The sequence below is a fragment of the Bacillota bacterium genome (assembly GCA_030019365.1).
Taxonomy (GTDB): Bacteria; Bacillota; Sulfobacillia; order JACIYH01; family JACIYH01; genus JACIYH01.
On record JASEFA010000001.1, the window covers coordinates 1 to 115343 of the forward strand.

109 protein-coding genes and 1 riboswitch (1 of these 110 running past the window's edge) are annotated in these 115343 nt (G+C 68.2%); of the genes, 85 read left to right on the top strand and 24 right to left on the bottom strand.

The window, feature by feature from the left end; translation table 11 throughout:
• Window positions 1-106: 106 nt before the first annotated feature.
• Window positions 107-1303, bottom strand: coding sequence for a saccharopine dehydrogenase NADP-binding domain-containing protein (locus QME70_00005; protein MDI6892986.1), 1197 nt, complete (start codon window positions 1301-1303; stop codon window positions 107-109).
• Between the two features lie 329 nt (window positions 1304-1632).
• On the opposite strand from QME70_00005, the gene QME70_00010 reads away from it, so the two are divergent.
• Together QME70_00010 and QME70_00015 are read left to right on the top strand one after the other, a co-directional pair.
• On the top strand, window positions 1633-3471 hold the full coding sequence (locus tag QME70_00010) for a sigma 54-interacting transcriptional regulator (protein ID MDI6892987.1): 1839 nt from the start codon (window positions 1633-1635) through the stop codon (window positions 3469-3471).
• Between the two features lie 3 nt (window positions 3472-3474).
• Window positions 3475-4629 (top strand): saccharopine dehydrogenase C-terminal domain-containing protein, encoded by a 1155-nt coding sequence (locus QME70_00015; protein ID MDI6892988.1) that lies wholly within the window; start codon window positions 3475-3477, stop codon window positions 4627-4629.
• Window positions 4630-4732: 103 nt separating this feature from the next.
• Here QME70_00015 and QME70_00020 read toward each other — a convergent pair whose 3' ends face one another.
• On the bottom strand, window positions 4733-6043 hold the full coding sequence (locus QME70_00020; GenBank protein MDI6892989.1) for a PucR family transcriptional regulator ligand-binding domain-containing protein: 1311 nt from the start codon (window positions 6041-6043) through the stop codon (window positions 4733-4735).
• Window positions 6044-6397: 354 nt separating this feature from the next.
• Between QME70_00020 and QME70_00025 the strand changes: the two genes are divergently transcribed.
• The 17 genes from QME70_00025 to QME70_00105 all read left to right on the top strand — a co-directional run bounded on the left by QME70_00025 (window position 6398) and on the right by QME70_00105 (window position 25065).
• Window positions 6398-7990, top strand: a complete 1593-nt coding sequence (locus QME70_00025) for an ABC transporter substrate-binding protein (protein MDI6892990.1) — start codon at window positions 6398-6400, stop codon at window positions 7988-7990.
• 98 nt (window positions 7991-8088) lie between these two features.
• Entirely contained in the window at window positions 8089-9273 is a 1185-nt protein-coding gene (locus tag QME70_00030; protein ID MDI6892991.1) for a DUF917 domain-containing protein, read from the top strand.
• A 105-nt stretch (window positions 9274-9378) separates the two neighbouring features.
• On the top strand, window positions 9379-10506 hold the full coding sequence (locus QME70_00035) for a DUF917 domain-containing protein (protein ID MDI6892992.1): 1128 nt from the start codon (window positions 9379-9381) through the stop codon (window positions 10504-10506).
• Between the two features lie 122 nt (window positions 10507-10628).
• On the top strand, window positions 10629-11024 hold the full coding sequence (locus QME70_00040; GenBank protein ID MDI6892993.1) for an ABC transporter ATP-binding protein: 396 nt from the start codon (window positions 10629-10631) through the stop codon (window positions 11022-11024).
• 99 nt (window positions 11025-11123) lie between these two features.
• Window positions 11124-12332, top strand: coding sequence for an N-acetylmuramoyl-L-alanine amidase (locus QME70_00045; protein MDI6892994.1), 1209 nt, complete (start codon window positions 11124-11126; stop codon window positions 12330-12332).
• A gap of 141 nt (window positions 12333-12473) precedes the next feature.
• Window positions 12474-13061, top strand: coding sequence for a folate family ECF transporter S component (locus QME70_00050; protein MDI6892995.1), 588 nt, complete (start codon window positions 12474-12476; stop codon window positions 13059-13061).
• A gap of 3 nt (window positions 13062-13064) precedes the next feature.
• Window positions 13065-13871, top strand: coding sequence for a methyltransferase domain-containing protein (locus QME70_00055; protein ID MDI6892996.1), 807 nt, complete (start codon window positions 13065-13067; stop codon window positions 13869-13871).
• 97 nt (window positions 13872-13968) lie between these two features.
• A complete protein-coding gene (locus QME70_00060) occupies window positions 13969-15234 on the top strand; it encodes a pitrilysin family protein (GenBank protein MDI6892997.1) in 1266 nt (421 codons plus the stop codon).
• The gene (locus QME70_00065) at window positions 15231-16520 is read left to right on the top strand and encodes a pitrilysin family protein (protein MDI6892998.1); all 1290 of its coding nucleotides are present in this window, start codon (window positions 15231-15233) and stop codon (window positions 16518-16520) included. Before QME70_00060 ends, QME70_00065 begins: the two co-directional genes overlap by 4 nt.
• 56 nt (window positions 16521-16576) lie before the next feature.
• On the top strand, window positions 16577-18103 hold the full coding sequence (gene hutH / locus QME70_00070; protein ID MDI6892999.1) for a histidine ammonia-lyase: 1527 nt from the start codon (window positions 16577-16579) through the stop codon (window positions 18101-18103).
• Window positions 18104-18246: 143 nt separating this feature from the next.
• Complete coding sequence (locus QME70_00075; protein ID MDI6893000.1) at window positions 18247-19290, top strand: hypothetical protein; 1044 nt, start codon at window positions 18247-18249, stop codon at window positions 19288-19290.
• Window positions 19291-19479: 189 nt separating this feature from the next.
• Entirely contained in the window at window positions 19480-20385 is a 906-nt protein-coding gene (ftcD, locus tag QME70_00080) for a glutamate formimidoyltransferase (protein MDI6893001.1), read from the top strand.
• Window positions 20366-21670: an imidazolonepropionase gene (gene hutI, locus QME70_00085; protein MDI6893002.1), complete on the top strand. Its 1305-nt coding sequence runs from the start codon at window positions 20366-20368 to the stop codon at window positions 21668-21670. Before ftcD ends, hutI begins: the two co-directional genes overlap by 20 nt.
• Before the next feature lie 4 nt (window positions 21671-21674).
• On the top strand, window positions 21675-21881 hold the full coding sequence (locus QME70_00090; GenBank protein ID MDI6893003.1) for a hypothetical protein: 207 nt from the start codon (window positions 21675-21677) through the stop codon (window positions 21879-21881).
• Between the two features lie 109 nt (window positions 21882-21990).
• Window positions 21991-22620 carry a cyclodeaminase/cyclohydrolase family protein gene (locus tag QME70_00095; GenBank protein ID MDI6893004.1) on the top strand — a complete coding sequence of 210 codons (630 nt, stop codon included), beginning with the start codon at window positions 21991-21993 and terminating at the stop codon, window positions 22618-22620.
• Between the two features lie 12 nt (window positions 22621-22632).
• Window positions 22633-24330, top strand: coding sequence for a formate--tetrahydrofolate ligase (locus QME70_00100; protein ID MDI6893005.1), 1698 nt, complete (start codon window positions 22633-22635; stop codon window positions 24328-24330).
• A gap of 78 nt (window positions 24331-24408) precedes the next feature.
• On the top strand, window positions 24409-25065 hold the full coding sequence (locus QME70_00105; GenBank protein MDI6893006.1) for a hypothetical protein: 657 nt from the start codon (window positions 24409-24411) through the stop codon (window positions 25063-25065).
• Window positions 25066-25079: 14 nt separating this feature from the next.
• On the opposite strand, the gene QME70_00110 is transcribed toward QME70_00105, so the two are convergent.
• The gene (locus QME70_00110) at window positions 25080-26468 is read right to left on the bottom strand and encodes a DNA methyltransferase (GenBank protein MDI6893007.1); all 1389 of its coding nucleotides are present in this window, start codon (window positions 26466-26468) and stop codon (window positions 25080-25082) included.
• 377 nt (window positions 26469-26845) lie between these two features.
• On the opposite strand from QME70_00110, the gene QME70_00115 reads away from it, so the two are divergent.
• From QME70_00115 to QME70_00195, 17 genes are all read left to right on the top strand, one after another.
• Entirely contained in the window at window positions 26846-28546 is a 1701-nt protein-coding gene (locus tag QME70_00115) for a D-aminoacylase (GenBank protein MDI6893008.1), read from the top strand.
• Between the two features lie 44 nt (window positions 28547-28590).
• A complete protein-coding gene (locus QME70_00120; protein ID MDI6893009.1) occupies window positions 28591-29685 on the top strand; it encodes an NAD/NADP octopine/nopaline dehydrogenase family protein in 1095 nt (364 codons plus the stop codon).
• A gap of 331 nt (window positions 29686-30016) precedes the next feature.
• A complete protein-coding gene (locus QME70_00125; GenBank protein MDI6893010.1) occupies window positions 30017-30760 on the top strand; it encodes an SIMPL domain-containing protein in 744 nt (247 codons plus the stop codon).
• Between the two features lie 110 nt (window positions 30761-30870).
• Window positions 30871-31635 carry an MBL fold metallo-hydrolase gene (locus tag QME70_00130; protein ID MDI6893011.1) on the top strand — a complete coding sequence of 255 codons (765 nt, stop codon included), beginning with the start codon at window positions 30871-30873 and terminating at the stop codon, window positions 31633-31635.
• Window positions 31636-31676: 41 nt separating this feature from the next.
• Window positions 31677-32861 carry an MFS transporter gene (locus QME70_00135; GenBank protein MDI6893012.1) on the top strand — a complete coding sequence of 395 codons (1185 nt, stop codon included), beginning with the start codon at window positions 31677-31679 and terminating at the stop codon, window positions 32859-32861.
• A 4-nt stretch (window positions 32862-32865) separates the two neighbouring features.
• Entirely contained in the window at window positions 32866-34125 is a 1260-nt protein-coding gene (locus QME70_00140; protein ID MDI6893013.1) for a biotin--[acetyl-CoA-carboxylase] ligase, read from the top strand.
• Window positions 34126-34143: 18 nt separating this feature from the next.
• The gene (locus QME70_00145) at window positions 34144-34971 is read left to right on the top strand and encodes a type III pantothenate kinase (GenBank protein MDI6893014.1); all 828 of its coding nucleotides are present in this window, start codon (window positions 34144-34146) and stop codon (window positions 34969-34971) included.
• Between the two features lie 32 nt (window positions 34972-35003).
• Window positions 35004-35732 (top strand): HAD-IA family hydrolase, encoded by a 729-nt coding sequence (locus QME70_00150; GenBank protein ID MDI6893015.1) that lies wholly within the window; start codon window positions 35004-35006, stop codon window positions 35730-35732.
• Between the two features lie 151 nt (window positions 35733-35883).
• A riboswitch (cyclic di-GMP riboswitch) is annotated at window positions 35884-35968 on the top strand.
• Between the two features lie 155 nt (window positions 35969-36123).
• Entirely contained in the window at window positions 36124-37248 is a 1125-nt protein-coding gene (locus QME70_00155; GenBank protein MDI6893016.1) for a stalk domain-containing protein, read from the top strand.
• Window positions 37249-37365: 117 nt separating this feature from the next.
• Complete coding sequence (gene sigI / locus QME70_00160; protein ID MDI6893017.1) at window positions 37366-38109, top strand: RNA polymerase sigma-I factor; 744 nt, start codon at window positions 37366-37368, stop codon at window positions 38107-38109.
• Window positions 38106-39311 (top strand): anti-sigma factor domain-containing protein, encoded by a 1206-nt coding sequence (locus QME70_00165; GenBank protein MDI6893018.1) that lies wholly within the window; start codon window positions 38106-38108, stop codon window positions 39309-39311. The genes sigI and QME70_00165 overlap by 4 nt, the downstream gene beginning before the upstream one ends.
• 163 nt (window positions 39312-39474) lie before the next feature.
• Entirely contained in the window at window positions 39475-40032 is a 558-nt protein-coding gene (gene folE / locus QME70_00170; GenBank protein ID MDI6893019.1) for a GTP cyclohydrolase I FolE, read from the top strand.
• The gene (gene folP / locus QME70_00175; protein ID MDI6893020.1) at window positions 40029-41264 is read left to right on the top strand and encodes a dihydropteroate synthase; all 1236 of its coding nucleotides are present in this window, start codon (window positions 40029-40031) and stop codon (window positions 41262-41264) included. The genes folE and folP overlap by 4 nt, the downstream gene beginning before the upstream one ends.
• Before the next feature lie 58 nt (window positions 41265-41322).
• Entirely contained in the window at window positions 41323-41706 is a 384-nt protein-coding gene (folB, locus tag QME70_00180) for a dihydroneopterin aldolase (GenBank protein MDI6893021.1), read from the top strand.
• A 2-nt stretch (window positions 41707-41708) separates the two neighbouring features.
• Window positions 41709-42251 carry a 2-amino-4-hydroxy-6-hydroxymethyldihydropteridine diphosphokinase gene (folK, locus tag QME70_00185; protein MDI6893022.1) on the top strand — a complete coding sequence of 181 codons (543 nt, stop codon included), beginning with the start codon at window positions 41709-41711 and terminating at the stop codon, window positions 42249-42251.
• A complete protein-coding gene (locus tag QME70_00190; protein MDI6893023.1) occupies window positions 42248-43348 on the top strand; it encodes a sodium ion-translocating decarboxylase subunit beta in 1101 nt (366 codons plus the stop codon). The genes folK and QME70_00190 overlap by 4 nt, the downstream gene beginning before the upstream one ends.
• A gap of 5 nt (window positions 43349-43353) precedes the next feature.
• Window positions 43354-43557: a hypothetical protein gene (locus QME70_00195; protein ID MDI6893024.1), complete on the top strand. Its 204-nt coding sequence runs from the start codon at window positions 43354-43356 to the stop codon at window positions 43555-43557.
• Here QME70_00195 and QME70_00200 read toward each other — a convergent pair.
• Together QME70_00200 and QME70_00205 are read right to left on the bottom strand one after the other, a co-directional pair.
• A complete protein-coding gene (locus QME70_00200) occupies window positions 43498-44412 on the bottom strand; it encodes a diacylglycerol kinase family lipid kinase (GenBank protein MDI6893025.1) in 915 nt (304 codons plus the stop codon). The two genes, QME70_00195 and QME70_00200, sit on opposite strands and share 60 nt — an antisense overlap.
• A gap of 78 nt (window positions 44413-44490) precedes the next feature.
• Window positions 44491-45060 carry an XRE family transcriptional regulator gene (locus QME70_00205; protein MDI6893026.1) on the bottom strand — a complete coding sequence of 190 codons (570 nt, stop codon included), beginning with the start codon at window positions 45058-45060 and terminating at the stop codon, window positions 44491-44493.
• A gap of 173 nt (window positions 45061-45233) precedes the next feature.
• On the opposite strand from QME70_00205, the gene QME70_00210 reads away from it, so the two are divergent.
• Together QME70_00210 and menC are read left to right on the top strand one after the other, a co-directional pair.
• Window positions 45234-45995: a GNAT family N-acetyltransferase gene (locus QME70_00210; GenBank protein MDI6893027.1), complete on the top strand. Its 762-nt coding sequence runs from the start codon at window positions 45234-45236 to the stop codon at window positions 45993-45995.
• Window positions 45996-46026: 31 nt separating this feature from the next.
• Window positions 46027-47139, top strand: coding sequence for an o-succinylbenzoate synthase (gene menC, locus QME70_00215; protein ID MDI6893028.1), 1113 nt, complete (start codon window positions 46027-46029; stop codon window positions 47137-47139).
• Here menC and QME70_00220 read toward each other — a convergent pair.
• Window positions 47105-48094 (bottom strand): alpha/beta fold hydrolase, encoded by a 990-nt coding sequence (locus tag QME70_00220; GenBank protein MDI6893029.1) that lies wholly within the window; start codon window positions 48092-48094, stop codon window positions 47105-47107. The two genes, menC and QME70_00220, sit on opposite strands and share 35 nt — an antisense overlap.
• 155 nt (window positions 48095-48249) lie before the next feature.
• Between QME70_00220 and QME70_00225 the strand changes: the two genes are divergently transcribed.
• From QME70_00225 to QME70_00235, 3 genes are all read left to right on the top strand, one after another.
• Window positions 48250-48477 carry a DUF2892 domain-containing protein gene (locus tag QME70_00225; GenBank protein MDI6893030.1) on the top strand — a complete coding sequence of 76 codons (228 nt, stop codon included), beginning with the start codon at window positions 48250-48252 and terminating at the stop codon, window positions 48475-48477.
• A 151-nt stretch (window positions 48478-48628) separates the two neighbouring features.
• Entirely contained in the window at window positions 48629-49159 is a 531-nt protein-coding gene (locus tag QME70_00230; protein MDI6893031.1) for a transcription repressor NadR, read from the top strand.
• A 77-nt stretch (window positions 49160-49236) separates the two neighbouring features.
• Window positions 49237-49752: an ECF transporter S component gene (locus QME70_00235; protein ID MDI6893032.1), complete on the top strand. Its 516-nt coding sequence runs from the start codon at window positions 49237-49239 to the stop codon at window positions 49750-49752.
• Between the two features lie 117 nt (window positions 49753-49869).
• Here the strand turns inward: QME70_00235 and QME70_00240 are convergent, their stop codons facing one another.
• Window positions 49870-50331, bottom strand: a complete 462-nt coding sequence (locus QME70_00240; GenBank protein ID MDI6893033.1) for an Hsp20/alpha crystallin family protein — start codon at window positions 50329-50331, stop codon at window positions 49870-49872.
• 230 nt (window positions 50332-50561) lie between these two features.
• Between QME70_00240 and QME70_00245 the strand changes: the two genes are divergently transcribed.
• The 5 genes from QME70_00245 (at window position 50562) to QME70_00265 (ending at window position 54487) form a co-directional block, all read left to right on the top strand.
• A complete protein-coding gene (locus QME70_00245) occupies window positions 50562-51704 on the top strand; it encodes an acetyl-CoA acetyltransferase (GenBank protein ID MDI6893034.1) in 1143 nt (380 codons plus the stop codon).
• 16 nt (window positions 51705-51720) lie between these two features.
• Window positions 51721-52893, top strand: a complete 1173-nt coding sequence (locus QME70_00250) for a thiolase domain-containing protein (protein ID MDI6893035.1) — start codon at window positions 51721-51723, stop codon at window positions 52891-52893.
• 2 nt (window positions 52894-52895) lie between these two features.
• Window positions 52896-53435 (top strand): Zn-ribbon domain-containing OB-fold protein, encoded by a 540-nt coding sequence (locus QME70_00255; protein MDI6893036.1) that lies wholly within the window; start codon window positions 52896-52898, stop codon window positions 53433-53435.
• Window positions 53435-53911: a Zn-ribbon domain-containing OB-fold protein gene (locus QME70_00260; GenBank protein ID MDI6893037.1), complete on the top strand. Its 477-nt coding sequence runs from the start codon at window positions 53435-53437 to the stop codon at window positions 53909-53911. Before QME70_00255 ends, QME70_00260 begins: the two co-directional genes overlap by 1 nt.
• A gap of 132 nt (window positions 53912-54043) precedes the next feature.
• Window positions 54044-54487, top strand: coding sequence for a hypothetical protein (locus QME70_00265; protein ID MDI6893038.1), 444 nt, complete (start codon window positions 54044-54046; stop codon window positions 54485-54487).
• Between the two features lie 86 nt (window positions 54488-54573).
• Here the strand turns inward: QME70_00265 and QME70_00270 are convergent, their stop codons facing one another.
• The gene (locus tag QME70_00270) at window positions 54574-55080 is read right to left on the bottom strand and encodes a phosphatidylglycerophosphatase A (protein MDI6893039.1); all 507 of its coding nucleotides are present in this window, start codon (window positions 55078-55080) and stop codon (window positions 54574-54576) included.
• A 317-nt stretch (window positions 55081-55397) separates the two neighbouring features.
• Here QME70_00270 and QME70_00275 point away from each other — a divergent pair, with 317 nt between their 5' ends.
• Window positions 55398-56123 carry a PIG-L deacetylase family protein gene (locus QME70_00275; GenBank protein ID MDI6893040.1) on the top strand — a complete coding sequence of 242 codons (726 nt, stop codon included), beginning with the start codon at window positions 55398-55400 and terminating at the stop codon, window positions 56121-56123.
• A gap of 77 nt (window positions 56124-56200) precedes the next feature.
• Here QME70_00275 and csaB read toward each other — a convergent pair whose 3' ends face one another.
• The 5 genes from csaB to QME70_00300 form a co-directional block, all read right to left on the bottom strand.
• A complete protein-coding gene (gene csaB / locus QME70_00280) occupies window positions 56201-57292 on the bottom strand; it encodes a polysaccharide pyruvyl transferase CsaB (GenBank protein MDI6893041.1) in 1092 nt (363 codons plus the stop codon).
• A gap of 76 nt (window positions 57293-57368) precedes the next feature.
• On the bottom strand, window positions 57369-58511 hold the full coding sequence (locus tag QME70_00285; protein ID MDI6893042.1) for a glycosyltransferase: 1143 nt from the start codon (window positions 58509-58511) through the stop codon (window positions 57369-57371).
• Window positions 58512-58639: 128 nt separating this feature from the next.
• Window positions 58640-59167 carry a DoxX family membrane protein gene (locus QME70_00290; GenBank protein ID MDI6893043.1) on the bottom strand — a complete coding sequence of 176 codons (528 nt, stop codon included), beginning with the start codon at window positions 59165-59167 and terminating at the stop codon, window positions 58640-58642.
• 13 nt (window positions 59168-59180) lie between these two features.
• Window positions 59181-59810, bottom strand: a complete 630-nt coding sequence (locus QME70_00295; protein MDI6893044.1) for a transcriptional regulator — start codon at window positions 59808-59810, stop codon at window positions 59181-59183.
• Between the two features lie 33 nt (window positions 59811-59843).
• On the bottom strand, window positions 59844-60305 hold the full coding sequence (locus tag QME70_00300; protein ID MDI6893045.1) for a M67 family metallopeptidase: 462 nt from the start codon (window positions 60303-60305) through the stop codon (window positions 59844-59846).
• Between the two features lie 139 nt (window positions 60306-60444).
• Between QME70_00300 and QME70_00305 the strand changes: the two genes are divergently transcribed.
• The 5 genes from QME70_00305 (at window position 60445) to QME70_00325 (ending at window position 65684) form a co-directional block, all read left to right on the top strand.
• A complete protein-coding gene (locus QME70_00305) occupies window positions 60445-61452 on the top strand; it encodes a threonine/serine dehydratase (GenBank protein MDI6893046.1) in 1008 nt (335 codons plus the stop codon).
• Window positions 61453-61454: 2 nt separating this feature from the next.
• On the top strand, window positions 61455-61748 hold the full coding sequence (locus QME70_00310; GenBank protein ID MDI6893047.1) for a hypothetical protein: 294 nt from the start codon (window positions 61455-61457) through the stop codon (window positions 61746-61748).
• Window positions 61749-61886: 138 nt separating this feature from the next.
• Window positions 61887-62675, top strand: coding sequence for an electron transfer flavoprotein subunit beta/FixA family protein (locus QME70_00315; protein MDI6893048.1), 789 nt, complete (start codon window positions 61887-61889; stop codon window positions 62673-62675).
• Window positions 62676-62687: 12 nt separating this feature from the next.
• Window positions 62688-63674 carry an electron transfer flavoprotein subunit alpha/FixB family protein gene (locus tag QME70_00320; protein ID MDI6893049.1) on the top strand — a complete coding sequence of 329 codons (987 nt, stop codon included), beginning with the start codon at window positions 62688-62690 and terminating at the stop codon, window positions 63672-63674.
• A 12-nt stretch (window positions 63675-63686) separates the two neighbouring features.
• Window positions 63687-65684 carry a heterodisulfide reductase-related iron-sulfur binding cluster gene (locus QME70_00325; GenBank protein ID MDI6893050.1) on the top strand — a complete coding sequence of 666 codons (1998 nt, stop codon included), beginning with the start codon at window positions 63687-63689 and terminating at the stop codon, window positions 65682-65684.
• On the opposite strand, the gene QME70_00330 is transcribed toward QME70_00325, so the two are convergent.
• Complete coding sequence (locus QME70_00330) at window positions 65641-66417, bottom strand: hypothetical protein (protein MDI6893051.1); 777 nt, start codon at window positions 66415-66417, stop codon at window positions 65641-65643. The genes QME70_00325 and QME70_00330 overlap by 44 nt on opposite strands.
• Window positions 66418-66542: 125 nt before the next feature.
• Between QME70_00330 and QME70_00335 the strand changes: the two genes are divergently transcribed.
• The 10 genes from QME70_00335 to lysS all read left to right on the top strand — a co-directional run bounded on the left by QME70_00335 (window position 66543) and on the right by lysS (window position 77032).
• Entirely contained in the window at window positions 66543-67541 is a 999-nt protein-coding gene (locus tag QME70_00335) for an ABC transporter ATP-binding protein (GenBank protein ID MDI6893052.1), read from the top strand.
• Window positions 67542-68555: a dipeptide ABC transporter ATP-binding protein gene (locus tag QME70_00340; GenBank protein ID MDI6893053.1), complete on the top strand. Its 1014-nt coding sequence runs from the start codon at window positions 67542-67544 to the stop codon at window positions 68553-68555. It begins immediately after the preceding gene.
• A 74-nt stretch (window positions 68556-68629) separates the two neighbouring features.
• Entirely contained in the window at window positions 68630-69967 is a 1338-nt protein-coding gene (locus tag QME70_00345; GenBank protein MDI6893054.1) for an MFS transporter, read from the top strand.
• A complete protein-coding gene (locus QME70_00350) occupies window positions 69964-71688 on the top strand; it encodes a PEP/pyruvate-binding domain-containing protein (GenBank protein ID MDI6893055.1) in 1725 nt (574 codons plus the stop codon). The genes QME70_00345 and QME70_00350 overlap by 4 nt, the downstream gene beginning before the upstream one ends.
• A 136-nt stretch (window positions 71689-71824) precedes the next feature.
• The gene (locus QME70_00355; GenBank protein ID MDI6893056.1) at window positions 71825-72244 is read left to right on the top strand and encodes a bifunctional nuclease family protein; all 420 of its coding nucleotides are present in this window, start codon (window positions 71825-71827) and stop codon (window positions 72242-72244) included.
• Window positions 72237-73214, top strand: a complete 978-nt coding sequence (locus tag QME70_00360) for a hypothetical protein (GenBank protein MDI6893057.1) — start codon at window positions 72237-72239, stop codon at window positions 73212-73214. Before QME70_00355 ends, QME70_00360 begins: the two co-directional genes overlap by 8 nt.
• Before the next feature lie 90 nt (window positions 73215-73304).
• Window positions 73305-73832 carry a helix-turn-helix transcriptional regulator gene (locus QME70_00365; protein MDI6893058.1) on the top strand — a complete coding sequence of 176 codons (528 nt, stop codon included), beginning with the start codon at window positions 73305-73307 and terminating at the stop codon, window positions 73830-73832.
• A 160-nt stretch (window positions 73833-73992) separates the two neighbouring features.
• Window positions 73993-74934, top strand: coding sequence for a hypothetical protein (locus QME70_00370; GenBank protein ID MDI6893059.1), 942 nt, complete (start codon window positions 73993-73995; stop codon window positions 74932-74934).
• Between the two features lie 88 nt (window positions 74935-75022).
• Window positions 75023-75499 (top strand): transcription elongation factor GreA, encoded by a 477-nt coding sequence (gene greA / locus QME70_00375; GenBank protein MDI6893060.1) that lies wholly within the window; start codon window positions 75023-75025, stop codon window positions 75497-75499.
• Between the two features lie 27 nt (window positions 75500-75526).
• The gene (gene lysS / locus QME70_00380) at window positions 75527-77032 is read left to right on the top strand and encodes a lysine--tRNA ligase (protein ID MDI6893061.1); all 1506 of its coding nucleotides are present in this window, start codon (window positions 75527-75529) and stop codon (window positions 77030-77032) included.
• An 82-nt stretch (window positions 77033-77114) separates the two neighbouring features.
• Here the strand turns inward: lysS and QME70_00385 are convergent, their stop codons facing one another.
• The 7 genes from QME70_00385 to nadE all read right to left on the bottom strand — a co-directional run bounded on the left by QME70_00385 (window position 77115) and on the right by nadE (window position 83365).
• Window positions 77115-78497, bottom strand: a complete 1383-nt coding sequence (locus QME70_00385; GenBank protein ID MDI6893062.1) for an MATE family efflux transporter — start codon at window positions 78495-78497, stop codon at window positions 77115-77117.
• Between the two features lie 124 nt (window positions 78498-78621).
• Window positions 78622-79740: a saccharopine dehydrogenase NADP-binding domain-containing protein gene (locus QME70_00390; GenBank protein ID MDI6893063.1), complete on the bottom strand. Its 1119-nt coding sequence runs from the start codon at window positions 79738-79740 to the stop codon at window positions 78622-78624.
• 86 nt (window positions 79741-79826) lie between these two features.
• Window positions 79827-80549 (bottom strand): amino acid ABC transporter ATP-binding protein, encoded by a 723-nt coding sequence (locus QME70_00395; protein ID MDI6893064.1) that lies wholly within the window; start codon window positions 80547-80549, stop codon window positions 79827-79829.
• A gap of 18 nt (window positions 80550-80567) precedes the next feature.
• Window positions 80568-81242, bottom strand: a complete 675-nt coding sequence (locus QME70_00400) for an amino acid ABC transporter permease (protein ID MDI6893065.1) — start codon at window positions 81240-81242, stop codon at window positions 80568-80570.
• Window positions 81243-81318: 76 nt separating this feature from the next.
• Complete coding sequence (locus QME70_00405; protein MDI6893066.1) at window positions 81319-82134, bottom strand: basic amino acid ABC transporter substrate-binding protein; 816 nt, start codon at window positions 82132-82134, stop codon at window positions 81319-81321.
• 65 nt (window positions 82135-82199) lie between these two features.
• Window positions 82200-82580, bottom strand: coding sequence for a protease complex subunit PrcB family protein (locus QME70_00410; GenBank protein MDI6893067.1), 381 nt, complete (start codon window positions 82578-82580; stop codon window positions 82200-82202).
• A 38-nt stretch (window positions 82581-82618) separates the two neighbouring features.
• The gene (gene nadE, locus QME70_00415; protein ID MDI6893068.1) at window positions 82619-83365 is read right to left on the bottom strand and encodes an NAD(+) synthase; all 747 of its coding nucleotides are present in this window, start codon (window positions 83363-83365) and stop codon (window positions 82619-82621) included.
• A 187-nt stretch (window positions 83366-83552) separates the two neighbouring features.
• On the opposite strand from nadE, the gene QME70_00420 reads away from it, so the two are divergent.
• A complete protein-coding gene (locus QME70_00420) occupies window positions 83553-84257 on the top strand; it encodes a hypothetical protein (protein MDI6893069.1) in 705 nt (234 codons plus the stop codon).
• A 136-nt stretch (window positions 84258-84393) separates the two neighbouring features.
• Window positions 84394-85206 (top strand): HAD family hydrolase, encoded by an 813-nt coding sequence (locus QME70_00425; protein ID MDI6893070.1) that lies wholly within the window; start codon window positions 84394-84396, stop codon window positions 85204-85206.
• Here the strand turns inward: QME70_00425 and QME70_00430 are convergent.
• Entirely contained in the window at window positions 85172-87214 is a 2043-nt protein-coding gene (locus QME70_00430) for a helicase C-terminal domain-containing protein (protein MDI6893071.1), read from the bottom strand. The genes QME70_00425 and QME70_00430 overlap by 35 nt on opposite strands.
• Before the next feature lie 188 nt (window positions 87215-87402).
• On the opposite strand from QME70_00430, the gene QME70_00435 reads away from it, so the two are divergent.
• Complete coding sequence (locus QME70_00435) at window positions 87403-88791, top strand: hypothetical protein (GenBank protein ID MDI6893072.1); 1389 nt, start codon at window positions 87403-87405, stop codon at window positions 88789-88791.
• A 303-nt stretch (window positions 88792-89094) separates the two neighbouring features.
• Here QME70_00435 and QME70_00440 read toward each other — a convergent pair whose 3' ends face one another.
• On the bottom strand, window positions 89095-90336 hold the full coding sequence (locus QME70_00440; GenBank protein MDI6893073.1) for an MFS transporter: 1242 nt from the start codon (window positions 90334-90336) through the stop codon (window positions 89095-89097).
• Window positions 90337-90453: 117 nt separating this feature from the next.
• On the opposite strand from QME70_00440, the gene QME70_00445 reads away from it, so the two are divergent.
• Window positions 90454-91827, top strand: coding sequence for a TldD/PmbA family protein (locus tag QME70_00445; protein MDI6893074.1), 1374 nt, complete (start codon window positions 90454-90456; stop codon window positions 91825-91827).
• Window positions 91828-91831: 4 nt separating this feature from the next.
• The gene (locus tag QME70_00450) at window positions 91832-93187 is read left to right on the top strand and encodes a TldD/PmbA family protein (protein MDI6893075.1); all 1356 of its coding nucleotides are present in this window, start codon (window positions 91832-91834) and stop codon (window positions 93185-93187) included.
• Between the two features lie 11 nt (window positions 93188-93198).
• Here QME70_00450 and QME70_00455 read toward each other — a convergent pair whose 3' ends face one another.
• Window positions 93199-93963, bottom strand: coding sequence for a radical SAM protein (locus QME70_00455; protein MDI6893076.1), 765 nt, complete (start codon window positions 93961-93963; stop codon window positions 93199-93201).
• A 203-nt stretch (window positions 93964-94166) separates the two neighbouring features.
• Here QME70_00455 and QME70_00460 point away from each other — a divergent pair, with 203 nt between their 5' ends.
• The 18 genes from QME70_00460 to QME70_00545 form a co-directional block, all read left to right on the top strand.
• Entirely contained in the window at window positions 94167-95000 is an 834-nt protein-coding gene (locus QME70_00460) for an alpha/beta hydrolase (GenBank protein MDI6893077.1), read from the top strand.
• A gap of 36 nt (window positions 95001-95036) precedes the next feature.
• Window positions 95037-96149, top strand: a complete 1113-nt coding sequence (locus QME70_00465) for an HD-GYP domain-containing protein (protein MDI6893078.1) — start codon at window positions 95037-95039, stop codon at window positions 96147-96149.
• Window positions 96150-96178: 29 nt separating this feature from the next.
• Complete coding sequence (locus QME70_00470; protein MDI6893079.1) at window positions 96179-96442, top strand: CopG family transcriptional regulator; 264 nt, start codon at window positions 96179-96181, stop codon at window positions 96440-96442.
• Complete coding sequence (locus QME70_00475) at window positions 96423-96884, top strand: PIN domain-containing protein (protein MDI6893080.1); 462 nt, start codon at window positions 96423-96425, stop codon at window positions 96882-96884. The genes QME70_00470 and QME70_00475 overlap by 20 nt, the downstream gene beginning before the upstream one ends.
• A gap of 452 nt (window positions 96885-97336) precedes the next feature.
• Entirely contained in the window at window positions 97337-97564 is a 228-nt protein-coding gene (locus QME70_00480) for a hypothetical protein (protein ID MDI6893081.1), read from the top strand.
• 67 nt (window positions 97565-97631) lie between these two features.
• Complete coding sequence (locus QME70_00485) at window positions 97632-98576, top strand: acetyl-CoA decarbonylase/synthase complex subunit delta (protein ID MDI6893082.1); 945 nt, start codon at window positions 97632-97634, stop codon at window positions 98574-98576.
• A 72-nt stretch (window positions 98577-98648) separates the two neighbouring features.
• Complete coding sequence (gene cooS, locus QME70_00490) at window positions 98649-100607, top strand: anaerobic carbon-monoxide dehydrogenase catalytic subunit (GenBank protein MDI6893083.1); 1959 nt, start codon at window positions 98649-98651, stop codon at window positions 100605-100607.
• A gap of 16 nt (window positions 100608-100623) precedes the next feature.
• The gene (acsB, locus tag QME70_00495; protein ID MDI6893084.1) at window positions 100624-102828 is read left to right on the top strand and encodes an acetyl-CoA decarbonylase/synthase complex subunit alpha/beta; all 2205 of its coding nucleotides are present in this window, start codon (window positions 100624-100626) and stop codon (window positions 102826-102828) included.
• Window positions 102829-102885: 57 nt separating this feature from the next.
• Window positions 102886-104238 (top strand): acetyl-CoA decarbonylase/synthase complex subunit gamma, encoded by a 1353-nt coding sequence (gene acsC, locus QME70_00500; GenBank protein MDI6893085.1) that lies wholly within the window; start codon window positions 102886-102888, stop codon window positions 104236-104238.
• Between the two features lie 18 nt (window positions 104239-104256).
• Complete coding sequence (locus QME70_00505; protein MDI6893086.1) at window positions 104257-105135, top strand: dihydropteroate synthase; 879 nt, start codon at window positions 104257-104259, stop codon at window positions 105133-105135.
• A gap of 10 nt (window positions 105136-105145) precedes the next feature.
• A complete protein-coding gene (locus tag QME70_00510) occupies window positions 105146-105907 on the top strand; it encodes a DUF3786 domain-containing protein (protein MDI6893087.1) in 762 nt (253 codons plus the stop codon).
• 1 nt (window position 105908) lies between these two features.
• Entirely contained in the window at window positions 105909-106661 is a 753-nt protein-coding gene (locus QME70_00515) for an AAA family ATPase (protein ID MDI6893088.1), read from the top strand.
• Window positions 106662-106673: 12 nt separating this feature from the next.
• On the top strand, window positions 106674-108590 hold the full coding sequence (locus tag QME70_00520; protein ID MDI6893089.1) for an ASKHA domain-containing protein: 1917 nt from the start codon (window positions 106674-106676) through the stop codon (window positions 108588-108590).
• Window positions 108587-109135: a 4Fe-4S dicluster domain-containing protein gene (locus QME70_00525; protein MDI6893090.1), complete on the top strand. Its 549-nt coding sequence runs from the start codon at window positions 108587-108589 to the stop codon at window positions 109133-109135. Before QME70_00520 ends, QME70_00525 begins: the two co-directional genes overlap by 4 nt.
• Window positions 109132-110082, top strand: a complete 951-nt coding sequence (locus QME70_00530) for a CoB--CoM heterodisulfide reductase iron-sulfur subunit B family protein (protein ID MDI6893091.1) — start codon at window positions 109132-109134, stop codon at window positions 110080-110082. Before QME70_00525 ends, QME70_00530 begins: the two co-directional genes overlap by 4 nt.
• Complete coding sequence (locus QME70_00535) at window positions 110079-114533, top strand: FAD-dependent oxidoreductase (GenBank protein MDI6893092.1); 4455 nt, start codon at window positions 110079-110081, stop codon at window positions 114531-114533. Before QME70_00530 ends, QME70_00535 begins: the two co-directional genes overlap by 4 nt.
• Before the next feature lie 87 nt (window positions 114534-114620).
• The gene (locus QME70_00540; protein ID MDI6893093.1) at window positions 114621-115085 is read left to right on the top strand and encodes a hydrogenase iron-sulfur subunit; all 465 of its coding nucleotides are present in this window, start codon (window positions 114621-114623) and stop codon (window positions 115083-115085) included.
• Window positions 115082-115343: the 5' portion of a methylenetetrahydrofolate reductase C-terminal domain-containing protein gene (locus QME70_00545; protein MDI6893094.1), read on the top strand. Its footprint extends 407 nt past the window's final position; only the first 262 of its 669 coding nucleotides appear in the window; its start codon is at window positions 115082-115084; the stop codon falls past the right edge of the window. The genes QME70_00540 and QME70_00545 overlap by 4 nt, the downstream gene beginning before the upstream one ends.

A 115343-nucleotide genomic window follows, 5' to 3' on the forward strand; every position in this document is an offset into this window, starting at 1 on the left:
TTCTGGTGATGTTCACCTCGGGCGTTCTCGGAGGTGGGCGCTATTTGACGCTTACGGGTTGTCGCCCGGGTGGCCGCCGCGCAGGGTGCTGCTGGGGGGAGGTTTGTTACATCTGGCTGACCACTTTCTTTTGCACCCAGACGTACCAGCCCCGCGCCTTGAGGCGGGGGAAGAAGGGCTCCGGGTCGAGCTGCTCGGGCACCAGCACCCCCCGCCGGGTGATGTGGCCCTCGGCCATGAGCTCCACACCCACCACCGCGGGGATGGCCGTTTGCCACACGGTGGCGTTCACCCCATGCTGACGGAAGACTTCCTCGTGGTCCAGCAGGTTGTACAGGAAGTACTCCGCCGGCAGCCCGTTCTCGGTGCCGCGCACCAGGGTGCCCACGCACATGTGACCCTTGATGCGGCCCCCCAGTTCCGCCGGTTTGGGAAGGAGGGCGGTCACCACATCGCGGGGTGCCACCAGGGCATCGCCCACCCGGATGGGATCCTTGCTGTGCAGGCCCAGCATGCGCAGCACCTTGAGCACTTCCACGTAGCCGGGGTCGAGGGCGTACTTGAAGTCCACGTACCGCAGCCCCTTTCCGATGTGCAGGGGGAGGGTGCCCACGTCCTCGTGGGGCACGGACCGCACCACCAGGGGACCCACGGGCGGAGGGAAGTCGAATGTCTCCACTCCTGTCTCCAGGGGTTCTCCCAGCACGTACTCGCCGTCCCGGTAGATGTACGAGGGCTGCAGGCATTCCTCGATGGAGGTGTCGGGCGAGAAGTAGATGGCCAGCCGGTACCCTTCCGCCACGGAGCGGTCGCCGTCACGGATCATGATGGCCTCCACCGTGTCCATACGGTCGGCCGCCCAGCGGGCGAACAACCCGGTGGCGCCCGGGTCCACGCCCAGGCAGAGGATGGCTGTGAGGCCGGCTTCCCGGAAGCGCCCGTCGTACTCCAGCTGCTGCCAGATGGTCACCCGGCCGGGCAGGTTGACGGGACCGTCGGAGGCCATGTCCAGGTAGTGACATCCCGCCTCCAGGCACGCCTCCATCACCACCAGGTTGAAGCGGGGTATGGCGGCGTTGACCACCAGGTGGAGCCCGGACATGGCCTCCCGGACCTGCTGCCGGTCAGCGGCATTCACCCTTACGGCGGTGGCGCGGTCCCCCAGCCCGGCGGCCACCTGCCGTGCCCGGTCGTGGTCCACGTCGCCCACCGCCAGCCTGCCGACGGCGGGCGAGCGCGCCAGCTCGCGGGCGATCACCGTGCCCACCCCGCCCGCCCCCAGTATCAGGACGTCGAACCCCATGATGTTTCCTCCTCCGATAGTGAGATGTCTGCCCAGGGTGGTGCGCAAGGTCCGTGCCAGAGGAACTCCCGGGCGCCATACGGCCCGGGTGAGAGAGACCGTGTGCGAGATACGCCCTGGCACCAGAGGGATTACGGGGGGTTGGGCCGGGGGGGGGGGGGGCCAGCCCCCATGGCAGGCGAGTCTGTTCTCAGGTATGATAATCGCAGTCGTGCGATCGCGCTTGGCCGCGTAGTGATGAGAACGGCCGGGCCCACCGCAGGGCGGTGGCGAGTGGTCACGAGGACGGGCGAGGCGACCGCGGGGCGGGGCCGAGGGGGGTGAAGATGGTGTCCGAGCTGTGGTCGATAAGGGTGACGTGCCAGCAGCTGGCCGAGGTCATATCGGCCGCTTTCGGCGTGGAAGCGGAAATCGTGGACGACGAGCTACGCATAGTCGCCGGGGTGGGGAAGGACGTGGGGCGGGTGGGCCAGCACCGGGAGGGGGGTGATCCCGGCGCCGGGTACCTGTACGGGCGGGTGCTCCGGACCATGCGGCCGGAGATCGTGACGGACGCGTCCTCGGATCCCACCTACGACCCTTCGGTGTTGCGGGGCGAGACCGAGGAGCTGGCGGAAATATGCTGCCCCATCCTTCTGGACGGTCAGGCCCTGGGCGTGCTGGCCATGGCCGCCATGACCCCGGCGCAGAAAGCCATCCTGATGGAGAGACCGCAGCAGATGCTGGCCTTCCTGGGCAAGGTGGCGGACCTCTTGGCCAGCAAGGTCTCGGAGCTCAGGCACCACTCCCTGCTGCAACTCCAGACCCTGCGCCTGGAGGCCATGGTGGACACCCTGGTGGAGGGGGTGATAGCCGTCGACGACCGGGGCCGGGTTACCCACTGCAACCGGGCGGCCCGCCGCATCCTGCGCCTGGGGGACAGATCCCCCGTGGGCCTTCCTCTCGAGAGCGTCTGGCCGGGTGCTCCCCTGCTGAAGCTGCTGGAAGGACAGCCTGCCTACCTGGAAAGGGAAGAGGTATTTGCCGCGGGCAAGGGCGAGGTCCACCTGCTGGTGTCGGCGGTGCCCATCGCCGCAGGGGGCAGGACCATGGGCGTGGTGGCCTCCTTCCGGGACATGCGGGACGTCCACCGGCTGGTGTACAACATGTCCCAGCCCTTCCAGCCCTGTACCTTCGAGGACATCATAGGAGCCAGCGAAGCTCTGGCCCGGGTCAAGGAGCAGGCGCGACGGGCGGCGGTGGGAAACGCGCCGGTCCTCATCACGGGGGAGACGGGAACGGGGAAGGAGATGTTCGCCCGCGCCATCCACGGGGCCGGGGCCCGCTCCGCGCGGCCCTTCGTGAGCGTGAACTGCGGGGCCATTCCCGAACCCCTCCTGGAGAGCGAGCTCTTCGGCTACGAAGCCGGTGCCTTTACGGGCGCCCGCAAGGAGGGCAAGCCCGGGAAGTTCGAGCTGGCCCACCGCGGGACCATTTTCCTGGACGAGGTGGGCGATCTCCCCCTGCACATGCAGGTGAAGCTCCTCCACGCCCTGCAGAACCGCTGGATCGAGAGGGTGGGCGGGGTGAGGGCGGTGCCGGTGGACGTGCGGGTGATCGCCGCCACCAACCGGGACCTGGAGGCCATGTTGCGCCAGGGGGAGTTCCGTGAGGACCTCTACTTCCGGCTCAGCGTCATTCCCCTGCACATCCCGCCCCTGCGGGAGCGCCAGGGGGACATCCCGTTGCTGGTACACCACTTCGTGGCCAAGCACACGGCCAGGCTGGGCCGGCCGCCGCTGGAGGTGGGCCCCCAGGCTCTGGAGCTGCTGCGCAGTTACCCCTGGCCGGGAAACGTGCGGGAGCTGGAGAATGTGATCGAATACGCCGTCAACATGGAGGCGGGTCCGGCCATCACCGGCCAGAGCCTTCCCCTCCGGATAGGGGGGTCCGGGGGGAGCGGAGCGGCGGTGTCCGGCGGTCGCCTGCAGGAGGAGGTCGAGCGGCTGGAGCGCGATCTCATCGGGCAGGCCCTCCGCCTGTATCCAGAGCGCACGCAGGAGAGCAGGAAGAAGGCGGCCAGCCTGCTGGGCATCAGCCCGGCCACGCTGTACCGCAAGATGCAGAAGTACGACCTGGAGGGCGGCAGGCAGGCGCCCCCCGGTGAAGACCAGAGTGCGGAGGGATGAACGGTGAGGATTCTGGTGGTGGGCGGGGCGGGGGCCATGGCGAGGGTCACCATCCGGGACCTGCTGGCCGATGCTGAGGTGGAGGCGGTGATCGCGGCCGACCGGGACGGGCCTGCCCTGGCGCAACTCCGTTCCGTCGTGGACGATCACCGCCTCGTTGTGGAGCAGATCGACGTGAGAGACGAGGCGGGCCTGGTTGTGCTGATGAAGAGAGCGGACGTAACCGTCAACGCCACCTGGTATCGGTTCAACCTGGTGGTCATGGGGGCGGCCATCAAGGCGCGCGTGCCCCTCATCGACCTCGGGGGCCTCTACCACATGACGCGCAGGCAGCTGGCCATGGACCCGCAGGTCAGGGAGGCCGGCATCCTGGTGATCCCGGGGATGGGCTCGGATCCGGGCACCTCGAACGTGCTGTGCCGGTGGGCTGCCGGCAGGCTGGACCGGGTGCGCGAGATCCACATCCGGTACGGGTCGACCGCGGGCGGGCAGACCTTCGGCTTCGCGGCCAGCACCGTCCTGGATGAGGCCAGCCGGCCCGCCGTGGTGGTCAGGCACGGGCAGGTGGTGGAGGCACCGCCCCTCTCCGATCCCGAGGAGGTCCGGTTTGATCCCCGCCTGGGCCATCTCACCACCTATACCATCCTCCATTCCGAACTGGCCACCGTTCCCCGCAGCATTCCCGGCCTGCAGGAGATGACCTACAAGGACTCCTGGGATGCCGCCGCCATCGCCAGGGTGCGGGCCCTGGTGGAGCTGGGTCTGGCGTCCGAGGAGCCTGTCGCCACCCCCTGGGGCATGGTGGCCCCTAGGGACGTGCTCCTGGGCATGCTGCGCCACACCTTGCGGGAAGAGGAGCCTTCACCGGGGTGGGACGAGCTCCTGGTGAGAGCGGTGGGCACAAGGGACGGGGTCGAAACCGAGGTGAGGGTGGAGGTGGTCTCCGCCGGCGACCTGGAAGGGAACGTCACCGGGCTGGCTTACCTCACCGGGGTTCCCCCGGCCATCGTGGCCCGCATGGTGGCCAGGGGCGAGGTGAAGGGAGCGGGAGTGCTGCCCCCGGAAGTGTGCGTGCCTCCCGAACCCTACCTGCGGGAGCTGTCCCGGCGCCGGGTCGAGATATTCGAGACGGTACGGGCCCGGCGGCGGATTCCCTGAGACGGTCGCCCCAGTGGCGAGAGGGCGGACATGGTCGTCCTGTCGGACGACATCTACACCGTACCGCGCGACAAGATCAAGGACATCCGGGTGGTGGCCACCATCAGGGCAGGCCGGCCCGCGTGGGGCGATCTGCAGGCGGCACTGCCCTCGCCCCCGCCCGGTGTCTCTCTTCCAGGACGCGGTGGGCCTTGACGGCGAAGGCGAGAGAGACCAGGCGTTCTCCTTCGAAGGCGGGCAGCCGGACGATCTCCCTGATGCGCTTGAGGCGATACTTCAGGGAGTTCCGGTGTACGAAGAGCCGGGCCGCTGCCCTCTCCAGATGGCATCCGCTGTCGAGGTACACTTCCAGGGTATGCACCAGCTGGGAGCCTCGCCTGCGGTCGTATTCGATCAGGGGGCCGATCTCCTCTCTCACGAAGCGCTCCAGCTCGGCCTCCGGCCCGATCCGCGCCAGCAGCCGGTGCATGGCCAGATCCTGGTAGAAGACGGTGCGGTTGCCTCCCCCCAGGGTCCGCCCCACCGCCAGGGCATCCTGGGCCGCGGCGAAGCTCTCCGCGATCTGGGAGGGGCGGGTGCACAGGAGCCCTATGCCGAGCGAGACGGTGAGGCCGGGGAGAATGGGGCTGACGGCTTCCCGCACCCGGGCGGCGAGATTCGTCACCGTGGCCCGCACGTCCCCGGGCAGGGGGTGGGGGTACGACGGCTCGGCGACTGGGAGCCCGCCATCGGGCAGCCGGGCCACGATCACCACGCTGTCGCTGCGGGGAGCCACCAGGTGGTCACCAGGCAGCCTCCTGCGGACCGTCCCGGTCACCACCTCCAGGAAGCGGTTCTTCAACTCCTGGATGGCCTGCTCGGAAAGCCGCCCGGACAGGCAGTACGACTGAAAATCATCGATGTCGACGATGAGTACGGTGTGCTTTCCCTCCGGCCGCCAGCCCAGGTACCGGGCCCTCTGCCCGATCACCTCCTCGGTCAGGGCACCCTGCAGCAGGTCCTCCAGGAAGTCCTGGCGGCTGCGGCGGCGGGTGAACACGGCCTCCAGCACCGGGGTGATGATGTCGATGTAGCTGGCGCCCTCGGGGATCTCGATGATGGGGAAGTCGCAGGCCTCTGCCACCTGCAGCACTTCCGCAGGGGTACCTTTGAGGAAGCTCTGGGTGTCCAGCACCAGCCCCGCCGCTCCGTGCCCGGCCAGGTAGCGAATCAGGTCCTGCTGGGCCGGCGGGTTGTTCCTGATGGCGTAGAAGCTGGTCAGGTACAGGATGTTGGGTCGCACCCAGGGCCGGATGTCCGGCATCTCGATCACGTCCACGTGCTCGATGAGCCTCCCCAGCCCCCGGCGGCCGGCCAGCACTCGGGCCCGTCCCAGCTTGCCTATGTGCAGCGCTTCCATTACGGTGATGGACATGCATGTCCCCTCTGCCATGATTCGCACCCGTCTGCCTGCCTTCCTGTTCAATAGCGACAATCTTCCGGCCGCAACTTTGTCCCTAGGGGAGAAGAGGAGGGGAGGGAAGAGGGGCGGGTGCGCCGAATCCGTAACTCCCGAGCAGGTTACCCGCCGGGTCCCCCGCAGTCGGACCGGTTGTCGGCACAGGCTCCCCATATACACAGAGGGCCGGCCGCACCGGCGAGTGTCCGGCGCGGGGATAGAGCGGAGGTAGCCGGGCACCTATGAGGGGATCGGTGGGACCTCAGAGTGAGCCGGGCCGTAGGGAGGCCCGGCCACTCTCAAAGTGGGGATAGACACGACAAGGGGGGGATGACGGTGAAGACCTGGAGAAGATGGGTGAGCCTGGTGGCGGTCATGTTCCTGTCCCTTTCCCTGCTGGCCGCCTGCAGCAAGCCGGCCGCCAAGGAACCGGCGAAGCCGCAGGTGGCCGTGTATGCCAACTCCAGCGAGGTCATGGTGTTCTGGGATCCCAGCGACAGTTTCTCGAACGAAATCATCGCCATGAACACCATGTATGAGACCCTGCTCCGCTATGACCCCGTTGACGACAAGTTCCTTCCGGTGCTGGCCACCGACTACTCCAAGTCGACGGACGGGCTGGAGTGGACCTTCCACATCCGCAAGGGGGTGAAGTTCCACACCGGCAACCCCATGGATGCCGTGGCGGTGAAGTACTCCATCGAGCGCACCATCAAGCGGGGCAAGGGGGCGTCCTTCATATGGGATGCGGTGGATAAGATCGAGACGCCCGACCAGTATACGGTGGTGTTCAGGCTGAAATACCCCGCACCCATGGACATCGTGGTCTCCTCGGGCTATGGTGCCTTCGTCTTCGACCCCCAGGCCGTGCAGCAGCACGGGGAGGACTGGTTCGCGGCCGGGCACGAGGCGGGCACCGGGCCCTACATGCTGGAGAGCTACGACAAGGCCGCCGACCTGGTGCTCACCAGGTTCCCGGACTACTGGCGCGGTTGGGAGGGGAAGCACTTCGACAAGGTGGTCTTCAAGCAGGTGACTGAGCCCACCACCCGGCGGCAGATGATCGAGGCCGGGCAGGCGGACTACGCCAACCAGCTGCCCCTGGATCAGATCGCCGACCTGAAGCAGAACCCCAGGGTGCGCATCGCGGTGACGCCCTCCTTCCAGAATCTCCTGGGGATGCTCAACACGGCCAAGAAGCCCCTGAGCAATCCGGACGTGCGGCGCGCCATTTCTTACGCGGTGCCGTACCAGGACATCATCTCTTCGGTCATGCTGGGGTATGCCTTCCAGGCGCGGGGTCCCGTGCCCAAGGGATTGTGGGGTCACTCCGACCAGGTTCCGCAGTACACCTATGACCCGGACAAGGCCAGGGCCCTGCTGGAGAAGGCCGGGTACGGCAAGGGCGGCTTCAAGCTGCTGCTCACCTACACCAGCGGTGACGAGCAGGAGCGCCGGGTGGCGGAACTGCTGAAGGCTTCACTGGTCAAGCTGGGCATCGACCTGGAGATCCGGGTGATGAACTGGGAGCAGCAGTGGGATCTGGCCAAGAACCCCGACCCGAACAAGCGCCAGGACATCCTGCTCTTTTACTGGTGGCCCGACTACGCCGACCCGTACAGCTTCCTGGTCAACCTGTTCCACTCGGAGCCGGAAGTGGTGTTCAACCTGAGTTACTACAAGAATCCCGACTATGACCGGCTCATCGAGGAAGGCCACCGGGTTTCCGGCATCGACCGGCAGCAGGCCATCGCCAAGTACGTGGAGGCGCAGAAGGCCCTGGTGGACGATGCCGGCGCCCTGTTCCTGTACGACCAGCAATACGTGCGGCCGCTGGCGGCGTCGCTGCAGGGCTTCGTCGACAACCCGGCTTACCCCCACGTGGTCTGGTGGTACGACTGCTACCGCGAGGAGGCCAAATAGGGCCGCTCGGGCTCTGATAGCAGAACGGGTGTAATGGCGGGGCGGGGTCGACCCCCGCTGCTGGCGGGGCTGGCGCCGCCCCTCTGGGGGGTGAGGTGTTGCGCAAACTCGAGATGAGCGAGGTCAGGGACATGCTGGAGGGCTGCGCCCTCCTCTCCACCGGCGGGGGAGGAGACCCGGCCCGGGGCTGGGAGATGATCAGGCGTGAGTATGAGGCCGGGCGCAGCTTCCTGCTGGCCTCGCTGGAAGAGTTACCCGATGATGGCACCACGTGCTCGGTGTATTACACGGGGTCGACCGCGCCGAAGAGTCCGGAGTTGGTGGTCCGGTTCGCCGGGCTGCCCCGGCCCGAGGACCCGCCCCCCTACCTGGCCCTGCGGGCCCTCGAGCGCCACCTGGGCCGCGCGTTCGCCGCCCTGGTGTCCATCGAGTACGGGGGCCTGAACACGGCGGTGGCCGTGGCCATGGCGGCGCGGGCGGGAATACCCCTCCTGGACGCCGACGGCGCCGGCCGGGCGGTACCGGACCTGCAGTTTTCCACTTACTACCTGAAGGGATTGCCCATCCACCCGCTGGCGGTGTGCACCAATTACGGGGAGACGGCCGTGCTGGAGGACGTGGTGGACGATTTCCGGGCCGAGGACCTGGTGCGCGCGCTGGCGGTGGCCAGCGGCGGACTGGTCGCCACCGCGGATCACCCCGCCCGGGTGGCCGACCTGCGCCAGGGCGGGGTGATCCCGGGGGCGCTCAGCCGGGCCATGGCGGTGGGCAGGGCGCGCCGGCAGGCGGGAGAAGCCGGCAGGGACCCCGTGGAGGCGGTGGCGGAGGCAGGCGGGGGCGAGGTGCTCTTCCGGGGGGTGGTGAGAGCGGATCCCCGGTGGGAAGACAGAGAGGGCTTCCTGTTCGGAGAAATGGAGATCGAGGGGACCGGTGCCTGGGCGGGCAGCTCTTACCGCATCTGGTTCAAGAACGAGAACGTGATCTCGTGGAGGGACGGCCGCGTGGATGTCACCGTGCCGGACCTGATTTGCGTGTCGCGCGGGGAAGACGGGGGACCCGTCCTCAATCCCCACGCGCCCCCAGGGACCGAGGTGGCGGTACTGGGCTTCCCGGCTCCCGAGGAATGGCTGAGCGAGCGGGGCCTGGCCATCCTGGTGCCGCGCTTCTTCGGCTTCGAGGTGGAGTGGGATGCCGGGCGTTTCCCCGGCCGGTGCCCGCCAGCGCAGGACCACCGCAGCGACGTGAGAGCGAGTGCTGCGGAGCAGGGGGCCGGCCCCGTGTAGCCCCGGCCCTTCGGCGGTGCCGGTCCGTGTGCGGCCGTGAGAAAGGCAACTGCCCGTCCGGCGGCGTGAGCCGCGCAGCCGGCGGGCGGGGGTGGGGGGAAAGCAGTGCAGAAGCTCGATTGGGAAGACATCCAGGACCTGCTGCTGGGCTGTGCGGCCCTGGCCACCGGGGGTGGGGGCCGGCTGGAGAGCGGGCTGTCCCTGGCTCGCGCCTGCTGGGAACGGTGGGGTCCGGTGACCATGGCCGATCTGGACGATCTCGGGGAAGACGACCTGGTGGTTTCACCCTACTTCGTGGGGGCGGTCTCGCCCGCCGCGGAAGAGGGCCGGGAGGATACCCGTCGGCTGGAGACATATGAGCCACTGCTGGCCAGCCAGGCCCTGGAGCGGTTCCTGGGCAGGCCCGTGGCGGCGGTGGTGGCCACCGAGCTGGGGGGCGGGAACACCGCCGCCGCCGTGGCCGTGGCCCTCATGATGGACCGTCCCCTGGTGGATGCCGACCCCGCCGGCCGGGCGGTGCCGGAGCTGTTCCACTCCACCTTCTACCTGGACGGGGTGCCCATCGCGCCCTTCGCCCTGGCCAGCTCGATGGGCGACCTGGCCATCGTGGAGAGGGTGGGGGACGATTTCCGGGCGGAGGCCGTCGCGCGGGCCTTCGCCGTGGCCAGCGGCGACCGGGCGGGCGTGGCCGACCACCCCGTGCCGGCGGGCGTGGCGCGACGCTCCCTCCTTCGGGGTACTCTGGGCAGAGCGCGGGAAGTGGGGGCCGCCTTGCGGGGCGCGCGGCGGAGCGGTGCCGACCCGGCGGCGGCAGCCGCGCGGGCCGGTGGGGGTAGGGTGATCTTCCGCGGTACGGTGGCGGAAGACAGCACGTTCCGTATCGCCGGCGGTCTTACCCAGGGCGAGGTGAGGGTGGCCGGGCGGGGTACCTACCGGGGGAGGACCATGGCGGTCCAGTTCCGGAACGAGCACATGGTGGCCAGGCTGGACGGAGCGGTGGTGGCCACCGTTCCCGACCTCATATCGTTGCTCGCCGAACACGGAGGGGCTCCGGTCCTGAACCCCGTCATCCCGGCCGGCCTGGAGGTGGCGGTGGTGGCGTTTCCGGCGCCGGACAGGTGGCGCACGAGCCGCGGCCTGGAAATATTCGGGCCCCGCTACCTGGGGTTGGACGAAGAGTACGTCCCCGTGGAGGAACGGTGCCGCCTGCACGGCCTGGGAGAAGCCGGTTGAGCGCTGCCAAAGGGCGGCACGGCCTGGAGGGGCTGGCTAAGCGCCCCCTACCAGTGGCTCCTCTACTCGGGGGTATACGAACAGGCCACGTCGGCCAACGAACGCCTGCGCTACCTGTGCCTGTGCGGCATGACCGCCGACCACTGGCCGACCTGCAGGCCAGGCTGGGGCTCTCCTACCTCCTGATCTCCCACGACATCGCCGTGGTGGAGCACATGTGCGACCGCGTCGGGGTGATGTACCTGGGGGTCCTGGTCGAGACCGGACCGGTCGAAAAGGTGCTGGGCCGGCCCCTGCACCCTTACACCCAGGCCCTCATTGGCGCGGTGCCCGTCCCCGACCCCCACAGGCGAACCATGGGGACTCCCCTCGAGGGTGACGTGCCCGACCCCTCCTCTCCGCCCCCTGGATGCCGCTTCTGGCCCCGCTGCCTGCGGGCTGAAGACGGGTGCCGTCGCGAAGTACCCGTCCTCCGTCTCTTTGAACCCGATCACGAGGTGGCCTGCCACCTGGCGTGACTGTCGGCTTTCCCCCGCGGCGGGTGGTGCGGAGTCGCCGGGCGCCCCTTCCTGCTTTGCTTCATAAGCTGGTGGGGAGAGGAGTATGGGGGGACGCGCATGAACGCCACCGTCGTGGTACGTAACAGGGCATCGATTCCGGTTCCTGCCGATTCAATTGCTGCCTGGCGGGCTGTCTGCCAGGCTCTTGGGCACCGGCTCTTATGGGACGAGGCCGGCGGGATCCTGCACGTCGATTCCCATCTGGACGGGTGGACGGTGGTCCTCGACCCCGCCCACGGGGGAGGTGACCGGGGCGGCCGCGGGCCCGCCGGTCACTGCGAGGCGGATTTCGTTCTCGACGTCGCCCTGCGCGCCGCACCCCATTTCTCCCGGTTGGGGGCGTATGTGGTGCTTACCAGGGACCGGGATCATGCCGTTTCCCTGGCGGACAGGGTGGCTGCCGCAAGGGGCGGGGCCCGGAGCCTGTTCATTTCCCTGCACACCAGCCCTTGCACCGGTGAACACCGGGTTGAGGTGGTGCATCATCTGGCCGGTTGGCCCCGGGCCGGGCAGATGGCCACCCATCTGGCCCGCTGGCTGAGCCGGCAAACCCAGGTGCCCGACCGCGTGCGGTGCTGCCTGCTGCCCGGGTCGGAAGAAGGGTACGGCGCTGTGCTCTGGCGGGCCGGGGCCCGGCCCGCGATGCCGTGGTGCCCGCCGGCGAGGCTGGCCGTGCTGGCGTACCTCGGTTGCCATGGTGACGTGCTGGGCGAAAGCAGGCTGGCCGACCCGGTATACCGGGAGGCATCCGCCCAGGGCCTGGTCCTTGGTGTCCTGGATTTCCTCATGGAATACCCGCTTGAGGAAAGAGGGGGAATGCGCTTGTTGGAACCCGCTGGTTCCTCACCTTTGTTCGCCGGTCTGACACCCGGCGCCCCCGCCCCGGCCGACTCCGCCCCAGCGCCTGCCGCCCCCGGCCTGCCGGCTCCCGCTCCCGCCGGAGCTGCCGCTCCCCCCGCCCATGCAGCGCTCCCCAGCCCCGTCGCTGCTCCCGTCGCGACTCCCGCGGCTGCGTCGCCCGCTACGGGTCCCCCGGCCCCGGCGCCTTCCGTGCCCCGCCCCGCGCCGCCACCGCAGGTCCCGCGCGTGGTGGGCGGCACCGTGCTGGTGCCGGGGACGCCGCCGGCTTATATCTTCGCCGCCCGAGTGACGGGCAGCGTGCAGGTTCCCGCCTTGTGGCCGCCTGCCCAGGCGGGCCGTCCTGGGGCGGGTGTCGTCCCCCAGCCGCCTTCAGGCCAGGTACCCGTGCGGCAGCCCTTCGGCTGACACCGGCGCGCCTACGGCCGTGAGCCGGAAGAGACCGCGTGATCCCGAGTACGCCTGGCCGACCGCGATCAGTGCCAGTTTCCTCGTGGCACGCGGTTGACACGGGGGTTGTCCTCAGCGAGTATATAGGGGATCGGTTTGGTGGAAAGGAGTTGCGCCATGCCTCATGCCACTGGTTCCCGTTCTCGCTCCGTCCTGCCCCTGCGCCTGGTGACCTGGGGGGCGATGCTCATCGCCCTGAGCGTGGTGCTCACCAGGGTGGCCAGCATTCGCATCCCCGTGGGGGGCGTGGAGGCCATCCGCATAGGTTTCGGAGCGCTCCCCATCCTGATGGCGGGGGTCTGGGGCGGTCCCGTTTTCGGATTCATCGTGGGTGCGGTTGCCGACCTGGTGGGTTACGGGATCAACCCCATGGGAGCGTATGCCCCTCTTATCACCCTGGGTTCGGGGATGCTGGGCCTGGTGCCCGGCCTGGTGCTTAAGCTGTGGCCGGGTAGGGAGCCCGGATTGGCGCGGATCGCGGCCGCCGTGGGGGTGGCCCAGGTGCTGGTGGGGATGGTGCTCACACCCTGGTTCCTGCACCTCAGTTTCATGATCCCATACGCCGTCCTGGTCCCTCCCCGCCTGGTGTCCAAACCCCTGGAAATAATCGTGTTCACTCTCATCATCCACCTGGTGTCGGTTCCCCTGGCTCGCCGGGGAACGCTGCCTGCGGTTGCGGGCAGGTGAGCTGTGGAGCATCCCCCGTACAGCCGCTTTGCCACCATCTACGATCAGGTGATGCAGGGTGTGGACTACGAGATGTGGGCCAGGTACGTGGAGGAGTTGCTCCGCGTCCACGACCTCCGCGCGGTCACCCTGGTCGATCTCTGCTGCGGTACGGGGAGCTCCACCATCCCTTTTGCCCGGCGGGGCTACCGGGTGGTGGGAGTCGATCGCTCCCGCCCCATGCTGGAAGTAGCCAGGAAGAAGGCGGCCGGCCTGGGGCTGGACATCCCTTTCGTGGAACAGGACGCCAGCTCCATGGACCTGGATGAGGTGGCGCGGGGCGGGGATCCCCCGCTCGCCCCCGGGGGGTTCGACCTGGTGGTCAGCCTTTTCGACAGCCTGAACTACGTTCCGTCCCTGGACGACCTGGAGGCAGTGTTCGGGCGGGTGGCGCGGGCGTTGCGTCCCGGAGGGGCGTTCATCTTCGACCTGAACAGCCCGGAGAAGCTGGCCACCATGGACAATTCGGTGAGCCTGCTCGAGGGCGACGGGTATGTCCTCTTCTGGCGCAACCGGTTCCTGCCCGCCGAGAGCGTGTGGCAGGTCACCCTGGACGGTTTCCTCCGCCAGGGAGGGGGGTGGGAGAGATTCCGCGAAGTGCACCGGGAGAAGGCGCACCCCCTGGCCGAGGTACGGGAACGCCTGCTGGCAGCCGGCCTGCAGGTATTGGGCCTGTATCACGCGTATACCCTATCACCGGCGCGCCCTGGCGCCGATCGGGTTTTCTTCCTGGCGCGCCGCCCGTCCCGGCGGGGTTCCCGGCGGCGCTGAGCGGTGCTCCGGGGGGCGTGGCGGTTCCGGGCGGGGCTGGGCGTTGCGACGGTGCGGGTGGCGGTCCGGATGGGGCGGGGGGACGGGAGTAGCAGGCATGGCGCGATTCGTCAGTGAGGAACTGGGGCCCGGTGTGCGCTGGCACCATTTCCCCACGGCCAAGTTCAAGGACCTGTCCCTGAGCGTGGCCTGGCGGGTGAACCTGAACCGGGATACGGTTACCAGGGTGGCCCTGGTGCCCTCCGTGCTGCGCCGGGGCACCAGGTCGTTCCCCACTGCCCGGGAACTGGCCCGGCGCTGCGAGGAGCTGTACGGTTGCAGGATCTCCTCCCGGGTATACCGGCTGGGCGAGCAGCAGGTGTGGTGGGTGGGCCTGGACTTCCCTCATCCCCGCTATGTGGGGGAACCGGGGTACCTGGACGGTGTGCTGGGCCTGCTGGCGGAGCTGGTGTGGGAGCCGGTGACGGAGGGAGAGGGATTCCGCCCTGATTACGTGGCGCAGGAACGGGAAGTGCTCCTGCGCGCTCAGCGTGCCCGCTTCAACAACAAGGCATCCTGGGCCAACCTGCGCTGTGTGGAGGAGATGTGCGCCGGGGAGAGGTACGCCCTGCACCCCCTGGGCCGGGAGGAAGACCTGGAGGGGATCGATCCCGGGAACCTGTACGCCACCTACCGCGAGGTGCTGGCAGGCGGGTGGCTGGACATGGTGGCGGTGGGCGACTGGGCATCTGTCCCGGATGGCCTCGCTCCCATGGCCGGGGAGCGGCGCCCCGGGGTACTGGCGCCGGTGGAGGTTAAGCCCGCCCGTCCCGCGGTGCGGGAGGTGGTGGAGCACCAGCCCGTGAGCCAGGCCCGGCTGGTACTGGGGCTGCGCACTACGGTAACCATGGCCGATGGCCTCTTCCCCGCCCTGCTCTTTCTGGACGGCCTGCTCGGCCGTTACGCCCATTCCCGGCTTTTCGTCAACGTCAGGGAGAAGGCTGGCCTGGCGTACTACGCCAGCACCATCCTCGACCCGGTGAAGGGCATCGTCCTCATGGTGGCAGGCATCGATGCCGCAGCCTTCCCCAAGGCACGGGACCTGTCGCTTGCACAGCTGCACGCGCTGCAGCGGGGTGAGATTTCCGATCAGGAGTGGGAGGCCACCTACCGTTCCCTGCGGGCGGAGGTGGCCACCCTGAGCGACGACCCGGGTGGACTGGCCTGGGGGATGATGGAGGGGCTGACGGTGGGGCGGGAGTTCAGCCCCGGCGATCTGGCAGCCGCCGTGGACCGGGTGACGCGGGAGCACGTGGTGGAAGCGGCCCGGCGGGTGCAACCCGATACCGTCTACTTCCTCACCAGCGAGGGGGCCGCATCGTGAACACGCTGGCCGACCTGGGGGAGAAGCTCATCCACCACCGGTGGGAAGACGATCTGGGCGTGTACATACTGCCCCGCCCCGGCTTCGTGCGCAGGTACGCCAGCCTCACCGCCGGATTCGGGTCGGTGGACCTCCACTTTGCTTCTCCCGACGGGCGCACCCGCACCGTCCCCGCAGGGGTGGCCCACTTCCTTGAGCACAAGATGTTCGAGGACCCCGACTCGCCGGTGCTGGACCGCTTCGCCCGCCTGGGTGCTTCCGCCAACGCCTACACGTCCTACGAGGTCACCAGCTACCTTTTCTCGTGTGCCGACTCGTTTTGGGAGGCGCTGGACCTCCTCCTGGGGTTCGTGCAGGAGGCCCGCTTCACTCCGGCCGGGGTGGAAAAGGAGAAGCCCATCATAGAGCAGGAGATCCGCATGGGCCTGGACAGCCCCCACCGCACCATCGTCCAGAACCTCAGGCAGCTTCTCTTCGGGCGGCATCCGGTGCGGGAGGATGTGGCCGGGTCTCTCGAGTCCCTGCGCCAGATCAGCTTCGACGACCTGGAGCTGTGCTACCGTGCCTTTTACCATCCTTCCAACCTGGTCCTCTACGTGGCCGGCGACCTGGAACCCGGGCAGGTCCTCGAACATGTGGATCGTCACATAGCGGGGCGACGACCCGGACCGGCCCCCGGGTACCGGCGCCTGGGGGTCACCGACGATCCCCGGGCCGGGAATGGGGATCAGCCGACAGGCGGGTTCGGTCACGTGGAGAAGCGCATGGCGGTGGCCGTTCCCCTGCTGGCGCTGGGTTTTCGCGATCCCGCCTTCCCCGGGGGAGGGGACATGCGGGGGCGCCTGGCGGGGGAGCTGGCGCTGGAAGTCATCTTCGGCCGGGGCTCCGAGCTCTTCCACCGGCTGTATCAGGAAGGTCTCATCGACGACTCCTTCGCCGCGAGCTACGCCTCCGGGCGCGACTGGGCATTCACCGTGTTCATGGGACGCACGCCCGACCCCGGGAGGCTAGCCGATCATCTCCGGGAGGGATTGGCGGCGGCCCGGCGGAACTGGAGGGAGGAAGACGTCCTGCGCTGCCGTCGGGCCGCCGTGGGGCAGTTCGTCTCCCTGTTCGATTCCCCGGAGGCCCCCGCCTATCTGCTACCTGAACTGCACTTCTACGGCCTGTCCCTGGATGACTACTACCGGACTTTGCAGGTGCTGGACGCCGGCGACGTCGCCACGTACCTGGACCGGGCCCTGGCACCCGAAATGGCCGGTACCTCGACCGTCCTGCCTATGTGACAGCGGGCCGCGTGTGTGGGACGACACCTATGGGCTGAGGGGGGCAGAGAAGCGGCATGGAGACGGTGGTGCTCACCGGGTCTACCCTTACGGCGCTGGAAGTCGAGGGGGTGGCCCGCCGGGGCTGGAAGGTCAAGGTGGGGGAAGAAGCAGCCCGGCGGGTGAAGGCGGCGCGGGACGAGGTGGAGCGCCTCGTCGCCGAGGGGCGCGTGGTATACGGGGTGACCACCGGGTTCGGGCGGCTGGCCGACGTGGCGGTTGCGCCCGACCAGGCAGCCGCCCTGCAGCGCAACCTCATCCGCAGCCATGCCGCCGGGGTGGGTGATCCCCTTCCCGAGGACGTGGTGCGGGCCGCCATGACCCTGCGGGTCAACGCCCTCCTCAAGGGTTACTCGGGCATCCGTCTCGAGGTGCTGGAGACCCTGGTCCAGATGATAAACCGGCGCGTGCACCCGGTGGTGCCGGAAAAGGGATCCGTGGGCGCCAGCGGCGACCTGGCTCCCCTGGCCCACGTGGCCCTGGTGCTGACGGGGGAAGGCGAGGCATTTTACCGGCGGGAGAGATTGCCCGGAGGAGAGGCTCTGCGCCGCGCGGGCATCGAGCCCGTGACACCGGAGGCCAAAGAGGGGCTCGCCCTCATCAACGGCACCCAGGTGATGAGCGCCCTGGGATGCCTGCTGGTGAGCGAAGCCCGCCGGCTGGCGGGCACGGCGGACGTGACCGCCGCGCTCACCCTGGAGGCACTGCGGGGGCAGATCACGGCCTTCCATCCCCTGGTACAGGTGGCGCGTCCCCACCCGGGTCAGGAGGAGGTGGCCCGCAACATCCGGCGCCTCACCGAGGGGAGCACGCTGCTCACCGGCCCGGGAGAGGCGCGCGTCCACGACGCGTACTCATTGCGCTGCATCCCCCAGGTCCACGGGGCCTGCCGCGACGCCCTGGCCCATCTGGCGGAGGTGCTCGAGCGGGAGATCAACTCGGCCACCGACAACCCGCTGGTGTTCCCCGACGAGCGCCTGGTCATCTCCGGCGGCAACTTCCACGGCCAGCCCGTGGCCATGGCCCTGGACTACGCCGGCATTGCCCTGGCCACTTTCGGCGCCATCTCGGAGCGACGGCTGGAGCGCCTGCTCAACCCGGGGCAGAGCGGGCTTCCCGCTTTCCTGACCAGGTCGGGGGGGCTGTGCTCCGGGTTGATGCTGGTCCAGTACACGGCTGCCGCCCTGGTCTCCGAAAACAAGACCCTGGCCCACCCGGCCAGCGTGGACTCCATCCCCACCTCTGCCGGCCAGGAGGACCACGTTTCCATGGGTCCCTGGGCGGCGCGCAAGGCCCGGCGGGTGCTGGGCAACGTGGAGTGGGTGCTGGCGGCCGAACTTCTGGCGGCCGCCCAGGCCGTCGAGTTCCTGGAACCCCGCGGGCTGGGCGCGGGTACCGCCCCCGTGTGGCAGCTCATCCGCCGCCACGTACCCCCCCTGGAGGAAGACCGCCCGCCCGCACCCGACCTGGCCCGGCTGAAGGACCTGGTTTCCGCAGGCGAGATCCTGCGTGCGGCCGAAGAAGCCGTCGGCCCCGTCGCCTGACCACCAGGCGGGCGAGCGCCAATGGCGGTGCGCCCTGTCGGTATTGATCTTGATGTGGTCTCAGGGTGATATTCTCGGGCTTCTCCTGGCCTGAAAATAATCCTCCGCCCGGCAGCATAGCTGTAGGGCGAGAGGTGACCGGGATGAGGGGGAGGAGGCGGAGACCGGGGTACACTGCAGCGCTCGTTCTGGTGGCTCTGGTGGCGGGGGTGTTGGTGGCGGGGGGTCCCGAGCGGTTCAGTCGCTACGAGCACCAGGTGGTCTGGCAGGCGCCCTGGGGGAAGGAAGAGGGCCAGGTAGCGTGGGCGGAGGGAAAGGACGGGCAGCGCTACGGGCCCCGTTCTTTTGCTCTTCACCCCGATGGGCGCATCCTGGTGCTCGACACCTTCAACCAGCGCATCCTGGTCCTGGACGAGCGGGGGCAGTTCAGCGGGACGGCGGGGCTGGACGGGATGGGGTACGACGATGTGGCGGTGTCCCCGGCGGGTACCGTGTGCCTGGCGGACAACGTCAAAGGGGAAGTGGTGTGGCTGGATAGCAGCGGGGCTGTGACCGGGCGGGAAGTCATGCGGCCGGAAGGAATGGACGTCTACCTGATCGAAGAACTGGCCGCCGGGCAGAGCTCGGTGTTCGTCCAGGAGGCCGGCTGGACTCCCTCCGGCTTCTTTCGCCGGGTAACCTTCCTGAAGGGGCGGGGCGAATCCAGGGGGACGCTGGCATCGGTGCTGGTGAACGTTTCGGGCGTGCGGGAAGGCGCGGAAGGGGTTATCTCCGAAGCGGTGCGGGGGACGGCGGTGGCGCCGGATGGGTGCCTTTACCTGGATCTCCTCTGCACGGACGGGTTCATGCGCCGGGTGCAGGTGCTGTCGCCGCGGCTGGAGCCCTTCGGAGCACTGGAGCTGCGCACCGGCACGTACATGGGGCAGGGTTCTCTGGTGGGGGTGGACGGGAAGGGCTACCTGTACTACCTGCTGCACACCGGCGAGCGGACGGGGCTGTATCGCTTCGACCGCAGGGGCCAGCTCACCGAGGTGCTCGATATTCCCGCCTCGGAATATACCCGGCTGAAGAGACCGGTGCGGGTGAGCGCCCGGGGGGACGTCTACTTCCTGCGGGCGCGCGAGGAGGGCCTCAGCCTGGAATCCTACCGCCTGCACCGGGCGTGGCGGTGGCGCTGGCGGCGCTAACACCCGCCCGTGCGCGCGGCGCGCGCCGGCCGGCGCCGCAAGTCTCGGCCCGCCACGAGCGCACCGGCCGGCCTGCGGACGCGGGCGCGGCGGAGGGACGAGCCCGGATGCAAAGGGTGCCTGCGTGGTCAGGGCGGACCCATTGCCGGGCATTGGATGAGAGTGGGGTGGCTGGAGGGTGGCTGAACGGTGGACAAGCTGATCGAGTGCGTGCCCAACTTCAGCGAGGGGTGTCGCCCGGAAGTGGTGGCCGGCATCGTGGATGCCATGCGCGGGCACGGGGTGATCGTGCTGGACGTGCACTCCGACGCCGCCCACAACCGCAGCGTGGTGACGGTGGTGGGCACTCCCGCCCAGGTGCTGGATGCTGCTTTTTCGGCCTGCCGGGAGGCGGCCCACCTTATCGACATGGAGCGGCATCGGGGGGAGCACCCCCGCATCGGTGCCACCGACGTAATCCCCCTGGTGCCCTTCCAGGGGACAAGCCTGGATGAATGCGTGGGGTGGGCGCGGGAGCTGGGCAGAAGGATAGGGGAGGAACTTGATATCCCCGTGTACCTTTACGGCGCCGCTGCCACCCGGGCCGATCGGGTACGGCTGGCGGACGTCCGCCGGGGGGAGTACGAGGGGCTGAAGGAAGCCGTTGCACGCCCCGAACGGCAGCCCGACTTCGGGCCTGCTCGCCTGCATCCCCGGGCGGGAGCGGTGGCGGTGGGCGCCCGTCCCTTCCTGATCGCCTTCAACGTCAATCTGGAGTGCGACGATCTCGAGGTGGCCCGGTCCATTGCCCGGGCTGTGCGGGAATCCAGCGGAGGGCTTCCCGCCGTGCAGGCGCTGGGGTTGCGGCGAGAGGATGGCAGCGTACAGGTATCCATGAACCTGCTGGACCACCAGCGCACCTCGCTTGCCGCCCTATACGCCCGGGTGGAGGAAGAGGCCTACCGGCGGGGGGTGGAGGTGTCGGGGTCCGAACTGGTCGGTCTGGCGCCGGCTGAAGCCCTGCTGGACGTGGTCCGTCACTTCCTGCGCGCTCCCGGTCTGGCCGTGGATCAGGTGCTGGAGGTGCGTCTCTGGCATGCCGGACACGAGAGCTGATCTGCTCGTAATCGGTGCTTCCCAGGTGGTCACCGTGGCGGCACCCCCGGGGGTGCCCTCCGGACCCAGGCGGGGAGGAGCCATGCGGGAGGTGGGCGCCATCCCCGGGGGCGCGGTGGCTGCTTTCCGGGGGCGCATCGTGGCGGTGGGGGAGGAGGCCGAAGTCCGCCGGCGCGTCGATCTCGAGCCGGGGGCGACCGTGGTGGACGCCGCCGGGGGAACGGTGTTGCCGGGGCTGCTGGACCCCCACACCCACGCCCTCTTCGCCGGATGGCGGGCGGACGAGTTCCGCCTGCGCCTGCGCGGGGTGCCGTATCTGGAGATCCTGGCGGCGGGAGGAGGGATACTCTCCACGGTGCAGGCCACCCGCGCTGCCCCGGCGGAAGAGCTGGCCCGCCTCCTGCAGGGGCGGCTGCGGTCCATGCTCCTCTCGGGGGTTACCACCGTGGAGGTGAAGAGCGGGTACGGCCTCTCCTGGCCCGACGAGCACAGGCTCCTTTCTGCGATGGCCCGCGTGGCCCAAACTCAGCCGATTGAGATAGTTCCCACTTTCCTCGGAGCCCACGCTGTGCCGCCGGAATACAGAGGAAACGCCGACGGATACGTAGAACATATCGTCCGTGTCATGCTGCCGGAGGTGGCCCGGCAGGGGCTGGCGCGCTTCGTGGACGTGTTTTGCGACGAAGGCGTGTTCAGCCTGGAGCAGAGCCGGCGTATCCTGAGCGCCGCCCGGAGGTTGGGGCTCGGGGTCCGGCTCCACGCCGACGAGCTGGCTCCCCTGGGGGGTGCGGAGTTGGCGGCGGAACTGGGGGCGGCTTCCGCAGACCACCTTCTCCGTTCCTGCCCGGAGGGCTGGAAGCGGATGGCCCAGGCGGGGGTGGTGGCAGTGCTCCTGCCGGGCACAGCCTTGTTCCTGGGGAAGCCGTACGCGCCGGCCCGCGACATGATCCGGGTGGGGGTGGCGGTTGCCCTGGCCACCGATTTCAACCCCGGCACGTGTCCGATCGCCTCGCTGCCCCTGGTGATGGGGCTGGCCTGCGTGGGGATGGGCATGGAGCCCGAGGAGGTCGTGGTGGCGGTGACCGCCAATGCCGCCCGGGCGGTCGGGCGCGGGGACGACCTGGGCAGCCTGGAAGAGGGGAAGCAGGCGGACCTGGCGGTGTTCGATGTGCCCGGGTACGAGCACATCCCCTACCGCATGGGGGGCGCCCCCGTTACCTGGGTGGTCAAGCGGGGCAGAGTGGTGGTGGAGCGGGGTCGGCCGGTCGATCCGGCCGGGGGGTGATACCGTGGAAAGTGGCGAACCGCGCCCAGGCGAACGCCCAGCCGCTGGGGAGCCCGAGGTTGTCCCGGGCGAGGCTGCGCCGGTCGGAGCACCCGAGCCCCGGGCGGCCGGGCCTGCCCGCGAGCGGAGGATGGGGTGGCGGGATTGGGCGCTGCTCTTTCTCATCTTCCTGGTGGGGATGATATCGGCGCGGGCCTGCCGGGGCGGGTAAGGCCCCGGCGCGCCGCAGACCGCCGGGTGGGCCGGACGTCAGACCGTGGGCGGGCCCGGTGCTCCGGCGTGGGCGGGTGCCGGTACATGGCGCGGGCGGAGGTGGGGATTTGGGGAGTTTGCGCGAGGTAACGTTGGACGAGTTCCTGGCCCGGCTGGGATCGGACGCTCCCGCTCCCGGGGGAGGGGCGGTGGCAGCCCTGGCGGGAGCGCAGGCGGCGTCCCTGGTGGCCATGGTCGCCCGCATCACCATGGCAAGGAGGCCCGATGCTGCTGTTGACCTGGGGCCTACCGTGGAGAGGGCGGAAAGCCTGTCCCGGGAGATGGCAACCCTGGTGGACCGCGACACGGAAGCTTTTCTGGAGGTGATGTCTGCATATCGTCTTCCCAAAGATGATGCCGGGCGGTCGGGGGCCATCCAGGCAGCCCTGCGGCGGGCGGCCGAGGTGCCCCTGGAGACGGGGCGCCGGTCGGCGGAGGTGATGGACCTGGCCCGCATGGTGGCCGAGCGGGGGATCCCGAGTGCGCGCACCGATGCCGCGGTGGCCCTGCTCATGGCCCGCGCTGCCCTGGAGGGAGCGGCCCTCAACGTGCTGGTGAACCTGGCGGCGTTGAAGGATCGCGGGTTCATGGGTGGGACGATGCGGGAAGTGGCAGAACTCAGGGAAAAGGGTCGGGAGACGGCCGCGCAGTTGGACGCGGTGTTCGCGGGGCTGGTGGACAAGCTACCGGAGGTCTAAGGGGGGACTCAAGTGAAGAGCGACATCGAAATTGCGCAGGAAGCGAAGATGAAGCCCATCGTGGAAATCGCCCGCGGGATGGGCCTGGAAGAAGACGAGATCGAACTGTACGGCAAGTACAAGTGCAAGGTTTCCCTGGACGTGCTCAAGCGCCTGGAGAGCCGGCCCAACGGAAAGTACGTCACCGTGACCGCCATCACCCCCACTCCTCTCGGCGAGGGCAAGACGGTCACCACCATCGGGCTGGGCCAGGCCCTGAACCGCATCGGCTACAAGACCGTGAACTGCATTCGCCAGCCCTCCCTGGGTCCGGTGTTCGGCATCAAGGGAGGCGCCGCCGGCGGCGGCTACAGCCAGTGTGTGCCCATGGAGGACTTCAACCTGCACTTCACGGGCGATACCCACGCCGTGGCCCTGGCCCACAACCTGCTGGCGGCGTTCATCGACGCCCATATCCTGCACGGCAACCATCTCAACATAGACCCATTCTCGATCACCTGGCCGCGCGTGGTGGACGTCTCCGACCGGGCCCTGCGCAAGATCATCATCGGGTTGGGTGGCAATCAGAACGGCTATCCGCGCGAGACGGGCTTTGACATCGCGGTCGCTTCCGAGGTGATGGCCATCCTGGCCCTCACCACCGGAATGAAGGACCTGCGCCAGCGGTTGGCCCGCATCGTGATCGGGTTCACCCCGGACGGTAAGCCGGTCACCGCGGAGGACCTCAAGTGCGCCGGCGCCATGACGGTCCTGCTCAGGGACGCCATCAAGCCCAACCTCATCCAGACCCTGGAGAACACCCCCGTGTTCGTGCACGCCGGGCCCTTCGCCAACATCGCCCACGGCAACAACTCCATCCTGGCCGACCAGATCGCCCTCAAGCTGGGCGACTACGTGGTCACGGAGTCTGGGTTCGGCGCCGACATCGGGGCGGAGAAGATGTTCAACATCAAGTCGCGGTACAGCGGCCTGAAGCTGAACGCCGCCGTGGTGGTGTGCACCGTGCGCGCCCTCAAGATGCACGGTGGTGCCTTCCGGGTGCGGCCGGGCCGGCCCCTGGACCCCGATCTCATCGCCAAAGAGAACATGCCCGCCCTCGAGAAGGGCTGTGAGAACCTGGAGAAGCAGATCGAGAACGTGCTCATGCACGGTATCCCGGCCGTGGTGGCCATCAACCGCATGACCACCGACCGCGACTCCGAGATCGAGTTCATCAGGCAGAAGGCCCTGGCCGCGGGTGCTTCCGATGCCGTGGTGAGCGAGGTGTGGGCGAAGGGTGGTGCAGGCGGCGAAGACCTGGCCCGGGCGGTGGCGAAGGCCTGCGAGGGCCCCAGCAACTTCCACCACCTGTACCCGCTGGACATCCCCATCAAGGAGAAAATCGAGAGCATCGCCACCCGGGTCTACGGTGCCGATGGCGTGGACTACCTGCCCAGGGCGGAGCAGCAGATCAAGCTTTACACCGGCCTGGGCTACGACCGGCTGCCTGTCTGCATGGCCAAGACCCACCTTTCCCTGACCGCCGACCCCAACGTGAAGGGGCGCCCGCGCGGGTTCCGTGTTACCGTGCGGGAAGTGCGGGCCTCGGTGGGTGCCGGCTTCCTGTACCCGCTCCTGGGCGAGATGAGCACCATGCCCGGTCTCCCCAGCGAGCCCGCCGGCCAGAAAGTGGACATCGACGAGGAGGGCCGCGTGGTCGGCCTGTTCTGAGCGCGCGTCAGCCGGCTTTCTCGCGCAGCGTGCGCACCGTGGCGGGAGCCCGGGAAGGACAGCCCGGGCTCCTCGCCCGTGAACCGCGAAAGGAAGCGCGCAAATAAGATCGTTTGCGTTGAGCCGCTCCTTGATGTTGACGTAGAATCCTATATCCTGGAGCAAGTGCTGGACGACATCGGCGCTGCTATCAGGAGTGTGGAGTGGCCACCAGGCTCCGGTTCCTTCACCCTTCGGGACGAACCGGGCAAGAAGAGGGGCCAGGGAAATGGAGTCAAACCCATCAAGGAACGCTGCATGAAGGAGCTGGAGTCGCGGGGCTGGCAGCGGGAGGTGCGGGTGAAGTTGTCGGGGGTCCGGGGCCAGATGGGTCCGGTAGCGGGGGAGCGTCGGCCGGGGCCGTTGGACGCCACGAAAGTGACGACCGCGGGGCTCTTTGGTGTGGAGTGGGAAACGGGGAACATATCCTCCAGCCACCGGGCCGTGAACAAGATGGCTCTCGGCATACTCAACGGAGTGCTCACCGGCGGCATCCTGATCTTGCCCACGCGGAGCATGTACAGGTACCTCACGGACCGGGTCGGGAACTTCCCCGAGTTCGCGCCCTACTTCCCGCTCTGGCGGTCCTTGAGGGTCAAAAGGGGCTTTCTCGCTGTGATCGCCGTGGAACACGACGCCGTCAGCAAGCTCGTGCCCCGCATACCCAAGGGAACGAACGGCAGAGCTTTGTGGTGATGACTGACGCCACGCTAGCGTCGCTGCAGCATCAGGATGTACTCGCTGCGCATGGTGTTGGCAATCCCGGTGATCTGCCGGCTCAATTTCCGCACCGGGCGAAGGCCGTGACTCGTGGCCAGCTCCGCCAGGAGTTCGTCCGTCCCTGGGACGGCATCGGGTGCTACACCCAGGGCCTTGGACAGCTGGTTGTTGTTGGTGCCCACCACGACAGTGCATACGCGGCCGGGGCGGAGCACCCGTGCGCACTCCGAGAGTACCTTGTCCATGTCTGACCTGTACAGCTCGTATTTCTGGGGCAAGGTCTTCCCTCTCAGGCCCACCATCTTTTCGCGCAGCTTCGCCGTATCCACCCCCAGGAATCCCAGGTGAAACGAGTCGTTCTCCAGGTAATCGATGGCAAAGCTATAGGGAGGGGAGAACAAGACGCCATCGACGCTCCTGTCCGGGAGGGGCAAAGACCTAGCGTCCCCCTCTAAAGCTGTGGCTTCGGCCAGCTCGGACTCCGTCCCCGAGAGGACCCTCTGGATTTTCTCGCAAACGAAGAGGTACCGCCCAAGTACGGCACGGAACTGGTCATATGGGGCCTTGCGGTTGCTGCGTTCGGCATAGCCAGCGCTGTCGAGGTATGCCAGCAGTAGAAGGTTGTACACCTCCGGTACTTCGCATCCCTCCGGAAGCTGGTGGTCGGCGCCGCTCAGGGGGGACTCCGGAGTATCACCTTCTCCCAGGAACCACTGCATCTGAGCTTCGCGATAGCGAGCCTTGCCCCCGCCTTCGGGACGCCCGGCTACCTTCGTGAAGTATTCGAACACTGCCCTGCTCTCTTTCGACGCGGCTCTCACCGGGCGAAGAGGCACCGTGAGGGCGTCCAGCTTGGCCTGGGTCATGAAGCGGCAGAAGGGGCTGGCGTCCAGGCCGACGGACTTGATGCCCATGAGGCGAGCTTCGATCAGCACTGTTCCTGAACCCATCATGGGGTCGAGGATGGTGTCGCCCGGTTTGAGACCCATCGCGTTCACGAGCCCTTTGACCATCTGGGGATGGAATTTCCCACGGTAGGGGAAGAGCCCGTGGGTGGCATAACCGGTCTTGAATTGGTTGCTTTCGAAAAAGGACTTCAGTCGCGATGAGGAGTACTGGGGGAGGCGGACAGGCTCGCCTCTGCACATCAGGAAATGTCTGGTCAAGGTGTTGCCCACCCGCGCGAAATAGGCGCCGTTGCGGATTATCTCCTCTAGCGTCAGTACGCGGCTCTCATAAAATGCCAACTCTAGCTCGTAAACCTCGTTCAGCTGGGGGACAAGTTCCAGGTGATCCGGGAACAGATGCGAAGATACGGACATCGACAGGACCTCGGCCACGTCTCGACAGGCTGCTACATCTTTCGCCGGCAGTACCAAGATGCCCGTCCCCCCAACTGCTACATTTTCCCACAGCTGTTACCAACAGTATACCGGGCGGCAGTGCGGACGTCAACGTGTGTCGGTTGGCGTTGGTCCGCCCAGTCGGTTGCGCCAGGCTACAACTGCGCGCAACTTCACAGGCGAAAGTCAGTTGGGCTGGCCCGTGCCGGCAGGGTTTTTTAGTTTGAGTACAGAATTGACGCGTTGGTAAGCATAGCTCAAAGTCCAGAACTACTCACGGCACGTGGGAAGGGAGGAACTGAGCCTGGTGGCGGAAGGGGAACTGGAGCTCGTAGTAGGCAATGAGATCTACCGGCTGGGGCGCCGTGATCTGACCTGGCTGATCCGGCAAGAGGCGGGAGGAGGGAACGCGGTTGCTCGACCTGCTCATCAAGGACGCCAGAATCGTGGATGGATCGGGAAACCCCTGGTTCCGGGGTCAGGTGGGGGTCTGCGCGGGTCGGATTGAGACGGTGTGGCGGCGGGAGCGTGAGGTCCCGGCCGCACGGGTGCTCGATGCGGCAGGAATGGTACTGTGTCCCGGGTTCATCGACCTGCACAGCCACTCTGACTACAGCATCTGGGTGCACAACCGGGCGGAGAGTGCCCTCCGCATGGCGGTTACCACGGAAGCCGTGGGCCAGTGCGGCATGACGGTGCACACGCTGGCCCGCGAACTGGGCGAGAAGGTCCGGCGCACCATAGCGACCTTTGCTCTGGTCGACGCGGATGAAGTGGACGTGTCCTGGGGTACCCTGGGCGAATGGCGGTCGGCACTGGAGTCCCGCAGGATAGGGATCAACCTTGCTCCCTTTATCGGCCACGGCACCGTGCGCGAGTCGGTGATGGGCCTGGAGGGAAAGGGCGGGGAGCGGTGCGAGCCGGGGCTCGAAGAGCTGGAGAAGATGAAGGCCCTGGTAGCTGAGGGCATGGAGCAGGGCGCATTCGGTCTTTCCACGGGCCTGCGCTATGCCCCCGGTCGGAATGCGTTCACCGAAGAGGTGATCGAGCTCGCCCGGGTGGTGGCCCGGTACGGCGGAGCGTACACGTCGCACATACGCAGCGAAGAGGAATACCTGGTGTGGGCGGTCGGCGAGCTGATCCGCATCGGCCGGGAGGCGGGCCTGCCCGCCTGCGTGTCCCACCACAAGGCCATGCTGCCCGAGAACTGGGGGAAGGTCTTCGAGACCGTCCGCATGCTTGAGCGGGCCCGGGCGGAGGGCGTGGATGTGATCTGCGACCTTTACCCGTGGACGCTTGCCCGCCAGGCCAACCTGGGAAGCTGGTTTGCCGGGCACATCCTGTCTCCGGACAGCGCGACGGTCGCAAGGGAAGAGCTGCTCTCCCGGCTGGGTGACGACGGCCGCTGGGCAGAGGTGAAACAGGCCGCCCGGGCAGCCTTTGCCAGGGAAGTGGAGGTCAACGGACACCGGCGGCGGTTCCTCGCCCGCCGGGGGGTGATGGTGCCGGACATCTGGGACCCCGAGACCTTTGACTACATCGTGTGGTCTCCCGGCCACCCGGAGGTCGAGGGGAAGAACTTCCGGCAGGCGGCGGCCGTCCTGGGGTACCAGGATTACTGGGATGCGGTGCGGCGGGTCTACCTCGACGATCGGGGATTCACCCAGGTGGCGGCGGGCGGGATGGCCGAAGAAGACGTGGGGCACGTCCTGCGCTGGCCCTGGTCGTGTGTTTCCACGGATGGGTTCGTGCTCGATTCGCCTCCCGATCTGGGTAACCCCGGTTGCGGCGTGCACCCGCGGCAGTACGGAACTTACCCGAAGGTGCTAGGCCAATACGTGCGGGAGACGGGGGGCCTGCGGCTGGAAGAGGCCGTCCGGAAGATGACCTCCCTGCCGGCCGGGTTCCTGGGACTGCGGGACCGGGGGGCGGTGCGGGAAGGGATGTGGGCTGACCTGGTGATCTTCGACCCGGAGACAGTGGCCTGCACGGCCAGCTATCACGAACCTGCCCGCTACCCTGTGGGGATCGAGTACGTGCTCGTCAACGGGGAGGTAGTGATCGATCGGGGGCGGCACACCGGGGCCCTGGTGGGCAGGGTCCTGGCCCGCTAACCTCCGGCGCGCTCCCGATCCAGTCTCAAGAGGAGGTGCACGCGATGGAAAAACCACTGGCAGTACTCGGTGGCGGCAACGGGGGTCACTGCATGGCGGCGGATCTGAGCCTGGCCGGTCACCCGGTGAACCTGTACGAGCTACCCGACTTCGCCAGCCGCATCGACAGGGTATTGAAGACGGGGGAGATCAGGCTCACCGGGATAGGACGCCAGGGAACGGCCCGGTTGCACAAGGCCACCACGGACATGGCCGAAGCCCTGCAGGACGTGGAGATGGTCAACGTGGTGGTTCCCGCCTTTGGCCACCGCCGCATGTTCCAGGAGATGCTTCCCCACCTGCGAGACGGCCAGATCGTGGTGATGTGGGCGGCCGACTTCGGTTCGCTGGAGCTGGCCCGCTTCCTGGGCCAGAACGCCCCTGGCCTGAAGCTGGACGTGGTGGAGACCAACACCCTACCGTACGGCACCCGGCTGGTGGAGCAGGGATGGGTGGACCTTCTCCTGGTGGCGCCCCTCATCACGGCCTCCGCCCTGCCGGCCAGCAGGAACGGATCGGTGCTGCCGCGAGTCCAGCGGTACTTCCCCATGGTGCAGGGCGCCCCCGACGTGCTCTCGTGCGCGTTGAGCAACCCCAATCCCATCGTACATCCCCCCGGATCGCTCCTGAACGTGGGGCGCATCCAGTACAGCGGTGGCGACTTCTACATGTACCGGGAGGGGATAACGGAGGCGGTGGCCCGGGTGATCCGGGTACTCTTCGACGAAGTCGCGAAGGTGGCAGAGGCTTACGGGACGACCGTCCTGGAGTACGAAGACCGGGACTTCCGCACCACCGGCAGTATCATGGCGGTGGCATTCCAGGCGCCGTTCGACACCCTGGGCGTGATCGGCCGCATCAAGGGCCCCAGCACCATCGGCGACCGCTACATCACCGAGGACCTGCCCCAGGGTCTGGTGCCCATCTCCGAGCTCGGTCGCAAGGCGGGGGTGAGCACCCCGCTCGTCGACGCCATCATCACCCTGGGCTCGGCCGTGTGCGGCCGGGAGTTCTGGGCCGAGGGCAGGACCCTGGCCAGTCTGGGCATCCACGACCTCTCGCCGGCCGAGATCATGCGGCTGGTCAGGGAAGGCGGCTAGGAGGGAACGCGGTAGGCAGCGAGCACCGGGATTCGTACACCTTCGTACCCGTCTGGCTGGGTGTGAGCGTTTGGGGAAACAGCAACCGCATCGTTCGACTGTGGCGCTCAAGAGCTTTGGCGGCATTTTGGGGTGATATGTCTCGGCGCTGAAAAAGGACAAACTCCGCAGGCTCCTGAGTACGGGTGTCAGGGAGGCCCGGCTTCGGTCGTCTGGCCCGAGATCGTGCTCGGCGGATGCTGCTGGGAATCCTGCGGCGATGTGGGTTTGCAACGCGCCGGGCGCCGGGGACGTCTTACCTGGTGGGAGCGACGGGGAAGGGGGGATGGGTGTGACGAAGAAGCTGGTGGCAGGTGTAGCGGTGGTGGCCGTACTGCTGGCAGCGGTGCTGGCGTTGCGCGGGCCCACCGTGGCGGCGGCGGACGAGACCAAGGTGGATCGGCTGATCCAGGTGAGCGGCACGGGGAGGGTGGACGTGACGCCCGACACGGCCACCCTGGAGGTGGCCGTGGAGACCACGGGGGACACGGCCCGGGCCGCCCAGGAGGAGAACGCGCGGGCCATGCGGGGGGTCATCGACACCCTCAAGAAGCTGGGGATTGCGGAGAAAGACGTACAGAGCACGCAGCTTTCCCTGTACCCCGTTTACGACTCGGCGAAGCCCCAGCGGCCGGAGGAAGAACAGAAGCCGCCCCGCATTGTGGGCTTCCGGGCCCAGAACAGCGTCCAGGTGACCGTGCGCAAGCTGGACGACGTGGGCAAGGTGGTGGACGCGGTGGTGGGCTCGGGTGCCAACCGCATCCAGGGGATCTCCTTCGGCCTGAGTGACCCCAAGCCCTGGCAGGACAAGGCGCTGGAGCAGGCCATCGCGGACGCGCGCAGGCAGGCCGAACTGGCGGCCAGGGCGGCCGGGGTGCAGATCAGGGGCGTGCGCAACATCAACGTCTACGGCGGAGGTGTCCCCATCATCCGCAGTGCCAAGTTCGCGGAAGTGGAGGGTCTGGCGGCCCCACCGCCCGTGATGCCGGGTGAGATGACCATCCAGGTCAACGTGAGCATGACCTTCGAGTTCTAGCAGAGCTGGTCGGCGCGAGGGATTGGCGATGGGGGGGGACGAGGCGGCGGATCATCCGCCGCCTCACTGTTCCCGCACGCCACGACAGGGAGCGATGGGGGCGGGGCAACGTGGACCGGCAGGCTGACGTAGAGGGCGCAGGGCAGGGAGCGGTGGCCGGGTGTGGAATAACTATCTGCGAACGCAAGCGGGAGGTGGTGACGGTGGAGATCCAGTGGTTGGGGCACGCCTGCTTCCTGCTCACCAGCCCGGGGGGGACGCGGGTGGTAACCGATCCCTTTGACCAGCAGGTGGGGTACAAGGTGAAGACGGTGGGAGCCGACCTGGTGACAGTGAGCCACGAGCATTTCGACCACAACCACGTTCAGACGGTGAGCGGTTCGCCGCAGGTGGTGAGGGCGTTGACGCCGGCGGGGGATTGGGCGAGCCCGGCAGCCTCGGTGGGGGACGTGACGGTGAGCATGGTGCCCACCTATCACGACGCCGAGAAGGGGGCGAAGCGGGGGAAAAACGGGTGCTTCATCCTGGAGATGGGTGGCCGGCGGGTGGTGCACCTGGGTGACCTGGGACACCTCCTGTCCCCCGAGCAGGCGGGGGCTTTCGGCTCGGTGGATGTCCTGCTGACCCCTGTGGGGGGCTTCTACACCATCGGTCCGGCCGAGGCCGACCGGGTGATCGGGTTGCTCCGGCCGCGCGTGGTCATCCCCATGCACTTCAAGACGGCGGCGAACGCCGGCTGGCCCATCGGGGGCGTGGAGGATTTCCTGCGCGGCAAGCAGGGCGTGAGGCGGATGGGTGGTTCGGTGGCAAAGGTGGAGAAGGCTGAGCTACCTGCCGGTACCGAGTACTGGGTGCTCGAGCCGGCCTGGCTATGAAGGAGGCGGAACCGGCGGCGTCACCCGCGTGGGGCGATCAGGTGAAACGGGCGGGGCACCACCTGCCCCTGCTGGTGGCGCTCAGTATCGGCCATCTCCTGACCGACGTGAACCAGGGCGCGGTGCCCGCTCTGCTCCCCTACCTGCGGGAGGCCTTCGGCCTCTCCTATGCCGCGGTGGGGAGCCTGCTCATGGTGTCCAACATCACTTCGTCGGTGGTGCAGCCCCTCTTCGGCTTCTACAGCGACCGCGCCCACCGCCGCTGGCTGCTTCCTCTGGGGATCGCTATGGCCGGGCTGGGCGTGGCGGCGGCGGGCTGGGTGCGTCCGCCCCTGGTCTACCTGGCCGTGGCGCTGAGCGGGCTGGGGGTGGCCTCCTACCACCCGGAAGGGTCGCGGATTGCCCGTTACCTGGGGGGAGAGCGCCGGGCCACCGGGATGTCGGTGTTTTCCATAGGAGGGAACGTGGGATTTGCCCTGGGGCCGGTGGCGGTGACGGTGGTGCTGGGGGCGGGTTGGGGGATGCGGGGTACCGCCCTCATGATCCTGCCCGCCCTGGCGGGCGTGCTTGCCTTCACGGCCCTGCTGCCCGCCCTGGGGCACTGGGAGGAAGCCATGGCCGCCCGCATGGCGCGGACGGAGGGTATGAAGACCAGGCCGCGCTGGCGCGCGGAGGTGCTGCTCCTCACCATCGTCATGCTCCGGTCCCTGTTCCAGTTCGGGCTGATAGCGTATCTGGCCTTCTACTACGTAGAGGTGCTGGGGGGCACCAAGGAGATGGCGGGCCGGTTGCTGTTCGTCTTCCTGGCCAGCGGCGCCCTGGGCACCCTGCTGGGGGGACCCCTCGCCGACCGGGTGGGCATGCGCACGGTGCTGGTGGGATCGCTCGCCCTGATGTCCCTCCTGCACCCCCTGCTCCTGCACGCGGGGAGAGTCCTCATCTTCCCGGTGGCGGCCCTGATGGGGCTGGCCGTGGTTTCCACGTTCAGCATCACCCTGGTCATGAGCCAGGAGTTCCTGCCCCACCACGTGGGGATGGCCTCCGGGCTGAACATCGGCCTCTCCATCGGCCTGGGCGGGGTGGGGGCAGCCATGCTGGGCGCCATTGCCGACAGGTGGGGCATCCCCGCCACCTTGTGGCTGCTGGAAGCATTCCCCCTGCTGGCTGTGGTGCTGGGGCTCCTCCTGCCCGAACCCCGGCCTCGCTGGCGGCGGGCGGCGTCGTGAGGCTGTGAAGGAGGGGGCCATCGTAAACACGGATCGCGATCTGGAGCTGGCCAGAGACCAGGTAAGGGGCGGGCTGGCATCGGTGGCCCTGGCCGGTGGGGGAGTCCTGCTGGGCCGGGCGGGCGGTAACGGTCTCATTCCCCTCGTGCAACTGCTGGCCCGGCTGGGCTGGGAGCCCGCACGGGGAGGCTCGGCCTGGCCGGTTGCCCCCGCCCTGGCCGACCGCGTGGTGGGCAGGGCGGCAGCCGTGTTGGCGGCTCAGGCCGGGGTGAAAGCGGTGTGGGGAAGGACGATGAGCGCGCCGGCTCGCGATCTCCTGATGGAGCGGGGTGTGTACGTCGAGGCGGAGGAGGTCGTGGCCTTCGTGTGGGGACGCCGGCGCGGGGAGATGTGCCCCATGGAGGGCCTGGTGGCTCTGGCGGGGGACCCCGCCGACGGCAGCGCGATCCTGTGGGCCGCGCTGGGCAGGTCTGGGCGACCCCCGTGGGTGGAGGAGATCGGGGCTCGCCTGCGGAGCGAGCCGGCGGGGGAGCGGGTGCTGGGTCGCTTGCTGCTGGGCTACGAGGAATGTGCCTCCACCAACGATGTTCTGGCCCGGCTGGCCCGCCGGGGCTACCCGGAGGGCACGGTGGTGATGGCCCGGTGCCAGACGGCGGGACGCGGTCGCCTGGGCCGGCGCTGGGAATCGCCTCCGGGCGGCATCTGGATGTCGGTGCTGCTGCGGCCGCCCCCGGAGTTGCTCTGCACAGGGGGGGTGCTGCTGGCCACGGCCTCCGTGGCCGCGTGCCGCTCCCTGGCCGGGGTGGTGGGCCTGGAGGCGGGGATCAAGTGGCCCAACGATGTCTACTGGGCGGGACGGAAGCTGGGCGGGGTGCTCGCCGAGGTGGGGGCGGGCCATGTGGTGCTGGGGATCGGCCTCAACGCCGACTTCCCCCTGGCAGCCCTGCCGGTCCCCGAGCAGGAACGGGCCACCACCGTGCTGGAAGCGACCGGAGGGGCTCCTTTGCCCGATTTGGCCGCTTCCCTTCTGGACCATCTGGACCGGGCGTACCGGGAGGTGCGAGCCGAGGGCCCGGGTGCCCTGTTGCGGGAGTGGCGGCGTCGTGGTACGGTGCTGGGTGAGGAAGTAATCGTCGGGGGCAGAGAGACCTTGACCGGGGTGGCGGAGGACATCGACGAGGAGGGCGCCCTTCTGGTGCGCAGGCCCGACGGTGAACTGGTGCGGGTGATAGCGGGGGATGTATCCCTGCGCACTGTCTGCTGAGGGAGTTGATGAACAGGGATGCTGCTGGCGGTAGACGTGGGCAACACCAATATCGTGTGGGGGGTGTACCGGGGTCGGGAGCTGGCTTTCCACTGGCGCACCACCACCACCCGTCAGGCGACGGCCGACGAGTTCGGCATGCTGCTGCACCAGCTGTGCAGCTTTCACGGCCTGGGGCTGGCTGCCGTGCGGGCCTGCGCCATATCGTCGGTGGTACCGCCCCTTACGCCAGCCCTGGAGGAGATGGCCCGTCGCTACCTGTGCATCGCGCCTCTGGTGGTGGGTCCGGGCATCGAGACCGGGATGGAGATCCGGTACGACAATCCCCGCGAGGTGGGGGCGGACCGCATAGTGAACGCGGTCGCCGCCTTCGCCCTGTACGGCGGGCCCTGCATAGTGGTGGACCTGGGCACGGCCACCACCTTCGACGTGGTGTCGGCGCAGGGCGAGTACCTGGGGGGCGCCATCGCCCCCGGCATCGAGATCTCGACCGAAGCCCTTTTCGAGCGGGCGGCCCGGCTTCCCCGCATAGAGCTGGTGAGGCCCCGCGCCGCCATCGGCAAGAACACGGTGGCCAGCATGCAGGCCGGCATCGTGCTGGGCTTCGCCGGCATGATCGACCAGCTGGTGGGGCGCATCAAGGAGGAACTGGGCGGGGAGGCGCGGGTGATCGCCACCGGCGGGCTGGCGGAACTGGTGGCGCAGGAGGCCCGTACCGTGGAGGTGGTCAACCCCCTCCTGACCCTGGAAGGGTTGCGCCTGGTGTACGAGCGGAACTGTCCCCGGGAGGGGGAGGCGCGGATAGGGGCTGGCAATGTGGACCGGGCGGGACCCGCAGCCGGCTGAACGATAGGAAACCCGGGGAGGGCGAAACTGAATTGCCGCTGCGATACGAAGCTGTGCTGTTTGACCTGGATGGTACCCTGATCGATACCCGCGACCTGATCCTGGCTTCGTTCCACCACGCCCTGCGCCGGGTGCTGGGCCGGGACCTGCCCGACGAGGTGCTGCTGGCCGGGCAGGGGACAACGCTCATCGACCAGATGCGCTGCTTCGATGGGGACCGGGCGGAAGAGTTGACCCGCGTGTATACCGAGTTCAACCTGCGGGAGCACGATGCCCTGGCCCGGGAGTTCCCGGGTGTGCAGGAGTTGCTGCGTGACCTGTACGCCATCGGGGTCCACCTGGGCGTGGTGACTTCCAAGAGGAGGGAAGGAGCCCTGCTGGGGCTGCGCCGGTTCGGCATCGCCCCCTACCTTACGGCGGCCGTGTTCATGGAGGATACGCGGGAGCACAAGCCCTCGCCCGCGCCGGTGCGCGAGGCGCTCCGCCGGCTGGGGTGCGCACCCGCGCGGGCGGTGATGGCGGGTGACAGCCCCTACGACGTGCAAAGTGCGCGCAGTGCTGGGGTCGAGGCGGTGGGTGTGGCCTGGGGCTCCCATCCCCCCGCGTCCCTGCGGGAAGCGGGGGCAACGGTGGTAGTACACGACTTGGGAGAGCTACGCAACTATCTCTGGAAGAACGTTACGGGGCAGGGCAGAAGGGCTTCAGAGTACGGCTGGCTGACTGCGAGCCCGTGTCGACCCGCAACCCGTCGACGGTGCTGAAGTCCGCCCCCGCTGTGTCCGCGCCGCTGGGGATGGCGGATACGTTGTGCACACATACTGGCGCCGGGCGGAATCCTGCCGTCCAAAGCTGCGTTTGCGCCGCCGAAATCGCGGTGGTCCTGCGAAGAATATAAGGGGACCAGCTATTAGCCCCCAAAAAAGGCAAACCCGGCGAAAGCCGGGGGCGCAAAGCTACGGGGCCTAAGGCGTAATGCTATGGCAGCCCGGCCGCTGGGGGATCTTGTGATTCCCTACCGGCCTGCTGGCTGCCGCTGGGAGGTGGTTGGCAGGTCGGTTCTCTTGTTCTGAGCAGTTGGCCAGGCTTCCCAACCCAAGCCCCTCTCCATGGGCGGGAGTGGGGGCCAGTTCGATCCGGGAAGGAGTGAGGAGGATGAACAAGCGAGCTCGGGGGTTCCTGGTCCTGTTGCTGGTAGCCGTTTTCCTGCTCGGGGCGGTGCACACGGCGCTGGCAACCGGAGACGAGCCGGTGGTTGGGTCGGGTGGCGAGCAGAGCCCCGGGACCGCCGGCGCCGACGCAACGCTGGCATCCGGCGAGGACGAGCACGAGGACGATGACGCAACGCTGGCATCCGGTGAAGACGAGCAGGAGGACGAGGGGAGTGACTCCGCGTCTCTTGCGGCCGAGCCCGGCGACGAAGAAGAGGAATTCCGCTTGCAGGTCGAAGCAAATTTGGAACAGGCGGTGGCCTCGGACGAGGAGAGCGAAGACGAGCCTGACGAGCCTGATGCGGGAACGCCGGCGGGTCTTGCGAAGCGAATAGCAAAGCTGGAGCAGCAGCGAGATCAGAAACCTGAAGATGCCCGGATACTATGGAAGTTGGCTATGGCATACAGGGCGGCGGGCGAGTACGACAAAGCCATATCGGTGCTTAAGGACATGAAGAACCTGCCCGGTTCCGGCGCCAAGGTAGCCGTCATGCTGGCCCTGTGCCTGCGGGCCACAGGTGACGCACAAGCCGCTCTGACCGAGCTAGAGAGCCTGGACTCTACGGTTCCGGGGGCAGTGTATGCCTACCGGGCGATCCTGAAGGATCAGGTGGGCGAGGTCGAGGAAGCACTCGAGGACATGGAGGACGCGGTCGCTGCCGAGCCGGAGCAGGACGGCATGTACGCCAAGCTCGGTGAGCTCTACGAGAAGACGGGCCGGCACGGTGTCAAGGTCTTCGTGAAGGGCAAGAAAGTTCCGTTTGACGTTGAGCCCTTCATAACGCCCCAGGGTAGGACCATGGTACCCTTGCGGGCCATTGTCGAGTCGCTGGGCGCGGACGTGAAGTGGGATGGCGAGCTGCGGCTGGTGACTGTGGCCAAGGGGGATGTCACCGTCGTGCTGCCCGTGGGCTCGCTACGGGCCATGGTAAACGGCACGGAGGTCGCGCTCGACGTGCCGGCCGTAATCGTGGGGGACAGAACCATGGTACCTGTCCGCTTTCTGTCCGAGAGCCTCGGGGCTAAGGTGGGATGGTTCACGCAGGGACAGGTTGTGTCGGTCAACTGAGCGTATGGCCGTGGAGCATCGACCGGGTCCGGGGCATCGTTGCCCCGGACCCTTCCGCTCTGGCAATGCCTTCTCGATCTAATCATAGAGCTACAGCCACTACCTGTGAAGGGATGTGTGAGGGTGAATCCCGGCCCCGACCACCTCGTAGCGCGCGCCCAGGCCGGGGATGCGTGCGCCCGGGAAACCCTCTTGCGGGATTACCAGCCCTTGGCGCTGCGCCTGGCGGCACAGGTGCGAGGGAGGTTCGTAACGGAATCCAGCGACGACGCGTCGGTAACCCTGGTCGCCTTCAACGAAGCGATCGACAGCTACCGGCCGGATCGCGGGGCCGGCTTCCTCAGTTTCTGCGAGACCGTGATCAGGCGCCGGCTGATTGACCACTACCGGCGCCAGTCCCGGCAAGCCCGGGAGATCCCGCTTTCGGCTCTGGAGCAGGACGACGACGAGGGGAACAGTTACTCACCGCAGCAGATGCAAGCATCCCAAGCCGCGCACCAGGCCTACGTGGAGGCCTGGGAGAGGCGGGAAGAGATGGCCCGCTTCGAGGCCAGGCTGAGGCAGATCGGACTTGGCCTGGGGGAACTGGTTCGAGTGTCTCCCAGGCACCAGGACAGCCGGCAGCGCGCGCAACGGGTGGCCCGCTATCTGGCCGAGCACAGGGAGCTGGCCAGGCAAGCACTGGCTCAGCGCAGGCTGCCGGTCCGTGAACTCGAGAAGGCGCTGGGGTTGGGACGTGACATGCTGCAGCGCAATCGCAAGTACATCCTGGCTCTGACCCTCGTTCTGACTGAGGAATTTCCTTACCTGCAGGACTACCTGCGCCCGCGATCACCCTCGCTGAAGGGGATGGCGAAGTGAAACAGGGAACCGTGCTGAAGATACAGGGGAAGAGGGCCATCGTGCTCACGCCCGACGGCGAGTTCCTCCGTACCCCCACTGGCCGGGAAGGCTGGTGGCCGGGGCAGGAAGTAACCTGGCCGGACCGGGAGCCGCGGGCCTGCTTGCGCCCGGCCGTGGCCCTGGCCTGCGTGCTGGTTCTCCTTGTGGCCTGGAGCGGGTTGGCGTACCGCCACTGGCGGGGACTGGGCCCGGTGGTGGCTTACGTGTCGGTGGACATCAACCCCAGCCTGGAACTGGGCGTAGACGCCCGCGAGAGAGTGTGCAGCGCCTGGGCGTTCAATCCTGACGGGGAAAGGCTGCTGGCGGGATTGGCGTACCGGCGCCGGAGCCTGCTGAAGACGCTCTCCGATCTCACCCTCCGCGCCGTGGAGCAGGGTTATCTCGGCGGGGACCGTCCGGGGGCGGTGCTGGTTGCGGTCGTGCCTGCCGAAACGACAGCAGGGGTAGATCCTGCCCGGTTGCGCGAGGAAGCCGTAACTACCGCTCGCCTGGTGCTCGAGCAACGGGGTCTCAAAGTCGATGTCAAAGGATGGACTGCCGACCGGCAGGTCCACGAGGAGGCCAGGCGTCACCACATCTCGGCCGGGCGGATGGCCCTCTATCTGGCGGCTCGTCGCGCCGGGGCGGAAGTCACCCTGGAACAGGTCTGCCGGGAACCGATATCCCACGTGCTGAGCCTGGTCACGGAGCGTGCCGGCCAGAGAGAGCAGGGCATACGGGAGTCCGCCCGGGGTGAAGGCCGGCACGGGGAAGGTGATCGATCCCCGGCCGTGCCGGGCAACAAGCCGGACTCACCGGCCGGGCAGAAGACGCGCTCGAAGCACGGGCCGAGTCCTTCTGGAGGAAAGCCCGGCCCCGGCTCGGATGAAGGCGCACCCGCTCTGGAGAGCGGCCCTGGCACGGCTTCCCCGCCGCCGGAGCAGGCAACCGAGGAACCACCGGCTGACGAAGACGAGAGCGGCGCTCAGGGTACCCAACCACCCCCGTACCCGGAAACGCAACCGGACGACGACGGTCAGACGGGAGTCTGCCCGGACGGGACATCCCAGGAGCAGACCGAGGAGCAGACCGAGGAGCAGACCGAGGAGCAGGCCGAGGAGCCGCCCCATTCCATGAATGACCCGCTGCCGCCGGAAAGCGGCGAGGGGCACGGCAGGTAGGAAGTTCCACCTGTGGTGGCGGGTCGCCAGGGCTTCTCCGGCGATTGTTGTTGCTGACACCTGGGTGGCCGGGGGCCGACCGCATGGCAGGGCCCCGACCGCGTTGCGTTGACTGCCGGCATCCCCCGCAGTACCATTAACGCGGGACGGGGGTGAGATGTGGATGGACAGTAGCAAGATCGAACGAGCGGTGCGCATGATCCTCGAGGCGATCGGCGAGGATCCTGCTCGCGAGGGACTGCGGGACACCCCCCGGCGGGTCGCGGCGATGTACGAAGAGGTCCTGTCCGGTATCGGCCGCGACCCGGGGGAGGAACTGCTGGTCGAGTTCGACGAGCGACACGAGGAGATGGTACTGGTAAAAGACATCCCGTTCTACTCTGTATGTGAGCATCACCTGCTCCCCTTTTTCGGCCGTGCCCACGTTGCCTATATCCCCAAGGGGAAGATTACCGGCCTGAGCAAGCTGGCCCGGGTGGTGGACGTGGCAGCCCGGAGACTTCACGTGCAAGAGCGTTTGACTTCATCCATCGCGGATATGATCATGGGTAAATTGCAGCCACAGGGAGTTGTCGTAGTGGTGGAAGCGGAGCACCTGTGCATGAGCATGCGGGGAGTTAACAAACCGGGGGCCCTGACCGTCACTTCAGCGGTGAGGGGGATATTCCGGCGCAATCCCGCCTCAAGGGCGGAAGCTTTCATGCTCCTAAGGGGACGGTGAAGGCGTTGGATGCATATAATCCCAGGGTCGTGATCATCCCCGATCTCCCCCACGCTGGCGTCGAGATGGACCTGGTGGGCGTGGACGAGATAGGCAAGAAGTTGATGATGCCCAAGGCCGTGCACCGGGTGGCAAAGGTTGAAGGCCTGACCCCCAAAGCCGCCAATGTCCTCAAGCAGGAGATGCTGGCGCGAGGAGGGGATGCAGCAGTGGCTCACGGCACGGCCGACTGGTCCGTGGGTACCACTGACGTACTGCTGATGGGCACCCTGCGCCAGTACCAGCACCTGGTGAAGAAGCTAAAAATCCAGCCCTTTGGTTTGGCCCGCCTGGCTGCGGAGCTGGAAGCGTTGCTGGACCATTGGGAGAATGCGGCCGGTCCGCGGCGTCTCAGCTGTCGTTCGCACACCCTCGAGTTCGGTTCCCGGACGCTGGTCATGGGCGTCCTGAACGTGACCCCGGACTCATTTTTCGACGGTGGGCGATACTCCCATGTGGAAGCCGCTGTGGTGCGGGCAAGGCAGATAGTATCCGAAGGGGCAGACATAGTGGACGTGGGAGGAGAGTCAACCCGTCCCGGGTCCGAACCGGTGACAGCGCAGGAGGAAATGGACCGGGTGTTACCGGTGATCGAGCGTTTGGTCGAAGAGCTGTCCGTCCCCCTATCCATCGATACCTGCAAAGCTAGCGTGGCCATGGAAGCCCTGCGGCTGGGAGCCCACATGGTCAACGACGTGGGCGGCCTGCAGTTCGATCCCGAGATGGCCGCAGTGGTGGCCACGCACCAGGTTCCCGTGGTAATCATGCATGGGTTGGCCGAGCACCGCGGTCGGGATTGGCCGGAGTACAGTTCGGTGATGAGCGCCCTGTGCCGTTTCTTCCGGGAAAGCATCGACCGTGCGATCCAGGCCCGTATCCCGGAGGAACTCGTCATTGTCGATCCCGGCATTGGCTTCGGCAAGAAGCTCCCGTACAACCTGGAGATCATCGCCCGGCTGCGAGAGTTGAAAAGCTTGGGCAGGCCCATCCTGCTGGGGACCTCGCGCAAAAGCCTTATCGGGCAGGTGCTCGACCTGCCGGTCGGAGAACGGCTGGAAGGAACTGCAGCTACGGTGGCCCTCGGCATTGCCAACGGCGCCGACATCGTCCGGGTGCACGACGTACGAGAGATGGTGCGCGTCGCTCGCATGACTGATGCTATCGTGCGCTGCAACCCGGCGAAGCCAGATTGACCCCGCCCCGTAACCGGGATCGGGCCGAGAGGCAGGCGTGGCCGCGACGGGGGAGGCAGTGAGGGGCGAAGTGGTTGACCGCATAATCCTGAAGGGTATGACGTTTTACGGGAGGCACGGAGTGCTTCCGGAGGAAAAGGACAAGGGGCAACCTTTTGTGGTGGACCTCGTACTGTATCTCGACCTGGAACAGGCGGCGCTGGCTGATGATCTGGGCTGCACGGTGGATTACTCGCGGGTCTTTGAAGCGGTGAGGCAAATCGTGGAGGGCGACCGTTTCGACCTCATAGAGGCCATGGCCCGGGACATATCCGAGCAGGTGATGGCCCGCTTCCCCGTCACAGGGGTCCGGGTTCGGGTGAAGAAACCGAAGGCTCCCCTGGGAGGGATTATCCAGTATGTAGCGGTGAGCATGCGGAGGTGGCGGGGGCGGGATCGTTGACTGTGGCTTACCTGGGCCTGGGGGCAAACCAGGGCGAGCGCGAGACCATGCTGGCCCGGGCGGTGGCCCGCCTGCACGCCCACCCGGCCGTACGCATAGTCCGGTGGTCTTCTCTGTACGAGACGGAGCCGGTTGGACCTGAAGGCCAGGGATGGTACCTGAATGCCGTCCTGGAGGTGGAAACATCACTGTGTCCCGTCGAGCTGTTGGGCGCCTGCAAGCAGATTGAGCGGGACCTGGGAAGGCGGCCGGGGGTGCGTTGGGGGCCGCGTCTCATAGACATCGACATAGAGCTCTTCGGGCGTTTGCGCACCCGGACCCGGGAGCTCGAACTCCCCCACCCCGAACTGCCCAAAAGGGCTTTTGTGCTCGTGCCTCTGGCCGAGGTTGCTCCAGAGGCCGAGATTCCCGGCCTGGGCAGCGTGAGATCCGTCCTGGCTGGCTGTAATGATCCACACCGCGTGAGGTTTCACCGCGGCCCGGTATGGCTGGACTTGAACGAGGCGTTTTGTTCTCTCTGTGGAAGAGGGGGAGCTGAGAGTTGAACGGACTTCTGGCCGGGCTGGCAGGCATGACGGCGGGGCACCTGATCATGATCGGGATCGGAGGCCTGCTCATCTGGCTCGCCATCCGCAAGGAGTATGAACCGACGCTGCTTTTGCCCATCGGCTTTGGGGCCATTCTGGCCAACATCCCCTTTTCGGCGGCGGTCATGCCGGGGGGCGTGCTGGAGCTGCTGCACCGGGCCGGGATTGCCACCGAGCTGTTCCCGGTGCTCATCTTTGTGGCGGTGGGGGCCATGATGGACTTCTCCCCCGTGCTGCAGAATCCCATCCTGATGGTGTTCGGGGCCGCCGCTCAGTTCGGCGTATTCTTCACCATGCTGCTGGCGGCTACGGCTGGCTTCCCGCTGAAGGAGGCGGCCGCTATCGGGGTGATCGGGGCCGCCGACGGTCCCACCTCCATCTACGTGGCCTCGGTGTTTGCCCCGCGTCTGCTGGGTCCCATCTCGGTGGCGGCATACTCGTACATGTCTCTGGTACCCATCATCCAACCGCCTGTCATCAGGTTCCTCACTTCCCGGGCCGACCGGCGCATCTCCATGACTTACCGGCGCCAGGACGTTTCCCGCACGGCGCTCATCCTCTTCCCCGTCGCGGTGACGGTGATCGCCGGCCTGGTGGCGCCCATCAGCGTCCCCCTCATAGGCATGCTCATGTTCGGTAATCTGATCCGGGAATGCGGGGTGGTGGAGCGGCTGTCGCGGGCCGCCCAGGAGGAACTGGCCCACCTGGTGACCCTGCTCCTGGGGATCACCATCGGGTCCACCATGCGGGCGGACACCTTCCTCACGCCGGGCACCCTGCTCATCCTGCTCATGGGGCTGGCTGCCTTCGTCATGGACACCGCCGCGGGAGTGGTGTTTGCCAAGCTCCTCAACCTGTTTCTTCCCGAGAAGATCAACCCCATGGTGGGGGCGGCGGGGATATCGGCCTTCCCCATGTCGGCCCGGGTGATTGCCCGCATGGCATTGAACGAAGATCCTCAGAACTACATCCTCATGCACGCGGCAGGGGCCAACGTGGCCGGGCAGATCGGTTCCATCATGGCGGGCGGGCTCATCCTCGCCCTGGTGAGGTGACGGCCGTGGCCTGGATCAACTGGGATACGGTGCTGGCCAGCCTGCGGGTGACGGGGTTGGGGATGGCCGGGATTATGCTCACGGCCCTCGCCTTCTGGGGGGCCATCGTCATCCTGCGGCGGGCGTTTCCCCCCCGACCCTCCGGGGGATCACCCGGCCGGTACCAGGAGGCGGATGGCACCCTCCAGCACCCGCAGGGTGAGAGGTAGCTGGAAGGGAACGGGGTCGCCGTCGATGTGCACGGGCAGGGGGCGTTCGGCGCTGATGACCGCCTCTCGCCCCGAGAGCAGGTGGATGCCGGGACGCCCGGCGTGCTTGCCCTGGAAAGAGAGGACCATCATCTCGAGGATGCGCGGCGCCGATATCCCGGATGCCACGCACAGGTTCAGGCGCCCGTCCCCCGCATTCGCCCCCGGGCATATCTTCATGCCCCCGGCCAGGCGCTCGGTGTTGGTGCAGGCCACCAGCCAGGTGCCGTCAGAGTGCACCGGGACGCCGTCCAGCACCACCCGGCTGTCGGTAGGGCGGAAGGTGACCAGGCCGCCCACGGCCCCGAAGGCGTACGCCAGGGGCCCCAGGCGCTTCAGCCAGCGCCTGGAGTGGGCGAGGTGGGCCACGTGGGCGTCGAAGCCGATTCCCACCGAGTTGATGGCATAGCGCCGGTTGCCGCGGGCGTCTTCTACCGCGAAGGCATCCACCGGGTTGGGCCGGGAGCTTTCCAGGATGGCGCGCAGCACGCTTTCCCAGGACAGGGGGAAGCCCTGCCCGCGCACGAAATCGTTGCCGGTGCCCGTGGGGATCGCCCCTATGGGCGTGTCTGGCCGGGTGCTGGACAGCACGCCGTTCACGATTTCTCCGGTGGTGCCGTCCCCCCCCACCCCCACGATGGCCGCACTCCCCTCATGGGCAGCCCGGGCCGCCAGGTCGCGGGCTTCGTCGGGCGCGGTGGTGAAGGCGGCCCGGAAGGGAATCCCTTTGTCGGTGATGATGCGTTCCATGAGGGGCCAGAGGCGGGCCGTGCGGTTGCGCCCCGCTACGGGATTCACGATGAAGTACCAGTCCACCCTCGGCGCCACCTCCTCACCCGGGCGACTGTACCCTACCAGTCCAGCATTCGTTGCTGGCGGGCAAAAACCTCTCGTCTAGAAAGAGGGCGGCGACATGACCGTCAGCATGACTGCCTCCTGGTCACCCTCGTTAGCGTACTTATGCGGTACCAGCGAATTGAAGTGAACGCTGTCGCCCTCTGCCAGCTCGAAAGCCTCGTCCCCCAGAAAAAGCTTGATCCGGCCGGTTATCACGTATGTGAACTCCTCCGCCGGGCCGTATCCATGGGCGAGAGGCTGATCGCAGCTGTGGGCTCCGGGGGGCAGATGGGTCATGGCCGCCTCCAGGTTGACGGGTCCGTGATTTCCGGAAAGCAGTTCGAAGGCAACGTTCAGCTGCGGCCACTTCACTATCTTGCGGTCGCCCGGCCTGACCACGGTCGAATAGCGCTGGCCCCCGCACGCCAGCAGCCCGAAAAGCGAGGTGCCCAGACCCTGGGCGATCTTGCGCAGGGAGGAGAGGGAGGGGAGGGTCTGACCGTTTTCCACCTGGGACAGGAACCCCAGGCTGAGCCCGCACTGAGAGGCGAGCTCCTGCAGGGTGAGATTCTGCTCCTTGCGCTTCTGGCGGATGACCTTTCCGAGCTGAGGGTACTCAGCACTCACGCCGCATCACCTTCCTTTCCCCAGATTCGCCATTATGTTCCCGCCCTCCTGCGCCGGCAGATCCCCCTCCTGGTTTCGATTTATGTTTCATCGGGGGCAGGGATTTTGCGTGTCGCGAAGAAAAGTGGGCACCAGGGACGCCATGATTGCGTGGGGAGGTTGGCAGGCTGACCGTGCCGGTAAGATCGTTGCAGTCGCCGTGGGAGTTCCGGCGCCTCGAGGAGCTCCAGGGGGAGATCTGGGGTCTCCCCGAGCGTGAGGTGGTGCCCTACCACCAGTTCGTCGCCGCTGGCAAGGCGGGCGGGGTGGTGCTGGGGGCGTTCGAGGGTGAAATCATGGTGGGTTTTTCGTACGGGTTCCCCGCCTGGGAGCAGGGACGGGCTTATCTGTGGTCCCACATGACGGGGGTTCTGCCCGGGTACCAGGGCAAGGGATGGGGACCCCTCCTCAAGTGGGAGCAGCGGCGGCAGGCTCTGGCCCGCGGTTACACCCTGATCAGGTGGACCTTCGATCCCCTGCAGGCCCACAACGCCTACTTCAACCTGCGTAAGCTGGGCGCGGTGGTCACCTCTTACCTGCCTGACTGCTACGGAGAAATGGGAGATCGGGTGAACCGGGGGCTGCCCTCGGACCGCCTGCTGGCCGAATGGTACCTGGATTCCCCGTGGGTGAAGGTGCGCTGCGGAGAAGAACGGGGCAGGGAGGTCGCTTCGTGGCCCGGGGTACGGCGGGTGGTGGTGCCGGAGCGGATCGGTGACCTGAAGGGCAACGACATGATGGCGGCGCAGGGGGAGCGATTGCGCGTGCGTCAGGAACTGTCGAACCTGCTCGGGGCCGGCTACGTGGCATGCGGATTTGCGCGGGGAGCCTACCTGCTGGTGCCGGCACCGGTGCCGGAGATCGTCAGCAAAAGGGTGCACGAGGTGCGGGGGTGAACGGGCCGGTCCGGGGAAGGAGGTCGGCAACATGAAGATCGAGCGGGTGGAAATGCGCCTGGTGAGCATGGTGCTGAAGGAGTCCTTCACCACCAGCTTCGGTACCGTGGAGCGCAAGGAGTTTATCGTGATCACGGCCCATGCCGGCGGGATACGTGGCTACGGCGAGGTGGCTGCCCTGCCGGCGCCGCTGTACAGCTACGAGACCACGGGTACCTCCTGGGTGATACTGGAGCAGTTCCTGGTGCCGGCCGTCCTGGACCGGGAGTGGTCTCATCCCGCCGAACTGCCCCGCTTCTGGAAGCACCTGCGGGGGCACGGCATGGCCAAATGCGGCCTGGAACAGGCGGCCTGGTGCGCCTGGGCGGAGGCGCAGGGTGTTTCCCTGGCCCGCGCCCTGGGAGGGACGCACGAGCGGGTGGAGGTGGGCGTCAGCATCGGCATCCAGCTTACCCCGGCCAGGCTTCTCCAACTGATCGAGGATTACCTGGGGCAGGGTTACCGGCGCATCAAGGTCAAAATCAAGCCGGGCTGGGACGTGGGGGTGGTGCGGGAAGTCCGCCGGCGCTTCGGCGACATCCCCCTCATGGTGGACGCCAACTCCGCATATACGCTGGCGGACGCCGCCCACCTGCAACGGCTGGACGAGTTCGGCCTCATGATGATCGAGCAGCCCCTCGAGGAAGACGACCTGGTGGACCACGCCACCCTGCAGCGCAGCCTGCGCACGCCCGTGTGCCTGGACGAGAGCATCACCAGCCCCGCTGCCGGCCGCAGGGCCCTGGACCTGGGGAGCTGCCGCACCATCAACATCAAGGTGGGGCGGGTGGGAGGGCCCACGGCAGCCCGGGAGCTGCACGACCTGGCCCGGGCGGCGGGGGCCCCGGTCTGGTGCGGAGGCATGCTGGAATCGGGCATCGGGCGGGCCCACAACCTGGCCCTGGCTTCCCTGCCCGGATTCACCCTGCCGGGTGACATCTCCGCTTCTGACCGCTACTGGCACCGGGACCTCATCGTTCCCCCGGTGGCGATGGCCACCGATGGAACTATTCCCATCCCCGACGGTCCCGGCCTGGGGTTCGCGGTGGACGAGGAATACCTGGAGACCCTCACCCTGAAGAAGGTGGCCATGAAGGGCGGCTAGGGGAGGCCCCCGCCGCCCGCCCCCGGCCCCGGACCCACTCCGACACCCGGGCCGCCATCCCCTGGGGATCTTCCAGGAACAGGGCGTGGGCGTGGCCGGAGAACTCCTCCCAGGTGCGGTGGTCCTCACCCAGGCGCGAGAATACCTCCCGGCCCGCGCCGTTGTCGACCACCGGGTCCTCGTGCGAGATCAGGAAGAGGACGGGGACGTCGAGGCGTGGAGCCAGGCGAGCAGCCTCTTCCCCGGCCCGCACCAGTTCCGCCGCGTAAGCTGCGGTCAAGCGCCGGTTGAGCAGAGGATCCCGCCGGACGATTTCCCCCGCCACGGGGTTGCGGGTGAATGCCAGAGGGGTCCCCCGGGGAAGCCGGAGGCGGGGCAGCACCCGCGCTAAGACCCGCACTGCCGCCAGGGCCCGGTGGGACACCCCCGCCACCCGGAAGGCGGGGGCCGAAAGCACCAGTCCGGCCACGTCCCCGATTCGCGCAGGCGCGTCGGCGGGGCCACGCCCACCGCCCGTCGGCCCGCAGGGTAAGTCGCCTGCGGTGGAAGCGTCGCGTCCCGCGGGCACAGCGGCCGGGGCGGCCGGGCCGGCCGAGCCGCGTCGGGCGGTGTGGAGCAGGGCCAGCACCGCGCCGTAGCTCTCCCCTGCCAGGAAGGTGGCGGGGGCCGGGCAGACGGCCTGCGCCCAGGAGAGGGCCACGTCGATGGCGTCCAGGTACGTGCGGTAGGAGCGCGTATGGGCGGCTACGCCGTCGGAGAAGCCGTGGCCGGGGAGATCCAGTAGAGCGGCAGCGATTCCCCGGGCGGCCACCTCCCACGCGAAAGGAAGGTACGGTCCCAGGTACGATCCTGCCCCGTGTACCACCAGTACCAGGGCCTGGGGCTGTTCGGGGGCTATCAGGCTCACGAAAACCATGTGGCCGGGTGGTCCGGCAAATGCGGTCAGGTAGCGCACCGGCTCCCCTCCTGCGGCGCGGGCGATTGGTGGCGGGCCTCAGACCCTGCCACCCCACTCATGATAGCATAGGAAGGGCGTCCCGGCGGCAATCTACCCATTGATTCCCGCACCTGGTTCCTGGCCAGGTGGCGTGGGTGTGTCAAGGGGGAGGGGTGGATGTGCAGAACAACCTGGGCGCCTCCGACCGCACGGTGCGCATCGTGGTGGGGGTAGTGCTGCTCGCCCTGCGTTTCTTTATCCCGGTGACGGGGTTCCTCGGGGGCCTTTTCGTCTTGGTGGGAGCCTATCTGCTGGTGACGGCCGCCATCGGCTTCTGCCCCGTCTACCGGCTGTTCCGCTACTCAACCGTCGGGGAGGAACGGCAGCAACCCACCGGCTGAGGGCCGACGGTACCGTCGCAGTGCCTATCCACTCCGGCCCCGGAACTGGGCGGGCGTGGTGACGCTCTGCCACCGCCCCGGAAGTGGGCGGTGGGGAGGGCGGGGAGGACACCGAGACGAAGGGAGCGAATTAGCCCCCGGGGGGTTTGGGTTGGCTGTTTCGCGCCGGGAACAGATCCTGGCTCTCCTCAGGCAGGCCCGGGGACCGGTGACCGGGTCCGAGCTGGCACGCCGCCTGGGTGTGAGCCGGCAGGTGATCGTGCAGGATATTGCCCTCCTGCGCGCCGCCGGGGAGGATGTCCTGGCCACCCCCCAGGGGTACCGGTTGGGTCCGGGTATGCCCGCCCGGCCATACCGGGCCGTGATTGCGGTGGGACATACCCCCGCGCAAACCGGGGATGAGTTGTACACCCTGGTGGACGCGGGGGTTCGCGTTCTGGACGTGGTTGTTGACCATCCCATTTACGGGGAGCTGAGGGGCCTTCTCCTCCTGGACACCGCGGAGGACGTGGCGGCATTTCTGGAGCGGGTGGCGGGCTCGGGGGCGGCCCTGCTCTCCAGCCTCACCGGCGGCGTGCACCTGCACACTTTGGAGGCTTCCCACCCCGACGCCATCGAAATTGCCCGCACCCGGCTGCGCGAGAAAGGTTACCTCCTCGAGGGCTCCTCCGTAGCGCCGTGAGCTCCTGGGGTCTTGTCATCTGTAAAGACACCTGCTATACTGAGGTCCGCAGATCCAGGGGTGACGGAGGTGGGACCATGCGGGCAAAGGAAATCGTGGTTGGTGGGCTGCTCACGGCACTGGCCCTTTTGATTCCCATCGTTTTCCGAGGTTACCTTCAGGTGGTGATACCGCCCTTTTCCGCCACACTCTTTTCCCACGTACCGGAGATGCTGGCCATGCTGGTGAGTCCGGCGGTGGCCGTCTTCGTGGGGCTGGGTTCTACATTCGGCTTCCTCGTGACGTTGGGGCCGGTGGTGGCGGGACGGGCTTTCGTGCACGTTTTCTGGGGTGTCCTGGGCGCCGTTCTGGTGAGGCGGGGCTGGCCGCTTTGGTCGGCCCTCGCGGTGGCTCTTCCCGTTCATGCCCTGGGCGAGGCCCTGGTGGTGCTGGCCTTCGGTTTTCCCGCAACCTTTGCTCTCATCCAGGTGGGGGTGGGGACGGCACTGCACCACACCGTGGACGCCGTGGCCACCCTCGCGCTGGCCAGAGTGCTGGGTACGGCCCTTGCCTCCACGGCTCTGCCCGTGCAGGCGGCCGTCCGGCATCGCTAGTTCCCGCCCGGGCGGTGGTGGGGATGAAATAGAACGGCAGAGGGCCGTTCGCGCAGGCGAAAAACAGAGAAGGCGTGGCTCGATACCGGCCACGCCTTCTGCTTTACAGCCCGGCCGTTACTTCCTGGGCTTTTCCACGTCGACGGTAAGGCGACGCGGCTTTGCCGCCGGCTGGTAGGGCACCGTGATCTCCAGGACGCCGTTGCGGTAGGCGGCCTTGATCTTCTCGGTGTCGGCCTCGGCGGGCAGGGTCAGGCACCGCTCGAACGAGCCGTAGCGCAACTCACGACGCAGCCAGTTCTCCTTTTCGACCTCCACCTGCTCCTTGCGCTCACCCCTGATGGTGAGGCGATTGTCCTCCACCGTCACCTCGACCTGCTCCGGGTCCACGCCGGGCAGTTCCGCCCTGATGAGGAGCTCTCCTTCCTTCTGGATCACGTCCAGGGCGGGCGCCCACCCGGTGGCTCGCACCGGCGCCAGGGGTTGGTCCCAGGTGCTGAAGGTCCGCCGGAACAGGTCCTCCAGGTTCCGCTGAATCTCCACCAGGTCGCGGAAGGGATCCCACCGCATCAACGACATGCTAGATACCTCCTCCCTGAGAGGATCTTTCTTCTGATGGACATTATATGCATGCTCTCCGTCTTCGTCAAGAGATCTATATCAAGTGCGATAGGGCTCTGCTGTGGCGGAGGAAGGATTTGCGGCAGGAGCTAGCTGCTTCCAGGGCGAATACCCGGTAGGAGGTGGTGCCCTGCCCGGTAGAGCAGGCTGAGGTTCGGGTGACCAGGCCAATGCGAGGAGGGCGGGACATGAGCGTGGCAATAGTGGGCGTGGGCGCCACGCCGCTGCGGTCGCTATCTCCGTCTGCTTCCTTCCGGGAGCTGGTTTACGAGGCAGCGGTCAGGGCTTACCAAGACGCCGGCATCGCGCCCGAAGACGTGGACACCTTTGTGGCCGTATCCGAGGACTACTGGGAAGGCACGGCCATCTTCGACGAGTACGTGCCAGACCAGCTGGGGGCTGTCCTCAAGCCCGTGCACACCATCTGCGCCGACGGCATCACCGCTGTCGGGGCGGCGGTGATGCAGCTTGAGACGGGGCGGTTTCGCATCGCCGTGGTGGAGGGGCATGCCAAACCGTCCAACGTGCTCTACCCTTCCCATATCGAGGCCTTCGCCCTCGACCCCGTCTTCGTGCGTCCCCTGGGGCTGAACCCGCGCTTCGTGGCCGGGCTGGGGATGCGCCGCTTCCTGGCCGAGCGCGACTACACGGAGCTGGATTGCGCCCGGGTGGTGGCCAAGAACCGCCGGCACGCCCTGGATAACCCCTGGGCCGCCCACCCGGCCGCGGTCGAGCCGGAGGACGTGCTGGCCTCCGAGCCGGTGGCGGAGCCCCTCAAGGAACTGGACGTGTCCCCTTACGCGGACGGGGCAGTGGTGCTGGTGCTGGCCACGGAGGAGGTGGCCCGGGAACTGCGGGACGACCCCGTGTTCATCCGGGGGATCGGCTGGGCCCAGGACACGCCCGACCTCAGTCAGCGGGACTGGGGACGGGCGGTGTACTGCGAGCTGGCCGCCGCCCGGGCCTACCGCAGGGCCGGCATCCGGGACCCGGTCCGGGAGCTGGACCTGGCCGAGGTGGATGACACCTTCTCGTACAAGGAACTCCAGCACCTGGAGGCCCTGGGGCTGGCCCGGCCGGGGGACGCGGCGGCCATGTTGCAGGAAGGTTTCTTCTCGCGGGGCGGCCAGCTGCCCGTGAACCCCTCCGGCGGCAACCTGGGCGCTGGTAACCTGCTGGATGCCTCCGGGTTGCGGCAGGTGGCGGAAGTGGTCTGGCAGTTGCGCGGCGAGGCGGGCGCCCGCCAGGTGCCGGGTGCCGAAGTGGGGCTGGCCCAGTCGTGGCGAGGCATTCCCACCGCCGCCGGTGCCGTGGCAGTCCTGGCCCGCTAGGAGGGGGTGAGGCGCAATGGGATATCAGAACAGGGTAGCAGTCGTGGGCGCCGGCCTCACCCGCTTCATGCGCCGGGCCCAGGAGACGGGTAAGGAGCTGTGCTTTGAGGCTGCCCGCATGGCCCTGGACGCGGCCGGCCTGCGCCCGCGGGACGTGGAGGCCGTGGTCATGGCCACCGCGCCCGACGTCTTCGACGGGGTGCACATGAAGGGAGAGTACCTGGCCGACGGGGCGGGCGGGTTCCGCAAGCCCTACATGCGCTCCTTCGTGGGGGGCGGGTCAGGCGTGTTCGCCGCCATCCACGGGTGGTACCATGTGGCCTCCGGCCACTTCGACACCGTGCTGGTGGTGGCCGAGGAGAAGATGTCCTCCTGCCTGCCCCACCCGCAGGCTGCCTTCAACGGCATCTACGACCAGTTCCTGGAGCGGCCCCTGGGGGTGAACCTCCTCTGGATATTCGCCCTGGAGATGAACCGCTACATGCAGGTGCACAAGATCCCCCAGGAGACCATCGCCCTGGTCTCGGCCAAGAACAAGAAGAACGGCCTGGACCACCCCTGCGCCCAGGACGGCATTCCCGGTGATTACACGGTGGAAGAGATCGTGGGCTCCGAGGTGATGGTGTGGCCGGTGACCCGGCTCATGGTGTCGCCGGTGACCGATGCGGCCGCTGCCATGGTCATGGTCTCCGAGCGGGTGGCCAAGCGTATCACCGACAAGCCGGTGTGGGTCAAGGGAGTGGGGTGGCACCTGGATTCTTCCTACTGGACGAACCGCGACCTTTACTATCCCAAGTACGTGGAGTACGCCGCCCGCATGGCCTACGACATGGCCGGGATCACGGATCCCAGGCGGGAGATCGACGTGGTGGAGGCCTACGACCCCTTCGCATACAAGGAGCTGCACCACATGGAGGGGTTGCTCCTCTGTGACAAGGGCGAGGCACCCCGCCTGCTCGACAAAGGCGTCACGCAGCGCAACGGCGAGCTGCCGGTGTGTCCCTCGGGCGGCCTGCTGGGGGTGGGCAACCCCATCGCCGCCGCCGGCTTGATGAAGGTGGCGGAGATATTCTGGCAGCTGCGGGGCGAGGCGGGGGCACGACAGGTCTCCCGGCCCGTGCGCACCGGGCTGGCTCAGGCCTGGGGTGACCTCATGCAGGTGGGCACCGTGGTGGTACTGGGGGTGTGAAGATGAGCGTGCATATACACGACTATCCCGGAGTCCCCCTCAAAGACCGCGACATCGGGGATGGAAGGGTGCTCACCACCGAGTGGCACGTCAAGGCCCAGTACGCCTGGGACACCGGCGCGGCCCTCAGCAAGTTCTTCCGCGGTCTCAAGGAAGGGAAAATTTACGGGCGCTGGTGCCCCGGCTGCGACCGAGTAATGGTGCCGCCCCGCATGTTCTGCGAGTGGTGCTTCCGCCCCACCGTGCGCTGGGTGGAGGTGGGCGACACCGGGCGGGTGAACACCTTCTCGGTGTCGTACGTGAACTGGGATGCCAGCCGCTCCGCCGTGCCGCGCGTGCCGGCGGTGGTCGAGCTGGACGGGGCCAGCCCGGGGATGGGCATCATGCACCTCCTGGGCGGGGTGGGTGATACCCTGGAGGAGATCCTGGGCCGGGTCAAGGTGGGCATGCCCGTGCAGGCGGTGTGGAAGCCGCCGGCCGAGCGGCAGGGGGCCATCACCGATATCCTGTACTTCGCGCCGCGGCCGGGAGGTGAGGAGTGATGGCCGGCCTGGAGAAGCCGTCCCGCAGGCAGGACGCGCCGCCCCTCTACGGCGACCAGGGGGTGTGGCACCAGTATACGTACGGTATCGCGGGGGAGAAGTTCTTCCGCGGCCTAATCGACCAGAAGCTGCTGGCCGCAAGCTGCCCGGAGTGCGGGCGCCGCTACCTCCCCCCCCGGATGTACTGCGCCGAGTGCTTCCGCCGGACGGAAGAGTGGGTGGAGGTGAAGCCGCCCGGGGTGGTGCAGAGCTTCACCGTGCTGCACCGGGACCTGGAGGATGCCCCCCTGACCGAGCCGCAGGTGGTGGCGTTCATCTCCTTCCCCGGTACCTGCGGGGGCATCATCCACCTGCTGCGCGAGGTGCCCCGCGACGAGATCTGTATCGGCCTCCTGGTGGAGCCGGTGTTCGCCGGCGAACGAAAGGGGAACTGGCAGGACATCCGCTACTTCCGCCCTGCCCGCTCTTCCCGCTAACCAGCCCTTCGCTCCGGTGGGCGTCTGTCCAGGCAGTCGCGCAGTCCCACCGGGCGGGTCCGGTGGAAAGGCATAAACTGCCCCCGCTGGGAGCATCCTCAGCACAGAGATACTCCCCACGGGGGTGATGGAGTGGGAAGCAGAATTGGAGCAGGGGTCCTCGGGGGGTTGCTGGGGACCGTCGTCATGCTGATCGTGTTCTCGGCGGCGTTTTACCTGGGGGCCATTGCTCTCAACTATCCCGCGTCCCTGGGAGGCTGGATCATCCCCCACGCGGGCACGATGGCCAGGTTCTGGGTAGGAGTGGGCCTGGCCGTGGCCATCGGGGTGGTCCTGGGCCTGCTGTTCGGGGTCATATTCCCGGCCCGGGCTGCCACCTCGGTGGGAATACTGTACGGAGCGGTGTGGTGGCTGATCGCCGGCCTGGTGCTCTCGGCGTTCGGGGTGATGAGTGCCTTCTGGCGCCTGGGCCCGGCCGTGGTCGCCATATCCCTGGTGGGCTACATGATCTACGGTGGGCTCACCGGCTATCTCGTGGAACTCACCGCCCGGCGCCGGGTGGGTGCCGCTACCTGAGCGGCGGGTGGGTGCGGCCGACTGATCATCCGGCCGGGGTGCGGAGGATTTCCGCAAGGGGAAGCCGGCCGTCCGGAGGAGCGCGATCAAGGGGACGGTCCCCGCCGGTGGGCGATGCGGGCGGCTGCTGCTGCCACCAGGGCGGAGATGAGATCATCCAGGAACGTGTTCACCTGGCCCACCCGGCGGTCGGCCCCGCCAATGGGCCCGGGCTTCACCTTGTCCAGGTAACCGAAGTTGGTGAGGCCGATGCTGCCGTACACGTTGACGATGGAAAGGGGTAGGATCTCGTCTATCCCGTAGAGAGGGTCGTCCCTCCGGACCATGCTCCCCAGGGGCTCGGGAAGCAAGTCCTTTTCCGCCAGCATGTCCAGGGCCAGGCCGGTGAGCACCGCGTTCTGGACCTCCCGTTTGTCCAGCACGTGCCACAGGGAATCCTCGCACTCGTCCAGGGTGAGGTCGGGCGCATACGGCCTCTGCAGATCCAGGACCACCTGGGCCAGGGCGGGGATACTCACCCCCCGCCGGGCCAGCAGGGCGGCCACCACCTGCCGCGCGGGTAGGGAAGCCGGTTGGGGCTGAGATACTGCCACGTTCGCACACTCCTCGGGCGAGCATTCGTCACGGGAGAGCCTCTTACCTCTTGGTAGGACCTGTGCGGGAGCAAAAGGCCGGCGCCCCCGGGAACGGGGACCCGGCCGGGCGGGACAGATGCTTACCACGCCTTTCCTGCGCAGCATAGTCCTCTTTCCTTCCAAAGCAGAGGCCAGGGTGAGGTTAACATAACCTTGAGGGCGACGCAAACGAAATTCCTGCCCGAGCAGGAATTCTTTTTCCGCTCGCGAAGCCGTGATAGGGCTTCCCCCGGTTGATGGGGGGAGGGCATGCGGGAAAGATGGGGGATGGGAAGGTGCCGGGACGTACGATAGTGGTGGTGCAGGCCCACCAGGACGACGCCGACTTTTACTGCGGCGGCAGCGTGGCCAGGTGGTGCCGTCAGGGTGATCGGGTCCTGTATGTGACCGTGACCGATGGCAGCAAGGGTACTCTTGACCCGGAGCAGGACCCTGCCGCTCTGGCTGCCACCCGGCGGGAGGAGCAGCAGCGGGCGGCCGAGGTGCTGGGCGTGGCGGAGTGTGTGTTCCTGGGTCATCCCGACGGCGACCTGGTTCCCGACCTGGCCCTGCGCGAGAAGCTGGTCGCCATCTTCCGCCGCCACCGCCCGGACCTGCTGGTGACCCATGATCCCTCCTGGAAGAGCTACCTCCTTCACCCCGACCACCGGGCCACAGGGGAGATGGCCATGTATGCCGCCCTGGCGGCGGCGATGCCCCTGTTTCACCGCGAGCATCTGGACCAGGGGCTGGTGGCCCACGAGATACCGGAAGCCCTCCTCTTTCACTCGCCCGATCCCGACTACATGGAAGACGTCAGCGATTACGTGGGGATAAAGGTCAAGGCGCTGATGTGTCACCGGAGCCAGTTCTACCTGCTGGGACAGGCCGAGGCGGCCCTGGGGATTTCGCTTGACCAGTTGCAGGCTGTGTTCCAGAGGGGGCCGGAGAACCTCCCCGTGGGAGTGGTCAAAGAGAGGTTCAAGCGGGTGCCCATGAGCGCGGGCGGCCCCGCCCTCTGAGCGGCTTCGGCCGGGCCGCTTCGCGCCTGTCATGGGGGCACCGCGCCGCGGCTCCGGCCGCGCGCGGGATGGTCACCTCAACCCGAGTGGTGCGGCAGAAGGGCCACGGTGGCGCGCGCGTTTTCCCACGCCAGGTTGCGGAAGCTTACGGTCTTCTCCTGCACGTGCCGGTGGAGGTCCCCGTCGGCGAGCACCCGCCGGGAGGTCTCCACCAATCTGTCCCCGTGCAGGTCTGAAGGAGTGCCCGCCTGCGGGCATCCCAGCTCGGCCAGGAAGCTATCCACCTTGGGATCGTAGCTGATTCCCACCACCGGTACCCCCGCTGCGGCGGCAAAGACGAGCGCGTGCAGGCGCATGCCGATCACCAGGTCGAGGTGACCCATCAGCCCCAGCAGCTCGCGGGGCCCATAGCGCGCGGCCAGGACCCGCGCGGGCTCCTCCATGGCGGCGCGGATCTCCTCTATGGCGGCAGTGTCCTGGGGGTGCTGCATGGGGATGAATACCACCGAGGCACCCTCTGCGGCCAGGCGGTCGAGGGATGCGCCCATCTCGGTGACGAAGCCCGGTGAGGCCGGCCACGAGCGGGGGGCAACCCCCACCCGGGGACGGGGCAGGCTGTCCCACCCCTCGGCCTTCAACGTCCGGGACAGGTCACCCTCAGGTGTGGGAGACAGGAGGAAAGCGGGGTCGGCGGTGAGCAGGGGGGCGCGCGCACCGAGGCGGAGGGCTTCCTGCCAGGAGTGCCGATCCCGCAGGCTGACCAGGCGGGCGCGGCGGAGCAGGGCCGCCGTCACCGTGCGACCCAGGCGGGAACGGATGGGTCCCAGGCCGTTGGCGTAGACCACCACCGGTTTGCCCAGGGCCAGGGCCAGGGCGAATACGGCCTGGTAGTATAGCAGGGAGCGGAAGCTGGTGACGTCCTGCAGCAGGCTGCCCCCGCCGAAGACCAGCAGGTGGCAGCGGGCCAGGGCCCCCAGCAGGGCGGGAGGAGAGAACCGGTCAACGGTATCGACACCGAGGCGGGCGCGGGTGCGGGCCGGCTGACCCGAGAGGACGGTGAGGTGGACGTCGGGCGCCAGGGTACGGAAGGCGTACACCACGGCCTCGGCAATGGCCTCGTCGCCGGCATTGTCGTATCCATAGTACCCCGCTATCACTACCCGGTCCAAGTTCCCACCTGCACAATCCCCGGTCCAGGCTCCCACCGGCGTATCCCCGGGTGAGTATGGTGCTGTCGGCCCCCGCTTACGTCCTCCGGGTCCGCACCGCCCGAAGGTATGTCTCTTCGACGCGGGTGGACACCGCCGCCAGGGAATACCTGGATTCCACCAGGGCGCGTCCTTCCCGACCCAGGCGCGCTGCCAGTTCGGCATTCTCAAGTACCGACCTTACCCCCCGCACTACGGTGGTCAGGGGGTCGAGGTGTCCGTACCCGCGGGCGCAGAAGTTGGTGGCCACCAGGTCTTCGCAGGCCGCTGGCTCGGCCAGCCCTGCTACCTCCGCCAGGCCGCGCGCCCTTTCGCTTCCCTGGCCGCCCACGATGATCACCGGGCGGGCGCAGGCCATGGCTTCCAGGGCCACCCGGCCACTGCCCAGTACCAGGGCGGCCAGGCTGTACCAGCGGGGCATCTCCTCCTGGCGCCCCATCCACCTCACTGCCGGCCGGCCCACCTCCCGGTTCACCCGGTCCATCTCGGCGAGAACGCGCTCCCGCTCGGGACCGTCGCCCAGGACCAGGAGGGATAGGCGGGGGTCGGCGAGGAACGCAGGGGCAGCCCTGAGGACGGTGAGGGTTCCTGCCACCACGTCTCGTTCCAGGCGGCCGGCGTGCAGGATGGCGATGTCGCCGGGAGAAAGGCCGGCCCGGAGACGCACGGGGGAGGGGTCCAGGTCGGGTCGAAAGGCGGATACGTCTATGCCGTTAGGGATTACCAGCACGCGCCCGGGGTCCACCCGAAACCGCTGGCAGATATACCGGCGCACGTCCTCGCTTACCGCGATGGTCAGGTCACCGGCCCGGGTGACGAGGGACCAGGGGAAACCGGCTGCGTAGATGCCGTGATAGGTGGTGACCAGGGGCACCGGGCCCCGGACCAGGTCGCACAGGAAGGCGGGGATGCGGGCGTGGGCGTGCACCACGTCGGGAGGGAAACGATCCATGAGGCGCCGCAGGCCCCGCGCTCCCCTGAGGAGGTGGAGGGGATGCCGTGAGCGAAGGGGAACCAGCTCGTGGGGCACGCCGGCTTGCCCGAGCCGGTCCACCAGGCTGCCCCCGGCCGATGCCACCACCACCTGGTGTCCGCGTTCCCTGAGGGCTGCGGCCAGGGAAACCACGTGGGTTTCCGCCCCGCCCAGCTCCAGAGCCATGGTGGTGAGGAGTATGCGCACCGGCATCACCGCCGCCATAGTGAAAGGCCCGGTCCAGTATAACACAGCAGGCCCCGGCGCTGGGGAATCCGGGGCCCGCAGTCAGGGAATAGGTTCGGGGTTGACCGCCCGATACGGGATGGCATCAATCAGGTGGTGCGCTCGGCAGGGACCCCCCGCGTGCGCGCGAGCACCCGGGCCAGGGCCGTCTTGAGATACGGCAACAGGAAGCGGTCGACCCCCCAGTAGTAGGCTGCCGGCCCGGCGATGATGATCAGGATGGCGGCCGTGTACATCACCGGGTTGGTGCTGGCGGTTCCGGCCAGCATGTAGTTCAGGTTCATGAGGGCACCGAAGAAGGCGGCCACCAGCGTCAGGCCCCCCACGATGAGCCCAACGCCCACCAGGAGTTCCCCCAGGGCCACCAGCTTGGCGAACCAGACCTGTTGCCCGCTCTCGGCCAGCCAGCGGATGAACGTCTCGTACCAGCCGTACTTGATCGCAGGCTTGGCACCGGGCAGCAGGCCGGCTGCCCTCATCCAGTAGCCGCGGATGGCTTCGCCCGTGACCATCCACTTGGGGTCCGCTACCTTGTGTAGCCCGGCCTCCAGCCACTGATACCCCAGCCACAGGCGCAGGAGCAACCACACCGGGCGCCAGCGCTGATCACGGAACACGATCGTGACCTCCTCAGGAGGGAGGCAGTTTGATGCGATAGCGGCACACGTCGGCCCCTTCCGCCATGCAGGCGTCCCGGACCAGGGGGAGGTCGATGAGACGTTCCAGGAGTGTGAGTTCGTTGTGGCAGATCTCGGGGAATTCCCGGGACACGCGGGCGATGGGGCAGTTGTGTTCGACGATCACCGCTTCGTCCCCGGCTTGGGAGAATTCCACCATGTGCCCGGTCTGCTCCAGCAAGTCTGCCAGCGCCCTCACCCGCGCGCGCGGGGGCAGCTGCCGGAGCTGGGGACCGTGCAGGTGATCGGTGTACTCCGTCCGCCAGTCCCAGATGGCCTGGAGGCCTTCCTCGTCGTACTGTTCCCGGATGGCCTTCAGGACCAGGATCAGGAAAGCATCGTAGAGGCGGGGGAAAGTCTCCTGGCCCTTTTCCGTGAGGCGGTAGACGCTGCTCGGGCGTCCCACCCCGCTGCGGCGCAGGTTGGCTTCCACCAGGCCCTCGGCCTCCAGCACGGCCAGGTGCTGCCGTGCCGCCATGGGGGATACGCCCAGCTCCCTTCCCAGGTCGGCAGCGGTCATGCCGCCGGAGCGCTTGAGGAACTCCAGGATGCTGCCCCGGGTGCCGGTCGGTTGAGCCGCCATCGGATTCCCTCCCATGTGCATCTTATCACATTACTATAGTTTGTCAAGATGTATGATGCGTAAGGGCACGGCCCCCACCGCGGTATCGACCGGGGGGCCGCACCCCGGGAGGCGCCAGGCGCGGGCCTGTGGCCGCCGCCCGGCGAAAGAGACGACCACGTGGACCACCCCGGGCCACAAAGCCTGCTCCCGGTCGCGGGCGGACAGGGCGGGCGAGCCGGTGGGATGGGAGTGGTAGATGCCTAACATTTCCTCGCCCCGCCTTTCCACCTCCGCGAGAGCCCGGTAGAGGCACTCCGGTTCGGCCAGGTAGCTGTGCTGGGGATCGGGCGCAACGTTGGGCAGGGGGAGGGCACACGCCACCGTGTTCCCCAGGCCCGACAGCAAACCGCACGCTTCGCGCGGCATCTCCCGCCGGCAGTGGTCCAGGACGGCCTCCCAGACGGGCTCGGGAACGTACAGTATCTGGCGATTGCCAGCCGGCTCCCTTTTCACGGGCAGGACCCGGAGCCTCCCCTGGGGAATTGCTAGAGGAACTCCAATTGATAATGGGTTTCGCCATGGTTCCCCAGGATACCTGCCATATTTGCGCGAAGGACCAGCCGATGTGTGAAATCGGAGGAGGGAAGCAGTCGTGGCGGCAAGGGACGGGGCGTGCGCTGCCGGGACAGGCGCTGGGGCAGAGGTGGACCGGGAGGCATTGCTCAGGGCGTGGCAGAGACTGGCGGGGAGGGTGAGGGAAACTCCTCTCGTCCCCGCTCCCGAGTTGGGGGAGCGGGCCGGGGGCGCGGTGTGGCTGAAGGCCGAGAACCTGCAGGCCGAGGGTTCCTTCAAGCTGCGCGGGGCCACCAACCGCATGCTGGCCCTCGAGGAGGGGGGCTGGCGGGGCGGAGTCGTGACCGCCTCGTCGGGCAACCACGGCCGGGCGGTGTCCCGGGCCGCGCGCGAGTTGGGCTGGCAGGTGGTGGTGGTGATGCCGGAGGATGCGCCCCCGGTCAAGGTGGAAGCATGTGGCCGCCTGGGTGCGCGGGTGGTGCTCCACGGCACCAGCTCCACGGCGCGGGCCGAGCTGGCCGAGCGACTCGCCCGCGAGGAGGGCCTGGCCTTCGTGCCCTCCCACGACGACCCCGATGTGGTGGCCGGCCAGGGCACGGTGGCCATGGAGATCCTCGGGCGCCTTCCTTCGTGCCGGGTGATCCTGGCCCCCGTGGGGGGTGGCGGGCTGGCGAGTGGAGTGGCGCTGGCGGCGCACCACTTCAGCAGCGGTGTGGAGGTGTGGGGGGTGGAGCCGGAGGGCTCGGCGTGCATGTACCGGTCGCTGCAGGCGGGTGAGCCGGTGACCCTGGAGGCGGTGAGCACGGTGGCGGACGGACTGCGGTCGCGCCGCCCGGGGAGCATCCCCTTCGCCCTTGCCCGCCGCTACCTCAAGGGAGTGCTGCTGGTTAGCGAGGAGGAGATCCTGGCCACCATGAGGTACCTCGCCCGGGAGTGCCACCTGGTGGTGGAGCCCTCGGGAGCGGTGGCAGCCGCCGCCCTGTGGGCGGGAAAGCTAGACCTGGAGGGACGGGTGGCGGTGGCGGTTTTGAGCGGGGGGAACGTGGACGCGGCATTGCTCTGCCGCGTGGTCGGGGAAGGGGCATAGAGTTGCGGAGCCTGAAGGACATGCTGGCGCGGATGTTCCTGGGACGCCGGTCCCTCGACTGGCCTGGCCTGGACGAGCGCGCGGAGGGTCATCGTCAACTCGGGGAAGAGCCCGGGCGGGAGGAGAGCGAGGAACGGGGCGAAAGGGCGGGCGGAGGACTGCCCCCGCTGCGGCCGGACTGGCGGGATATAGTGGCCTTCACCATTGCCATGTACCAGATCCTGGCGGTACCCTTCCTGTTGTTCTGCGGGGTGGCGCTGTTCATCTACCTGTTGCTCTGGCTGTGGGCGCGCTGACCGGGCCTGCGGTCATGCCGGCGTGCCAGTAGGAATGGCAGGGGCCGGTGGTGAATCTAGTAAGCTCGGGAGGTGGGACCTGCCCTTTGCCAGAAGAGAATACGCCGCCCGAGTCTCGCCTTCATGGAGGGATGATACTTGCGCATCGTGGTATGTGCCAGGCAGGTGCCGGACACCGAGGCGAAGGTTGCAGTGGGCAAAGACGGCAGGTCCATAGACGAAACCGGGATAACCTTCATCATCAATCCTTACGACGAGTTCGCCCTGGAAGAGGGGCTGCGCATCAGGGAGAGGCTGGGGGGGCAGGCCACGGTCACCATGGTGTGCGTGGGACCGCCCCGGGCCGAGGAAGCGCTGCGCACCGGGCTGGCCATGGGTGCCGACGGGGCCGTCCACATCTGGGATGATATGTTGGCGGGCACCGATGCCGCCGCTCTGGCGGTCGTGCTGCAGGCGGCGGTGACGCAGGTCGGTTTCGACCTCATCCTGTGCGGACGGGTGGCCATCGACGACGCCTCCGCCCAGGTGGGGCTGCGCCTGGCCGAGAGGCTGGGGATTCCCCATGCCAACGCGGTGACCCGACTGGAGATCCAGGGCCAGAAGCTGGCGGCCCACCGGGAAGTGGAAGGCGGGGTGGAGGTGGTGGAAGTGCCTCTGCCCGCGGTGGTCACCGCCCAGAAGGGTCTCAACGAGCCCCGCTATCCCACCATTCCCGCCATCATGAAGGCGCGGCGCAAGGAGATCGGGCGACCCGGCCTGGCCGGGCTGGGCCTGGATGCGCAGGCGGTCGCCGGCGCCTGCCGCAGCGAGGTGCTCTCCCTGGCCCCGGCGCCGGCGCGCAAGGGTGGCCGCCTGGTGGCGGGCGAGCCCGAGGAGGCGGCCCGCACCCTGGCCCACCTCCTGCGCGAAGAAGCAAAGGTGCTGTAGGGGGTGGGGAGTATGACCGGCATATACGTGTATGCTGAAACCAAAGAAGGTGAGTTCCGCAAGGCGACCGGAGAAATCCTCTCCCGCTGCCGGGCGGTGGCGGACGCCACCGGCCAGCCCCTGGTGGCGCTGGTGGTGGGTCCCGCTCCCGATGATGCGCCCGCGCGCCTGGCCCCCTTCGGCGCCGACCTGGTTCTCCATGTGGACGGGCCCGGTCTGGACGTGTACACCAGCCAGGGCTACGTCTGGGCACTGGCCTCCTGCCTGAAGGACCGCGAGCCCATGGCAGTGTTCTTCGGCAACACCCCCCTGGCCCGCGACCTGGCTCCCCGGGTGGCGGAGCGGTTGGGGGCGGCCCTGCACGGCGACTGTACCGGGCTGGCCTGGGAGGGCGGTCGCTTCGTCTTCACGCGGCCCGTGTATGGAGGCAAGCTCTACGCCCGGGCAGTGTCCAAGCCGGGGTACCCCGTGCTGGCCACTTTCCGGCCTAACTCCCTGGGGATGGCGCCGGCGAACGCTACCTCCCCTGCCTGCGAGCGGGTGCAGGTGGAAGTCCCCGCCGGTACCGTCACCGCGGTGGTGAAGGAGACGGTACGCCAGGTGGCCGGCCGGGTGAGCCTGCAGGAAGCGGAGATCATCGTGTCCGGGGGCCGGGGGGTGGGCGGACCCGAGGGCTTCCGGGTAATCGAGGAGCTGGCCGACGCGCTGGGAGCGGCGGTGGGGGCTTCCCGGGCCGCCGTGGACGCCGGTTGGATCAGCTATGACCATCAGGTGGGCCAGACCGGTAAGGCGGTATCGCCCAACCTGTACATCGCCTGCGGCATATCGGGGGCCATCCAGCACCTGGCGGGGATGTCGTCGGCACGCTGCATCGTGGCCATCAACAAGGACCCGGACGCTTACATCTTCAAAGTGGCCGACTACGGTATCGTGGGAGACCTGTTCCAGGTGGTGCCGGCCCTCGCCCGGGAGCTGCGCGAGATGCTGGCCAGGGCCTAGGAGCTGGTGGTCATGCCCGCACGCACCATATACTGGAACATACCCGGGCATCCTTGGTTGTACCTGTTCTTCGTCATCGCCGTCGTGGTGCTGGCCTGGGGTCTGTGGGGACGTTACCGGGTGATCCGCCGGGGTCCGCGTCAGCCCCTGTGGGACCAGGCCGGCCGGCGGCTGTGGTCCCTGGTGGTGGACGGCCTGTTCGAGCGCCGCTTCTGGACGGACCCCTATGCCGCGGTCATGCACCTCTGCATCATGGGGGGCATGCTGGTGCTCCTGTTCGGAACCGCCGTCGTCCTCCTGCAGGCCGACTTCCACCTGCCCGTCTTCCGGGGCACCTTCTACCTGGGGCTCTCCCTGGCCCTGGACGTCTTCGGGGCGCTGGCGGCCCTGGGGCTGGTGATGGCCCTGGTGCGTCGCTACCTGGTCCGGCCCGCCCGGCTGGACAACCGGGGGGAAGACGCCCTCATCCTGGGCGGGCTGCTGTTCGTGGTGGTGAACGGCTTCGCCCTGGAGGCCCTGCGGCTGGCAGCCGCCCCCGACCCGTGGCAGGGCTGGACCCCGGTGGGCGCTCTCCTGGCCGCGCCCCTGGCCGGGGTACGCGCGGCCACCCTGATGGCCTGGCACCGGGTACTCTGGTGGGTCCACCTGAGTACGGCCCTGGCCCTGGTCGCCTGGTTGCCCTTCTCCAAGCTGCTCCACATCGTCACCGGGCCGGCGCACCAGCTCCTGCGGGACCTGGGCCCGCGGGGAACGCTGGCGCTGGTGGACTTCAGCGACGAGACCCGCGAGGTTTACGGGCTGGCCAACCTGGACGAGGTGGGGCCGAGGGGCAGGCTGGCCCTGGAGGCCTGTACCCGCTGCGGGCGCTGCCAGGAGGTATGTCCCGCCCACCTTTCCGGTAAGCCCCTCACCCCCAAGCAGGTGGTGCTAGACCTGCGCGCCGAGCTGGAGGCCGGCCTTCAGTGGTGGCAACGCCGCGCGGGTGGTTCAGGCCAGGCGGCGGGGCGCACGATACCGGGCCAGGTGGTGGAGGCGGACGTCATCTGGTCCTGCACCACCTGTGGTGCCTGCCAGGAGCACTGCCCGGTGTACATCGACCACCCCCCTCTGCTGGTGGAGATGAGACGCTACCTGGTGATGGTGGAGGGAGATTTCCCTTCCGAGGCTCAGCTTGCCCTGCGCAACGTGGAGACCAACTACAACCCCTGGGGGGTGGGCTGGGCCGAGCGGGGCCGGTGGGCCGAGGGGCTGGACGTCCCGGACTTCGCCGGCCCGGCGGGGGCGCAAGCCGACGCCTGGCTTTACTGGGTGGGGTGCGCGGGGGCCTTTGACGCCCGCAACCGCAGGGTGGCGACCAGTCTGGTCCGTCTCCTGCAGCAGGCCGGGGTCCCCTTCGGCATCCTGGGTACCCAGGAGCGATGCTGCGGCGACCCCGCGCGCCGGCTGGGGAATGAATACCTGTTCCAGATGCTGGCCGAGCACAACATCGCCGCCATGTCCCGCGCCGGGGTGCGGCGCATCGTCACCGCCTGCCCCCACTGCTACCACGTGCTGGGCCGCGAGTACCCCGCCCTGGGGGGCCAGTTCCAGGTGGTGCACCACACCACCCTGCTGGCCGACCTGGTGAGGGAGGGGAAGCTCGCCCCCGTCGCCCGGGAGCCTCTGGAGGAACCGCTCGTCTACCACGATTCCTGCTACCTGGGAAGATACGCGGGCATGTACGACGCGCCCCGCCACCTCCTCGACGCCCTGGGGACGGGCCGGGTGGAGCTTTCCCGGGCGCGGGCGCACAGCTTCTGCTGCGGGGGCGGGGGCGGTCGCACCTTCCTGGAGGAGTCCCTGGGCAGGCGCATCAACCTTATGCGCAGCGAGGAGATCGTGGCCGCCCGGGCGCGCACGGTGGCCACGGCCTGTCCCTTCTGTCTCACCATGCTGGAGGACGGTGCCAAAGAGAGAGGAGGAGCCTTCACCGTGTACGACGTGGCCGAGTTGCTGGCCCGTCGTCCGTGACGGATGGGGAGCCGCTGCCGGGCCCGGGCCGGTTGCTGCCGGTGGGCCGGGCCGGCGGATGGGGGCGGGAAGGCCGCTTGCGACGAGATGGCTGCCCCCGGCGGGTCCCTCCCCGGACCGACCGGGGGCGGTTGTTATTGCCCGGCCGCAGGAGGTGCAGGCGCGCCAGCAGTTCGCCGGCCCAGGTGATGATTTCCCCGGAGCGGCGGATGGCCAGGCCCTTGCAGGCGGCCTTTCCCCCGATGGTGAGGGCGGCCACTCCGCTCACCACCACCACCTGGGGGACCAGGTCACCGGCATGAGGGTACATGGTCACCAACCGGAGCACCAGGGTGGAAGCGGCTGCCCCGCTCAGGGTACCGCAGATGTCGCCGATCACGTCCGTGCAGAAGTTGTTTACCTTATCGGCATGGCGAACCAGCCACAGGGCCTGGCGGGCTCCTGGCCTTTTCTTGGCGGCGCGGGCGTGCAGGGGTGCTTCGGAGGCGGCGGCCGCAGCCACGCCCACGATGTCGAATACCACGCCCACCGCCACCACCGCCAGGATGGCGGCCACTGCGGGCGCAATGCCCAGCCGGGAGGAAAGAGCCTGAGTGGGAAAGGACATGCCCAGGGAGATCCCGAACGCCAGGGCGGCCATCGCCGTACCGTAACGCAACCCCCGGCGCGCCTGCGACCGGTTAATGCCGCCGCGCGCCGGACGGCGTCTGGGACCTCTGTCGTCTTCCGCCAATGCGCTCAGTCACCCCCGCCGTAATCTATATTTTCTTCGTCCCCCTCCACTTCCTTCCGATCGCAAAGCGGGAGGAGAATTGCGCCGGGGAGCGAAAAGAAAAGAGAACGAGGATCGGGGGAGGGCTGAACTTGGAGAAGCTCATCGAGGTCAAGGACCTGAAGACCTACTTCTTCACCTCCGACGGAGTCCTGCCCGCCGTGGACGGGGTGACGTTCCACATCAATCGGGGCGAGACCCTGGGGGTGGTGGGGGAATCCGGCTGCGGAAAGAGCGTCACTTCGCTCTCCATCATGAGGCTGGTGCCCATCCCTCCCGGCAGGTATGTGGGCGGGGAGATCCTGTTTGACGGTGAAAGCCTGCTCAAGAAGTCCGAGCCCGAAATGCGCAAGATCCGCGGCAACGACATCGCCATGATATTCCAGGAGCCCATGACCTCCCTCAACCCGGTGTACACCATCGGTGACCAGATCGCGGAGGCCGTCCAGCTGCACCAGGGTCTCAAGCGCCGGGAGGCCATGGCCAAGGCCGAGCACATGCTGCACCTGGTGGGTGTGCCCGACCCCCACCGGCGCATCCGGGAGTATCCCCACCAGCTGTCGGGGGGCATGCGGCAGCGGGCCATGATCGCCATGGCCCTCTCCTGCAACCCCAAGCTGCTCATCGCCGACGAACCCACCACCGCCCTGGACGTCACTATCCAGGCCCAGATCCTGGAGCTCATGAAGAGCCTCAAGCGGGAGCTGGGGATGGCCATCATGCTCATCACCCACGACCTGGGAGTCATCGCCGAGATGGCGGAACGGGTGGTGGTCATGTACTCGGGGAAGGTGGTGGAGGAGGCAGCGGTGTACGACCTCTTCCGCGAGCCCCTGCATCCCTACTCCGAGGGGCTGCTGACCTGCATTCCCCGTATCGACCGGGCCCGGGGCAGGTTGAACGTCATCGAGGGGGTGGTCCCCAACCCGCTGGAGTTCCCGCCCGGGTGCCGGTTCCATCCTCGCTGCCCCTACGCGCAGGACGTCTGCCGCGTCCAGGAACCGCCCCTGGTCGCGCAGGGTTCCCGCCGCATAGCCTGTCATTTCACTCCGGCCCAGCGGCGGCCGGCCCGGGAGGTGGCATAGGTGAGCGTGGTGCTCAAGGAAGAAGTGGGTCCGGCCGCTTCGCCCCAGGGAGACTTCCTGCTGGAAGTGGTGGATCTCAAGAAGTACTTCCCGATCTACGGGGGCGTGTTCTCCCGGGTGGTAGGTTACAACTACGCCGTGGACGGCGTGTCCTTCCGCGTGAAGCGGGGAGAGACCTTCGGCCTGGTGGGCGAGTCGGGTTGCGGCAAGACCACGGCCGGGCGGACCATCCTGCGGCTGACGCCGGCCACCTCGGGCAAGGTGTACTTCGATGGACAGGATGTCTACGCCCTCTCGCCCGCCCAGATGCGCCGGCTGCGCCGGGAGATGCAGATCATATTCCAGGACCCCTATGCTTCCCTCAACCCGCGTATGACGGTGGGGGAGATCATCGGTGAGCCCCTGGAGATCCACGGCGTGGCCCGGGGCGCGAAGAAGCAGGAGCGGGTCAGGGAGCTGTTGCAGGTGGTGGGGCTGCAGTCTTCCGACGGCCGCCGCTACCCGCACGAGTTCTCGGGCGGGCAGCGGCAACGCATCGGCATCGCCCGCGCCCTGGCCCTGAACCCCAAGTTGATAATCTGTGACGAGCCCGTTTCCGCTCTGGACGTGTCCATCCAGTCGCAGATCCTGAACCTGCTGGACGAGTTGCAGGATCAGTTCGGCCTGACGTATATCTTCATCGCCCACGGGTTGCATGTGATCAAACATGTGTCCGACCGGGTGGGCGTCATGTACCTGGGCAAGCTGGTGGAAGTGGCATCAGCCGACGAGCTGTTCGCCGAGCCGTACCACCCTTACACCGAAGCCCTGCTGTCCGCCATCCCCGTTCCCAATCCCGAGGTGCGGCGGGAGCGCATCGTGCTGGAAGGCGACGTGCCCAGCCCCATCAACCCTCCGCCCGGGTGCCGGTTCCACACCAGGTGCCGGTACGCCCAGCCCCAGTGTCGCGAGGCGGAACCTCCCCTGCGGGAGGTGGGTAGCGGCAGGATGGTAGCCTGCCACCTGCGTCCCTAAGATCGGTCGGGTTCGCCACGGGCTTGCGCCGCTACCTGCCGCGGGGGTCAAGGGAAAGAGAGGGGGAGCGGGGCATGGAGGGAGGCCGCAAGCGGCTGAGCACGGCGCGCATGCTGGCTTACAGCCTGGGTTCCCTGGGAGCATCCGTCCCGGGCCAGGCTTTTTCCACGTATGCGGTGTTCTTCTATGTCGACGTCCTCAAGCTGCCGGCGCTCTGGGTTGCCACCATCGGCATGACGATCTACGGGATCTGGAACGCGGTCAACGACCCTCTCCTGGGGTACCTGTCTGATCGCACCTCCACCCGCTGGGGGCGGCGCATTCCCTGGATCGCCGGAGGTCTCCTGCCCCTGGTGGTGTTCTTTATCCTGGTATGGACGCCGCCCGCCCTGGCGCCCGGCGGGCTGTTCGCCTACTTTATGGTGGTCATCTTCCTGTACGACTTCTTCTTCACCCTGGTGGTGCTGAACTGGACGTCCCTCTTTCCCGAGATGTTCCCCAGCCTCAAGGAGCGGGCGGTGGTGTCGGCCTGGCGGCAGATCTTCGGTAACCTGGGTCTCATCCTGGGGGTGGCCCTGGCCCCCATGCTGTACAGCACCATGGGCTGGGCGGGCATGGGTATCGCTCTGGGCGTGGTCACCGGTGCGGCCCTGGGCGTCTCCCTGCTGGGCAGCCGGGAGGACCCCTCCCTGCGCGGAGAACCCCTCTTGCTGGGCCCGGCCCTGCGCTTTACCCTGGCCAACCGGTCCTTCCTGACCTATGTGCTCACCAGCCTCACCGTGCAGTTCGCCTTCGTGGTGCTCCTGGCCACCCTGCGCTTCTATACCAAGTACGTGCTGGGGCTGAACGAAGGCCAGCACACCATAATGCTGCTGGCCTGTTTCCTGATGGTGTTCATCCTGCTGCACCCCTGGGGCCGGATCACCGTGCGGCTGGGACCGCGCAAGACTATGATGGTCGGCATCGTCATCTTCGGGATCACGCTCCTGCCGGCCTGGTTCGTGAGCGAGTTCGTAGGGGGCGTGGTATTCGCCGCCTTGCTGGGCGTGGGCCTGCCCGCGCTCATGCTGCTCCTGGACGTGCTCATCTCCGACGTCATCGACGAAGATGAGCTGCGCTCGGGCGCCCGGCGGGAAGGCATGTACTTCGGCGTCCATGCCCTGGTCATCCGCCTGGGAATCTCTTTTCAGGGCCTGGTGATGGGTGCCGTCCTCACGTTCACGGGGTACGATCCCCGCCTGGCGACCCAGACAGCCTCCGCGCTCTGGGGCCTGCGTTTTCTCATGGCCGGCGTTCCCCTGGTGGCCCTGGTTCTCGCTTTCGTGTGCATAGTGCTGTACCCCCTGCACGGGGAGCGGCTGGCCGCCGTGAAGGCCGAGATCGCCCGGCGTCGCGAGGGCTGTGAGGCTTGAGCGGCGGGAGGGGCTACACCGCTTTCAATCCCCTGGAGATACCCGCCTTCCGGTCCCGGATGCTGGGGCCGGGGTTCATGGGGGGAAAGGCGAAAGGCCTGTTCCTGGCTGAGCACGTGCTGGCCGGGCGGGGTCTGCTGGGCACGCGGGTGCTGATACCGCCCACCTGGGTGCTGCCCACCGGGGTATTCGAGCAGTTTCTAGACGGGAACGATCTGTACCGGTTCAGCCCGGGTGCCCGCACCATGGAGGAGTACGGGGAGATCGTGGCCGAGTTCGCCCGGGCCTCCCTGCCGCGGGCGGTACGGGAGCGCCTGGGGGCATGGCTGGCCGGGGTGGAATACCCGCTGGCCGTGCGTTCTTCGGCATTTCTGGAGGACAGCCTGCGCTACTCCTTCGCCGGCAAGTACCACACGGTTTTCATCCCCAACCGGGGACCCCTGGAGGTCCGCCTGGCCCAGCTGGAGGGGGCCATCAAAGAGGTGTACGCTTCGGTGTACGGGCCCGATGCGGTGGCCTACCGCCAGCGCCGGGGCCTGGGGGACGACAGCATGGCCGTCATGCTGCAGAAGCTGGTGGGCAGGGAGCACCGGGACCTGTTCTACCCCGAGATCTCGGGGGTGGGGTTTTCACGCAACTACCGGTGCTGGAGCGAGCGGGTGCGGCCCCAGGATGGGGTCCTGCGCCTGGTGTTCGGCCTGGGGACCCGGTGCACGGGGCGGGGGTACGCCCGCCTGGCTTCCCTCACCAATCCCGACCTCCGGCCCGAGGGCAACGATCCCCGCGACGTGGCACGGTACTCCCAGGAGATCTTGGACGCGCTGCACCTGCCCTCCGGGCAGCTGCAGTCGTGGAACATCAATCAGCGGCCGGACGTGATGGCCTGCCATCCCCGTTTCGGGTGGTATGCCCGCCTGTACCTGCCCGACCGCAACGAGCTGGTTCCCCCGCCCGCATTGCTCCCTGCGGGGCCGGCCGGTACCAGGTACGTTTTCAGCTTCCCGGACCTGGGCCGGCATTTCCGCCCGGTGGTGGACACCGTCCGGGACCTGTTTGCCCTCCTGGAGGAGCCCGAGGCCATGGACACCCCCGCGGACATCGAGTTCACCTGGGACCCGGGCTCGGGGGAGTTCTACCTGGTCCAGGCCCGCCCGCTCTCCAGCTACGAGGAGTTCCGGCCCGTGCCCATCCCGGACCGGCTGCCCGGTGAGGTGATCCTGCGGGGCGACCGCATGATGACGAACGGGCGGCTGGAAGCCGTAAACCACCTGGTGTACGTGGACCCCGAGCTGTACCGGCAGACGGCTGACAAGGCGCGGGTTGCCAGGGAAGTGGGGAGGGTGAACGAAGGACTGGCGGGAGACCGCTACATCCTGGTGGGGCCGGGCAGGTGGGGGACCACCCACCCGGCCCAGGGGGTCCCGGTCCAGTACAGGGAGGTGGCCCACGCCGGGCTGCTGGTGGAGTTGGGTTCGCGCGAGGAGACCTTCATCCCGGAGCTGTCTTATGGCACCCATTTCTTCGCCGACCTGGAGAACGATCGCATTCTCTACCTTCCCGTCTTCACCCACCTGGCCACCAACCTTTACCACCGGGACTGGTTCTCCCGCTCTGCCGCCGGAGAAACCGGTCACCCGGCAGTGAAGGTCTACCGCGGCAGGTTCTCGGCCTATCTGGACGGTCGCCAGCCTCTGGGGATCGTGGTTTCCCATCCCCTCTAGCGGGCGCGCCCATGCCTGCCCACCCGCGCGCGGCACTGCGTCCGCCGGCCATGCGCGGGCGGGTGCTGCCAGCTCCACTTGCTCCGCCTCCGGGTCATCGTGTATGCTGGGAGCGCACGAATCGGGGGGGATGGGCATGAAGCCGGTCAGGGTGGAGCGCCTGGGCATGGACATGGTTTCCGACCAGGTGGTCGTATTCCTGAAGGAGCTGGACGGCGACCGTTCCCTGCCCATATGGATCGGGCACCTGGAGGCGGGCTCCATCGCTCTGGCCCTGGAAGGAGTGCAGCCGCCCCGGCCCATCACCCACGATCTCTTGAAGAGCATGCTGGAGGCAGTGGGAGCGCGGGTGAAACGGGTGGCGATCAACGAGCTGCGCAACGAGACGTTCTATGCCTTGATCGAAATCGAAGCAGACGGGCACACCTTTGAGGTGGATTCCCGCCCCAGCGACGCCCTGGCCCTGGCCCTGCGCGCGGAGGCTCCCATCTTTGTGGCGGAACAGGTGCTGGAACAGGCCGGGGTACGCTCCAGCGAGGGAGAGCAGAGTGGATAGCATCGTCATCCCGGTGGCCAACGGGGTGCTCCCCCGTCCCGACGGCGGATTGGTGACCGGCATATTCGTGAACCCCTATGCGGCCCGGGTGCTGCAGGAGGCGGAACCGGGGGCCGACATCCTGCTGTGCCCGTACGGCATCGCCAGGGGCAGGCTGTACCCGGTGGGGGTGATGGTCTCCGTCCGGGAGGCCTGGATGCAACCGGTCTACGTGGGCGATCCCCGCGGGCCCTACCGGAAGGTGGTGGCCCTGTTTGCGCGCGTGAGCGGGCGAGGGCGCTTCCGGGCGGGGGCGTTCTGGCGGCGGGGGCAGACCTTGATGGCCTCCCGGGTGGAAGCCCTGGACGTGGCTGCCCTCCGGGCAGAGGGGTATCCCGTGCTGGACGGGGCCGGGTGGCAGCCCCTGGGCGGGCATACCCGCTTCCAGGGGCCGGACGACGTGGTGGTCACCCTGGAGGGGGTGGAGTACGCCTCCGGCGGGCCGGTGGAGGTGGCCGGCAACGTGGGAGGGATCATCCCTCCCGATCAGGCCCACACCGTGGAACACGGCATGATCCGGGCCCTGTCCCGGTACGCTTTCTGCACGCCCCGCCTGCTCCGGGAGGCGTTTGCCGAAGAGGGCAGGGAACTTGAGCAGTCCCTGGACCTCGGCTTTCGCCTGCGCCTGCCGGAAGTGTTCGGGGTGACGCAGACGGGAGCCTGTGGCAATCCTCTCTCCGACCTGGCCCATTTCTACCTGGCCCGGGAGCTGGTGGAGAGGCTGGTCGAGGGGGAGTCCTTGCCCCGGTCCCTGCAGGCGGCCCGGAACGTGACCATGTCGCGCCTGGTGGAGGATCTGGAGCTGACCGACCGGACCCCGTTCCGCGTCCCCCGTGCCCTGAAGCACGGTATGTTCCACGATAACACTCCCATGGACCTGAGCACCCTCAAGCGAGTGCTGGCGCGATTTCCCGCCTCGCCCTGGTCATAGCTCCGTGTACCCCGCGCGGCCCGGTGCGGGCGTCCGGCGCCACACGGCCGGCCAGGCGCGCCGGGGCGGGCGTCCGGAGGAGGTGGCCCCGTGGACCTGGTGCGCATCGGTGAGAAGGTGCTTAGCCGCCAGAAGCTGGCGGAGGCCATCGACCGCATCCTGGAGATGCGGGCCCGGGGGCTGTCCCAGCAGGAGGTGGCGGACCGAGTGGGGGTGGACCGCACCTTCGTTTCCCGCCTGGAGACCCTGGGTGAGGTGCGCAAGGGCCGGACCATTGCCATCGTCGGTTTCCCGGTGGACAACCGGGCCGAACTGGAGGAGGTGGCTCGCGAGGAGGGGGTGGACTACACCCTGCTGCTCACCGACCAGGAGCGCTGGGAGTTCCTCGAGAACAAGAGCGGGGTGGAACTGTTCAACGAGATCATGTCTATCATCTACGCCGTACGGGAGCACGACGTGGTCATCCTGCTGGGCTCCGACCGCCGCGTGAGTCTGATGAAGGGCCTCGTGGATAAAGAAGCCGTCCTGGTTCCCCTGGGCGCATCCCCCATGACCCGGGGAGCCCGGGTGGACCGCGAGAAGCTGCGTGCCGTCATCCGCTCCGTCAAATCCCCGTGACGCGGCTGAAGCAGTACCTGCCCGGGGCTTTCTCGCGCAGAATTGATGGCTGCATGCGGTCATAAGATATCTCGTGCCCGGGTGCGCCGGACCTCCTTGCCCGGCGGGGCAACAGAGGTACCGGTGGGGGCCGGGTGTTCCCGGCAGGAGGAGAATGGCCGTGGGCTTCGCCTGCGTATTTGCTTCCGCAGCGGGCGGTGGTCCCTGCGGGGGCATGCTCGCCACGGCGGCCAGGGCGGTGGGCGGCATGGACCTTCCCTGGCGACGCCGGGTGGTGCGGGTAACCCGGGCGGACGGGCGGGAGGGGTGGGCGGCCCTCCTCCCCCGGGATTCCTCCCCTCGCCGGGTGAGCCGGACAGTGGCGCGGCTGGCCGGCACGGGAGCAGGGGAGGTGAGCCTGGCTCCCCGATTCGGCCTTCCCTGCCGGGGCCTGCACCTGTGGATGGCCGCGTGCCTGCGGGCCGCCTTGCTGCTGGCCTCGGTCCGGGGAACGCCCGCGCGGGCCCTGGTGGTGGGGGCCGATACCGCAGCGGGGCGGCTCGCCCTGAGCTGGCTGGGGGCCAGGCTGAGACACATCTGCGTGGGGGATGCGCCGGGATGGCGGCATATGCGGGATGGGGATCGGCTGCTGGCCGACCTGGGGGTGGCAGTGCGGTGGGATCCGGTCGATGGCCCCGGGCCCCCCTGGGAAGGGGATCTGGTGGTATGGGCGGGCGAGTCCCGTATCCTCGAGCGGGAGGTGCGCGCACCGGTGTGGCTGGGGGCGTGCTGGGTGCCGTGTTCGGGTACGGAGATGGTGGTGGAGGATGCCCTCCTCTCGGGCCCCGGGATGAAGGGCATACCCGCCTGGTGGTGGAAGGAGTGGGGCTGGCGGGAAGGATTCCTGCCCGCAGGAGGCCTGGAGGCGGCGCTGGGCGGCGCACCCTGGATGCGGGCGCACCCGCTCGACCGGGTGTGGCGGGCGGCCCGGGAGCGGGGGTGGTCGCTGGCGGGGGCCCTTGTGGCCCAGGGCGGCCAGCCGGGGAGGTCGCGCGGCGCGGGGCGGGTGGTGTGGTTGACAGGCATGGAGGCTGCGCATATAATCGGGAATGCCATTGACTGAGCACCGGGCCGCCGGCCCGGGGCCTTCATATATTGCCGGTGGAGTCCGATTTATCGAGGAGCAAGACTCCCGGGGAGGAGAAGATGAGGTGGCCCAGAAAGAAATCGTTCTTTCGCCGGAGGGCCTCCAGAAGCTGGAGAAGGAGCTGGAGTACCTGAAGTCGGTTCGCCGGCGGGAAGTGGCAGAGCGGATCAAGCAGGCCCGGCAGTTTGGTGACCTGGACGAGAACTCCGAGTACGAGGACGCCAAGAATGAGCAGGCTTTCGTGGAGGCGCGCATCGCCGAACTAGAGAACGTGCTGCGGTATGCCCGCGTCCTCAACCGGGAGGCCATCGATCCCGAGCGGGTGAGCCTGGGGGCGCAGGTCACCCTGCGGGACCTGGAGACGGGGGAGGAGTTCACCTACACCATCGTTTCCTCGGCGGAGGCCGACCCGGCTGCCGGTCGCATTTCCGACCAATCCCCGGTCGGACGCGCGGTGCTGGGGCAGAAGGTGGGCTCGCAGGTGGAGGTGGTGGCGCCCCTGGGCCGCTTCCGATACGAGATTGTGGCGTTGGGGAGGTAAGAAAGGAGCTTGGGTTCCGGAGAAGGCATCGCGGGAAGGGAAGATGCCGGGGCGGGCCTCGCGGAGGGCCGGTTGACCGATGTGCTGGAGGCCCGCCGGGCCCGGCTGGAAGAATGGAGGGCGAAGGGGGTCGACCCGTTCGGGGGCAGGTTTGAAAGGACCCACTTCGCCCGGCAGATTCAAGAGGGGTTCACGGCCCTGGAGGGGACCGAAGTACGGGTGGCGGGCCGGGTGATGGGCCTCAGGGTCCATGGCAGGGCCAGCTTCGCCGACCTGCAGGACCTCACCGGCCGCATTCAGGTATATGCCCGCGCCGACGTGCTTCCGGACGGGCAGTATGACGACTTCACCCTGCTGGATACCGGCGACATCATCGGGGTGTGGGGCAGGGTGATGCGCACCCGCCGGGGCGAGACGTCGGTGCAGGCGGAAGGATGGCAGCTCCTGGCCAAGTCCCTGCGGCCTTTGCCCGAGAAGTGGCACGGCTTGCGCGACGTGGAGCTCCGGTACCGCTACCGGTACCTGGACCTCACCGTCAACCCCCGGGTGCGCGACGTTTTCCTCACCCGGACCCGGGTGGTGCGGGCCATCCGCAGCTTCCTGGACGCCCGCGGGTTCTACGAGGTGGAAACCCCCGTGATGAGCCCGGTGGCGGGCGGAGCCACCGCCCGGCCCTTCGTGACCCACCACCACGCCCTGCACCTGGACCTCTACCTGCGCATCGCCCTGGAGCTTCACCTGAAGCGACTCATCGTGGGCGGTCTGGAGAAGGCTTACGAGATCGGGCGGGTGTTCCGGAATGAGGGCATATCCACCCGTCACAATCCCGAGTTCACCATGCTGGAGCTCTACCAGGCATATGCCGACTACGAGGACATGATGGAGCTCACGGAGCAGATGGTCTCCCGCGTAGCCGCCGAAGTCCTGGGCACCACGGTCATCACCTACCAGGGCCAGCGCATCGAGCTGGAGCCGCCCTGGACCCGCCTGAAGCTGTGGGACGCCATGGGTCGCTTCGCCGGCCTGAGCCCGGGGGACATCCGGGACGACCGTGATGCTGCCCGGGTGGCTGCCGCCCGGGGGCTGCGCATGGACAGGCCTCCCACCAAGGCGGGAGTGATCGAGAAGATCCTCGAGGAGCAGGTGGAACCCCACCTGGTACAACCGGCATTCCTGCTGGATTACCCGGTGGAGATGTCCCCTCTGGCCAGGCGGCGGCCCGATGATCCCTCTCTCGTCTACCGCTTTGAGGCTTTCGTGGCCGGACGGGAGATAGCAAACGCCTTTTCGGAACTGAACGATCCCATCGACCAGAGGGAACGCTTTGCGCAACAGGCGGCCATGCGGGCGCGGGGCGATGAGGAGGCCCACCCCTACGACGAGGACTTCCTGCTCGCCCTGGAGTACGGCATGCCGCCCACGGGGGGGCTGGGGGTGGGCGTCGACCGCCTGGTGATGCTGCTTACCGATTCGCCATCCCTGCGCGACGTTATCCTCTTTCCGCTCCTGCGCCCCCGTCCCGCCGAAGACTGACAGCCGCCTTCGGTGCGCCACCGCCGCAGCGGGCACGGTGGCGGCCCAGGGTGGCGATATGGGGCGTGGCCGGCGGCGGTGTTCAGATGCGGATGGTCTGCCAGCGGCGGCTGCGGAAGCGGGAGGTGACCAGTACGGCGCGAGCCCACTGGTCGCAGGCGATGGCGCCCCAGACTCCGTAAAGGCCCAGCGGCAGCACCATCACGCCCAGGTAACCCAGGGACAGACGTACCACCCAGATCCCCACCAGGGTCATGTATAGAGGCCAGCGGGTGTCGCCTGCTCCCCGCAGGGCCCCGGCCAGCACCATGTACAGGGCCAGTCCGGGCTGGGAGATGGCGGCTATGCGCAGGGCCGAGCTGGCCAGGACCGTCACCTGGCCATCGGTGGTGTACATTCGGGCGAGGGAGAGGGAGAATAGCGCGAACACCAGGGAGAGGGCCGTGACCAGACCGAAGGCCAGCACGCGGGCCGCGTAGGCGTAGCGTTCCGCCAGCCGCAGCCTGCGCGCTCCCAGGGACTGCCCCACCAGGGCGGTGGCGGAGATGGCGAATCCCATGCTGATGGGGAAGGTCAGGTTGGTCAGGTTGACGGCGATCTGGTGGGCGGCGTAGGTGGTCATCCCCAGGGAGGTGACCACCCGCACGAACATGAGGATTCCTAAGGACATGGCCAGTTGCTCGGCGGCGCTGGGGATGCCCACGTTGAGGATGCGCCGCAGCAGGCCGAAGTCGGGGCGGTAGCGGGACCACGAGGACAGGTGCAGGCCGCAGCGACCGGTGGCGGTGGCGATCAGGAAGACGGCGGATCCCCACAGACCGCTCAGGATGAACGATATCCCGGCGCCGGTGAGGCCCAGGGCGGGCGCGCCCATCCTTCCCCCCACCAGAAGATACGCCGTGAGGACGTTGAGGGAGGTGCCCACGGCGTTGACCATCATGGGAGTGCGGGTGTCTCCCGCACCCCGGAGGCTGGCCCCCAGGCACATGGCCAGGGAGCTCGGGGGAATACCCGCGAAAAGGAGCCTGAGATACGGCGCGGCCAGGGCGGTGGTGGGGGCGTCCAGCCCCATGAGGCGCAGGGCGGGACGGGCCAGCATGAACCCGGCCAGTCCCACCAGGACGGCCAGGGCGACGGTGGCGGAGGCCGCCTGGCGGGCGGCGTCGCGGGCGGTATCGGCATCCCCCGCCCCCATAGAGCGGGCCACCACCGTGGTGGCGCCCGCCCCCAGGGCGAAAAACCCGGACACCAAGAACCACTGCAGCTGGTTGGAGACGCCCACGGCGGCAATGGCCTCGGGCCCCAGGCCTCCCACGATGGTGAGGATGAGCATCTGGGCGAAGCCGAAGAAGAGCTGCTCGGCCACCGAGGGCCAGGCGAGCCTCAGGACATGGCGCGCCAGGACCGCGCCGGGCGCTCCTTCGCATATGGTGACGAACGAAGGCAGGGCATTACTTCGGGCCACGGAATACCTTATTGGCCGCTCCCGCCCGTTTTCCTCCCGCGGGGCTGCCCGGTCTTCAGGGGCGCGCGGGCCGGCGGGGCTGCGCTCGCCCGAGGCGCGGGCCCGGGCCTGCGGGGGGCTGGGGTTATTCGAGGGGCTGGACGGGGCCGACGTGAACGGTGATGCCGCGGGCGGCCAGCTCCTCCAGGAAGAGGTCGGGAGGAACGGCTCCTTCCGCTTCCGGGGCGATGACGCCCGGGCGCCTGATCTGGCCCCGCCCCACCATAAGGGTGCCGATGGCCAGGGGTACCCCGGTGAGATTCATCATCCGGTCTGCGGCGGCCAGTTCCACCCGGGCCGGGCGGCCGTCCTTTTCCCCCCGCACCTCCACGTGGATGGCCGAGAGGGGACGGGCGGGCCTTCCCAGCTTCTCCAGCAGCGGGAGCAGGGGTTTGATCACCCGGCCCAGGGCATCCTTGCGGGCCGGAGTGGCAGTGAGTCCCAGGCGGGCCACGGTCACGGCCAGCCAGTTGAGGAACCCCTCGGTGAGACCGCCCCGCAGGGATACCTCCTGCAGGCCGGGGATGAAGCGCGGGATGGTGACCGGCTCGGGGTGTCCCACGTGGTAGACGGGCACCGCCCCGATGGGATCGGGGAAGGTGACCATCTTGCGGCCGGTTCCGGCCGCCGCCCGGGTCATGGTACCCCCCGAGAAGGTGGGTACCCGGCCGGTGAAGATGTGCATGGTGTGCAGCACCACGGCGTATCCTTCTGAATCGGCCGACGCCCCGCACCAGGCCACGTGGACCTCGCGGGCGGAGTCCAGCATGTCGACACCCTTGCGGGCCAGGACGTTGGACAGCCCGGGGGTCCACCCCAGGCCGGTGAGGATCGTTACGCCGCGCTGGCGGGCCTCTCCGTCGAGCTCCAGCACTGCCTCGGCGGCATCGTAGTCGTCGCAGATGCTCACGTAAGGCCTTCCCGCGTCGATGGCCCCTCTGGCCACCTGGACCTCGAAAAGGTAGAAGGGCCCGATGGCCCCCGCGGCCACGTCATGCTCGGCGATGAGGCGGGCGAGCGCATCGTGGTCCCGGGCGTCCACGGCGCACGCCTGCGCCCGGGGTCCGATGGCAGCCGCCACCTGCTGTGCCTTTTCCAGATTACGGTCCGCAATGGTCAGGACTTCCACTTCTGCCGCCCGTCCCAGCTCCCTGGCCGCCCGGCTTCCCATGTCGCCCGCTCCGCCCAGCACCACGACCTTCACCGAAAGAGCCCCCTTTGCTGAGCTTTTTTCCTTTGAGGGAATTCGCTGACGGAGGGTTCTTTCCTGCCACCCCCTGCCAGTGCGGGTCAGAGGACCTTGCTCAGGAAGGCGCGGGTGCGGTCGTGCCGTGGCGAACCGAATACCTGCTCGGGCGGGCCCTCTTCCAGGATGACACCGTGTTCCAGGAACATGATGCGGTCGGCCACCTCGCGGGCGAAGCCCATCTCGTGGCTGACCACCAGCATGGTCATCCCCTCCCGGGCCAGGTCCTTCATCACCGCCAGCACCTCGCCGATCATCTCGGGATCGAGGGCGGAGGTGGGCTCGTCGAAGAGCATGAGCTTGGGGCGCATGGCCAGCGCCCGGGCGATGGCCACCCGCTGCTGCTGGCCGCCGGAAAGCTGGGCGGGCAGGCTATTCACCTTGGCGGCCAGGCCCACCTTGGCCAGCAGCTGCCGCCCCAGCTCCTCCGCTTCCGCCCGGGGCATCCCCAGCACCTTGGTGGGAGCCAGGGTGACGTTTTCCAGGGCGGTCAGGTGGGGGAACAGGTTGAACAACTGGAACACCATGCCCACCTGGCGCCTGATCTGGCACACGGGGGCGTGTCGCTCCGTGATGGACTGGCCGTCGATATATACCTGGCCGGAGGTGGGTTCTTCCAGCCGGTTGACGCAGCGCAGGAGGGTGCTCTTCCCCCCTCCGCTGGGTCCGATGACGACCACCACCTCCTGCCTGGCCACTTCGAAGCTGACGCCTTTCAGCACCTCGAGCCGGCCGAAGTACTTGTGCAGGTCCTTCACCATCAGCATGGGCCCGTCCATGATCTGTCACCTCCCCTCGCGGCGGTGCTCGCGCTTGAGCCTGATCTCCATCCAGGCGACCAGGCGGGTGAAGGGCAGAGTCATGGCCAGGTAGAGCAGGGCCACCAGGATGTAGATTTCGAACGGGCGGAAGGAGCGCCCTGCGGAGATCATGCCCCGGAACATGAGCTCCTCCATGGAGATGATGGCTACCATGGAGGAGTCCTTGAGCATGGCGATGAACTCGTTGCCCAGGGGAGGGAGCACCCTCCGGAAGGCCTGGGGCAGGATCACGTACCGGAAGGCCTGTACGGGCGTCATGCCCAGGGACAGGGCCGCCTCCGTCTGTCCCCGCTCGATGGACTGGATGCCGGCCCGGAATATCTCGGTGACGTAGGCGCCGCAGTTGATGCTGAGGGCGGCGATGGCGTCCACCACCATGTTGGGTTTGTATCCGAAAAGTTGAGGGAGCCCCCAGTGGATGAGCGCAATCTGGGCCAAAAGGGGCGTCCCGCGGAAGAAGTCAACGTAGACTGCGGCCGGCCAGGAGACGATCTTCAATCGGGAAAGGCGAGCGACGGCTGTGAAGAGCCCGATCGCGGTTCCCAGGGCGGTGGTGATCACCGTGAGCCGCAGGGTGAGCCACGCCCCGCCCAGCAGGAACGGGAAGTAACGCTCCATGACTTCCAGATTGAGGGTCACGGGTGTCGGACCTCCCCTCACGCAAAGGGGAGGGGTGTGGAGCCACGCCCCTCCCCTTCGTTTGTGGGCCGGGATCTCACTTGCCGAAGAACTGGTTGTACAGCTCGTCGTACCTGCCACTGGCCTTGATGGCGGCCAGGGCGCGGTTGATCTTGGCGTGCAGATCGGTGTCTTCCTTGCGCATGGCCATGCCCAGGTATTCCACGTTGATGGGCTGACCGATCACGAAGGGATCGCCCGGGTTGGCTTTAACGTGCTCCACCGCTACCGGCAGGTCGAGCACGCAGGCCACGGCGCCGCCGATCTTCACCTCATTGATGGCATCGGGGGTGCTCTTGAACTTCTTGATGTTCACCAGCTTCTTACCCTCGCCCTTGAGCTTCTCGTTGAGCTTCTCCATGGCGAACTGGCCGGTGGTGTTGACCTGCACGGAAACGTCCTTGCCGGCCAGGTCATCAGGCCCCTTGATGCCCGCGTCCTTGTGGGACATGATGACCTGCCCGGACTTGAAGTAGGGGTCCGAGAAAGTCACGGCCAGGGCCCGTTCGTCGGTGATGGTCATACCGGAGATGATGAGGTCGATTTCCTTGGCCAGCAAAGCCGGGATGAGCCCGTCCCAGGCCATGTTGCGGATGTCGGCCTTGAACCCGGCTTCGTCGGCAATGGCCCGGATCAGGTCCATGTCGAATCCCTTCAACTCGCCCGTCTTTTCGTCTACCCACTCAAAGGGCGGGTAGGCCGCTTCCGTCCCCACCTTCACCACCGGTTTCTCCGGCTGGGGCGGGGGCTGCTGGGCTGCCGGCGGCGCCGCCGGTTGCTCAGCCTTCTGGGCGCATCCGGCCAGTCCCAGCAGCAGGCCGGCCGCCAGCAGCAGGGCCAGTGCCTTTTTCACGATGGATCCCCCCTCCGGTGAATATCGCGCCGTTTTCTTTTCGCCGCGGGGAGGACAATTCCTGCCTATGAGGGCATTTCTCCCCAAAAGTCGATGGGGAGGGGCTGCCGCTGCCTTCCGGATAGGAGGGAGGCTTCGCGGAGCACGACCGGTCCCTGGCCAGCATCGACCACCAGGGAGGGATAGGTGAGCACCTGGGCCACCATGGCACCCCGGGGCGGGCCCAGGAGTTCGACCTCCAGCTTCCCGCGGGCGAGTTGCTCGGCAGGGGGCCCCGTCAGGCGGAGCTCGTACCCGGCCGTCCTCTGCTCACCGGCGCTGACGAGAAGGTAGATCCGGCGCCGGTACGAGGTGACATACACCCCCGGCGCCGCGCTCTCGACTCGCTGGCGCAGTTGATCGGGGACTTCCTGCCGGGCCAGCACGCGGGGCATCTGCGCCGACACATCGACCACCTCACCATCACGCTATGCGGGTGCGGGCCTCAGGCTCCTTTTGCCGGGGGGAGCGGCGGGGGTTGGGTGGGCAGGCGGCGCTTGTGTTCGGAGACCAGGTGCATGCGCTCGATGCACCGGCGTACGTCCACTGCCGCCTCGCCGGTGAGCAGGTAGCGGTCCAGGTCGGAGTAACTGAGGCCCATTTCCCCTTCGTCGGTCTGACCGGGCCACAGCCCTGCGGTGGGAGGTTTGCTGATGATGGGCTCGGGAACGCCCAGGTGGCGGGCGAGCTCCCGCACCTGGCTCTTGACCAGACCGGCCAGGGGCAGGATGTCCACGCCTCCATCCCCGTACTTGGTGAAGTACCCCACGTGCAGCTCGCTGAGGTTGCCGGTTCCCACCACCAGGAGGTTGTAGGTGTTGGCGTAGTAGTACAGGGCGATCATGCGCAGGCGGGGTTTGAGGTTGGCCAGGGCCAGGCGGTGGCGCTCGGGGGGACCGCCGGCGGGCAGGGTGGCGCGGAGGGCCCGGTAGGGCTCGTCCAGGGGTATGGTGACGGGCTGGAGGCCGAGGGCTCCGGCCACCAGGTCCGCGTCCTGCAGGTCGGCGGGGTCGCTCTCGCAGGGCAGGATGAGGGTGTGGGCCGCTTGCGGGAAAGCCCGCCTGCAAAGGGCGGCGACCGTGGCCGAGTCCACGCCGCCGCTCAGGCCCACCACGGTTCCCCGGGTTCCCGATTCTTCCACCTGTTCCCGTATCCACCGCACCAGGTGCTCTGCCAGTCTCGCGGTGTCCATCCCGTTCCTCCTTTCCAGGATCACTCAGTAGTTGTACGTGTCGGGCGGCGGGTCCTCCCTGCTATGTCAGTTCCGTGACGGGGACCGCGCCGGGCACGCCAGGTGCCCTAACTGGGAATATGTCCCTCAACAATGGGTACAATAAGGGGCGACGGTTACCATATTGTAGGAGAAGGAGTGTAGCAGGATGGAGGACGCGGAGAAGCTGTTCTACCAGGACATGCGGGAGAAGCGGGTGTCGGCGGCCGGTGCCCGCCACAAGAAGGGGAAGAAGGGGCGCGTGGGCAGGGTGGTCACGCCCTCCGACGTGTCCGGTCCGGAGTACCGCCAGGGGGGGCAGACGCTCAGCTACAACGTGACCGAGCTGGTGGGGGTGCTGAGCCAGAGCCCCGCCCTCAAGGAGGCGCTCCTGGGTCGACTGGACGAGGAGTACCGCACCTACCGGCTGGCCGTCGAGCGCACCGTGGAGGCCGTGAACCAGCTGCTGGGGGCAGCCCTGCAGTCGACCCACCGCCAGGTCCACGAGCTGGCGAATCGGGTGCAGGCGCTGGAGAACGTCCTGGCCGAGGACCGGGGGATGGCCTACGGGGTGGACGGCCCGGCGGTCGCAGATCCCCTGGAGGAGATAGCGGGCGGGAGCCACCGGGGTGCGCCCGGGCGGCCCGCGCGTAAGCGCATCCGCTGGGGGTCTACGCCCGAGGAGATCAAGAGCACCACCTTCCGGGTCCTGGAGGGGCTGCAAAAGAGCGGGGAGCGCATCACGGTGGGACTCATCCGGGCGCGCACTCCCAGCATGATGCGCTGGCTGTATGGCGAGAAGGCGGTGTTCGCCGGTCTCAGGGGCCTGATGGAGGAATACCAGCAGCACATGTCCCACGCCGCCGGGTCGTAGCCCGGCGGCCCGGAGCCGCAGCCTGCAGCAAGCGCGGTTCGCCTGGCGCCGTGGCCAGCGGCCTGCAGGTGAGCGGGGGTCCCGGGGCGAAACAGCACGGTGAGAAGCCCGGCGGGGGGCGAACGCGACGAGAGCCGTGCTGTTCGACTTTGGTAGCACCCTGACCGTGTGCCCCGCCTGGATGGACCTGGAACTCGACACCCTGGTGGACGTGGTCCTGGCCGGTCTGGCCGGCAGGGGGTGGCCGGTTCCCCGGGAGGTGGACCACCAGCGGGGCAGGCGGATGCTCCGGCACCTGCGTGAGGTAGCCCGGACGACCTGGATGGAATGCCCCGCCCGGCGTTGCGTGCAGGCTATCCTGCCCGCGCTGGGTGTGCCAGTTCCGCCCGGTTCCGTGCTCGACCGGGTGCTGGAGGACGTTTACGGGAGGCTGCTCCCCGAGGTGAGCTGGGTGCCGGGCAGCCGGCAGCTTCTGGCCTCCCTGGCCGGGGAGGGAGTGGCCCTCGGCCTGGTGTCCAACGCTGCATATGCCCCCCTTATCCGCCGGGTGCTGGGCGAGGCCGGGGTCGCCCTCCTCTTCGGGACGGTAATCATTTCTGCGGAGCTGGGGTGGAGAAAGCCGCACCCCGCCCCCTTCTTGCGTGCCCTGGGGGATCTGGGGGTGGCTCCCGGAGAAGCGTGCCACGTGGGCGATCACTTCCACCAGGACGTGGTGGGTGCGGCCCGCGCCGGCATCCGGCCCGTGTGGATCAGCGCCGCGGGCGGGGACGGGACCGGGTACCCCCCGTTGTACGACCGGGCGGCGGGTGTCCCCGAGCCCTCCGGGCCGGCGACCCTTGCCCGCCTTCCCGGTGGGGCGACGCCGGTGGTGGTGCCCGACCTGCGCGGGGCGGCGGAGTTCGTCCTGGGCGCGATCAGGGAGAATGGTAAAGAAGGGCCACGTCGCTGAGGTCGGTGGTGGTGCGCACGGGCGGAAGGGTGCGCATGAGGAAGCGACCGTAGTGACGGGTGGCCAGCCGGTGGTCGAGGACCACCACGGCGCCCCGGTCTGACCGGCTGCGGATGAGGCGCCCGAATCCCTGTTTCAGCTTGATGGCTGCCCGCGGCAGGCTGTATTCGCGGAAGGGGTCCTTGCCCAGGGCCCGCAGGTGCTCGCAGCGCGCTTCCACCAGGGGCTCGTCCGGCACCTCGAAGGGTAACCGGGCGATGATCACGCAGGAGAGGGCTTCTCCAGGCACGTCCACTCCTTCCCAGAAGGAGTCCACCCCGAAGAGCACCGACCCCGGGTGGCGCCGGAATCCTTCCAGCAGGGCATCCCGGGACGCGTCCCCCTGGCGCAGAGGGGTGTATCCCATCTCCTCCAGGTGGGGCGCCACCTCCTGGTACACCTGATTCATGGCCTGGTACGAGGTGAAGAGCACGAAGGCCCTTCCCCGGGAGATGGCCACGATTTCCCGCACCTTCTCGGCCACGTAGGAAAGGTACCCGGGCCGACCGGGGTCGGTCGACCTGGCGTCCTCGGGGACGCACAACAGCGCCTGCTCCCGGTAATCGAAGGGGGATCCCAGCACCAGCCCCTCATACTCCCCCAGGCCGAGGGAAGAGGCGGTATACGAGAAGTCTCCGCCTGCAGCCAGGGTGGCTGAGGTCAGGATCGCGCTGCGCGTGCGCGAGAACAGCAGATCGGCCAGGACCTGGGCCACCGAAACGGGCGCACAGCACAGGGCCACCCCCCCGTAGCGCATGCCCGGGGTGGGCTCCAGCCAGTACGCGCAGTCAGGGTCGGCCAGCGCAGCCGCCTGCTCCAGTTCCTCCCCCAGGGTGCGGCAGCGGAAGGCCTGGTTGGCGGCCAGCCGGGAAGTTTCTTCCGAGAGGCCCATTTCGGCCAGCTGGTCCAGAGCTTCGGCCAGACGAACGAGGTCGGCCAGGGGTCCCTCGTATCCTGCCAGGGGTGACCGGAGCCGCAGGGCCCGTCCTCCGCCCGGGGCGGCGGCCAGCATCCGGCCCAGGTAATCGAAGAAGCGGGCGGCGGAGTCGCGCAGCCCCGCCAGCACCCGGTCGTAGCGGACGAGGGTGCGTTCGCTCAGGGCTCGTTTCACATCGGGTCGGCGGACGAGATCCTCCACCGATTCCGCCAGCCAGGCCAGGCGGTAACCGGTGAGCCGCGTGCCCAGGTGATCTGCCGCTACCCGCTCCAGGTGGTGGGCCTCGTCGCATATCACCACATCGTGGGATACGAGCACGCCCGCGCCGCCCGTTTCCCGGCGCACCCTCAGATCGGCGCAAAGCAGGGCGTGATTGGTCACCAGCAGGTGGGCCTCGTCCTGACGCCTGCGCGCCCGCCGGAAGAAGCATTCCTGGCGGAAGGGGCACTTCTCTCCCACACACTGGTCGCTATCGCTCTGCACCCTGGCCCACACCTCACCCGGGACGGGAAAGGGCAGATCGGCGCGGTCGCCGCTGGCGTCACGCTGGCCCGCCCACCGGGCCAGTTCACTGACGGCTTCGTCTGCCTGGTTGGCCACCACGCCCAGGCTGAGTTGCTGCTCGCGCGCCATGCTTTCGGCCTGCAGTCGCCTCCGGCACAGGTAGTGGTTTCTCCCCTTGACCAGCACTGCCCGGAGGGGCGGGGCGTCGAGGCCTTCCAGGACGTGCTCTACCGCAGGGATGTCTTTCCCGAGCAGCTGTTCCTGCAGGTTGATGGTGTGGGTGGTGATGACCACGTGTTCGCCCCGGCCCAGGGCCCAGATGGCGGCGGGGAACAGGTAGGCCAGGGACTTCCCCACGCCGGTACCGGCTTCCACCAGGCCGTGGTGGCCCTCCTGCAGGCATTTCCATACCAGGCGAGCCATCTCCAGCTGCTGCGGACGCTCTTCGTACGCCGGCAGTACCCCGGCGAGCAGCCCGCCCGGCATGAAGATAGCTTCCAGGAGCGACTCATCGAGGGTTAGGGCCAAGAGATTCCCCCCTGTCCGGCTAGATTTTGCCACAGGTCCCCGCCAGGCCGCAACGCATGCCGGTGTGTGGTCGGCAGGCCGGTTCTGCTTGCGGGTTGCGAACGGGCGTGTGAAAACCCCTTGACAGCAAGAGCGAACACCTGTTATACTAGAACTGCAGTTCGAATGAACAGGGAGGGCGGGGCAGCATGGATCGTGTGATTTACCTGTGGCTCCAGGGCGGTATTGCCCTGGCCCACCTTTTCGCCCGCACGGAGCCCGCGGACGGGGGGAACACCCCGGTGGCGCCCCCGCAGGGAAGCGCGCTGCCGGAGACCCGCCCGGAACCCCTTCTCGTCTGTCACCAGGGGCGGCTGGTCGATACTTCTGCGGAGGTTTCCGGCCTCCGGGTGGGGGAGAGGCGTTCCCGCCTGGGGCAGTTCTGCCCGGGGGCCTCGGTGGTGGCGTACGATGCCGGGGTATGCGGGGCTCGAGCCCGTGATTTCTGGGATCTGGGCACCACCCTTTCGCCGGTGGTCGATCCGGAGGCGGAAAACCGGGTGTACCTGGGGTGGAACACGGCGTGGCCGGAGCGGCTCGATCGCGGGGTAGTTGCCCTGGCGGAGAAGGTGGTACCCGCCCTGGGATACCGCCTGCTGGGAGCCCTCGCCTCCAGCAAGGTGGTGGCCCGGGGGGCGGTGCAGTGGCTCTACGATGCCCTGGGTGAGGGCAGGCCCCCCCGGTTGCCCGGGTCGGACCGGGGTAACCGGCTGGTACCGGTTGGACGGGGGGGTGCTGCGGGCTGGTGGCTGGAACTGGGCCTCCGGGGGGAAGCGGAGTTCTGGGCCTCCCTTCCCGTGCGGTACCTGTGGCCGTTACCGGAAGACGTGGTAGAGCGATTCCTGCGGCTGGGATTGTATCGCATCGGGGATGTGGCCGGGTTGGGGGCGGAGACCCTGTCCCTCAAGTTCGGTGCCCTGGGGGGCGATATCGCCCGCCTGGCCCGGGGGGAAGGGCCGGATGATGTGCAGTCCCGTCATCCGCCGGAGAGGGTAGAGCGCCAGCTCAGCTTCACCGCCCCGGTGTACGACTACGGGACGGTGGCCAGAGGGTTGAGATGGCTGGCCCGGGAAGCGGCGGCCGCCCTGCAGCAGAAGGGATATGGCACGCGGGATCTGGTGCTGGAAGTGGAGTGGGAAGGGGGTGTGCGCACCCGGGAGGAGCGCCGGTTGCCCCGGGGGGAAGGTGATCCCGCGCGGCTGGCCCTGCTCACCGGGCTGCTCTGGGAGCGGCTGCTCCTGGGCGGGCGGGGACGGCCCGCTGCCACCGCTGGCCGGGCCGGGCCCGCCCTGCCGGCGGCGCGCGGTCGCGTTCCGGGTGGAGGGGTGCAGGCGGTGCGGGTGGTGGCAGGAGGCCTGGAAGAGGCGTGGTTCGGGCAGTTGCAGCTTTTCCCCGGCGACCAGCCCACTTCCTCGGAACCCGCCGCCGAAAGGTTGCAGGCGGTTCTGGAGAGCCTGCGGGAGAGGTATGCCCGCGAAGTCGTGCGCGTGGGGATGACCCCCACCCGTCGCCAGTTGATGCTCTCCTTCTACGCCTGACCGCCACCCGGGGTGGCCTTCCCGGCGACAGTGCGCCCTAGGCCGGTACCTCCTGATGGCGCATGGGGGGAGTCTTGCCCGTGCCGTACCATGCTCCTGTCGTGCGCTGGGCCCGCGAACAGGGGCTTCCCCTGCCCCTGGGGATCGTGCGCGACCACCGTTTCCTGCCGGTGGTGGACGTCCTCGATCGCTGGGCGGAGACGGGGAGGTGGTGGGAAGGCGAAGAAGGGGAAACCATCTATTTCCGGGTCCGGCTGGCCGATGGCAGCGTCCGCGAACTGAGCTGCCCGGTCGGTCGCAGGGCTACAGGGGGCGGGGGATCCTGGTTCGGCGGGAGAGCCAGTGGGTCACCGCTAGGGCCACGAGCAGGGACGAGCCCCCGCCCATCGCAAAAGCCCAGCCCGCTCCCCAGCGGTCGGCCAGGGTACCGGCGAACAGGTTCCCCAGGGGGCCGGTGCCCTGCATGAGCATGCTGTAGACGCTCATGGCCCGTCCCCTCATCTGGGGCGGTACGCTCACCTGAATGGTGCTGTTGGCGGAAGCGGTGAAGGTTATCATGCTCCAGCCCACGACCACCAGGAGGGGCACCAGGACCGGGAAGGACAGTCCCCACGGCATGGGGCCGGTGATGATCCCCAGGACGGTTTCCACACCGGTGAAGGCGAACAGGGCTCCCCAGAGGAGCCTGGCACGGGGCCCACCCTGGCTGATGGCGGCCAGGGCCAGCGCCCCAGCCAGGGCCCCCGCGCCCTGGGCGGAGAGGAGAAAGCCGAAGCCCTCCGACCCGGTGTGCATCTCCTGGCGGGCCAGCACGGGGAGGAGCGTCTGGAAGTTCATGGCCAGCATGCTGGTTGCTCCGGCCGTCAAGAACACGGCCAGCACGTAGGGGCTCCGCCATATGTAGGAGAGACCCGCTCCGATATCCTGGAGCAGCACCATGCGACCGGGGGTGGGGTGCTCTTCCAGGTTGATCAGGGCCAGGCTTAAGAGCACGGCCAGGAAGCTGACCCCGTTGGCCACGAAAGCCCAGCCCGTACCGGTGGCGGCGATGAGGAGCCCGGCCACCGATGGTCCGATGAGGCGGGCCACGTTGAAGCTGGTGGAGTTGAGGGCGATGGCGTTCAGGATGTCTTCCCGCCCCACCAGGTCCATGATCATGGACTGGCGGGCCGGGGTATCGAAGGAGGTGATGACACCCAGCAGGGTGGCCAGTATCATGATGTGGGCCGCCGTGACCCGCCCGGTGAGGGTGAGCGCAGCCAGGACGAAGGCCAGGATCATGGCGGCGGCCTGGGTGACCATCACCAGCTTGCGGCGGGGGAGGCGATCGGCCACCGCTCCGGCGGGGAGGGCCAGGAAGAAGATAGGGGTGAACTGGAGGGCTCCCACCACCCCCAGCAGGAAGGGGGAGTTGGTCAGCTCCAGCACCAGCCAGGACTGGGCCACGCGCTGCATCCAGGTGCCGATGAGGGAAATGCACTGCCCTATCCAGTACAACCGGAAGTTGCGGTGTCTGAGAGCGGCAAAGGGGCTGCGGATGGCCAATCGCGATCCTCCAGTTACTTCGGGAACCTCAATTTCGCCTATTCCAGAGGACGTCCCCTCATTCCTGCAGGAACCGGTCGCTGGATGGGGAAACCATTGATGCCGGGAGGTGAGGGCTTGAAGGCACTTTTGCAAGCGCTGGTGGCGGGCAAGCCGGCGGACTACGTGGAGGCCCGCTACGAGGAGAGCACCACCGTACGCGTCGTTTACCGGGGGCCGCGGCTGGAGACGGTGGCAGAGTCCGTCCTCTCGGGGGGAGCCGTCCGGGCTCTGGTGAACGGGGGCTGGGGCTTCGTCTCCTTCAACCGCCCCGATGACGCCGGGGAGCTGGTGGGCGCTGCTCTTACCGCTGCGGGGCAGGTGGGCCGGGAGCGGGGCGAGAAGGTTGTACTGGCGCCTGTCGATCCCGTGGAGGCCGAGGTGCGCCTGGACCCGGGGGAAGACCCCCGCCAGGTGAGCCTGGCCCGCAAGGTGGAAGTTATGGGCGACTACAACCGGCGCATCATGTCCTGGGGTCCGCCCGTGAGCAGTTCGTCGGTCATGTATCAGGAGAAGTTCACCCGCCTGTGGCTGTGCACGTCGCACGGTACCTGCATCTATCAGGAGAAGCTGGACCTGAGCGGCCTGGTGGCGGCGGTGGCCACCCGCGGGGGTCTCACGCAGATCGGGCGGTACGGGTTTGGCTCCTCCCGCGATTTCGGGGCGGCGCGGGGGCTGGAGCCCCGGGTCGAGGAAGTGTGCCGGCTGGCCGTCGAGCTGCTGGATGCGCCGGTGGTACAGGCGGGGGAGTATCCGGTGGTCTGCGATTCCCGCCTGGCGGGGGTGTTCGTGCACGAGGCCTTCGGGCACCTGAGCGAGGCGGACGATCTGGCCGAAAACCCGGCCCTGCAGCAGGTCATGAAGCTGGGGCGGCGCTTCGGGGCCGGGATTCTCAACATCTACGATAGCGGCCTGGACAGGGGGGGCCGCGGATATCTCCCTTACGACGATGAGGGCACGCCGACCGAGAAGACCTACCTGGTGAGGGAGGGGGTGCTGGCGGGCCGGCTGCACTCGCGGGAATCGGCGGGGCGGTTGGGCGAGCGTCCCACCGGGAACGCCCGCGCTCTGGACTTCCGCTTTCCACCCATCTGTCGCATGCGCAACACCGGTATCGATGCCGGGACGGCATCCTTCGAGGATTTGCTCTCCGGCATCGACCTGGGGGTGTACGCGGTGGACTCCTATGGTGGCGAGACCAATGGCGAGATGTTCACGTTTACGGCCGGTTACGGTCGCATGATCAGGAACGGCGGGTTGGCCGAGCTGGTGCGGGAGGTCAAGCTCACCGGAAACGTTTTCCACACCCTGGAGAACATCGACGCCATCGGCCGGGACGTGGGTACCGAGGAGGGTCCGGGCGGTTGCGGCAAGGGTGCCCAGGCCCCCCTGCCCGTCAGCCACTGGAGTCCGCCCATCCGTATCCGCCGGGCCGTGATCGGGGGGAGATGACGGGATGAGCAGCCACAGGGAGGGCCAGTTTGCCCACGAGTTTGCCTTCATGGAGCAGGCGCTGGACCTGGCCCGGCGTGCGGGCGCCGCGGCGGAAGTGTACTTGATCTCGGGAGAGCGGCTGCCGGTCAACTTCGAAGCGGGGCGCCTCAAGCGCATAGAAAGGACCCGTCATCAGGCCCTGGCCCTGCGGGTGATCCACGAAGGCCGGATGGGCCTCAGCTCCACCACCGTGACCCAGGAACCCCCAAAGCTGGTGGAGAGGGCTCTGGCCGCGGCCCGGTTCGGCCCCGAGGTGGAGTTCGGCTTTCCTGCGGAAAGCCCAGGCACCGACCCGGGAGATTGGTGGGACGGGCGGGTGGCCGCCCTGGAACCGGATGTAATGCTGGAGTGGGGGCGCGGCTTTGTAGAGCAGGTGGCGGCGGTCGAGGGGGTCCTGGCCCACGCCACTGTGGCTCGCCATGCCACCGTCACCCGCGTCATGAATACGGTCGGGCTGGATGCTTTCTACCGCAAAACCGGCCTCACGGCCGTGCTCATCGCGGAGGTAACCGAGGAGGGAAATTTCCTGCACGTCTACGACTGGGACTCTTCAACCGGTCTGGACGTGGATGTGGCGGCTATGGCTGCGGAAGTGGTGGATGACCTGCAGGTGGCGAGGCGGAATGTGGAGTTCGCCACCGGCGAGTACCCGGTGGTGCTGGCTCCCCGGGCGGTGCGGGACCTGCTGGGACCCATCATGGCGTGCGTCGACGGCCGGGCCGTCCAGCGGGGCATATCTCCCTGGCAGGGGCGACTGGGGGAGGCGATGTTCCACCCTTCCTTCACCCTGCTGGACGACGGTCGCCTGCCCGGCGCGGTGGGGAGTGCCCTCTGTGACGACGAGGGTGTCCCCACCCGGCGCACGCCCATCATCGAGAGCGGCGTGCTGCGCAGCTTCCTCCTCGACCTGGAGTCGGCGGCGGCACTGGGTATGGCACCCACCGGCAACGGGTCGCGGAGCGATCTGGCCGACGGTCCTCCCGTCCCCAGGCCCACCAACCTCCTCATCCCGGCAGGCGAGCGGCCCCGCGACGAGATGCTGGCCGGGGTGAAAGATGGCCTCCTGGTGGAGAACTTCATGGGGGCCTGGTCGGGGAACCTCTACGCGGGCGTGGTTACCGGAAACGTGGCCCTCGGTTACCGACTGCGGCACGGAGAGCGGGTGGGCCGGGTGAAGGACTGCATGTTCTCGGTGAATGCCTTCACGGCCCTGAAGGAGGCCCTGGGGGGTATCAGCCGGGAAACCAGGCGGCTGGGCAGTGTGCGCTTCCCTTACCTGTTGCTGGAACGGGCCACGGTCACCGTCCGCTCCTCTTGAGGCGGTCACCTTCACCCGCCGGTGGGCCGGGGGAACGCCGAGGCCCGGGGCCGGGTTCGGGGGTGGTACCGGGCGGTATGCTTCAGACACCATAGAGCTTGTAGCAGTGAAGACACGGGGAGGGCGGCGGAGGCGGCAGGGGCGGGGCGGAGCGGTCCAGCAGGGCGTCGGAGGCGAATCCCATCTGCCCCCACTGGTGACGGCGGGCGAAGGCCTGGCGGAAGGCACGGGCTTCCCGTGAGCTCCATGCCGGGCCCAGTCCCCGGGACACGTTGCCGAAGGTGAGCCGGGGGACGTTCTCCGATATCCCTTCGAACAGGCGGGGAAACGGCGCCCGGCAGGGCAGAGCGAGGTAAGCGCAGGGGGATGCCGGCTATGCGATCCAGGGAAGAACCCAGGCGCAGGGAGTCGTTGGTGGCGGCACGGGCCCCCGCCACGGAAATGGCTACGAGATCGACGCCCAGGCGGCAGGCTTCCCGGCTCGCCTGCTGGTCAAGGAGTACGGCGTTGGTGGTGAGGGATACCCGGCAGCCCGCCCCTTTCAGAGCGGCGGCCATATCCCACAGCCGGGGGTGGAGCAGGGGTTCGCCCCAGCCCTGCAGGTGTACGAGTTCCAGGCGGGGTGCGTCGGACAGCAGGGCGGTGAAGGACTCCCAGGGCAGGTGAGTGGTGATCCAGGAGTCAGCCAGGGCGGTGCGGGGGCAGAACCGGCACCGGAGCTGGCAGGCTGAGGTTACCTCCAGCTGGACTATGCGGGGAAGCTGTGGAGACCGCATGCATCTCCCTCCGCCGGTCCTTCGACGGCGGTGGACTCCGGTCCTCCCGATAGATGAAGTTCGGGGAGACCGGGGCCGCGCCACTACCAGGGCGGCGGAGGTCCGCCCGCGCCGGGCCGGCACCGGCTGCCGGGGCTGCGGGGGCGGAGGGTGACTGCAATATGACGAGGACGTGGTCGATATAGGGGGAGAGGTGGGAAAGCGTGCCGGTAGTGAAAGCTGGCGATCTGGAGCTGTACTGGGCCGGGAACCTCCGGCCCGAAGGCGGCATGCTGGTCATGGTCCACGGTGCCGGGGGCAACCACTCTCACTGGTTGCCCCAGATCGCCCACCTGCGTACGGTTCCGGGGTGGAGCGTGGTGGCTTTCGACCTGCCCGGCCACGGGCGATCGGGAGGGGAGCCGCGATCCAGCATCCCCGCCTATGCTGAGGCAGTGTACCACGGGGTGGAGGCTCTTCTGGCATCGGGCAGGGGCCGGCGGCCAACCCCCGTGGGGGAGCAGAGTGGCGAAGAGGCAAGCGCCGCGGGGGAGTGCCCCCTGGTGGTGGCCGGACACTCGATGGGAGGAGCCATAGCCCTGGAGATGGCCCTTTCCCGGACCGGGGTCCTGGCCGGGCTCATCCTGGTCGGCACGGGGGCGCGCCTGCGTGTTCTGCCGTCGGCCCTGGAGAAGATGTCGCGGGGAGAGCGTGACGAGACCCTCCTGGAGATGGCGTATGCGCCCGGGGCACCGCTGGAGTTACGCGAGCGGGGCCGGGCAGAATTCCGTTCCGTACCGGTCCAGGTGCTGTACCGGGACTACAGCGCCTGCGACCGCTTCGACCGCATGCAGGAAGTGGCCTCTCTCCGGCTTCCCGCCCTGGTGGTGGTGGGGGCCGAGGACGCCCTCACCCCCACCAGGTACTCCCGGTACCTGGCGGACAGGCTGGGTGGCACTCTGCGCGTCATCCCGGGGGCCGGGCACATGGTGATGCTGGAGAAGCCCGCTGAAGTCAACCAGGCCATGGGTGATTTCCTGAAGCCCCTGAGGGGATGAGAGATAGGCGGCCCGGGGATTGGGGCGAGGTCAGCGATGCGCGTGGCGGCCCTTAGCGAGGAACTGGAAGGCGAAGTGGTGGCGCGGCCCGTGTGCACCGCGTCGGGCCAGGTGCTGGTGGGGGCGGGAGTTACGCTGACGCGATCCCTGATCGCAAGGCTCAGTGAGCGGGGATTCACCCGCGTGGCGATCAGGGACTGGCTGCTCGACGATGTGGCGATCGACGATGCCGTCTGCGAGGAGACGCGGGCCATGGCCACGCGCGCCGTGTACACCGTCCTGGAAGGGGTGGCCCGCGGGGAGAGGCCTGACCCGGGGAAGGTGGCAGAGGTGGTCAGGGCCGTGATATGGGAGCTGCGGCAGAGCGCGGACGTGGTGCTCAGCCTCTCCGCGCTGCGCTGCCACGATGACTACACCTGCGTTCACTCCGTGAACGTGTGCATCCTGGCGGGAGTCCTGGGCATCGCCATGGGTCTTCCCGACGGTGAGCTGACCGACCTGGCTCTGGGGGCCATCCTGCACGACCTGGGCAAGATCCGCGTCCCCAGGCCCATGCTGGGCAAGCCCGGTCCGCTGGGGGAGGAAGAGTGGGTGCAGGTGAAAGCTCATCCCATGGAGGGATATCACCTGATGGTGCGTTGCGTGGGGTCGGGCTACCTGGCTGCCCACGCTGCCCTGGATCACCACGAGCGGCTGAACGGCTCCGGGTACCCCCGCGGCCTGACGGGCCGGGAGATCACCCTGATCGGGCGCATGGTGGCCATCGCCGACGTCTTCGACGCCATGACCAGCGACCGCGTTTACCGCTGCCGGGTCCCGCCCCACCTGTGCCTGGCCCACCTGAGGGAGCAGCGGGGGGAGCTGTACGACGCCTCCCTGGTGGACCGGTTTTGCGAGCGCATCGCCCCCTATCCTGTGGGCAGCCTGGTCAGGCTGAGCACGGGGGAGCTGGCGGCCGTGGTGGGATGTGAAGCCGGCAACCTCTCGTCTCCGCGGGTGCGGCTGGTTTCCGACTCCGAGTTTCGCCCCATCACCCCGCGGGAAATCGACCTGGCGGCTGTCCCCGGGGTGACCGTGGTGGAGGCCCTGGACGATTACCCGCACGCCTTCAGACAGCGCATCCGCCCAGCTTGCCCCGCCCCCTCATGATGTATATAATAATGTAGGAGGTGGGGGATTTGATCCGCAAGCAGCTGTATATCCCCAAGAGCCAGGACGCGCTGCTCAAGCAGCGGGCTGTCCAATGGGGAGTGAGCGAGGCCGAGCTGGTTCGGCAGGCGGTTGAGTCCTACCTTGCCCCCAGGATACACCCCCCCCGCGACCTCTCGGCCTGGGAGCGGGAGAAAGCTTTCATCAGTGCGAGGGCCGAAGAGCTGGAGGGGATGGGCGAGCCCGCCGGGTGGAAGCGGGAGGAGATCTATGATGGGCGGCGTACTGGTTGATACCAACGTGGTGGTGTACGCCTACGCTTCGGACGCCCGCAAGCGGGCGCGGGCCGTGGACGTGATGGATTGCCTGGTGCGTGGGGGCGCCGCGGTCCTGAGCACACAGGTCCTGGCCGAGTTCTCTGTGGCGGCGCGCCGGAAGCTGCAGCCTCCCCTGACCTGGGCTCAGATTGCCGCGCGGGTCCAGAACTACCTGACGTCGTGGCGCGTGCTGGAGGTGACGGGGCCTATCATCATGGAGGCCGTCCGGGGTGTAGAGCAGCATGGATTCTCGTACTGGGACGCCCAGATATGGGCCACCGCGCGCCTTAATCAGATTCCGGTGGTGCTCAGCGAGGATCTGGGCAGCCGGAGCACCCCCGTCGAGGGGGTTCTGTTTGTGGACCCGTTCGCTCCCGATTTTGACCCGGTCGGTTTCATCAATACCCTGCTGTTCTGAGCGGGTTCGAGCGGCAACCTGTCTTCGGTTTGGGATGGTTCCGGCCACCGCCCGGCACCCAGCAGCGCATCCCCGCGCCAGACGCCGCCGTCGGGCCCCGCCGGGCCTTTCCTTTACAGGGGGGTGGCGATTCGTTATAATGTGATTGCAGTATGGGTTGCTGAAGGGCCAAGGTTATAGCTTGACCACTCAGGCGGAACGGCTGGATTCCCCGCGGGAAGGGGTCCGAGGCCTGATGGCAGTGGCGATGGCCACCGTGCCCGCGCTGCATGGGCGGCGCGGGTGGTGGCGTGACGGGGGAAGTGAGCAGGTGAGCTACGGGGCCGGGTGCGTAATCCCGGCCCTGCTACTTTTGTATACAGAAAGTTCGCTTAGTTTTTGGACAGGGGGAGGATGATGCCTGCCCGCACCGAAGACGAGAATCGAGCGAATCTGGGCTGAGAGAGCAGGGGGTGTGCGAGAAAGTGGAGGTCAAAGAGGAGAAGACCAGGTTCGACGGGGTGAAGGTGGAGGTGCTGGGGCCCACTTACGAGCCGGGCAAGCCGGCCGGCCAGGAGGAAGGCAGCTGGCGCCGCAAGCTGCACGACCGCGAGGAGATGCTGAAGTACCTGAAGACGGGCGAGCGTTACTGGTACAGCGGGGACTGGTACGGCAGCGAACGGCGCAAGAACCCGGCCTAGCCGGTGAAAAGACCGGACCCGGCAGGGGGTAACCCGGTGGGGCCGGAAACAGAATGGGGTGATTTGGTTGGCTTTTTCCATTCCCACCATCACGTACACCGGCAAAGTGAAAGAGATTTCCCTGGGACCGCCGGAGCGGGCGGTCAGGGTGGGGGATGCCGGTTGCTACCCGTTCCACCTTTTCGAGGGGCAGATGGGCAACCCGCCCCGCATTGCCATGGAAGTGTATGATGTGACACCGGAAGAGTGGCCCCCCGCCGCCCTGGAACCCTTCGCCGACGTGCTTTCCGATCCGGTGGCCTGGGCGAAGAAGTGCGTGGGTACCTACGGGGCGGAAATGGTTTGCCTGCAGCTCGTCAGCACGGATCCCAACGGCCTGAACCGCCCCGCCGGGGAGGCTGCCGCCACGGCCAAACGGGTGGCTGACGCCGTGAGCGTGCCCCTCCTCGTTTGGGGTTCGGCAGACGTGGAGAAGGACGCCGAGGTCCTGCGCCAGGTGTGCGAGGCGTGCGAGGGCAAGCACCTGGTGGTGGGACCGGTCCAGGACAAGAACTACAAGAAAATCGGCGCACCGGCCATCGGTTACCGCCACACGGTGATCGCCTCCACCCCCATCGACGTCAATCTGGCCAAACAGCTTAACATCCTCCTGGGCAACCTGGGGGTGCCCGATGAGTTGCTGGTGATGGACCCCACCGTGGGTGGCCTGGGGTACGGCCTGGAGTACACCTACTCGGTGATGGAGCGCATGCGCATGGCCGCCCTCACCCAGCAGGACGACCGCCTGCAGTTCCCCCTGGTGTGCAACCTGGCCAAGGAAGTGTGGAAGGTCAAGGAGGTCAGGCTGGATGACCCCAACCTGGGCGATGCCGGGAAGCGGGGCATCCTCATGGAAGCCATTACGGCGGTTCTCCTGGCACTGGCCGGCGCGGACGTCCTCATCATGCGGCATCCGGAAGCGGTCCGGCTGGTGAGGGGATACCTGGCCGAGATGATGGGCGCGGCCGCCTGACATGGGAGTGCCCGCGGGTCGGCTGCCGCGGCGAAGCGCCGGCAGGCCTCGGGCGGGAAGGAGAGGTAGTAGATGGCTGAGAACACGGACCGGAGCGTATGTCCGGCCACGGTACAGTTGCTCGGCAAGGCCCAGCAGGAGGGCGTGAGCACCGCCTTCTTCCGGGCGGATCAGGTGAAGCCGTGTCCCATCGGGGCGGACGGCAGTTGCTGCCGCAACTGCGCCATGGGGCCGTGCCGGGTGCTCCTGCCCCGCGGCAAGTCCGACCTGGAAGTCGAAGTGACCGGCGTATGCGGGGCCACCACCGATACCATATCGGCCCGCAACTTCCTGCGCATGATCGCGGCCGGGGCGGCCGCCCACTCCGACCACGGACGGGCGGTGGCGGAAACCCTGATCGCGGCCGCCAAGGGAGAGGCACCGGGCTACTCCGTTAAGGACGAGTACAAGCTCATGAAGCTGGCCCTCGACTTCGGCATCGAGGTGGGAGACCGCCCCATCGAAGACATCGCGGTGGATGTGGGCCGGGCGGCCCTGGCCCAGTTCTCCCAGCAGGAAGGGGAGCTGGCCTTCATCAAGAAGGCGCCACTGAAGAGGCAGGAGATCTGGCACAAGCTGGGCGTCGTCCCCCGCGGCATCGATCGGGAAGTTGTGGAGGCTCTGCACCGCACCCACATGGGGGTTGACCAGGACGCGGAGAGCCTGCTCATGCACGGGATGCGGGTGGCCCTGGCCGACGGGTGGGGCGGCTCCATGATCGGCACCGAGTTGCAGGACGTGCTCTTCGGCACCCCCCAGCCCATCCTGGGTCAGGTGAACCCGGGGGTGCTCAAGCCCGACCATGTGAACGTGATCGTGCACGGGCACGAGCCCCTGCTCTCAGAAATGATGGTGATGGCAGCGGAAGATCCCGAGATGCTGGCCCTGGCCCGCGCCAAAGGGGCCCAGGGGATCAACGTGGCCGGGATCTGCTGCACGGCCAACGAGATCCTCATGCGCCACGGCATCCCCATCGCCGGCAACTTCCTGCAGCAGGAGCTGGCCATAGTCACCGGTGTGGTGGACGCCATGGTGGTGGACGTGCAGTGCATCATGCAGTCTCTGCCCAAGGTGGCCCAGTGCTACCACACCAGGATCATCACCACTTCGAACCGGGCCCACATCCCCGGTGCCACCCACATCGAGTTTCACGAGCACGATGCCCTGAATGCGGCCCGGGCCATCGTGCGGGCGGCCATCGAGGCGTTCCCGCACCGCACCGGCCGGGTGGAGGTCCCTGCCCACCAGGTGGACTTCGTGGCCGGTTTCAGCCACGAGACCATCGACTACCTGCTGGGTGGCATGTTCCGCGCTTCCTACCGGCCCCTCAACGACAACATCATCAACGGTCGCATCCGGGGCGTGGCGGGCGTGGTGGGCTGCAACAACCCGCGGGTTGAGCACGACGCCGTGCACGTGGCCATGGTCAAGGAGCTGATCAAGAACGACGTCCTCGTGCTGCAGACGGGCTGCAGCGCCATCGCCTGCGCCAAGGCCGGCCTGCTCACCCCGGAGGCCGCGGGCCAGCACGCCGGGGGCGGGCTGGCGGAGGTGTGCGAGACGGTGGGCCTGCCCCCGGTCATCCACATGGGGTCGTGCGTGGATAACAGCCGCATCCTGATGGCGGCCACGGCCATGGTGAAGGAAGGCGGCCTGGGCGACGATATCAGCGACCTGCCCGCCGCGGGGGCGGCCCCCGAGTGGATGAGCGAGAAGGCCATCTCCATCGGCCAGTACTTCGTGGCCTCGGGCGTGTTCACCGTGTTCGGGGTGACCTGGCCCACCACGGGCAGCGAGAAATTCACCCGCATGCTCTTCGAAGGGCTGGAGGAGAAGGTAAAGGCGCGCTGGGCTTACGAGCCCGACCCCATCAAGGCGGCCAGGTGCATGATCGAGCACATCGATGCCAGGCGCAAGGCCCTCGGCATCGACAAGGCCCGCGAGCGCGTGCTCTACGACATGGCCATGCGCCGCGAGCTGGAAGCGCTCTGAGGACGGGGGGAGAGTCATGTCCAAGATCATCGCTTCGGCAGCCATCCGTGGTGCCCACAAGCTGGTGGCCCGGGCGGAAGAGAAGTGGCAGCAGGCTATGGACCGCTGGGGCCCCAGGCAGGAAGTGGGCTTCCCCAACACCGGTTATTACCTGCCCGTGGTCTACGGCATCCTGGGGATGCCGGTGAAGACCCTGGGCGACATGGAGCCGGTGCTCAAGAGGGCGAAGTCGCTCCTTCCCCCGCCTGTACGGGAGCATGTCCACCTGCCCTACCTGGGTCCGGTCCTGGACGCCGGCATGGCCACCATGTTCGCGGAGGAGATCATCGAGGCCGTCCGCTACCTGGAGGAGCCCGACTTCTACACCAAGCAGGAAGAGCCTACCGACGGCCGCATCTGGCTGGGGGCAGCGGACGACATCATCCTGCGCCGGCGCGGCATCGAGTTCGTGGACGGCACCGCCCCCGGGTTCGCCGCCGTGGTGGGGGCGGCCCCCTCGCCCGAGGTGGCGGCCAGGATCGCCCAGGAACTGCAGGAGAAGATGCTTTACGTGTTCATGGCCGCCGAGCACAACGGGGTGCACTTCGGCGAGCAACTGGTGGAGGCGGGGGTGCAGATCGGCTGGCCCACCCGGCTGGTCACCTTCGGTCCCGACATCACCTCGGCGGTGTTCGCCATCGGCTTTGCCACCCGGGCGGCCATGTCCTTCGGGGGCGTGGAGCCGGGTGACTTCCGCAAGATCCTCATCTACAACAAGGACCGCATCTTCGCCTTCGTGCTGGCCATGGGCACGGTGAGCGACGAGTGGTACGCCACTGCGGCGGGCGCCATCAACTGGGGGTTCCCCACCATCGCCGATACCCCCATCCCCCAGATCCTGCCCACGGGCGTGTGCACCTACGAGCACGTGGTCTCCAACGTGCCCCACGACCACATGGTGGCGAAGGCCATCGAGGTGCGCGGGCTGAAGGTGACGGTCACCAAGGTGCCGGTACCGGTGGCCTACGGGCCCGCCTTCGAGGGCGAGCGCGTGCGCAGGGACGACGTGTACCTGGAGTGCGGGGGCGGCCACAGCCCCTGCGTCGAGTGGTGCACCATGAAGAACATGGACGAGGTGGAGGACGGCAAGATCGAAGTGATCGGGCCCGAGATCGACGACGTCCCCGCCGGCTCCCACCTGCCCCTGGCCGTGGTGGTGGAGGTGGCCGGGCGCAAGATGCAGGAGGACTTCGAGCCCATCCTGGAGCGCCAGATCCACCACCTGGTCAACTACGCCCAGGGCGTGATGCACATCGGCCAGCGCGACATCGCCTGGTTCCGCGTCGGCAAGGCGGCGCAGGAGAAGGGCTTCAAGCTGCAGCACATCGGGTCAATCCTGCACGCCAAGCTGCACCAGGACTTCGGCACCATCTTCGACAAGGTGCAGGTGAAGCTGTACACCCGGGAGGAAGACGTGCTGCCCATCCTGGAGAAGGCCCGCGCCGTGTACCGGACGCGGGACGAGCGCATTGAGGGTATGACCGACGAGACCACCGACATTTACTACTCCTGCACCCTGTGCCAGTCCTTCGCCCCCGGTCACGTGTGCATGATCAGCCCCGAACGCACCGGGCTGTGTGGTGCGTACAACTGGATGGACTGCAGGGCCTCCTACGAGATCAACCCCACCGGCCCCAACCAGCCCGTGGCCAAGGGCGAGTGCCTGGACCCCAAGCTGGGGCGTTTTGCGGGCGTGGACGAGTTCGTGGCCAAGGCCTCCCGCGGCAAGATCCAGACCTACAACTTCTACAGCATCGTGCACGATCCCATGACCACATGCGGGTGCTGCGAGTGCATCGCCGCCGTCCTGCCCATCTGCAACGGGATCATGACCGTGAACCGGGAGTACACGGGCATGACCCCCTGCGGCATGAAGTTCACCACCCTGGCCGGCATGGTGGGCGGCGGGGTGAGCACGCCCGGCTTCGTGGGCCACAGCAAGTATTACATCACCCAGCGCAAGTTTCTGGCCGGTGACGGCGGGCTCCTGCGCCTGGTGTGGATGCCCAAGACGCTGAAGGAAGAAATCCGGGAGCGATTCGAGAAGCGGGCCGGGGAGCTGGGTGTACCCGACCTGCTCGACCGCATCGCCGACGAGACCGTGGGGGTGACGGAAGAGGAGATCCTCCCATTCCTGGAGGAGAAGGGACACCCCGCCCTCACCATGGAACCCATCCTCTAAGCCGGGCCCCCATCGTGGTAGCCGGGGAGCCCACCATCTGAGAAAGGACGGATGCCGATGCCACTCACCGGGATCGAGATATTCAAGCTCCTGCCCCGCACCAACTGCGGCCAGTGCGGGGTACCCACCTGCCTGGCTTTCGCCATGAACCTGGCCGCCGGCAAGGCCGAGCTCTCCTCCTGTCCCCACGTTTCCGAGGAGGCCAAGGCCAAGCTGGAGGAGGCCTCCGCCCCCCCCATCCGTCCTGTGACCATCGGAGCGGGTGACGGGCAGGTGAAGGTCGGCGGCGAGACCGTCCTCTTCCGCCACGAGAAGCGGTTCGAGAGCCCCACTGCTATCGCCATGCTGGTGCGCGACGACATGTCTGACGACGAGATCGCTGCCCGCCTGCAGAAGTTCCGCACCCTGCGCTACGAGCGGGTGGGACTCATCCTCAAGCCGGACATGGTGGCCGTGGAGGCGGCCTCGGGCGACCCGGAGCGCTTCGCCCAGGTGGCGGCCCGCGTCCACACCGAGACGGGCGGAGCGGCCATGATCCTCATGAGCGACCAGCCCCCGGTGCTGGCGCGGGCCCTGGAGGCGGTGCCGGGGAGCCGGCCTCTCCTCTACGGGGTGACCGTCGACAACCTGGAGGCCATGCTGGAGCTGGCCAAAGCCCACAACGCCGCCCTGGGGGTGAAGGGGGACAGTATCGAGGGGACCATCGCCGCCAGCCAGAAGCTACTGGACCTGGGGTGCAAGAATGTGGTGCTGGACGGGGGTGCCCGCAGCCTGAAGACAGCCTTCGACGAGCAGGTGGCCATCCGCCGGGCGGCCCTCCTGCAGAAGTTCCGTCCCCTGGGGTTCCCCACCATCGTGTTCCCCTGCCGCATGACGGACGACCCCATGAAGGAGGCCCTGATCGCCGCCACCTTCATCGCCAAGTACGGCGGTATCGTGGTGCTCTCCGACCTGGAGGGTCACTCCCTGTTCCCGCTGCTGGTGGCGCGGCTGAACATCTTCACCGACCCGCAGCGGCCCATGTCCACGGGCGAGGGCATCTACCCCATCGGCACCCCGGACGACAAGTCGCCCGTGCTGGTGACGTCCAACTTCTCCCTGACCTACTTCATCGTGTCGGGCGAGATCGAGAACAGCCGGGTGCCGGCCTGGTTGCTGGTGCAGGACACCGAGGGTCTTTCCGTGCTCACCGCCTGGGCGGCCGGTAAGTTCGTGGCCGACACCATCGCCGCCCTGGTGAAGAAGTCGGGCATCGCCGACCGGGTTTCCCACCGCAGGATCGTCATCCCCGGCCACCTGGCGGCGGAGAGCGGTGCCCTGGAAGACGAGCTGAAGGGATGGCAGGTACTGGTAGGTCCGCGGGAGGGTGCCCACATCCCCGCGTACCTCAAGAACTGGCAGGCTGCTTGAGGAAGGGGGGCGCATGCGGTGATCCTGGTCGGCGAGAACCTGAACATCATGTCCAAGACCTATGGCCCCGCCATCAAGGAGCGGGACGCCGCCCCGATCCAGGAACTGGTCCGGCAGGAGGCCGGGGCGGGGATGGACTACATCGACGTGAACATCGGCCCCGCCCGCAAGGGCGGCGCGGAGACCATGACCTGGCTGGTGCAGACGGTCCAGGCGGCCGTAGACCTGCCCCTGTCCCTGGACACCACCAACCCGGGGGCGGTAGAGGCCGGGCTGAAGGTGCACCGGGGCAAGGCCCTCATCAACTCTATTTCGCTGCAGCCGGAGCGCCTGGAAAGGGAGCTGCCCCTGGTCACCCGGTACGGCTGCGCCATGGTGGGACTGCTCTGGGGCACCGAGGGTATGCCGCGGGATGCCGCCGAGCGGGCCGCCCTGTGCGTGGACCTGGTGTACCGGGCCACGCAGGCCGGCATTCCCGAAGAGGACATCTGGGTCGATCCCATCGTCACGCCCGTTTGCGTGGACATCAACCAGGTGAAGTCCTGCCTGGAGTTCATGAGCATGCTGGGGGAGATCGCCCCCGGGTGCAGGTCCATCGTGGGGCTCTCCAACGTGTCCAACGGGACGCCTGCGCGGCTGCGGCCCTATCTGAACCGCACCTACCTCATGATGTTCATGAAGTACGGGTTGCACGCCGCCATCGTGGATGCCTTCGACGGGGACCTGGTGGCCATCGCCCGGGGGAGGCGTCCGGAGCTGGTCTCCCTGGTCCACCGCATGATGGACGGGGAAAACCCCGATTTCGCGCAGCTGACGCCGGAGGAGGTCGCCTACGCCAAGACGGTGCGCGTCCTCACCGGCCAGATCGTGTACTCCCACTCCTGGCTGGAGGTGTGAGACGACGGTGATGGGCCTGGGGGAGAGCTACCGCCAGGCCCTGGCCCTGGCCCGGGAAGAACTGGGGCGGTGGTCCGGGGCGGAACTGGAGAAGCGGCTGGCCGCATCCGGGGCCCGCTGGCTACCCGCGGGGCAGGTGGCCGAGCCGGAGCCAGGTTCGGGCGGGACCGCTGCCCGCGCCATCGGGCTTTCCTTCCTGGGTCGGCCGCTGGTGGTGACCGTTCCCGACGGCCGGGTGGATTTTCTGCCGGGAGCAAGCGCCGGCGCGCCAGATGCGCCCGCGCTGGAGGCTGCGCCCGGCGCGGAGGTGGGCGGCCGGGTCGCGTCGGTGACCGGGGCGGAGGCGCCCCAGTGGCTGGCCATCCTGACGCTCCACTACCTGAACGGTGCCGGGGGTGATCCCCTCAGGGGGGAGCTCATCCCCTTCCGGGATCTGCCCGGGGGGCGGGTGTACGACGCCAACTTCGAAAAGCGCGTGCGGGCCCGGCTGGTGCGGCGATACGCCCACCAGCCGGCCCTCCTCGTGGAGGCGGGGAAGCGCCTGGGCGGCGAAGCGGCGGACATGGGCGATGCCGCCGTGCGGCTGCTTCCCTTCCCCCGCGTGCCCGTCTGGATGGTGCTGTGGGCCGCCGACGAAGAGTTCCCGGCCCAGGCCAACGTGCTGTTTGATGGCAGTGTGGGGTCCTACCTGTGCACGGAGGACGTGGTGGTCCTCTGCGAGCAGATGGTTGCCGAGATGATCAACCTGAGCAGGAAAGAGGTCGGAAGGTAGAGTGCCCAAGCACGTGTCGGTTGCCGGCAAGGGAGGGACGGGGAAGACCACCCTGTCGGCCTTACTGGTGAGGTGGCTGCTGGAGCGGGGTAAGACCCCGGTGCTGGTGGTGGACGCCGATCCCAACGCCAACCTGGGGGAGGCCCTGGGGGTGAGCTGGGAGGGGACCATCTCCGAGGTGCTGGAGAAGGCGAAGGCCAAGCAGGGAACCGCGGCCGGGATGACCACGGGCACCTTCATCGAGTACCAGCTGAACCAGGTCCTCAGCGAGGCCCGCGGGTTCGACCTGCTGGTGCTGGGCGGCCCGGAGGGGCCCGGGTGCTACTGCTTCCCCAACGAGATGCTCCGCCACTACATGGAGGAGCTGAGCGGCAACTACCCCTACCTGGTGATGGACAACGAGGCCGGCCTGGAGCACCTGAGCCGGCGGGTGGCGCGCGGCGTGGACGTGCTCCTGGTGACCAGCGATCCCACTGTGCGGGGGATTCGCTCCGCCGAGCGCATCGCCCGCCTGGCCCGCTCCCTGGGCGTGGTGTCCGGGCGGGTGGAGTTCGTGCTGTCCATGGCCCGCGATGGTGACGAGCCGGCCCTGCGGCAGGAGATGGGGTCCCTGGGCATCACCCCGCTGGGCATCATCCCCTACGACGAGACCCTGGTGGAATACGACCTGAGGGGGAGGCCCCTGTTCGATCTGCCCCCCGATGCGCCCGCCTGGCGGGCGGCGGCGGATCTGGCCGAGAAGCTGGGACTGTGAGGCGAAGAGCCCGTGAGCAGGGTGCAGGTGAAGTTCCTTCCCGACAATGTGACGGTGAGCGTGTCCCCGGGCACCGACCTTTTGCAGGCGGCGGCCCTGGCCGGGCTGGAGATCAAGTCCGGCTGCGGCGGGGAGGGTGTCTGCGGGCGCTGCCTGGTGGCCATCCGGTCGGGCAAAGCCCGGGTGGGGGAAGGGAGCATGGCCCCCAGGTACCGGCGCCTGGGCTACGTCCTGGCCTGTCGCACCAGGGTCGACGAGGACCTGGTGGTGGAGATCCCGCCCGAGGCCCGCATCGAGACCGCCCAGCAGGTCCTGCTGGACGCGCCGTCCCGGCTCCTGCAGGAGAAGGAGACGGATGTGCTGGTCCAGTACGGCCTGCAGCCGGCCTGCCGCAAGTACCCGCTGTCTCTTTCTCCCCCCACCCTGGTGGAGAACGCACCCGACCTCACCCGGCTGGTCGCGAGGCTGGTACCGGCCACCGGCTTTTCCGAGATAACCGCAAACCTCGACGTGTTGCGGGAACTGCCCGAGGTCCTGCGCCGGCAGGATTTCCGGGTGACCTGCACCCTGGCCGACCTGGGGGAGGGGCGGGCGGAAATAGTGCACGTGGAGCCGGGGGAGGCGGTACGACCGGCCTACGGCCTGGCCGTGGACATCGGCACCACCACGGTGGCCGCCCTCCTGGTGGACCTGGCTTCGGGGGAGACCCTGGATCGGGTGGGCACGTACAACCACCAGATCCGCTTCGGCGATGACGTCATCACCCGCATCGTCCACTCGGTGCGGGAGGAGCGGGGCCTGGAAGAACTGCAGCGGGCGGCGGTGGACACCATCAACGAGCTGATCGACCTCCTGCTGGCCCGGCACGACCTCTGGCCCACCGATATCCAGGCGGTGGTGGTGGCGGGCAACACCACCATGACCCACCTCTTCCTGGGGGTTTCCCCCAAGCACCTGCGCCTGGAGCCTTACATCCCGGCGGCAGCCCGCTTCCCGGTGGCTAAGGCGGGCGAGCTGGGCCTGAAGGTGCACCCCGAGGCTCCCGTGCGCTGCACACCCGCGGTGGCCTCCTACCTGGGCGGGGACATCGTGGCCGGGCTGCTGGTGTCCGACATGCAGCATCTGCCCGGCATCGGGCTTTACATCGACATCGGTACCAACGGGGAGATGGTCCTGGGCGGGCGCGACTTCCTGGTGGGGTGTGCCTGCTCGGCCGGTCCCGCCTTCGAGGGGTCGGGCATAACCTGCGGCATGCGGGCCACAGCGGGCGCCATCGACGGGGTGGCCATCGACCCGGAGACCCGGGAGGCGCGGGTGCACACGGTGGCGGGGGAGAAACCCCTGGGCATCTGCGGGTCTGGCCTGGTGGACCTCCTGGCCAAGATGTGGCGCGCGGGGATCATCGACCGGGCCGGCAACTTCCAGCGGGTGCCTTCACCGCGCCTGCGCTGGGGTGACGAGGGACCCGAGTACGTGCTGGCCTGGCGCCGGGAGTCCGGCAGCGGCCGGGACGTGGTGATCAGTGAGGCCGATGTGAAGAACCTTTTGCGGTCCAAGGGGGCCGTGTACGCCGGCATCCGCTCCCTGCTCCGTTCGGTGGACATGGAGCTGGACGCCGTGGAGAGGGTTTGGATCGCGGGCGGTTTCGGAAACTACCTCAACATCAGCGAAGCCGTGCGCATCGGTCTTCTGCCCGACCTACCTCGGGAGAAGTTCGTGTTCCTGGGCAACGCCTCCGTGAAGGGGGCGCGCCTGGCCCTGCTTTCGGGCCGGGCCTGGCAGGAGGCGGAGAGGGTGGCCCAGGGCATTACCTATCTGGAGCTTTCCGTGGGGAACACCTTCATGGACGAGTTCGTGTCCGCGCTGTTTTTGCCCCATACCGACCTGCGGCTGTTCCCGTCGGTGGAGCGGGAGGAGGTGGAGCGATGACCCTGGCCGAGGAGATCAGAGAGCGCAGCGGTCAGGACATTAACTCCTGCTACCAGTGTCACAAGTGCTCGGGAGGCTGCCCGCTTACCTTCGTGTCGGACCTGCCCCTGAGCGGGGTGATAAGGGTCCTGCAGCTGGGGCTGCAGGACGTGGTGCTGGCCTCCCGCCTGGTCTGGCTGTGTTCCGGCTGTCGCACCTGCTACGAGCGCTGTCCCAACGGCATCGACGGGGCGCGGGTGCTGGACGCCATCAAGGCCATGGCCAAAGAGGAAGACCGGGTGGAGGATCCCCAGGTGGCGGCCTTTCACGACGCCTTCCTGGGCATGGTGAGACGATTCGGGCGCGCCTACGAGCTGGGGATGATGGCCGAGTACAAGATCCGCACCGGCACCTTCACCCAGGACGTCCCCATGGGGCTCAAGATGCTGGCGCGGCGCAAGCTGCGCCTCACGCCGTCCCTGGCTCCCGGCCGGCGCGACCTGGCCCGCCTCTTCCGGGAAGGCGTGCGCTACCGGAAGCGGCGGGCGGGGGGTGATTTCGCATGAGCGGTGCGAGCGGTGCGTGCGTGAAGCCAGGAGCGGTTTCCGCGGGCATGGCGGCCGGCGCCGTCGGGGGCGGGGGTGTCGGCCTGAGCCTGGCGTACTACCCGGGGTGCTCCCTGCACTCGACGGGATGGGAGTTCGACGCCTCCACGCGGGCGGTGTGCGCCGCCCTGGGCATCGAGCTGCGGGGGGTGCCGGGGTGGACGTGCTGCGGTTCTTCCTCCGCCCACACCCGTCCCGGTCCCCTGGGCCGCGCGCTGGGGCTGCGCAACCTGGTGCTGGCGGAGGATGCGGGGGAGGAAATGCTCGTCCCCTGCGCGGCCTGCTACAACGTCCTCAAGGGGGCGGATGCCGCCTGGCGGGCCGGTGAGGAGGAGGCGCGGGAGGCGGCCCACCTGGTGGAGGATAGCCTGGGGCGTCCCTACCGGGGAAAGGTGGCCGTCCGCCACGTGCTGGAGGTGCTGGCCCTGCCCGGGGTGCTAGAGACCCTCCGGGCCCGGGTGAGGTCTCCCTGGCGGGTCCCGGTGGTGCCTTACTACGGGTGCCTGCTGGCCCGGCCCTCCGCCCAGGTGGGGTTCGACCGCCCCGAACAACCGGTACTGATGGATCGCATCCTGGAAGCCATCGGGGCCGAGGTGCGGCCCTGGTCGTACAAGACCGACTGCTGCGGGGCCTCCCTCACCATCTCCCATGCCCCGGTGGTGGAGGTCCTGGTGAACGAGCTCATCAAGCAGGCCGGGCGGGCGGGGGCGCTGGCCCTGGTGACGGCCTGCCCCATGTGCCACGCCAACCTGGACTCCCGCCAGAGCGTGACGCCGCCCGTGCCCGTGCTCTACATCACGGAGGCGGTGGGCATCGCCCTGGGCCTGCCCGATGCGGGGCGCTGGCTGGGAGCCCACCTGGTGGACGCCCGTGCCCTGCTCACCCCCGACGGGGAGATGGTATCATGAGCGATTTGCCCCGCAACGCGACGGTGGAGGTGCCGCCCGCGGCCGCGGGCCCGGACGGCAAGCCCCTGGGTTCGGTGCTGGTGGTGGGGGCGGGGATAGCCGGCATGCAGGCCGCTCTCGATATGGCCTCTTCCGGTTTCCTGGTGCACCTGGTCACCCGGGAGCCCTCCATCGGCGGACGCATGGCCCAGCTCGACAAGACCTTCCCCACCAACGACTGCGCCATGTGCCTGCTGGGCCCCAAGATGACCGACTGCCAGAACCACCCCAACATCGTGCTCCACACCATGAGCACCCTGGTGGGCCTGGAGGGCAAGGCGGGCGACTTCCGCGCTCTGGTCCAAGAGCGGGCCCGCTACGTGGAGGTGCGCCAGTGCACGGGGTGCGGCGACTGCGCCGGTGTCTGCCCCGTGACGGTGAGGGACCGGTTCAACCTGGGTCTGTCCGAGCGCAAGGCCATCTACAAGCACTTCCCCCAGGCCGTCCCCAACGCTTACGCCATCGAGAAACGGGGGACGCCCCCCTGCCGGGCCACCTGCCCGGCGGGGTGCAACGTGCAGGGGTATGTGGCCCTCATCTCCCAGGGCAAGTTCCGGGAGGCCCTGGAGGTGGTGCGCCGCCGCCAGCCCTTCGCCTCCATATGCGGGCGGGCCTGTCACCATCCCTGTGAATCGGAATGCAACCGGGGCCAGTACGACGAGCCCCTTGCCATAGCGGTGTTGAAGCGGGCCGCCGCCGACTTCGGCTGGTCGGACGAGCCCGAGCTACCCGCCACCCGGCGGGAAGAGCGGGTGGCGGTGGTGGGGGCGGGTCCGGCCGGCCTGGCCGCCGCCCTGGACCTGGCCCGGGAGGGCTACCGGGTGACGGTGTTCGACGCCGCGCCCGCGCCGGGGGGCATGCTGCGCTCGGCCATCCCCGAGTACCGCCTGCCCCTGGACCTGGTGGAGAAGGAGGCGGGCTGGATCCTCTCGCACGGCATGGAGTTCCGGGGCGGCGCGAGACTCGGCACCGACTTCTCCCTGGACGACCTCACCGCCGGGGGTTTCCGAGCGGTGCTGCTGGCCCTGGGTACCCCCAAGGGGCGCGGTCTTCCCATACCGGGCACCGACGGTCCCGGCGTGGAGCTGGCCCTGCCCTTCCTCAACCGGGCCAAGCTGGGACCCCGGCCCCAGGTGTCGGGCCGGGTGCTGGTGATCGGCGGCGGCAACGTGGCCATGGACGCCGCCCGCTGCGCCCTGCGGCTGGGCGCTTCCTCAGTGGCCATGGCCTGCCTGGAGTCCCGGCGCGAGATGCCCGCCCACCCCTGGGAGATCGAGGAGGCGGAGGAAGAGGGCATTGAGGTCCACACCTCCTGGGGTCCCGTGGAGGTGGTACGCGAGGGCGACCGCGTGCGGGGCGTGCGCCTGCGCCGCTGCACCCGGGTGTTCGACGAGCAGGGCCGCTTCCGGCCCCAGTTCGACGACTCCGTCAAGACTTACCTGGAGGCCGACCGCGTCATCATCGCCATCGGCCAGGCGCCCGACGCCGGCTTCCTGCCCGCCCAGGGCGTGGATCTGGACGGGCGCGGTTTCATCGCCGCCGACCCCCTCACCCGGGCCACTGCCCGGCCGGGGGTGTTCGCCTGTGGCGACGGGGCGGGGGGTAAGCCCTCCATCGTGGATGCGGTGGCGGACGGGCACGAGGCGGCCGAGTCGGTCCGGCGGTTCCTGCAGGGCCTGGACCTGGCCGAGGGTCGGCCGGCGGCCAAGCCCGAGAAGCTGGGCCCCCCCGAGGGGGTGCCGGTGGAGGCGAAGCGTCGCCTGCGCCAGCGGCTGGCCGCGGCCGGCGAACGGGTGCAGGACTTCCGCGAGGTGTACCTGGGCTTCACCCCCGAAGAGGCTCAGGAGGAAGCCTCCCGCTGCCTCAACTGCGGCATCTGCTCGGAGTGCCTGCAGTGCGTGGCCGCCTGCAAGAAGGAAGCTATCAACCACAGCGACGAAACGCGCACGGTGGAGATCCCGGCGGGTGCCGTGATCCTGGCTCCGGGCATGGGCCTCTTCGAGGCGGAGGGTGCCCTGGAGTACGGCTGGTCGGTGTACCCCAACGTGCTCACCAGCATGGAGTTCGAGCGCTACCTGTCGGCCACCGGGCCCACGGCGGGCAAGGTGGTGCGGCCTTCCGACGGCAGGCGTCCCCGCCGGGTGGCCTTCATCCAGTGTGTGGGCTCCCGCGACACCTCCTGTGCCGAGTACTGCTCGGCGGTGTGCTGCATGTACACGGCCAAGGAGGCCATCATCGCCCGCGAGCACGATCCCGGCATCGAGCCCACCGTGTTCTACCTGGATTTGCGCGCCTACGGCAAGGGATTCGACCGCTATATCGATCAGGCCAGGTCCCACGGGGTGCGCTACGTGCGCAGCATGATCTCCGGCGTGAAGGAAGACCCCGTCACCCACAACCTGATCATCCGCTACTGGTCGGGGGAGCGCGTGAAGCAGGAGGAGTTCGACCTGGTGGTGCTGGCGGTGGGGGCGCGGCCCCCGGCGGGCGCCGCCGAGCTGGCGCGGGCGGTGGGCATCGAGCTGGACGAGTACGGCTTTGCCCGTAGCGACCCCGTCTTTTCTGCCCTGTCCACCCGGCCGGGGGTGTTCCTGGCGGGGGCCTTCGCCGGACCCCGCGACATCCCCGAGAGCCTGGTGGGGGCCTCGGCGGCAGCGGCCTGCGCCCACGCCCTGCTGGCGCCGGGGCGGGGCACCCAGGTCACCCCCAAGACCTACCCGCCCGAGCGGGACGTGCGAGGCGAGGAGCCCCGGGTGGGCGTCTTCGTGTGCCGCTGCGGTATCAACATCGGGGGCGTGGTGGACGTCCCCGCGGTGGTGGAGTTCGCCTCCACCCTGCCCGGGGTGGCGCACGCCCAGGAGTTCACGTACACCTGCTCCCAGGACAGCCTGCAGCGCATCCGGGAGGCCATCGCCGAAAAGGCCCTCAACCGGGTGGTGGTGGCCTCGTGCTCCCTGCGCACCCACCAGTCCCTCTTCCGGGAGACCCTGCGCGAGGCCGGCCTGAACCAGTTCCTGTTCGAGATGGCCAACATCCGCGACCAGTGCTCCTGGGTGCACCGGGACGTGCCCGATGCCGCCACCGAGAAGGCCAGAGACCTGGTGGCCATGGCGGTGGCCAAGGCCCGCAGCCTGACTGCTCTGCCCATGCAGGCGGTGCCCGTGGTGCAGAAGGCCCTCATCATCGGGGGCGGTCCCGCGGGCATGGCGGCGGCCCTGGCCCTCTCCGCCCAGGGGTTCCCCTGCTACCTGGTGGAGCGTTCCGACCGCCTGGGCGGCCAGATGCTGCGCCTGCGCCGCACTATCGCGGGGCGGAACGTGCCCGTCCTGCTCTCCGACCTGGTGGGACGGGTGATGGAAGATGCGAACATCACCGTGTTCACCGGGGGGGAGGTGGCCGAGGTGGCCGGTCACCAGGGCCACTTCACCACGCGCCTGCGCCTGCCCGACGGTGAGGTCAGCGTGGAGCACGGCGTGGTGCTGGTGGCCACCGGGGTGGAGGAGTACCGGCCCAACACTTACCTGTACGGGCAGGACGACCGCGTGCGTACGGTCACCGAACTGGAAGGGCAGCTGGCTGCCCTGGAGCGGGATGGTTCCCGTCCACCGTGGAAACAGGTGGTGTTCATCCAGTGTGTGGGTTCCCGCGACAGCGAGCGGCCCTACTGCAGCCGGGTGTGCTGCGCCCAGAGCCTGAAGAACGCCCTGTGGCTGAAGCGGCTGGCCCCCGACTGCCACGTGGTAGTCCTGTACCGCGACATGCGCTCTTACGGTTTCCTGGAGAAGTACTACCGGGAGGCCCGCTCCCTGGGCATCTCGTTCCTGCCCTACCCCGATGAGACCCCGCCCGTCCTCCGTCAGGCGGAGGGGGAGCTGTGGCTGGGTACCGTGGATGCCGCCTCGGGGCGGGGCATCGAGCTGCACCCCGACCTGGTGGCCCTGGCCACGGCGGTGGTGCCCGCCTCGGGGGCGAAGGAACTGGCCTCCCTGCTCAAGGTACCCCTGGGGGAGGGCGGGTTCTTCCTGGAGACCCACATCAAGATGGGTCCCCTGGACTTCCCCTCGGCCGGCATCTACCTGTGCGGCGGCGCCCACTGGCCCAAGTCGCTGGAGGAGGCTATCTCCCAGGCCCAGGGCGCGGCCTCGCGGGCAGCGGTGGTCCTTTCCAAGGAATCCCTGTGGGTGGGTGGCGTGGTCTCGGTGGTGGACGAGTCCCGCTGCGCGGGTTGCCTGACCTGCGTGCGCGTCTGCCCCTATCATGTCCCCTTCATCAACGCCCGCGGGGCGGCCCAGATCGAGGCCGTGCAGTGCCAGGGGTGCGGCATGTGCGCGGCCGAGTGCCCGGCCCGCGCCATCCAGCTGGGCAACTACCGCTTCGACCAGATGGAGGCCAAGCTGGGTGGCCTGCCCTAGCGGTGCCGGCGGTGCGGCCGGGCCGGATGGCCCCCCGGGTAACGGGGCGCAGGAGGTGGAACTCAGGTGGACGACGGAACCGAAGCAGTGACAGTCGAACGTCCCGGCGGCAGCAGTGCTGGCAGCGAGCCGTCCTTTGAGCCCAGGATCGTGGCCTTCTGCTGCTACTACTGCGCTTATTCCGCGGCCGACCTGGCCGGGTCCATGCGCCTGCAGTACCCACCCAACGTACGCCTGATCGAGGTGCCCTGCAGCGGCCGGGTGGACCCCGCCCTGCTGCTCCGGGCCCTGGAGGAGGGGGCGGATGGCGTATACGTGGCCGGCTGCATGGAGGGAGACTGTCACTTCCAGCAAGGTAACTTTCGGGCCAAGCGCCGGGTGGGCGCCATCAAGAAGCTCCTCTCCCAGATCGGCTGGGAGCCGGAGAGGGTGGAGATGTACAACGTGCCCGCCTCCGACGGCGCCCGCTTCGCGCAGGTGGCCCGCGAGTTCACCGAACGCATCAGGGAAGTGGGACCCAACCCCGCCCGGGGGAAGAAGGTGAGATCGTGATCATAGCCGAACAAAAGCCCATCCCCGAGATAGCGGCCCAGGTGCGCCAGTGCCAGAAGGTGCTGGTGCTGGGGTGCGGCGGCTGCGTCACCGTGTGCCAGGCCGGCGGTGAAAAGGAGGCGGAGATCCTGGCCTCGGCCCTGCGCCTGATGGGGGCCCGGGAGGGCTGGGACACCGCCTTCGACAGCATGGCCATCACCCGCCAGTGCGACCCCGAGTACCTGGACGGCATCGCCAGGAAGGTGACAGAGTACGACG

What these genes read in the sequence shown, in the direction of transcription:
- QME70_00005 (MDI6892986.1), bottom strand. Translation starts at nt 1,303, where the DNA reads ATGGGGTTCGACGTCCTGATACTGGGGGCGGGCGGGGTGGGCACGGTG.
- QME70_00020 (MDI6892989.1), bottom strand. Translation starts at nt 6,043, where the DNA reads ATGTCCATCACCGTAATGGAAGCGCTGCACATAGGCAAGCTGGGACGG.
- QME70_00025 (MDI6892990.1), top strand. Translation starts at nt 6,398, where the DNA reads ATGACGGTGAAGACCTGGAGAAGATGGGTGAGCCTGGTGGCGGTCATG.
- QME70_00045 (MDI6892994.1), top strand. Translation starts at nt 11,124, where the DNA reads ATGAACGCCACCGTCGTGGTACGTAACAGGGCATCGATTCCGGTTCCT.
- QME70_00060 (MDI6892997.1), top strand. Translation starts at nt 13,969, where the DNA reads ATGGCGCGATTCGTCAGTGAGGAACTGGGGCCCGGTGTGCGCTGGCAC.
- hutH (MDI6892999.1), top strand. Translation starts at nt 16,577, where the DNA reads ATGGAGACGGTGGTGCTCACCGGGTCTACCCTTACGGCGCTGGAAGTC.
- QME70_00075 (MDI6893000.1), top strand. Translation starts at nt 18,247, where the DNA reads ATGAGGGGGAGGAGGCGGAGACCGGGGTACACTGCAGCGCTCGTTCTG.
- hutI (MDI6893002.1), top strand. Translation starts at nt 20,366, where the DNA reads ATGCCGGACACGAGAGCTGATCTGCTCGTAATCGGTGCTTCCCAGGTG.
- QME70_00120 (MDI6893009.1), top strand. Translation starts at nt 28,591, where the DNA reads ATGGAAAAACCACTGGCAGTACTCGGTGGCGGCAACGGGGGTCACTGC.
- QME70_00145 (MDI6893014.1), top strand. Translation starts at nt 34,144, where the DNA reads ATGCTGCTGGCGGTAGACGTGGGCAACACCAATATCGTGTGGGGGGTG.
- QME70_00155 (MDI6893016.1), top strand. Translation starts at nt 36,124, where the DNA reads ATGAACAAGCGAGCTCGGGGGTTCCTGGTCCTGTTGCTGGTAGCCGTT.
- folE (MDI6893019.1), top strand. Translation starts at nt 39,475, where the DNA reads ATGGACAGTAGCAAGATCGAACGAGCGGTGCGCATGATCCTCGAGGCG.
- menC (MDI6893028.1), top strand. Translation starts at nt 46,027, where the DNA reads ATGAAGATCGAGCGGGTGGAAATGCGCCTGGTGAGCATGGTGCTGAAG.
- QME70_00235 (MDI6893032.1), top strand. Translation starts at nt 49,237, where the DNA reads ATGCGGGCAAAGGAAATCGTGGTTGGTGGGCTGCTCACGGCACTGGCC.
- QME70_00240 (MDI6893033.1), bottom strand. Translation starts at nt 50,331, where the DNA reads ATGTCGTTGATGCGGTGGGATCCCTTCCGCGACCTGGTGGAGATTCAG.
- QME70_00245 (MDI6893034.1), top strand. Translation starts at nt 50,562, where the DNA reads ATGAGCGTGGCAATAGTGGGCGTGGGCGCCACGCCGCTGCGGTCGCTA.
- QME70_00250 (MDI6893035.1), top strand. Translation starts at nt 51,721, where the DNA reads ATGGGATATCAGAACAGGGTAGCAGTCGTGGGCGCCGGCCTCACCCGC.
- QME70_00255 (MDI6893036.1), top strand. Translation starts at nt 52,896, where the DNA reads ATGAGCGTGCATATACACGACTATCCCGGAGTCCCCCTCAAAGACCGC.
- QME70_00260 (MDI6893037.1), top strand. Translation starts at nt 53,435, where the DNA reads ATGGCCGGCCTGGAGAAGCCGTCCCGCAGGCAGGACGCGCCGCCCCTC.
- QME70_00295 (MDI6893044.1), bottom strand. Translation starts at nt 59,810, where the DNA reads ATGGCGGCTCAACCGACCGGCACCCGGGGCAGCATCCTGGAGTTCCTC.
- QME70_00320 (MDI6893049.1), top strand. Translation starts at nt 62,688, where the DNA reads ATGACCGGCATATACGTGTATGCTGAAACCAAAGAAGGTGAGTTCCGC.
- QME70_00325 (MDI6893050.1), top strand. Translation starts at nt 63,687, where the DNA reads ATGCCCGCACGCACCATATACTGGAACATACCCGGGCATCCTTGGTTG.
- QME70_00345 (MDI6893054.1), top strand. Translation starts at nt 68,630, where the DNA reads ATGGAGGGAGGCCGCAAGCGGCTGAGCACGGCGCGCATGCTGGCTTAC.
- QME70_00355 (MDI6893056.1), top strand. Translation starts at nt 71,825, where the DNA reads ATGAAGCCGGTCAGGGTGGAGCGCCTGGGCATGGACATGGTTTCCGAC.
- QME70_00395 (MDI6893064.1), bottom strand. Translation starts at nt 80,549, where the DNA reads ATGCTGATGGTGAAGGACCTGCACAAGTACTTCGGCCGGCTCGAGGTG.
- nadE (MDI6893068.1), bottom strand. Translation starts at nt 83,365, where the DNA reads ATGGACACCGCGAGACTGGCAGAGCACCTGGTGCGGTGGATACGGGAA.
- QME70_00420 (MDI6893069.1), top strand. Translation starts at nt 83,553, where the DNA reads ATGGAGGACGCGGAGAAGCTGTTCTACCAGGACATGCGGGAGAAGCGG.
- QME70_00435 (MDI6893072.1), top strand. Translation starts at nt 87,403, where the DNA reads ATGGATCGTGTGATTTACCTGTGGCTCCAGGGCGGTATTGCCCTGGCC.
- QME70_00450 (MDI6893075.1), top strand. Translation starts at nt 91,832, where the DNA reads ATGAGCAGCCACAGGGAGGGCCAGTTTGCCCACGAGTTTGCCTTCATG.
- QME70_00455 (MDI6893076.1), bottom strand. Translation starts at nt 93,963, where the DNA reads ATGCGGTCTCCACAGCTTCCCCGCATAGTCCAGCTGGAGGTAACCTCA.
- QME70_00465 (MDI6893078.1), top strand. Translation starts at nt 95,037, where the DNA reads ATGCGCGTGGCGGCCCTTAGCGAGGAACTGGAAGGCGAAGTGGTGGCG.
- QME70_00475 (MDI6893080.1), top strand. Translation starts at nt 96,423, where the DNA reads ATGGGCGGCGTACTGGTTGATACCAACGTGGTGGTGTACGCCTACGCT.
- cooS (MDI6893083.1), top strand. Translation starts at nt 98,649, where the DNA reads ATGGCTGAGAACACGGACCGGAGCGTATGTCCGGCCACGGTACAGTTG.
- acsB (MDI6893084.1), top strand. Translation starts at nt 100,624, where the DNA reads ATGTCCAAGATCATCGCTTCGGCAGCCATCCGTGGTGCCCACAAGCTG.
- acsC (MDI6893085.1), top strand. Translation starts at nt 102,886, where the DNA reads ATGCCACTCACCGGGATCGAGATATTCAAGCTCCTGCCCCGCACCAAC.
- QME70_00510 (MDI6893087.1), top strand. Translation starts at nt 105,146, where the DNA reads ATGGGCCTGGGGGAGAGCTACCGCCAGGCCCTGGCCCTGGCCCGGGAA.
- QME70_00525 (MDI6893090.1), top strand. Translation starts at nt 108,587, where the DNA reads ATGACCCTGGCCGAGGAGATCAGAGAGCGCAGCGGTCAGGACATTAAC.
- QME70_00530 (MDI6893091.1), top strand. Translation starts at nt 109,132, where the DNA reads ATGAGCGGTGCGAGCGGTGCGTGCGTGAAGCCAGGAGCGGTTTCCGCG.
- QME70_00535 (MDI6893092.1), top strand. Translation starts at nt 110,079, where the DNA reads ATGAGCGATTTGCCCCGCAACGCGACGGTGGAGGTGCCGCCCGCGGCC.